This is a genomic window from Bacillus sp. FSL K6-1218, assembly GCF_038006445.1.
In the GTDB taxonomy this organism is placed as follows: domain Bacteria; phylum Bacillota; class Bacilli; order Bacillales; family Bacillaceae_G; genus Bacillus_A; species Bacillus_A thuringiensis_S.
In genome coordinates this window covers 5,046,384-5,161,726 of sequence record NZ_JBBOVE010000001.1, presented here as the reverse complement: position 1 = coordinate 5,161,726, position 115,343 = coordinate 5,046,384, and the positions used below count along the sequence as shown (strand labels likewise).

Sequence of the window (115,343 nt, the reverse complement as noted above, 5' to 3'; positions counted from 1 at the left end):
ACTTTTCGAAAGCTGAATGCCACGCTCGTTTGCGAGAAGCATGTTGAACAAAGTTGTTTTGCCGCTTCCGTTTGCACCTAAAATAGCAAGTTTTGCACCAGGGGCAATAGCTCCATTCATATTTTTAAATAGTGTGCGGTCGCCTATTTTCTTTGTTGCTTTATTGAACTGTACTGCCACTTTACTATGAATGGGTATATGGTATTGCACGTCAAACTGAGTCTGAGAAAGATCCTTTGGCTTTTCTTTCTTTTCTAGTTTTTCGAGACGTGTTTCTAATGCTTTCGCTGCTTTGCTAACCTGTTCTTGGCCATGAGCTCCGCTTAACTTATAAAGTTTAGATTCAGATGAACTGAACCGAGTTGGGATTTTTGTCATGCTAGAAGCACGTTGCTTTTTTTGTGAAATTGATTGCTCTAAACGATTTTTTTCTTGTACATATTGCTCATATTCTGCTTGTTTTTGTGTTCGTTCACGTTCTTTTTGTTTTCGATAGTTGGAATAATTCCCTTTATACTCTTGAATAGTACCGTCTTCAATTCCAATGATTTTTGTACATATATTATCTAAAAAATCACGATCATGTGATATTAAAACAAGTGCCCCTTTATAAGATAAAAGTGCCTTTTCTAATTGCTCTGTACCAACCATATCTAAGTGGCTTGTTGGTTCATCTGCGAATAAAATGCCTGCATCCTGTTCGAGAGCATGGGCAATCTTTAGGCGCATTCGTTCACCGCCGCTCATTGCATCTGTAACGTTTGAAATACTCCATTTTCCTTTTGCGAGAGAAGAAGCGGTTTCCGGTAGTTCCTCGCTAAGCTGAGGAATGATGCTGATAGAACTATGGTGAGTTACTATGCCATTGTCAGCTTCTATTTCTTTACTTAATATTTTTAATAACGTAGATTTACCAGCTCCGTTGACTCCGACAATTCCTATACGATCCTGTGCTTGAATTTCCAGTGACGGTAACGTAAATAGTGTGCGATCACCAAAGCTCTTTTCAATATTGCGTGCGAATAAAATAGTCATAAAAAAACCTCCCTAGTTTCACTAGAGAGGATAAACGTCGCCCTTGCATGTAAAAAATCGTACATAAATAAACGATTTTTTTACATGATCGTTTCGAAAGAAAGTATCGACAAATGGACAGACTAATCCTCTGCTAGTTTTCATCATTTTTTGTTCACTATTTGTGATGGATGAAATAAATAAGAGAATTAGAACTTCATTGGTCAAAGTACCTTCCTTTCATAATGTTACTTTTATTGTATGCGTATACAAAATGGTTTGTCAAAGTTATTTTTGCTTGTGATTTTTGAATTCGTTATTATACAGTTGTACCTTTGCTAGTGCTTCAGCATCATTTTTGATTTCATCTAATCCATTCGCATCCCCAATAATATATCCTTCAAATGATGAACCAACAAAATCAAAGATGTATTGAAACTGAGCGATAAGCGGCAATGCTTTCAGTTTAGGATTGTCTCCGCCAACGATGACAACATACATTTTTTTGCCTTTCATTTTTTCTTTGAAATGAAGAGATGTATCGCGCAAGCTTTGTGACCAACGATCGACGAAGTTTTTCATATGTCCGCTCATTCCGTACCAGTATAGCGGTGTAGCAAAGATAATTGTGTCGTGCTCTAACATGCGTTTGGTTAACTGCTCATAATCATCATTTACAGGTTGGAATCCTTCTGCGTCATGACGTTGGTCTGTAATAGGATGGACTGTATGGTCTCGCAAGTAAATTTGTTCTGTTTCAATGCCCTCTATCATCATATGTGTTAAAGCTTCTGTATTTCCGTTTTGTCTTGAACTGCCATGTATAACAAACATGTAATCATCCCTTTTCTTTTGCTTGTTTTAGGAGTGAAACGTGTTTTTGCAAATTTGTTTGAATGTTGGAAAGCAATGAGATTTGCTTTGTTACTTCATTGAGTTTATCTTCATAAAGCATAAGGATACTACTGCACGGATTGTCGTACAGGTGCGGTTCAATTTCAAGGCAGCGTAGCATCCTTGCCGTCTCTTCTAAATTTAAGCCAATTTGTAAGTACATTTGAATAAGTTCTACTTTTTCGATGGCACTTTCATCAAAATCACGGTAGCCATTTGCGAGGCGCTTAGAAGGGAGTAGTCCCTTTTCTTCGTAATGTCTTAGTGATCTTTCACTAACGCCAGTTTCTTTTGATAATTCTCCAATTCGCAATGTGTTTCACTCCTTTTACATGTATTGTAAACCTTCACACTAATGTGAAGGTCAATGCTGTTTTTTCGCAAAAGAATCTAGATGATTTAAGAACACTTGAATGGCTTTAGATGGAATGAAATATTTGCCGCGCACGATGGAGAACGGACGGATTAGTTGTTCATTTGGAACTTCGACGTGGAATAGTTCTTTTGCTAGTAGCTCTTTCCGTACCGTCCAATCAGAAAGTATAGCGATGCCAAGACCGGCACTAACAGCTTCCTTTACGCTTTGGATACTACTGAATGTAAAGAATCGTTTCATCTTTAAATGGTGTTGATGAATAAAGCGGTCACTATAAGCGCGTGTACCAGAACCACTTTCTCTTAGTACCCATACTTGATCTTGGAGTGTGCTTTCACTTATTTCATTTGTGCGGAGCAATGAATGATTTGGCGGAACGACGAGCTTCATTTCATCTTGCATAAATGTTTCAACGTCAACGTCAGCGTATACGACTTGCCCTTCTACTAAGCCGATATCAATTTGATTAGAGCGAAGGCTTTGCAAAACGTCTTCTGTATTTGAGATGAAAGTATGAACTTCGACGTGTGGATTTTCATTCGCATAGTTAGCCAGTATTTTTGGAAGTAAGTATTCGCCAATTGTAAAACTAGCACCGATGCGAAGTGTTCCTGTTACAACGTTATGTAGTTCATTAATTTCTTGCTTAGCATCTTCGTAAAGAGAGAGCATTTGCTTTGCATGTATATATAATATGTTTCCAGCTTCCGTAACTTGGACGTGCTTCGGGGAGCGTTGAATAAGTGTAGTGCCAAATTCGTTTTCTAAGTTGCGTATATGCATACTTACTCCGGGTTGTGAAAGGTTTAATAATTCTGCTGCACGAGAGAAATGTTTCTGTTCAACGACAGTAACAAAAATTTTTAAAATGTCTACGTTCATATAATGGGATCCTTTCTTTTTCTATCATCTTATCATAAGTATTTCTGATGATAGGGATTCAATATTGATATTAAACTTATTATAGAAACTCTCTTATAATGTAAGTAGAAAGAACATGCATGTTCCAATACGATTATTGGGGTGGTACAAGGTGGAACAAACACTTGTTATACAAAAGAAGAAGGGCTTTGGATTTTCGCAAGGAATTGGGATTACATTATTAATCGCAATTGCCGCGAAATATTTAGCAGAGCTTCCATTTTTAAATATTATGGGACAATTAGTAATTGCTATTCTAATTGGGATGGTTTGGCGAGCAGCTATCGGAGTTCCGCAAGAAGCGATAGCTGGAACGAATTTCGCGAGTAAGAAATTACTTCGCTTTGGGATCATCTTACTTGGAATGCGATTAAATCTTGTTGATATTGCGGAGGCAGGGCCGAAAGTATTAGTCATCGCGGCGGTTGTTATTACATTTACTATTTTTGTTGTATATGGACTAACGAAAGTATTTAAAGTAGAGAAGAAGCTTGGAATTTTAACAGCGTGTGGAACAGCAATTTGCGGCGCGGCCGCGGTTGTGGCAATTGCACCGCAAGTGAAAGCAAAAGATGACGAAACAGCAGTTGGAGCAGCGATCATCGCAATTTTAGGTACAATATTTACGCTTATTTATACGTTATTATATCCAGTGCTTGGTTTATCTCCGTACGGTTACGGTGTATTCTCAGGTGCGACGCTGCATGAAATCGCTCATGTCATCGCAGCTGCGGCACCAGGAGGAAGTACGGCTGTAGACATCGCAGTTATCGTGAAATTAACGCGCGTTGCAATGCTTGTGCCAGTAGCGATTTTAATTGGATTATGGTTTGGTAAGAGTGAAGGTAGCGAGGAAAAAAAATCGTGGCGCGACCTTCCAATTCCGTGGTTCATCTTCGGATTTTTAGCGATGAGTGCAGTACATTCGCTCGGGGTTATACCAGAAGTTGTTGCCGGCTACATTGTTGTCATTGCTTACATGCTTATTGCAATGGCGATGGCGGGGCTTGGTTTAAATGTAGAGTTTAAAACGTTCCGTAAGTTAGGAAGTAAGGCATTCGTGGCGGGGCTGATCGGTTCGGTTTGCCTTTCTATTCTTGGCTATGTTCTTGTATATGTATTAGGATTTATGTAGTAGGACGAAGAAGCTGTTCCAAAAGATATTTTGGGACAGCTTTTTTTCTTATGATTATAGTGCTACTGATGTCGATATATTTGGGAAATCGCTGATATAAATTGAATTACTCTTGTACTTAGTTAGAGAAGATGTTCAGTGAAATGTTTTACTAAAATTTGTAAAGATATCTTTACTTGTAACTGGAAAATATTTATAATTAAAGTAAAGATATCTTTACTTTCGAAGGTGGAGCCTATGGGTGTGAAAAATAAAATAAAAGAGTTAAGAAAGCAACATCATATAACGCAAGTTGAAATGGCAAAGGCGATGCAGGTGACGCGGCAGACGATTGTGGCGATTGAAAATCATCACTATAACCCGAGTCTAGAGTTATCCCTAAAAATCGCCAAATATTTTGGAGTGAAGGTGGAGGAAATCTTTACGCTGGAGTAAGGGGAGGAAAAATGAACGATACTAAAAAGTTATTAATCGGTGCGACTTTTGGATTGTTTTTGGGAGACATTATAGTTCATATTATGAATCCGGCTATACCAATTTTACCGCTCGTAGTGAGTAACGTTTTAGCAATTGTATTTTTGATAGTGTATGTGTATTACAAAAAACGTAAGTACAAAAAAGAAGAACTTCCCGATATAGATGAGCGAGTAAATGAAAATATAAAAAAGCATGTAAACGTCTCATTTGTATTCGCATTTCTGTTGCTTATTGTTTATATTGTTGCGAGTAAAGCAATAGGCAGGGCTGTTATACCAGTGCAAGAGATATTTATAATATGTAGTTCCTTATTTGCAGGTAGTTTCATTATAGGAGTTATGGTAGGAAAACGAGCATAGCGATAGGGGGAATAAAAAATGCAGGATGAGTTTGAGAGATTTCAGTCAGATAAAGCGTTTAAATATGTAGGGTTATTTTTTACGATTAGTTTAGCGATATGGAGTTTATATAATTTAATTGTTGATGGAAATGCTGGTATGCCGTTTGTTTTATTTGTACTAGGGCAGTGGGTGTATTTTCTTGTGAACTATTGGCCGAAGTGGAAATATAGAAATCGAAAAGAGGCTGATCATGTATGAGTAAGAGAGAGGTCATGAGATTCGTAGGGAGTTTGCTTGTAGCAGGAATTCTTTTAAATACGAGTTTAATGATTTTAAGTATTTCGTGGGGAACTATTTTTATATCGAATGTAGCGCTAGTCATTTTATATGGAATTTCGGAATATAAAGAGCAGAAGCGTTTGAAAGAAGAGGGAGTACCATCGATTGATGAGCGAGTTGTGAACAAGATGAAGTCATATTTTACGATTTGTATTACAAGCTTCGTTTTCTTGTTTATTATGTATCTTTGTGTAAATAAGTATTTAGATAGGCAAGCAGTACATGTAACTGAGCTATTATATATTGCTATTTTTGGTGTATTAATAAGTATCGCATCAACGAGCGTGTTAGCAACAAAGAATAATAGATAGAAAAAGGGGAACTGGGATGGAATTACCGGTGTTATGTGTCGCTACAGCTATATTTGCGCTTCTTTGGGGAATGCAAAACTTTTCTCGTAATCCAGTGCCAAGCATTTGTATTATGATTGGCACTGTAGGTTTATCATATTATTTATTAGTTTCAGCTCATTATCATAAAACAGCAACGAGTGTTGTCGTTGGGGCACTTATTTTATTTTGTGGGCGTGCTGTACAAAAAGGATTATTTCCGTAAAAGCTGTTTATACAAAGAGTATAAACAGCTTTTTGTATTTTTTTTACAAAAGACTTGAAAGTTACGTAACGTCATCTTTTATAATGAAGGGGAAGAGGTGATGGTAGTGATTTCAATACAAGAATTGACGAGAGAAACAGGGGTTACAGTACGTACATTACGTTATTATGATCAAATAGATTTATTAAAGCCGAGCGGGAAAACAGAAGGTGGGCATCGTTTATATAGTGAAGTTGACGTAATAAGGCTGCAACAAATTTTATTTTTAAAGGAAATGGGATTTTCATTAAAAGAGGCTGCGAATATGTTAGTAATAGGTGAGCTTAACTTAAAGGATTCTCTTGAAAAACAACTTCGGTTTGTACAGGAAGAACAAAAGAAATTTAATCGAATGGAGCGTGTTTTACAAGCTGTTGTTTATTCGGTAGATGTGGAGGGAGAACTTGATTGGAAAGTTATGTTTGAACTTATTCAGCTTTCTAAACAGTCTCCTCGTATACGTGAAATATTCCAAAATGAAGTGTTTTCAAAGGAAGAACAAAAGTTGCTTCACAATTTGCCGAATATGAGTGAAGAAGATCCGAATGTTTTAGAATGGGTAGATTTATTAAAGCAATTCCATACTTTTATGAAGGAAGGTAAAGAAGCTGCTAGTGATGAGGTACAAGGGGCAACGAAAAAATTAATGCAGAAGTGTTTAGAAATGACTAATGGTGACGAAGCGTTTTTAGATAAGTTATGGGAAGTTAGAAAATCGAAGGAAGATTCACAGAAAATGAGCATGTATCCAATTGAAGAAGAACTTTTAATATATATGGATGAAGCTTTTCGTATTTATGATGAAAAGGAGAAGGATAAATGAGTATACTCGCAGAATATCGTTGGTATTTTTTAATTGGGGCAGAAATTGTATTTTGGTTATCAGCTATCGGTTTCTTTTTACTCCGTTACGGATTCCGTTTGAAAAAGGCGAGCTTTATTATGGGAATTGTACTCCTCATAAATGAAGTGTTTATTTTAACTTTAGGGGTAGTGGACTATTATCAAACAGGAAAGTTCTCTAACTTTCAGATCATTACTGTAATTATTTTATTGTATGCAGTTTTCTACGGGAAAAAGGATTTGAAGAAGCTTGATATATTTGCGCAAAAGCTAGTTGCGAAATGGCGGAATGAACCAGCGCCAATTATGGAAGAGCACGTAGAATTAACAGGTATGGCCTATGCGAAGCAGGAAATAAAAAATTGGGTATTACATCTTGTTTTATTCGTTGGTGTGCACATATTCTTTTTCTTCGCGTATGGATTTATTCCATTTGAACAATGGGGTAATTGGTTAGAATCGGGAATCGTTTTAAATAAAGCTGCAAGCCGTGTGAGCCAAGTGTGGGCAATTATATTTTTAGTTGATACAGCGATTTCATTTTCATATGTGATTTTTCCGAAGAAGGAGAAAAGAAAAGAAAAGCTACTTTCATAGTTGAAAGTAGCTTTTGGGTATACAAATAATTTTTATAGGAGAGGATGACAATAGGAAAAAGAACCAGTTTTATATGTCTATTTCTCTTTAGTTTAGTAGCATGTTCACCATCTAACACTACAATTAATAAGAAGAATGATGTCATCGTAAAGGGAACCAGGATTTCCAATCTAGATAAATTCGAGCAGTTCGTTTTGAATGTGGAACAAGGGAAAGTTGATGAAATAAGAATTGTACAGTATACCGATGAAGGTGACCCGGTTTTTCAAACGTTAGAACATAGTGGGAAAGATATACTTTATGTATTAGATAGTAGACAAGACAAATTTGCTGGTGAGGATAAAGGCTTATATAAAGATAGCTGTAAAAGGATTGTTAAAGAGCAGTGTGAATTGCAAACGGCTTATAGGTTAATAGACTGTGTGAATGAAAATGGGCGCAATGGATATGATTTATTATATGTACCTGAAAAATAGAGTTAGTAGAGGAAGGAAGTTTTGACTCCTTCCTTTTTCTATGTATATATTGTCGAAAATTTTACCGAATATCTGTTCGTTTTTTTAGGTTTTTTATGGGTGTTCGTGGTAAAATAATAATACAGATTTTTATGAGGAGGTCGGATTTTACTTGGAACATCAATTTGAAATTATATCAGCGTATTCCCCGCAAGGTGATCAGCCGGTAGCTATAGAGAAGCTTGTAGAGGGAATTAATAGTGGAAAGAAAAAGCAAGTGTTACTTGGAGCAACAGGAACGGGTAAGACATTTACGATTTCAAATGTCATTAAAGAAGTGCAAAAGCCAACACTTGTCATGGCTCACAATAAAACGTTAGCAGGACAGCTATATAGTGAGTTGAAAGACTTTTTTCCGAATAATGCAGTTGAATATTTTGTTAGTTATTATGATTATTATCAGCCAGAAGCGTATGTGCCGCAAACAGATACGTTTATTGAAAAAGACGCGCAGATTAATGATGAAATCGATAAATTGCGTCACTCAGCAACGTCTGCATTATTTGAACGGGACGATGTAATTATCGTTGCGAGTGTTTCGTGTATATATGGTTTAGGTTCTCCTGAAGAGTACCGTGAGTTAGTTGTTTCACTTCGAGTTGGTATGGAAAAGGACCGCAATCAATTGCTTCGTGAACTTGTTGATGTGCAGTATGGACGTAATGATATTGATTTCAAGCGTGGTACATTCCGTGTGCGCGGAGATGTAGTTGAAATCTTCCCGGCATCACTTGATGAGCATTGTATCCGAATTGAGTTTTTCGGTGATGAAATCGATCGTATTCGCGAAGTAAATGCGTTAACAGGTGAAGTATTAGCAGAACGTGATCATGTAGCAATCTTCCCGGCATCTCACTTCGTTACACGTGAAGAGAAAATGAAGGTCGCTATTGAAAATATCGAAAAAGAATTAGAAGAGCGTTTAAAGGAGTTAAATGATAACGGTAAGTTGTTAGAAGCGCAGCGTATAGAGCAACGTACACGTTATGATTTAGAAATGATGCGCGAGATGGGCTTTTGTTCAGGGATTGAAAACTATTCCCGTCATTTAACACTTCGTCCAGCAGGTGCAACGCCGTATACGTTATTAGATTATTTCCCGAAAGATTTCTTAATCGTTATGGATGAATCGCACGTATCAGTGCCACAAGTAAGAGCGATGTATAACGGTGACCAAGCACGTAAACAAGTGCTTGTGGATCATGGATTCCGTCTGCCATCGGCTCTAGATAATAGACCGCTCATGTTTGATGAGTTTGAAGAGAAAACAAATCAAGTTATTTACGTTTCAGCAACGCCGGGACCGTATGAGTTAGAGCAGTCACCAGAAGTAATAGAACAAATTATTCGTCCAACAGGGCTTTTAGATCCACCAATCGATATACGACCTATTGAAGGTCAAATTGACGATCTATTAGGAGAAATTCAAGATCGTATTGCAAAAAATGAACGTGTACTAATTACGACTTTAACGAAGAAAATGTCAGAGGATTTAACGGATTACTTAAAAGATGTAGGAATTAAAGTGAACTATCTTCACTCTGAAATTAAAACGTTAGAACGTATTGAAATTATCCGTGACCTTCGCCTTGGTAAGTTTGATGTACTTGTCGGTATTAACTTATTACGAGAAGGATTAGATATTCCAGAAGTATCACTTGTAGCTATTTTAGATGCAGATAAGGAAGGGTTTTTGCGTTCAGAACGTTCGTTAATTCAAACGATTGGTCGTGCGGCGCGTAATGAAAACGGCCGCGTTATTATGTACGCAGATCGCATAACAAGATCGATGGGAATTGCAATTGAAGAAACGCAGCGTCGTCGTACTATACAAGAAGCTTACAATGAAGAGCATGGTATCACGCCGAAAACGATTCAAAAAGGCGTTCGTGATGTAATCCGTGCAACGACAGCGGCTGAAGAGACAGAAACATACGAAGCAACTCCTGCTAAGAAAATGACGAAAAAAGAGCGCGAAAAGACAATTGCGAAGATGGAAGCAGAGATGAAAGAAGCAGCAAAAGCGTTAGACTTCGAGCGTGCAGCTGAACTAAGAGATTTACTATTAGAATTAAAAGCGGAAGGGTGAAAAGAGTGAGTAAGAGCAAGGATTTTATCGTTGTAAAAGGTGCTAGAGCACATAACTTAAAAAATATTGATGTAACCATTCCGAGAAATCAGCTTGTCGTTGTAACGGGATTGTCTGGTTCGGGGAAATCATCATTAGCATTTGATACGATTTATGCAGAAGGACAGCGCAGATATGTAGAATCGTTATCTGCGTATGCGCGTCAATTTTTAGGACAAATGGATAAGCCGGATGTGGATACGATTGAAGGGTTGTCACCAGCGATTTCGATTGATCAAAAAACGACGAGTCGTAATCCACGTTCAACTGTCGGAACAGTGACGGAGATTTATGATTATTTACGTTTATTATTTGCACGAATTGGTACGCCAATTTGTCCGAATCATGGGATTGAAATTACATCACAAACAGTCGAGCAGATGGTAGACCGTGTTCTTGAATATCCTGTGCGTACGAAATTGCAAGTGTTAGCGCCTATCGTGTCTGGGCGTAAAGGAGCGCATGTGAAAGTACTTGAAGATATTAAGAAGCAAGGGTATGTTCGTGTACGTGTTGATGGTGAAATGCTTGATGTGTCTGAAGAGATTACGTTAGATAAAAATAAGAAGCATTCCATTGAAGTTGTAATTGACCGTATTGTTGTAAAAGAAGGAATCGCAAGCCGTCTTGCTGATTCACTTGAAAGTGCATTAAAGCTTGGCGGAGGCCGAGTGTTAATTGATGTAATGGGAGAAGAGGAACTTCTATTTAGTGAACATCATGCTTGTCCACATTGTGGTTTTTCAATCGGAGAATTAGAGCCGCGTATGTTCTCATTCAACAGTCCGTTCGGAGCGTGTCCTTCTTGTGATGGACTTGGTTCAAAGCTAGAGGTAGATTTAGAGCTTGTTATCCCAAACTGGGATTTATCATTAAATGAACATGCGATTGCACCTTGGGAACCGACAAGTTCACAATACTATCCACAACTTTTACAATCTGTATGTAATCACTACGGCGTTGATATGGATATGCCTGTGAAACATATACCGAAAGATTTATTTGATAAAGTGTTGTACGGAAGCGGGGAAGAGAAGGTTTATTTCCGCTATGTAAATGAATTTGGTCAAGTAAAGGAAAATGAGATTTTATTTGAAGGTGTTATTCCAAATATTGAACGTCGTTATCGTGAAACGAGTTCCGATTACATTCGTGAGCAAATGGAGAAATATATGGCAGAGCAAGCTTGTCCGAAGTGCAAAGGCGGACGCTTAAAGCCTGAGAGTTTAGCTGTTTTTGTTGGTGATAAAACGATTGCTGATGTAACGAAGTATTCTGTTCAAGAAGTACAGGAATTCTTCTCAAATGTGGAGCTAACGGAGAAGCAACAAAAAATTGCTCATTTAATTTTAAGAGAAATTCAGGAGCGCGTTGGGTTCTTAGTGAACGTTGGTTTAGATTATTTAACGTTAAGTCGTGCCGCAGGAACTTTATCAGGTGGTGAGGCACAACGTATTCGTTTAGCGACGCAAATTGGTTCTCGTCTAACGGGTGTACTTTATATTCTTGATGAGCCTTCAATTGGTTTACACCAGCGCGATAACGATCGTCTTATTCGTACATTGCAAGAAATGCGCGATTTAGGTAATACATTAATCGTTGTTGAGCATGATGAAGATACGATGATGGCTGCTGATTATTTACTTGATATCGGACCAGGTGCAGGTATTCACGGTGGGCAAGTTGTATCAGCAGGGACACCAGCTGAAGTGATGCAAGATGAGAATTCATTAACAGGGAAGTATTTAAGTGGTAAAGAGTTTATTCCAGTTCCACTTGAAAGACGTAAAGGTGATGGACGTAAAGTAGAGATTGTCGGCGCAAAAGAGAATAACTTAAAGAATGCGAAAATGTCATTCCCACTCGGTACGTTTGTAGCGGTAACAGGGGTATCTGGTTCTGGTAAAAGTACGATGATTAATGAAGTGCTATATAAATCGTTAGCGCAAAAGTTATATAAAGCGAAAGCGAAGCCAGGTACTCATAAAGAGATTAAAGGTCTTGAACATTTAGATAAAGTAATTGATATTGATCAATCGCCAATTGGTCGTACACCACGTTCTAATCCAGCGACGTACACAGGTGTATTCGATGATATTCGTGATGTGTTTGCACAAACGAATGAAGCGAAAGTGCGCGGATATCAAAAAGGACGTTTCAGCTTTAATGTAAAAGGTGGACGTTGTGAAGCGTGCCGTGGTGATGGAATTATTAAAATTGAAATGCACTTCTTACCAGATGTATACGTTCCGTGTGAAGTTTGTCACGGTAAACGTTACAACCGTGAAACGTTAGAAGTGAAGTATAAAGATAAGAACATTTCTGAAGTGTTAGGAATGACAATTGAAGATGGGGTAGAATTCTTCGCTAATATCCCAAAAATTAAGCGTAAACTTCAAACGCTTGTAGATGTAGGGCTTGGTTATATGAAATTAGGACAGCCAGCTACGACGTTATCTGGTGGTGAAGCGCAGCGTGTGAAGCTAGCTTCTGAATTACACCGTCGTTCTACAGGGCGTACGTTATATATTTTAGATGAGCCAACGACTGGTTTACATGCACATGATATCGCGCGTCTTCTAGAAGTGCTGCAGCGTCTTGTTGAGAGCGGTGAGACGGTACTTGTAATTGAACATAATTTAGATGTGATAAAAACAGCTGATTATATCGTTGACCTTGGACCAGAGGGCGGAGATAAAGGTGGACAAATCGTTGCTTCTGGCACGCCAGAGCAAGTAGTGAAAGAAGAGCGCTCGTACACAGGTAAGTATTTAAAAGAGATTTTAAATCGTGATAAAGCAAGAATGAAAGAGAAAATAAAAGAAGTAGAGTTATCGCAATAAGTGTATGAATAAAACCGGGTGGAAATGACACTCGGTTTTTATTGTATAGGGGGAGATGATGGAGTTTTTAGATGTGTTGCGAAAGAAGAATATGAAGGTAAGAAAGTTCCAAAAGTGGGGTGTATATTTTCGGAAGCGCTGGGAGAATAACTTTGCAAACCATTTAAGTGATGAAGAAAAAGAAGACATTTTCCTTTACGGAGATAAGTATGTATGTGGATATCTTTGGCACATATTTAGTTATGAGAAAAAGAAGTGCTTAGAAGGAACAGAAGCAGAGAGAGCGTTTCATAATGAAGTGAAAAAGGAGTGCTACATTTTCTACCAACACTGTGATGAGATACTATTAATAAAGGATGCGAGTTTATTACATATGGATGATATATTGTGTGAGACAGATGATGCGTATAAAGGTGATATCTATATTGTAGATAAAGATTTCACTTGGACTTTTGTAAAAACTCATGAACATAGATGGTGTGGTCCCTATTTCACAAAGAAATGTTGGTAGGTATACAAGCGTGAAGAGTAGAATAAGTTGATATAAGTGTTTGTATGATACTTGCGTTTCTTATCTATTAGCGTATGATGAAATATATATGTTTAAAAGGATGTGTAAGAAAATGAGATGGATTGTATCACTTCTTGTAAATAGCGTTGTGTTAATCGCTGTATCGGGACTTTTAAAAGGGATTGCACCAGACGCGTTTTACGTAGCAAATATACAAACTGCAATTATTGCGAGTATTATTTTGGCTGTTTTAAATGTGTTCGTAAAGCCGTTTTTAATTTTAATTACGCTACCAATTACTGTTGTAACTTTCGGCTTCTTCTTAATTGTTATTAATGCGATTACGTTAAAAATAGCAGATTCATTATTAGGAGATGCTTTTAATATATCAGGATTTGGTGTAGCGATTGTTGCGGCAATTTGTATTTCAATTTTTAATATGATTATTGAGAAGGCAATTGTGGAACCTCTATATGAAAAAAAGAGAAAATGACAAAAAGAAAAACATTTCATTATTCGTATGAAATGTTTTTTTCTATTTATTAGAAACCGTATTTCTTGTTTCCAGAAAAAAATGGTACAATATCCGGTAGAATGGAATTTTACATCAAACGAGACTGAACCCGCAGCGGAGTGGAGGTTTATACATATGCCAAAAGTAAGGACAAAAGATTTAATTGAACAATTTCAATTGGAGTTAATAAGTGGTGAGGAAGGAATTCATCGTCCGATTGATACAAGTGATTTATCACGACCTGGAATTGAAATGGCAGGATTCTTTACATATTATCCAGCTGATCGCGTGCAGCTTCTTGGAAAAACGGAGCTTACGTTCTTTGATACGTTAACAACAGAGCAAAAACAAGAGAGAATGAAAGCGCTTTGTACCGAGGAGACGCCATGTATTATTATAACTCGTAATCAAGATGTACCAGATGAGTTATTACAAGCATCACGTGAATCAGGCATGCCTTTATTACGTTCTTCTCAAACGACAACGAGATTATCAAGTCGTTTAACTAATTATTTAGAAGGTAAGCTAGCACCAACAACTGCTGTTCATGGTGTATTAGTAGATATTTACGGTGTTGGTGTTTTAATTACAGGTCAAAGTGGTGTTGGTAAAAGTGAGACAGCTCTTGAACTTGTGAAGCGTGGTCACCGCCTTGTTGCGGATGATAGTGTAGAAATTCGCCAAGAAGATGAAGACACATTAGTAGGAAGCTCACCAGATTTAATTGAGCATTTATTAGAAATTCGTGGTCTAGGTATCATTAACGTTATGACGTTATTCGGTGCAGGGGCAGTGCGAAATTATAAGCGTATTACACTTGTTATTAATCTTGAAATTTGGGATCAAAAGAAAAACTATGATCGCTTAGGTCTTGATGAAGAGAAGATGAAAATTATTGATACAGAACTTACGAAGATTACACTTCCAGTTCGTCCTGGTCGAAACTTGGCTGTTATTATTGAAGTAGCAGCGATGAACTTCCGTTTAAAGCGTATGGGAGTCAATGCAGCACAGCAGTTCTCAGAACGATTAATGAGTGCGATTGAGTTAGGGAATCAGGAGTAAACATTGGAGAGGGAGGTCATACATATGCTGTTAGGTTCTGTACCGCAGCTTGACCGCGTAGCTGTCCAACTTGGGCCGTTTCCTGTTTATTGGTACGGGATTATTATCGGTACAGGTGTGCTATTAGGTCTTTGGCTAGCAACTCGCGAGGGAGAAAGGCTAGGTATTCCAAAAGATACATTTGTTGACCTTGTATTAATTGCAGTACCGATCGCTATTCTATTTGCGAGAATGTATTATGTTATTTTTGAATGGGAATATTACGCGCAAAACCCGAGTCAAATTATTAATATTCGTCAAGGTGGCTTGGCGATTCATGGTGGTTTAATCGGAGCGGTTATTACCGGAATTCTTTTTGCAAAGCGACGCGGGGTTTCATTCTGGAAGTTGGCGGATATTGCTGCGCCAAGTATTTTACTAGGACAAGCAATTGGCCGATGGGGAAACTTTATGAACCAAGAGGCGCATGGTGATGAAGTAACGAGACAGTTTTTAGAAGGTCTTCATTTACCAGATTTCATTATTAATCAAATGTATATTGAGGGTGTTTACTATCATCCGACGTTTTTATATGAATCATTATGGAATTTTGTAGGTGTAATTTTACTACTTGCATTAAGAAAAGTGAATTTACGCCGCGGGGAATTATTCTTCACATATTTAATTTGGTATTCAGTAGGACGCTTCTTTGTAGAAGGCTTACGTACAGATAGTTTAATGCTAGGACCACTTCGTATTGCACAAGTAATGTCAATTGGACTTGTTGTTATTTCTATTATTTTCATTATTGTGAGACGAAAAATGGGGCAAGCTGATAAAAGATATTCGGAAAATTAGAGAAAAGTAGCATCTTATTGTAAGATGCTGCTTCTTTCATATTCAGGAAAGCGAAAGGACTAAGGCAATGAGAATAAATACAGTGTTATTTGATTTAGATGGAACTTTAATTAATACAAACGAACTTATTATTTCTTCTTTTTTACATACTTTAAATACATATTATCCAAATCAATATAAGCGTGAAGATGTGTTGCCATTTATCGGTCCATCTTTGCATGATACTTTCAGCAAGATTGATGAAAGTAAGGTTGAAGAGATGATTACAAGTTATCGCGAATTTAACCATGATCATCATGATGAATTAGTAGAAGAATATGAAACTGTATATGAAACAGTTCGAGAGTTGAAGAAGCAAGGTTATAAAGTTGGTATTGTTACAACGAAAGCGAGACAAACCGTTGAGATGGGATTACAGTTGTCAAAGCTTGATGGATTTTTTGATGTTGTCGTGACAATTGATGATGTAGAGCATGTGAAACCACATCCAGAGCCACTTCAAAAAGCGCTTGAATTATTAGATGCAAAACCAGAAGAGGCATTGATGGTTGGGGATAATCATCATGATATTGTCGGTGGTCAAAATGCGGGGACGAAAACAGCTGCGGTTTCATGGACGTTGAAAGGTAGAGCATATTTAGAAGCTTACAAGCCGGACTTTATGCTAGATAAAATGAGTGATTTGCTACCGATTTTGTCTAATATGAACCGTTCATAAAGGTCCAAGTAAGTTAGTAGAGGAGCGAGCTAAGTGCGACGGACAACGCGCTATCCTGTTTCAGGAGGAAATTCATTATGGAATGTGTATAAAACAGTGTCTTTTTGGAAGGTAATGAAAAACTTTATTATTATCCAAATTGCGCGTTACACTCCATTTTTATCTGTGAAGAATTGGTTGTACCGTACTTTTTTACGGATGAAAGTAGGAAAGAAAACATCATTTGCACTTATGGTAATGCCGGATATTATGTTCCCAGAAAAGATAACTGTGGGAGAGAATTCGATTATTGGCTATAACACAACGCTTTTAGCGCATGAATATTTAATTCGTGAATATCGACTTGGGGAAATCATCATTGGAAATGAAGTGATGATTGGAGCGAATGTAACAATATTACCAGGTGTGAAAATTGGAGATGGTTCGACTGTCTCAGCTGGCACACTTGTTCATAGAGATGTACCGAGCGGAGCTTTCGTAGGTGGAAATCCAATGTGTATTATTTATACGAAAGAGCAAATGACCGCAAGAGAAGGTTCATGGTGAAAATGTAACATTTCTCTTCTTTTTTTATGAATAAAAAGGAAATAATTGAGTAGAATATACTGTTTTGTTTTTTACGGAATCGTTTATACTTATAGATAGAAGAATGTGTGAACGAAGAAAACAAAAAACTGGAGGATATATGGGGAAAAATCAAAGAATATATAAGGAGAACGGACAAGTTATCTCTTTTAATCAGCTGGCGGACTTCTTTTATAAAAAAGGGATGAGAGCTTACAAAGGGCAAAAATTGCAAGATGCAATTAAATATTTTCGAAGAGCGGCACAAAGTGAGAAGGAGCCGTTTATTTTATGTCAATTAGCATCAGTATTATCTGAGGCTGGTGAATATCAAGAATCGAATCAAATCTTCTTAAAGTTAGTTAGATCTAATCCAGAACTTGAACAGTGCTATTATTTTATTGCAAATAATTATGCATATATGGGGTTATTTCAACAGGCGAAGAAATATGCGGATCGCTATTTAGAAGTTGCAAAAGAGAAGGAATTCGTAGAAGATACATTAGAACTTCTTGAGATTATGGAAGAAGAAGCAATGGGTGCGGAAGAGATTGAAGATGAAGATGATTTAATTGTTATGCAGGAAGAAGCGAATCGTTATATTCGCAATGGACAATTGGAAGAAGCAATTGCTACATTAGAAATTGTTACGAAAGATTATCCGGAATTTTGGTCAGGTCATAATAATTTAGCCATTGCACATTTTCAATCTGGCAATGTAGACAAGGCACTGAAGTTAACAGAAATGATTTTAGAAAAAAATCCTGGTAATATACATGCGCTTTGTAATACGCTTATTTTTCTATATTCAATTGGAGAGCATAAACAAGTAGAAGCGTTAGCGGGACAGCTAGTTTCAGTATATCCGATTTCATTTGAACATCGTTTGAAATTGGGAACCACACTTGCAACGATTGGTTATTTCGAGCATGCATATAAATGGTTCAAACTATTAAAGCGTCAAGGATACGAGGGAGACGTTAGTTTTTATTATTGGTTTGCATATTCTGCTTATATGGTGAAAGATCAGCAACTAGCTGAAAAAATGTGGCAACATGTCGTGGAATTGCACCCTGATAAAAAAGGAAAAGAACCGTGGAATGCGCTGAATTTAGCAGATGAAGGACAAAGTTTGCTATTTGAAGAATTACGAAAATCATTTCAGCAAAGTGCGACGTTAGAAGAACAAATGCTGGCTTTATATTTAATGAATGAATTATCAACGCCAGAGAAGGTTGGATTCTTCTTTGATATAACGCAAGCGAAGAACGGTGTTCCCATCGTATCACAACTTGCAAATTACTTCTTTTTACTTAATAGTCATAAGAGTATTCCAGCTGATTTACAACAATTTGAGCAGTGCGTACGAATCGCGGATGCATTATACAATTATACGAAAAAAGATGATGAATTAATTGAAGAGTGTTTACACTTTTGGTTTTGTACGTTCATACGTTTATATACATCTGGAGATATATTTACAAATGTGTACGGCTGGTCAGCTGCGATTGAATACATTGTACGCGGCGAACAAGGAAATAAAATGACACAGTCGGAGCTTGGAGATGTATATAATGTATCTGTAGCGACTGTCCGAAAGTATGTGCAAGCTGTTAAGCGTACGCACACATAAGATAAGCAAATCATTGGGAAAAAAATGATGCTAACAGTATAATGAGGGTAACTTAATTGTGTAGGAATGGATAGGAGTGAATAGTGTGTCAGAAGAAAAAATTTATGATGTCGTTATTATTGGTGCAGGACCAGCTGGTATGACAGCTGCAGTATATACATCTCGTGCAAATTTAAGCACATTAATGCTTGAACGTGGTATTCCAGGTGGCCAAATGGCGAACACAGAAGATGTAGAAAACTACCCAGGTTATGAGTCTATTTTAGGGCCAGACTTATCAAATAAAATGTTTGAGCATGCGAAGAAATTTGGTGCTGAATATGCATACGGTGATGTGAAAGAAGTCATCGATGGTAAAGAATACAAAACAATTATTGCTGGTAAAAAAGAATATAAAGCACGTGCAATTATCGTTGCAAGCGGTGCAGAGTATAAAAAAATTGGTGTACCGGGTGAAACAGAACTTGGCGGCCGCGGTGTATCATATTGTGCAGTATGTGACGGGGCATTCTTTAAAGAAAAAGAACTTATCGTAATTGGCGGCGGAGATTCTGCTGTTGAAGAGGGTGTATTCTTAACGCGCTTTGCATCAAAAGTAACGATTGTTCACCGTCGTGACACGCTTCGTGCACAGAAAATTTTACAAGACCGTGCTTTCCAAAATGAAAAAGTAGATTTCATTTGGAACCATACTATAAAAGAAATCAACGAAGCAAGTGGTAAAGTAGGAAGTGTAACACTTGTAGACGTAAACAGTGGAGAAGAGAAAGAAGTCAAAACTGACGGCGTATTCGTATACATCGGTATGTTACCATTATCAAAACCATTTGTTGAACTAGGTATTACAAATGAAAATGGTTACCTTGAAACGAACGAACGTATGGAAACGAAAATTCCTGGTATTTTTGCAGCTGGTGATGTTCGTGAAAAAATGCTTCGTCAAATTGTAACTGCAACAGGTGACGGTAGTATTGCAGCACAAAGTGCTCAACATTACGTAGAAGAATTATTAGAGGAATTAAAAACTGTATCAGAAAAATAAGGGATAATATACCTTGTGAGAAGAAAGCTACCGACAGGAGCTTTCTTCTTTTTTTGTGTGAAAATGTCAAAGTTTTGTCAAAAAATATTAGGATTATAAGCTTTCTTATTGATATACTGGACTTTACGGAAAAAATCACTATAAGAAATGAGGAATTTATTCAGTATGGAATGGCGTAATATATATCGTGGATTTTGTATGGGCGTTAGTGATTTAATTCCTGGTGTGAGCGGCGGTACAATCGCTGTTGTGTTAGGGATTTATGAACAACTGCTTGCGGCAATTAGTGGATTCTTTAGTCGTGAATGGAAAAAACATTTAGGATTTTTAATTCCCCTTGCAGCTGGTGTGGCAGCAGCATTTTTAACGTTAAGTCACGTTATTAAATATTTACTTGCAAATCATTATGAACCGACTCAATTTTTCTTCCTCGGTTTAATTATTAGTATATTACCGATGTTAATGAGAGAAGCTGATGCAAAGTCATCGTTTAAAGGTAAGCACATTGTTTTATTAATAGTTGCAGCAATTCTTGTTGCGATTACAGCTTTCTTTAAACCAGATAAGGCAGCAGATCCAATTACGACGTTAACAATTTTAAATGCAATTGGTTTATTTTTCGCAGGATGGATGGCGAGTATGGCCATGTTGCTTCCTGGAATTAGTGGATCGTTTATTTTACTAATTATTGGTGTGTATCCAACAGCAATTAACGCTTTAACTACACTTAACTTACCTTTAATCGTGGTTATCGGTGCTGGTGTTATGGTTGGGTTTGTTGTAAGTAGTAAAGGCATTAGTTTTTTATTAGATCGTTATAAAAGTATGACATTTGCGGCAATTATTGGACTTGTAATCGGTTCGATTGTAATTGTGTTCCCTGGGATTCCGACTGGCGGATTTTCAATTATAAGTTCGATTATTACCTTTATTTTAGGATTTGCGATTGTTACTTATTTCGGTAAGAAATAAGGGCTTTAATCCCCTTGGCGATAAAAATCGTTAAGGGGATTTTTTATGCTATTCATTGAAAGTCTAAGCATTTACATTGCTTGTTATAGAAAGCTTTTTTAAAATTGTTGAGTTAACGAAAGAGGACTGGCTCCTTCGTTGTAGCAAACTGTTTTTGATAGTATAATGAAAGAAGTATGCAGTGAGGAATTTTACTGCAAGTAGCTGAGGTGAAGAAACATGCAAAGAGTGACAAACTGTGTGTTAATTAGAGATAATGAAGTACTCTTACTCCAAAAACCTCGCCGAAATTGGTGGGTTGCACCAGGCGGGAAAATGGAGCGTGGTGAGACTGTAAGAGATTCCGTTGTTCGCGAGTATCGTGAAGAAACAGGTATTTATTTGAAAAACCCAGCGTTAAAGGGGGTCTTCACCTTTGTCATCCAAGAAGGTGATAAAGTTGTTTCTGAATGGATGATGTTCTCCTTCTTAGCGACAGATTTTGCAGGAGAAAACAAACTAGAGAGCGAAGAAGGCATCATTGGTTGGCATACATTTGACAAAATTGATGATTTAGCAATGGCGCCAGGAGATTATCACATTATTGATTACTTAATTAAAGGAAATGGCATAATCTACGGTACATTTGTATATACCCCAGATTTTGAGTTGCTTTCATATCGATTAGATCCGAGTTAAACCGTCAAGGAGAGGATACGATGACAGAGAATAATGATATAAAAATGGTAATTATTACAGGGATGTCTGGAGCTGGAAAAACAGTAGCTTTACAAAGTTTTGAAGATTTAGGATATTTTTGTGTAGATAATTTGCCACCGATGTTATTGCCAAAGTTTATTGAACTTATGGCGGATTCAAAAGGGAAAATGAATAAAGTGGCACTTGGTATTGATTTACGTGGCCGCGAGTTTTTCGAACATTTATGGGGAGCGCTTGATGATTTATCAGAACGTACATGGATTATTCCTCATATTTTATTTTTAGATGCGAAAGATAGTACGCTTGTAACTCGTTATAAAGAAACGAGACGTTCGCATCCACTTGCACCAACTGGTTTGCCATTAAAGGGAATCGAAGCAGAGCGCGATTTATTAACAGATATGAAGGCACGAGCGAATATTGTGCTTGATACATCGGATTTAAAACCGAAAGAATTACGTGAAAAAATTGTTCACTTGTTCTCAACAGAAACTGAGCAAGCATTTCGTGTAAATGTTATGTCATTTGGATTTAAGTACGGTATTCCAATTGATGCAGATTTAGTATTTGATGTTCGTTTTTTACCAAATCCATATTACATTCCACATATGAAGCCATTAACAGGACTAGATGAAGAAGTTTCTTCGTATGTACTGAAATTTAATGAGACACATAAGTTTTTAGAGAAGTTGACGGATCTGATTACTTTCATGTTGCCTCATTATAAAAGAGAAGGCAAAAGTCAACTTGTAATTGCAATTGGATGTACAGGTGGACAGCATCGTTCTGTTACGCTTACAGAATACCTTGGGAAACATTTGAAACCAGAGTATAGTGTTCATGTATCTCATCGTGATGTGGAGAAGAGAAAGGGCCATTAAGGGATGAAAAAAGAGAGAAAGCCTAAAATTGTTATCATGGGAGGCGGAACTGGACTCTCTGTTTTATTAAGAGGATTAAAGCAATATCCTGTTGATATTACAGCAGTTGTTACAATCGCTGATGATGGTGGCAGTTCAGGTAGATTACGTGATGAGCTAGAAATTCCACCTCCAGGTGACATCCGTAACGTACTTGTTGCGTTATCGGATGTAGAGCCACTGGTGGAAGCTTTATTTCAGCACCGTTTCACAACAGGGGACGGACTGAAAGGTCATGCGTTAGGAAATCTATTGTTGGCAGGTATGACCTCAATTACAGGAGACTTTTTCCATGCAATTACGGAAACAAGTAAAGTATTAAATGTCAGAGGACGTGTATTACCAGCAGCGAATCAAAGTGCGGTACTTCATGCGGAACTTGAAGATGGAGAAATTGTAACAGGCGAATCGAAGATTCCTTATTACGGAAAGAAGATTAATCGTGTCTTTTTAACTCCAGAAGATGTAGAGCCATTGCATGAAACCTTGGCTGAGATTAAACGAGCTGATTTACTTGTTTTTGGTCCAGGAAGTTTGTATACAAGTATATTACCCAACTTAGTTGTTAATAAAATTGGGGATGCTGTTCTTGCTGCAAAGGCGAAGAAGGTGTATGTATGTAACGTTATGACACAAGCGGGTGAAACGATGGGATATACTGCTTTTGATCATGTGCAGGCATTACACGATCATTTAGGGCAACCATTTATCAATACTGCAATTGTAAATAACCGTGATATTCCTTGTGAATTACGTAAGTTATATGAGGAAGAAATGTCTACACCAGTTGTAGTGGATGAAGAACGTTTTGCTGAAAATAATATTGATGTCATTCAAGGTGGATTAGCGAAGTATGATGATCGTGTTGTAAGGCATGATACGTTAAAGTTAGCTTCGATTTTATATTCATTGTTATAAATATGCGTTGCCTCGTTTGAGGTAGCGCTCCTCATTCATATAGGACAAGAATTTTGTTCCATAATAATCGTATAAGGAGGTGTTGACTGTGTCATTTGCATCAGAAACAAAGAAAGAGCTGACGAACCTTGAAATGAAGGAATGCTGTGAAAAAGCTGAATTATCAGCGTTACTTCGAATGAATGGATCGCTTTCTTTTTCAAACCGTCGTCTATCTATTGATATTCAAACAGAAAATGCGGCAATTGCAAGAAGGATTTATACGCTTTTGAAAAAGGGATATGACGTAACGGTAGAATTACTTGTTCGTAAAAAAATGCGATTGAAGAAAAATAATGTATATATCGTAAGGCTTGTTGAGAAGTCTCGCGAAATATTAGCCGATCTTCATATCGTTCGAGATGACTTTTCATTTATTCGAAATATATCACAAGAATTGATTGAGAAGAAGTGTTGTAAACGATCGTATTTACGCGGTGCATTTTTAGCAGGTGGTTCAGTAAATAACCCAGAAACATCATCTTATCATTTAGAGATCTTTTCGTTATATAAGGAACATAATGATGCTATATGTGAACTGATGAACGGATTTGATTTAAATAGTAAGACGCTGGAAAGAAGAAAAGGGTACATTACGTATTTGAAAGAAGCGGAGAAAATTACGGAATTTTTAAATATTATTGGTGCTCATAATGCGCTTTTAAGATTTGAAGATATTAGAATCGTACGTGATATGCGTAATTCCGTAAATCGTTTAGTGAACTGCGAAACAGCTAATTTAAATAAAACAATTGGTGCAGCGCTAAGGCAGATTGAAAATATCCGCTATATTGATGAGACGGTTGGTCTTGATATATTGCCAGATAAACTACGAGAAATTGCGCAGCTACGAAGAGATTATCAAGATGTAACATTGAAAGAGTTAGGTGAGATGGTATCCGGGGGGAAAATTAGTAAATCGGGTATTAATCATCGTTTGCGTAAAATCGATGAAATTGCAGAGAAATTACGCGCGGGGGAAACGGTAGCAAAAAAATAAGAGGTTAAAGGGGAAATGGAGCTGTGGTTCAAAAACGAGTTCAGGTTTCATTAAAAAACGGTTTACAAGCACGTCCGGCTGCGTTGTTTGTACAAGAGGCAAATCGCTTTCATGCAGATATCTTCATCGAGAAAGACGGAAAGACAGTAAATGCAAAGAGCATAATGGGGATTATGAGCTTAGCAATTGGAACTGGTAGTATGATAACAATTACAACAGAAGGTTCAGATGCAGAAGAGGCTTTAGAAGCATTAGCTGCATATGTACAATAAGAAGCTATCGCGTATATGCGATAGTTTTTTTGTTTTGTTTTGTTGTTTGTGCGGATTAGCGGGTAGGGGGTATGTAGCTGGTTTGTCCTTGTCGTAGATTGTCGGTAAATCGATATGTTGTGTCGAACCGTTGATATATTAAAAAAATCGTTGATATAATTTAAGTTTTGTTCGATATAATTGAAAAATCGTTGATATATTTATGGGGATACTGGATGGGGTATATTCATGCGGAGGCTTAACTATAAAAAAGCACCCTGTAATAGGGCGCTTTTTTATGTATCCAGCTTCAGCGGCTAGAATCTCCGGTTGTTTCGCTTTTACATTCGAGGCAAAAAGCGCCTCGGAATCAGGGGCTCCATCGCCCTGCGATTCTGAACGAGCCGCTTCCGCTTTTAAGTATTAACGATTTGTAAAGATCTTATCGATTAAACCGTATTCTAAAGCTTTTTCTGCTGTCATGAAGTTGTCGCGGTCTGTGTCGCGTTGTAGTACTTCAAGTGGTTGACCAGTACGGTCAGCAAGAATTTGGTTTAGTTTTTCACGTAAGAATAGGATACGTTTTGCAGCGATTTCGATTTCAGTCGCTTGACCTTGTGCTCCACCAAGTGGTTGGTGAATCATTACTTCACTATTTGGAAGTGCATAACGTTTTCCTTTTTCACCTGCTGCAAGTAAGAATGCACCCATAGATGCAGCCATACCGATACAGATTGTTGATACTTGTGGTTTAATGAACTGCATTGTATCATAGATTGCCATACCCGCTGTGATAGAACCACCAGGGCTGTTGATGTAGATGTGAATATCTTTTTCTGGATCTTGAGATTCCAAGAATAAAAGCTGGGAAACGATTGAGTTAGCTACGTTGTCATCAATTGCACTACCAAGCATAATGATGCGGTCTTTTAGTAGTCGAGAGTAAATATCGTAAGCGCGTTCTCCACGATTTGTTTGTTCAATTACTGTAGGAATTAAATTCATCTGTTATTTCCTCCTTCTAAAGCTTTCTTAGTCTTATAATACAATTATGGTCAATAAAGGTCAAACAAAACCACTTTAAATCAAAAAAATATGTAGTTGTACCATGAAATATTCGCTATGTTTTCGAAATTCCCTGCTTATGTATCTTAAACATCATAACCGAATTACATAAATTTAAACGTTATGAAAACTGGAGAAAAAAGAAAAGAACGCCTTTTAACTGAAGCGTTCTTTCGATAATTAGTCTTTTAAAAGATAGGTTACTTTATTTAAAATGTTTTCGATTTGTTTCGCGTTTTTACTATACATTTCGCTTGCTGATTTCGACTTTGTTTCTAGGGAAAATAGTTCAAGATCAGCATGACATTTTTTTAAAGATGCTAATAATAAAGGTTTGTTTTGAGGAGAAGGCATTTGGAGTTTGTCATTGTAAATGTCGATAGTAAGTTGTCCGTATGAATCCACTTGACCGAGAAAGACATTTTCAATAACAACACCGAGTTTTTCTAGTTCAGCATGTAACCAAGCGCGGTTATGTCCACTGGAGGATAGAGGTTCATCTAGTACATTTCCATCCATAATAACAGTTTGCGGTTCTTTCTCGTTTGGTACTTTTAAACCAATGTCTTTTGCTGTAAGTGGCTGAGAATCTTTCTTTAATAGTACATTTAATTCTCCGCTGGGTTCTAAGACAGCAAATTCGACTTCAGCTACGCTGAACGCACTTTTTCCTCGGAGTAGTTCAAGTAATTCGTCACTCGTATATTTTTCTTTCTTTAAGTTATCTTCGAGTATCTTTCCATCTTTTATTAATACGGTAGATTTCCCTTCAAAGAAATCCCGAGCTGTTTTGTTCTTTAAGGAGAGGATTCCTGTGAAAAAAGGTACCGCAGCGAAAATGAGTATCGCAAAGACGCCATGGAAAAATTTCGAATCGAGCCCTGTAGATACTTGGGCAGCGATGTCACCGATTGTCATTCCGGCAATGTATTCAAAAAAGGAGAGCTGAGAGATTTGTCTTTTCCCTAACCATTTCGTAATAGCGAATAAAATAATTAATATGAATACAGAGCGAAGAATGACAAGTGTCCATTCCGGCAGGTGAGACATAGTCATTTCCTCCAGTCTACTTAAAACCCTTTATATTGAGGTTCTTCACGTTCTAATACTGAAACTCTATTCTGTAAATCAGCGATGATGCTGTCCATTTCTAACATACATTCATGAAATACGCGTTTGGATTCGTCGTCTTGTGAATTTAATGAAAGCGAGCTTAAACTCGCTTGAGCTCCTCTTACACTAGCAAGGCAAGTTTTTACGCTAGCGATAACAGTCATACAAACACTCCTTATCCTTTCGGTTTAAATAATAATGCTCCTATGAAACCAAAAATAATAGCTGCGGATACGCCGGCGCTCGTTACTTTAAACATTCCGGTAATGACGCCAACGATACCATGTTTTGCAGCTTCTTCCATCGCACCATGAACGAGGGCGTTACCAAAACTTGTAATAGGTACAGTTGCACCGGCTCCAGCGAAGTCAATTAATGGTTCATACAAATTGAATCCATCTAATATTGCTCCGGCAACAACGAGTGTTGCCATTGTATGAGCTGGTGTTAGCTTGCCAACATCAAACATGAGTTGTCCGATTACACATATGAGTCCACCAATGACGAAAGCCCAGAAAAAAATCATTGCGTTGCACCTCCAAATTCAATCGAAACGGCGTGAGCGATACACGGAATCGTTTCTTCTTGTTGGAATGTAAGTGGAGATAGTAAAGCGCCTGTCGCAACGACAAGTATTTTTTTGAACTCTCCTCTTTTCATTCGATTTAATAAGTGACCGTACACTACGGTTGCAGAACATCCAGGGCCACTAGCACCGGCTATGACAGGTTGTCCTTCTCTATAAATGATAATCCCGCAATCTTGAAACTGCTCGCTCGTTACTTTTGTTCCATGCTTATGTAGTAAATCGTAAGCAATTTCGCGACCGACATGACCAAGATCACCGGTCACGATTAGGTCATAGTAAGAGGCATCGATTTGTCGTTCGCGTAAATGGGCTTCGATTGTATCGACTGCAGCTGGAGCCATCGCACCTCCCATATTAAAAGGATCTGTTAATCCCATATCAATAACTCGCCCAATCGTTGCAGAGGTTACTCTTGGACCATGTCCAGTATCGCTTAAAATAGCTGCGCCAGCGCCAGTTACTGTCCACTGTGCAGTAGGTGGTTTTTGTCCACCATATTCGGTAGGGTAGCGGAACTGTTTTTCTACAGCGGTGTTATGACTTGATGCACCAGTTAATAAATATTTTGCACCTTTTGCATTTACGATACTTGCTCCAAGTGCTAAACCTTCCATAGAAGTAGAACAAGCCCCGAATAACCCGAGATAAGGAGTGCCCAGTGTGCGGCAAGCAAAGCTTGTTGGAGTAATTTGATTAATTAAATCTCCTGCAAGTACAAATTGAATATCATCTTTACGAAGTTCTGCTTTTTCAGTAGCACGACTACAAGCTTCTTCGAATAAAATTTTATGTGCTTTTTCATAGGAATCTTGTCCAAGCCATAAATCTTCATGAAGGATATCGAAGTCTTCTGGGATGTTCCCCTTTGCCTCAAAAGGTCCACCAACGACTCCTGTTGAAATAATAACGGGTTTGTTTTCAAATACCCACGTTCGGTGTCCTTGTAACATTTATAGCCCTCCCCATTGAACAAGAATCGTTTTAATAAGTGCGATGACGAAAGCGGAAAATACACCAAATAAAATAACAGAGCCAGCTAATTTAAACATGTTACCGCCAACACCAAGAACAAATCCTTCCGTTCGGTGTTCGATACAAGCTGCAATAACGGAGTTTCCAAATCCAGTAACAGGTACAGCTGTACCAGCACCAGCAAACTGCCCAAAACGATCGTATATACCAAATCCAGTTAGTAACATAGAAATGAAAATAAGAGTTGCGACGGTTGGATTTCCTGCTGAACGTTCAGTGAAATCAAAATATGTGATGTAAAAAGTAGAAATGAGTTGTCCGATGAAGCAAATAAAACCACCAACGAAAAAGGCTTTTATACAATTTTTTAAGACAGGTCGTTTCGGTTCGCGTTCTTGCTCGAATTTTTTATACTCCTGTTGTACAGGTGTTAAGTTTTTATCTTTACTAGACATTGCAATCCTTCCTTTTCTTTTAAAAAGCGTTAAGTGTTAGACTCCATTTTTTTACCAATGAGTTTTAATTGCTTATTAATCTCATCTTTAGATACTTTTTTTTCTTTAATCTTTCTTTCGAGCTTTTCGAGTAACATAAAGATTTTTTTATCTGTACTTACACGAACATCGAAAGTAGGGTGCTCATCACTTAGCTGCTTTTGAAGCTTTTTACGAAGCGGTTTTAATCCAAACCTTTCGTGATGCTCAGGTGTAACTGCTATGTAGAGATCTAAATTTGAATTCACTGCTGTGCTTTTTATAATTTCATCCATAGCGAGAGCTCTTTTCTTCGCTCCTTGTGATATAGATTGATTAAAGGATTCCGTACTCGTCTTTGTTAACTTTGGACCTTTTTCTTTCTCCGTTTGTTTTGCTTCTTCTTTCACTTTTTTATCTAAAGGACTATTATCACATCCGGTAAAAGAGCTAAATAGAAGTGCAAATAATGCGGTTATGAGGCCGAGTTTTCGCATAATTATCATTCCATTTCTATTGCAATATGTAATGTGATAGAAAAAGGATGATTGCATATCATCCTTTTTCTATTTCACAGCAAGACGGATTCGTTATTGCTGTGAGTATTGTGGTTCTTCTTGTTGGACTTCTTCAACGCGTGGGTTTAAAGAATCGATAATCGTTTGTGTTTGCTGCGCAGCTGTTTGGAAAAGTTGCTTAGCTTGTTGGTTATCCGTATCAAGAGCGAATCCCTCTAAGCTAGCTTGTGCACTTTTTAATCCAGAAACAGTTTGCTTTAATTTTGTAATTACAGTCATTGAATGAAGCCCCCTTTGGAATATCAATTCAAAGATTATAATTTGTGAGTTGGGGTGAATTTATGATTGGGAATTTTAGGGATGTATCATGTTTAAATTACAATTTTGTAATGAATATGTAAGGATAAGCGATAGTGGAAAAAAACTATTTCTCCTAGAATAAAGAAGGTAAAACAAGTTAGAAGGATATTTTAAGGAGAGAAAAATGAAAAAATTATTATTAGGTTTAATTGGAATATTTATATTAGTTATTGGTGTGGCAAGCTTTTCTCATAATGAGATAACAGATAGGTATAATCCGCTTGTAAAAGAGGACTTTGTATATGTAAAAGCGAAAGAATCGGGCCGACTATCCAGAGTAGGTAAGGTAGCTGGAGACTATAAACTTACTGGTTATTACGCTTCAGGTGAAGGAAGAGACGTTAAGTTTTATGCACCCCGTGGGCTTAGAGAGGGAGCATATGTAAAGGTTAAAACGAAAGGGGAATATATTGAAACATATCAAGAAGTGCAGCCTAATGAAATTCCAAAAGAGATTACAGAGAAACTAGATAAATAAAATGGATAAGAATTGCCTCCTAAATGTAGAAGTTAGGGGGCGTTTTTATGTAGAAAATAGCGTATATATAATGTGCGATCAAAGAGTTTTTATTGATTTAAATGGATTTTATTGCTATTATTATGAGAAGAAAATGAAGTGTTTTCTATAATCATGCGCCCATAGCTCAGTCGGATAGAGCGGTGGTTTCCGGTACCACGTCTGCCGGGGGTTCGAATCCCTCTGGGCGCGTTATATAAACTTTAATATTATTTTGTGTAGAAGCCTTTTGTGTGTGGTAAGTAAAAATACCATGTGCAAAGGGTCTTTTTGATGTTATCGTTAGCCAATTATTGTTTATTTAATGTTGAATTTAGAGCTGAAATTCCTAACTTACATTTTGTAGGTTAGGAATTTTTTTATTTTAAAAATGTTAAAAATATGCAATTTTGCGAAGTTACCTAAAAAGTTTGAATCTTGTAAATTTATAACTGTAGAGAACAACAAATAAACAAATGAAATAAATAGAAAAAAAAGAGGAGGAATGGAATGGTAAAGAAATTCAAATTTACAAAAGAGGAATTAGTAGAAGCGTGGAAAGACCCACAAGTAAGGGAGAAATCAAAGGGTTTACCGAACCATCCATCAGGGAAAGTACTAAACGAATTAAGTGAGGAAGAACTAGCGGAAGTCCAAGGAGCATCAGATGTGCAAGTAGCTACAACACCGATGTGTGTAAGGTTAACGGTTTTACCTGCAACGTCAATTAAGCTTTGTAAATAAAAATAAAAAAACAAAACGAGAGGATGAATGAAATGTCAAAAGGATACAAGTTCACAAAAGAAGAGTTAGTAGAAGCATGGAAAGATCCGCAAGTAAGAGAAAAGTTAAAAGATTTACCGAAGCACCCATCGGGTAAAGCGTTAAATGAATTAAGCGAAGAAGAGTTAGCGGAAATTCAAGGTGCATCAGATGTACAACCAGAAACAACACCGCTTTGTGTGGGAGTAATTATAGGGTTAACAACGTCAATTAAGATTTGTAAATAAAATAAAAACCAAAACGAGAGGATGAATGAAATGTCAAAAGGATACAAGTTCACAAAAGAAGAGTTAGTAGAAGCATGGAAAGATCCACAAGTAAGAGAGAAATTAAAAGACTTACCGAAACATCCATCAGGAAAAGCGTTAAATGAATTAAGCGAAGAAGAACTAGCGGAAATTCAAGGTGCATCAGATGTACAACCAGAAACAACGCCGCTTTGTGTGGGAGTAATTATAGGATTAACAACGTCAATTAAGATTTGTAAATAAAATAAAAAACCAAAACGAGAGGATGAATGAAATGTCAAAAGGATACAAGTTCACAAAAGAAGAGTTAGTAGAAGCATGGAAAGATCCACAAGTAAGAGAGAAATTAAAAGACTTACCGAAACATCCATCAGGAAAAGCGTTAAATGAATTAAGCGAAGAAGAACTAGCGGAAATTCAAGGTGCATCAGATGTACAACCAGAAACAACGCCGCTTTGTGTGGGAGTAATTATAGGATTAACAACGTCAATTAAGATTTGTAAATAAAATAAAAAACCAAAACGAGAGGATGAATGAAATGTCAAAAGGATACAAGTTCACAAAAGAAGAGTTAGTAGAAGCATGGAAAGATCCACAAGTAAGAGAGAAATTAAAAGACTTACCGAAACATCCATCAGGAAAAGCGTTAAATGAATTAAGCGAAGAAGAACTAGCGGAAATTCAAGGTGCATCAGATGTACAACCAGAAACAACGCCGCTTTGTGTGGGAGTAATTATAGGATTAACAACGTCAATTAAGATTTGTAAATAAAATAAAAAACCAAAACGAGAGGATGAATGAAATGTCAAAAGGATACAAGTTCACAAAAGAAGAGTTAGTAGAAGCATGGAAAGATCCACAAGTAAGAGAAAAGTTAAAAGATTTACCGAAGCACCCATCGGGTAAAGCGTTAAATGAATTAAGCGAAGAAGAGTTAGCGGAAATTCAAGGTGCATCAGATGTACAACCAGAAACAACGCCGCTTTGTGTGGGAGTAATTATAGGATTAACAACGTCAATTAAGATTTGTAAATAAAATAAAAAAACAAAACGAGAGGATGAATGAAATGTCAAAAGGATACAAGTTTACAAAAGAAGAGTTAGTAGAGGCTTGGAAAGATCCGCAAGTAAGAGAAAAGTTAAAAGATTTACCGAAGCACCCATCGGGTAAAGCGTTAAGTGAATTAAGCGAAGAAGAACTAGCGGAAATTCAAGGTGCATCAGATGTACAACCAGAAACAACACCACTTTGTGTGGGAGTAATTATAGGAATAACGGCATCAATTAAAATTTGTAAGTAGATAGGTTTCATTCAAAAGGAGTGTTCATCTCCTTTTGAATGAAACAGATTCCAATATTCGAATGCGACAAATCGAATGTTGGAATCTGTTTCTCCTGAAGAGGGACCAATTTATTGGAATATGAATTTTAAAATAAGGAAGGGGATTAAATTATTATGTTAATTCACTCATATATAAATGAAAAGGCATTTGCGAAGAGTCTTAATTTGAAAGAGCGTTATAAAACGCTAACGAGTAGAAGAGATTTATTATTATCGGAGGATTTAAATTTAGCCGAATTAAATAAATGGATAGATAAAATGTTTAGAAGTAATAAAGCTGATTTTGATTTTAAATTAAAGATGAATGAAATGACAAAAGAAGATTTTGCGAGTTTAATTGAGAAAATCCCTGAATCTAAAGAGCATTTATATATAGATGAATTAAATGAAAATGTGAATTTGCGCGTGTTAGAAATGGGAATAGAGTTGTGTGAAAGTAAACCATTAAGTGCAGAGGAAGATTTAGGGTTTATAGAATTTGTTAGGCCGTTTGCACTTTATGCAGCTGAAATGATAGATAGTTCGTTGAAATATAGATTAAATAAGATACGTTATGAGCATGAAGAGATTAAAGAAATGCTAGTTCGATCTTTAGTAGAAGAGTTATTAAATAATGCGGTGCGATCACTAGTCTTAGAATTTAATGTTGCAAAACTAAGGGAGGAACTAATAGGAGAGACTCCAGAAGAGCGATTTCTTTCTTTTGTCCGAGAGAAAGCTAGGAATAAGGAGAATTTAATTGCATTTTATGAAGAATACGCAACATTAACACGAAGATTAATTTTGAGAACAGAGTATTTTATACAAAATGTTCAAATGTTACTATTTCGTTTGAATGAAAATTGGCTACAATTACAAAAAGAATTTCAATTGCAGGATGCATCATTAAGTGAAATTAAGGTTGGATTAGGAGATACACATCAAGGAGGAAAAACGGTTGTTCAGCTTGTGTTCTCTTCAGGTAAAGAAATTTTATATAAGCCAAAGTCTATGGAAATTACGAAATCGTACCATGCGTTTTTAGAATGGATGAATGAGGTAAGTGGAAGTATACAACTTCCATCATATAAAGTTTTAGACTTTGGTGAATATGGATGGGAAGAGAAAATATTGTATAAACCGTGTTCTTCTAAAGAAGAGGTGGAGCGCTACTATTTACGTTTTGGTAAGTTGATTGGTTTAATGCATATGTTAAAAGGTGCTGATTTGCATTTTGAAAATATAATTGCTCATGGAGAGTATCCATACATTATTGATTCGGAGACGATTTTTCATCAATATCCAAAACTGAATTTTCCGGATAGTGCAGAAGTAAAATTGAAATATGAACAAAGCGACTCAGTGATAGGATCTGGATTGTTACCGCAAGCTATGTTTCAAAACATCGATGGAAAAGGTATAGATTTAAGTGCTTTAAATGGAAAAGAGCAAGATTTGCCGTTTAAGGTGTTGGCCTTAAACCAAAATAGTAAGGATGAAATGGAATTTACTATGAAAGAAGCCAAAAGTCAAAGTGCTAAAAATCTACCGAAACTTGGAGTAGAAGAAATTTATGTAGAGGATTATTTAACCTTTATTATTAATGGTTTTCAGGAAATATGTAAATTTTTTATTGAGTATAAGGAAGAGATTTTATCAGAAAGAGGACCTTTAATTACATTTAAAGAAAATAAAATTCGCATTGTTGCTAGGGCTACTCAACAATATTGTAATTTCTTACAAGAGTCTACACATCCAGACTATATGAGAGATTCAATTTTATTGGAACAATTATTTGAAAGAGTATGGTATTACCCATATGAAAATAAGGAACTAGTCATTTATGAGATTCAAGACTTATTACGTGCGGATGTTCCTATATTTACGACTTTCACAGATTCACGAGATCTATATAGTAGTACAGGTGAAAGGATGGAAGACGTTTTTAAGGAGAGCGGTTATGAGCAAGTATATAATAGAATTTATTATTTTGATGATAAGGAATTGGAAAAGCAACGAGGATGGCTGAAGTTGGCAATACAGGGAAATAGAGATGTGGATATTAAAGTGAGAAAAAAAGAGGAGTACAGAAGTGAACTATTAGAAAATCATCAAGAGACAATCTTGCAGGAAGCTATAAATATCGGAGAGGCTTTAGTAGAGAATGTAGTATTATCCGATGATAGAACAACGGCTTCATGGTTACAAGCAAATGTTATTCACGACAAGTGGTATGTTGCCCCTATGAAGCAAAATTTATATGACGGTTTAGGTGGCGTAGCACTATTCTTATTGTATCTAAATAAGGTTACAGGAAACGAAAAATATTTAGAGGTTGCTCATAAGGCGTTGAAATCAGCGATGAACCCTTTATCGAAAGCGAAGGGGCTTCTATCGACCTTCTTGGGTAAATATTCATTGTTATATCCATTAGCACATTTTCAATCTATAAGTCCTAGAAAAGAATATCAGGATTTTTTAGAAGAAATAAAAGTAGAATTAAAAGAAAGGCTCAAAGAAGAAGAAGAGTTTGATTTGTTAAGTGGCTCAGCGGGAGTTATTCAAGTGGCCCTTAATTTATTTGAAATGACAAAGGATCAAGATTATTTAGATCTTGCTGATATGTACAGTAAGCATTTGGTGAAAAATGTATCAATATTAGAAAGTGGAGTAGCGTGGAAGAATAAACATACTAACAGTTATTTAGGTGGTTTTTCTCATGGGACGAGTGGTATCGCTTGGAGCTTATGGCGTTCAGGGATTCTGAATGGGAATCAAGAATATATTGATTTAGCTAAACGTGCACTTGCGTATGATCGATCATTGTTTGAAAAAGAAGAAAGTGCGTGGAAAGACACAAGAGAGAGTGAGAAGAAGTGCTTACATCAATGGTGCCACGGTTCCACTGGAATAGGATTGAGTAGAGTTTTAGTAAGGAGCTATGAAGAAAATGTAGAAATGGACGAAGAAATTCGAGTAGCTGTAGATAATGTACGAAAGTATGGATTTAAAAATAATGATACATTATGTCATGGGAATATGGGGGACACGGAATTACTATTGGCTGTTTCACAGTTATATGATAATAAAGAATTGTATGAACAGGCGATACAAATTGGTATACAAGTTATTAATAATTATAGAGAAACTGGTAGTTATCAATGTGATGCGCCAGATGATATTCAATCATTCGGTATGTTTGTAGGGATAGCAGGAGTTGGTATGCAGTTATTAAGACTATTACAGCCAAATGAAATTCCATCCGTTATGACATTAGAAAATGTAAAAGGATAAATGAAAAGACATTCTACCTTTTGGTAGAATGTCTTTATTATACATTAACATTTATTATACCTTTTCGAACAGCTTCAGCTAGTGCTTCAGAACGAGAGCTCACCTTGAACTTTTTAAACAGTTTCGTTAAATTATATTCAACAGCCCTAGAACTCATATATAATTCATCCGCAATTTGTTTATTACTTTTTCCTTTCGCGATGGATTCAAGAATTTCTAATTCTTTTTGTGTAATTGTAATATGGCTTGATGCTCTTTTCGTATCTAAGTTATCGACAGTCATATCTTCAACTCGAAGTTGTCGCAATAGAGAAATTGGAATTAAAGTATACCCATTTAAGACGGCCCGAATAGCCATTAATAACTCTTGCTGTGATGCTGATTTGCTAACAATACCGCTAATACCAGAATCTATTAATAAATTAAATTGTGATAAATATTCGAAGCCTGTGTAGAGAATGATTTTTGCATCTGGTTGTATGTGTAAAAGTTTTTGAGCCACATCAAGTCCACTATAATTAGGCATGTTCATGTCTAAAAGATATATGTCAAAAGGTGTTTTTGAACTTTGAGAAATTGCTTCCTGTTCGTTTAAAATGTATGTTGCTTGAATATCTTCTTCTAATTCGATCATATTTTTCGTACCTTCACCAACTATTTGGTGATCGTCCACAATCAAAACGTGTATCATTTTATTCACCTCGGTATAGTAATATTTACTTGTAGTCCATTTCCTATTTCTGAAATAAGTTGAATTTCGCCTCCTATTCCTTGGACGCGCCCTTTGATTCCAGATAAACCCATATGTTTATTTGAAGAATAGGGGGCTTGGGTATTAAAACCGATGCCGTTATCACGATAATCTAGATAAATACAATTATTTTCTTCCCATAAGAATATATTAATTAAGGTTGCATTAGAGTGCTTATCAGCATTGTTTAATAATTCTTGGATAATACGATAAATAGATAAAATTTTATCAAATTCGTAATGATTCTCCTGTATTGAGTCGTATTCAAATTGAATTCGGAAATTAGTACGTAGTTGCATTTGTGCTAATAGCTCTTTAAGCGCACCTATAAGACCAATTTCAGATAGAAGAGCAGGTTTTAATTCATTACAAGTGTCACGAATTTGTTGAATAACATCAAGCATACCGAATTTTATTTTTTCTAATTGTCCCTGCAATTCACCTGGTACAGTATGCTCTTTTAATACGGTTTCTAGTTTGCGATACCAGACAATTTGGTCTTGCAGGGCAGCGTCATGAAGATCTGCAGCAAGCCGACGCCTTTCAGTTTCTGAGATTTGAAATAGTAGGCGCGAAAAAGTTGCTGAGTGTGTTTTATTTGCTATGCTTTCTTTTTCTAAAGATTGAATGATTTGGTTAACTGAATTTAGGTTTTCATAAACGAGACGTACATATTTTACGATAGCAATAAACCAAGTTTTTTCATTGATATTAAATTTAATATTGTTGGTTTTATTTCCAACCCAAATATAATGCTTCGTATTTTGAGTAGAATATAAATAAATACCGATACATCCGTCATCTTCTAATAAATCATTTATATACCCTGATTCCATTCCCCATTGTTTCTTTTTCGAAAGAGTAAATTGTTCTGTTTCTCCGTAACTTTTATAACAATTGTATGTATTTTGTTTTGTATCAAATTCAATAAATTGTATAAAACACGGTTTTAGTAAGGACATAATTTCATTCATAAATTTTTTCTCTAAATCTTTTACTTTCATAATGGAAGAAAGTTGTTGTGCGAATTGATCAATACTTACATGTAAATTGGTTTTGCTTCTGAATAATTGGTTACGGAATGTGAAATCTAATCGTTCCTTTATTACCAGAAACAGTATGTTTAAAGGGAAAATGATAATGAAATTTTGCATGAGTCTAATAAAGAATCGTTCGTCAGGATTAATACCCCAGCTTATAATTAATGTAATAATGATAGTTGGAAGTAATGAAAGTAAAGAGTAGTACCGAACACGATCAAACATAAAATCAATATCAAAGATTTGCTTTGTTAATATTAAATAAAAGTAGCCAATTGGAATGCAAAATAGGAATAATGCTGCAATATCAGCCCTAATAATGGCTGCATTAAATAATATCCTTGGAAGGGCATATAGCATTATAAATGGCCCAAAAGAAATACATTGGATAACTAACATAAATTTAAAAAAAGGTCTGTGTAAAGTATTTCTATATTTTATGTATCCTTTTAAAAGGAAATATACACTTAAAAGAATACTAAAACATAAATAAGCTAAATCTGTGTAAGCAGAGACTTGTTGCAAATCTGGAAAAAAGGTAACGGATAATAAGCCGGTAGTAATAACGGTCACGTATAGACAAATGTGAAATCTAACCACATTTTTATGTATAATAATAATTTCCTTCCGCTTAAACAGCTGATATAAAAATAAAGTAAGAAATAAAGATACACTTTGAAAAGAGATACTTATAATTAAAAGTCCGCCAAAATCAGATTTACTAGATATAGAAGAGGCGGAAAGGCTAATAGAGGTTGCTAATAAAAAAAGCATAAAATAACGCTCTTCTCGCCTTATAGCTTTATTTCTATAGACAATAAAACATAAGCTTAAAATGGCCAGAGAAAAAATCATTGGTAGATATAATGTAATAATTAGCTCTTCGTTGTCTGAAGTAGCTGTTGTGCTATAAGTAGAAATCCTATCATTCTGTATAGTTTGAATTTCAGTTGCATTTAAAAATTGATTTTGGTACCGCTTGAAAACCCCTAAATAAGGATTCTCCCCATCTACTTTGTAAATTTCATCGCCTGCTTTTAATGCTGTTTTTGCAGCCCAACCCGACGTATCAATTTGACTAATTGTATATGTCTTATGGTTTTCTTTAGAAGCGATAATGCCACTGTAAGGCTGATAAAATTTGTAGAGGATGTAACTTTGTATGATTAAGTAAAAAATTATTAATGAAATGACGAAATAAATTGGACGTTGTTTAATCATTGCTAGAACTACCTCACTATCATATATAATTTCGGAATCCCGCAATAGGATTGCGGATAATAGCAAAAGAATATGTAATAATATAAAACTATAAAAATTGGTGGGGTGAACGATATATGATTAGGGAATTAGTTGAACGTATATTAGAAGATATTCAATTTAAAAATGTGTGTAGTCAAGGAACAATAGCCATTGATGGTATATCAAAACAAGAATTAGAAATTATTTTAGGTACTTTAAATAAATCGACTTTACTTAGTAAAGCTGCTGAGACATGGAAGTAAACTAAAGTAAAGTACCAATTAACCTATCCTTATTTGCTTGACTGAGTGAAAGTTGTTCGATGTATCTTTTTGATTTGTATACATATAGGTTCTGCATAACGGAACAGTACTCCATTGATCCACCATATAGTAATATGTGTTTTAAAGAATCTAATGCTTGATTATTTAATTCATCATATTGTATCTCTTGATTAAAGAATTTTTTTATAAGTATAAAGTTATCATTTTTACTATTTAAATAATATAGTATTGGTAAAGTTTTCTTTAAATTAAGAAAATCATTTTTCTTATCCCATTGCATAATATCACGCATGTCGTTTTTTATCTGATTAATAACGCCTATACATATTGCGTAGTTTTCAATTAAAGAACGCTGGATAGGGTTTATATTCCCTGTTCCTAATAAGCATGCAGGTTTAATTAGATATCCAGATTTGTGAGTTACCATATCAATATAATCTTTCTCAGAATGGATTTCATTTTTAAGATCTAGCTGTTGTCCATTAATAGAGTTTAAAATACAGGAGTGTATTTCATTTTTGAGCCAGTTCTTCATTTGAATTGAAAGGGAAGATTTGTCGACTTCTTGCAAACAAATGAGTAAGAATCCCATAATTATATTGAGATTTGTGGCAATTGGATGTTTTGTCCAAGGTCCTTCTAAGAAATCTTCATCTTGAATATCATCCATAATATCTAGAGAGAGCATAAGTAATTCTATAATTGTTAGCAGTAATTGTTTTTCTTCTTCATTTTGGTTAGCCTGAAATATTTCATAATGTACGAGAGTGATGTTAGCAAAACGAGTAGAATCATTGAATTTGTATTCAATATATTCTGAAGAACATTGACGTAATGTAGATTCGAAAAAATGTCCATAAACCAGTTTTTTTGCACGCAAAATTAATTCATTTTGTAATGAATAAATCACTCGCAGCTCCCCTTTTGTAAAAATTCGGAATATTCCAATTGTAACATAAGAGGGAGATCTTCACAATTAAGCATATCGCAAATGCGATATGTTTTTTTTATGAAGATGTTGCGGAGAATCCCGCTAATTTGTTTGCGGTAACTACAACGTGCATTGCGGACAATAACGTTTAAAAGAAGGATATGATATGAGTACAGATTAAGACGACACAGTTTAATAAACGAGAAAAAATAATCTAATATGGATTGAGAATAAAGGAGGAGAATGATGAAGAAAGTTTTAAGTGGTCGAGAAAAAGAAGTAGCTGTGTTGATTGCACGAGGTTTGAAGGATGTTGAAATAGCAAGGGAGTTATTTATTAGTAGAAGGCGGGTGGGGGAATTAGTAGCCTCAATTAAAAGAAAGTTAGAAATACATTCAAGGGTCCAAATCGGAATAGCTGCATATTTTTTAGGATTAATTACATTTGAATTTAATTTTAATCATGGTAACCGTGAGGGTGTTGCTATGATTAATAGTTAAAGAGATAGGGGGGAATAAAATGGCAAAGGTGCCCTTTATAGAACAGATGGAACATAGCGAATGTGGATTAGCCTCATTGGCGATGGTCTTTAGTTTTTATGAAAAGCATGTTTCGTTAGCTGAATTAAGAGAAGAGTTTGGTGTTCCAAAAGGTGGTACATCTTTATACCAGCTTATGCATATTGCTAGAAAAAATGGTTTTCAAGTAAAAGGATATAAAGCTGAATATGAGGCTTTAAGTGAAGTTAAATTACCAGCAGTTATCCATTGGGAGCATAAACATTATGTAGTCCTAGAGAAAGTGACAAAAAAGGGGGCTATAGTTATAGACCCTGCTTACGGAAGAAATAAAATCTCTAAAAAAGAAATGGAGGAAAAATATTCTGGATTTGTATTAACCCTTGAACCAGATGAGTCATTTCAAAAACAAAAAGGTGTCTCTCATTTGCAATTCTTTTTATCGTTTGTGTTAGGGAAAAAGAAATTAATAGCTTTAATTGTATTAGCATCTTTAATAATTCAGGCTTTTGCGCTGGTGATTCCATTTGTAACAAGTTGGATGACCGACCACGTAATTATTCCGAAAGATCCGAGCTATATGAATATGATAGGTTACAGCATTTTAGTATTGCTAATAAGTTATCAAGTATTTGCTTCGTTAAGAGGCTTTCTAATAGCGAAGTTGCAAACGGCAATTGATATGTCTTTAATGCAAAGTTTTATAGAAAAACTATTAAGTCTTTCTTATAACTTTTTTGAGAATCGATCTATGGGAGAACTGTTATTTAGAGCAAATTCCAATGTATATATTAGACAAATATTATCTACTAAGGTAATTTCCTTTCTTATAGATGGAATTCTGCTTTTCACTTACTTATTCTTCATGTTTCGTTATTCGACCTTATTAGGATTCGTTGTGTTAGCAGTTGGAATTGTTATATTCGCCCTACTTGTCATGAGCACGACTGTTTCTAAGAAGTTAGCTGATAAAGAGGTTTCGGCTCAAGCTCAAGTTCAACGAATTTTGTCTGAGAGTATTAATGGGATTAGTGATGTGAAGGTTATGGGATTGGAAAAGCAAGTGTATACAGAATGGCAAGAACGCTTTGGTTCACAACTCATTCATGCAGAGAAGAGATCTATCTGGACGGCATTGATGAATACATTAGCGGGTTCTATTCAATTTATTTTACCATTGTTTCTACTTTGGTTCAGTGGACAACAGGTGCTAGCTGGAAATATGACATTAGGAAGTGTACTTGGCTTTAATGCTTTAGCGATTTCGTTTATAACACCGATTATTTCCATTGGAAGTGGTTATGGTGAATTGATTTATATTAGCTCCTATATTCAGCGGATTTATGATGTAATGCATGCGAGATCGGAGAGAGAGGTAAATCAATTTTCAGGAATTAAGAAACTGAATGGTGATATTGAGTTTGAAAATGTTTCTTATCGTCACAATTATTTCAGTGAAGATGCAATTCAGAATGTTTCATTTAAAATCAACGCTGGTGAGAAGGTCGCAATTGTTGGGGCGTCTGGTTCTGGGAAGAGTACAATTGTAAAAATGCTTCTTGGACTATATACACCAACGAATGGGAAAATCCGATTTGATGGGATAGAAAGCGAAAAGTTGAATTTGAAATTTTTAAGGAAATCAATAGGCGTTGTTTTCCAAGAAGCGAGATTGTTTAACAAAACGGTAGGAGAAAATATTATTGCGCAAAGGAAAGGTGTGCCTCCGAATGGAGTAATTGAGGCATCAAAGCAAGCGAATATATTAGAAGATATTATGATACTACCATTGAATTTTCAAACGATGGTATCTGAATTTGGAGTTAACTTCTCCGGTGGGCAAAGACAAAGGTTAATATTAGCTAGAGCATTGGTAACAAACCCATCTATTCTAATATTAGATGAGGCGACAAGTGCACTTGATACATTGTCTGAAAGAGTTATTGATGAGAATTTAACTGATATGTCATGTACAAGGATTGTCATTGCACATAGGTTAAGCACGGTTAAAAATGCAGATAAGATTATTGTTATGGATAAGGGAGCAATTGTAGAGATAGGATCACATACAGAGTTACTTGAGAAGCAAGGATATTATTATCAATTGTCAAAAGCTCAGGAAGTAAAAGGAGGGATTAAAAGTGAAAGGTTGGCCTAAATATCGAAACACTATAGCGAAAATGGGTGCCGGAATTACAGTAGGGATATTATTAAACCTTCCTATAGTTGGAGTTAGTACGATAAGCGCTGAAGAAATGAAACATAATCAAATTAAAGAAAATTCGTATGTGTTTACATTGAGGCAAGGTGAAAATACGGATGAGATGATAAAGGAAATTAGAGATAAATATCCCGATTTAAAGCTCGAAGTAATAAAAGAAATTAAGATGCTGAATATTGAAGGTGATAATTTAGAAAGAGTACAAGAAGCACAGCAGCATTTATTAAAAAATTATAAAGGGATAATTGAAAAAGCAGGTAGAGAGGATGTAGTGGAATTAAAGCCACCCACTATAGTAAAGAAACCTTCGAATATAACAAAATACGCACCTTCACAATTAGAACAAGAAGAGGTCGATTATAGCAAATGGAAATGGGATGTCGATAAGGTAACAGAAAATGGAGAGAGCTATAAAATTGAACAAGGAAATCATAGTGTAAAGATTGGTGTTATTGATAGTGGAATTGATGTAAATCATCCTGCGTTAAAGGGAAATATAGTTAGTCAGGGGAAAATTTTAGTTCCGAATGTAGAATCGATTGAAGATAATATTGGTCATGGAACAATGATCGCGGGGCTAATAGCTGCTGATGGGAAAATAAAGGGGATAGCTCCCAAAATTGGGATTGTACCATACAAAGTATTTCAAGGTAGTTCTGCGGATTCAAGCTGGGTTATTAAAGCTATTGTAGAGGCTGCAAATGATGGGATGGATGTGATTAATTTAAGTTTAGGAACATACAAGTCCATTAAAGATCCAGAAGAAGGGGCTGTGTATTTAGCTTACAAAAGAGCGATAGAGTATGCGAATAGTAAAGGGAGTTTGCTAGTGGCTTCCTCTGGAACAGAAGGATTCGATATCGCAAATCCTTTTCAATTAGCTAAGCAAAGAGGATATGAAAACGACTTACAACTTCATATGCCTGGAGGTTTACCGGGGGTAGTAACTGTTGCGGGAACAAATAAAGAGGATCGATTAGCTTATTACTCTAATTATGGAACCAATGTTGATATTGCAGCTCCATCAGGAGATTATGGATCTTTGTGGGAAAGTGAAAAAGTGGGAGATGAAACAGCTATGGTATTAACCACATATCCTACAAACCTTCCGCAATCTCAGCTAAGTGAATGGTTAGGGTTTGATAGAGGGTATGAGCTGATGATTGGAACGAGTCTAGCAGTTCCTAAAGTATCTGCTACAGCCGCACTTGTAATTGCGGAATATAAAGAAAAATTTAGGCTGAAGCCTAGTAATGGATTTGTTAAAACAAGATTATATCAGGGGGCCAAACCGGCATTGGATGACGGGAAAAAATACTTTGGAAAAGGCATTGTAAATGCGAAGGGTGCACTTGATTTTCGAAATACAAATTTTAAAAAATGGGAGAGATAAAGATGAATTTTAAAAAGTTTTTACTTATGATTGGCGGAATTGCTTTAGGAATGGCAGTTATTTACTTTATTAAACAGTAAAAGGGGATGTTATATATGGCATTTGAAATTCAAGGATTAAATAAAACATTTGGTGAATATAAAGCCGTTAATGATTTAAATATACGTGTAGAAGAAGGTGGAATTTTAGGGATGCTGGGCCGGAATGGTGCTGGTAAGACGACAACGATTCGTATGATCTTAGATTTAATCAAACCGGATAGCGGCCAAATTCTATGGAATAATCGCCCTTTTTCAAAGAAAGACCTATCTATTGGCTATTTACCAGAAGAGCGTGGATTATACCCGAAAATGAATGTAGTGGAGCAATTGGTGTATTTCGGCAAGTTAGAAGGAATGCCAGCTAATCTTGCAAAAAGACATGCGTTACAATGGCTAGAAAAATTAGAAATGATACCACATTTAAAGAAGAAAACAGAGGAATTGTCAAAGGGAAATCAACAAAAGATTCAATTGATTTCAGCGATATTGCATAATCCGGAATTCATCATACTAGATGAGCCATTTAGTGGATTGGATCCTGTAAATGCAGAGATGTTAAAAAATGTTGTGCTCGAGTTAATTGCGCAAAGAAAAACGATTATCTTTTGTAGTCATCAAATGGACAGTGTAGAAACGTTCTGTGAGGAAATTTGTATTATGAAAAACGGTCAACTTGTATTATCGGGTGCTTTGTCAGATATTAAGAAAAGTTATCAGTACAAATATATGACGTTGCAAACGGAAGGGGATATTGAACCTATTCTTAAGAAGAAAAATTTCAATTTTGAAAAAGTTAATCGTACGTTCATGATTAAAGTTAATGATGGAGAGGATGCATTTTCGCTGCTTGAAGATATTAAAACTAAACAATATATCCGAGATGTTTCTATTAAAGAGCCTTCTTTACATCAAATCTTTGTTGAAAAGGCGGGTGCATAAGTAATGAGGAATTTCTGGATTGTTTTAGGGCAAACTTACTGGGACCGTGTGAGGACGAAAATATTTATTGGGATGACATTATTATTAATAGGAGGAGGGATATTCTTATTCTCTTTTCCAACTTTAGTACAAAAGTTTTCTGGAGAGAAAGAAAAAGCAAAGGTTGTATTTATTTCTGAAGCACCTAATGTTACGGTGGATCAATCTAGTCTTAGTAAAGCTCTTCCAGAATGGGATTGGTCTTTAGGAGATAAAACAAAATTAAATCAATATAAGCAAGAATTGTTAGATAGGAAAGTCGAAGCGCTCTTTATATTAAAAGAGGGTGCGGGTGCTGAACCAGTATTAGATTACTTTATGAAGCTGGATAATCCTAAGTTGATTCAAAGTGCACAGGTATTTGTACAAAATCAGTATTTTCAAAGTGCGGTAGTTAAACAACAGTTATCAGAAGAGGCTGTGAAATCACTGACGATGAACGTGCAAGCGACAAAGCAGAACTTAAATAACGAAGAAACAAGTTCATTTTTACTAGTATATTTATTAGTAGCGATTATGTACTTAGCAATCACTTCATATGGAAATGCTATAGCGACAGCAGTTGCATCAGAGAAAGCCTCCCGTGTTATGGAAGTGATGGTTACAAAAGTATCTCCTGTCCATATGGTTTTCGGGAAAATTTTAGGAGTCGGTCTTGCTAGTTTGACACAGTTATTTATTTTCTTCTTTAGTATGGCGTTATATATTAAATCTGGAATTTTCAAGGTATCGGATTCGTTTTTTGGAGTGAATATTGATGTAAATATGATTACAGGTGAGCATGCTGCATATTTCTTGTTATATTTTGTTCTCGGTTACTTCGTTTATGCGGCACTTTTCGCGGTGTTTGGTTCTATGGTAAGCAGGCCAGAAGAATTATCCGGAACAACGATGCCGATTACTCTTATATTGATGGGAAGCTTAGTGGTCGAGTTGTTAGTAGTACTTGATAACCCTGAAGGGCTAGTATCAAGGGTGACATCATATGTTCCGTTTACAGCTCCAATTAGTATGGTAGTTAGGATTATTAATGGATCTGTTGGGAGTTTAGAAATTATTACATCTATGGTTGTATTATTGGCTAGCATCAGCTTAATTGCTATGTTTGCAGCGAAGGTCTATCCGAAAGGTGTATTAAGAAGTGGTAAGAGCCTTAAATTTAGTCAATTGTTAAAAAATAATTAATTGTAGGGGGGAATAAATAATGGGATTTTTTTCGAAAAGAAAACAAAAAATGATGGATAGTAGTGGCGAGAGAAGCGTGAAAAAAATAGTTGAGTTGTCTGTGGAAGAGATGAGAGGAATTCAAGGAGCGTCTAGTGAATCGAACGATTATCTCTATGATTCATATGTAATTAGGAATCAAAGTTCCTTAGCTTTAAATAAGAGGTTTCTTCCTTAATTAAGAATCGTAAAAGAGTAGTTAGGCATAGTGAAGTGTCACTATACCTAAACTGCTCTTTTTATTTTGGAATTGAACAGAGATAAATTTAATGTTGTTATATATAAAATTAAGAGTTACTATTAGTATGTGGTGACAAAACATGAGTTTATCCCGCATTAACGGGCAGTAAGACCCCCACCTCAAAATTCAGCGGAAGCAAAGAAGTTAGGTGGGGGGCGTCTACCCGTAAAAGCCCGATTGGTGAGGGTTGATTAAAGTTTCACTTTATTATTTTCTTTCAATATTATTCAAATTTCGGTTGTAAGTTGTAAATATCATTAATACATATAAATTAATAATATTTTGGAATGGGCGTCTGCGTGAGGATTCTCCTTTTACCAAACTTATTGTACAATAGAAACAAGGGGGAGATTAGTTTGAAGGCAAGTCTTTTACAAGAACAAAGCTTACGTTTGGCAATGACACAAGAGTTAAGGCAAGCGATTACAATGCTTCAGTATAATGTACAAGAATTATCGGAGTTTTTGTATGAGCAATCGTTAGAGAATCCCCTTATTGAGTTAGGTGGTTTTGAGAGGGAGAAGAAGAAGAGCTCTAACAACAGTAAAAGTACCAGCAAACAAGTCGAGAATCAGATGGAAATCTACAGTGTGGATTCTACAACGATTCAGCAACATTTATTAAATCAAATACAGTATTATAAAATAGAAGAAGAAGAGCGAAAAATAGCTTCTTTCATTATTATGAACATGGATGGAAATGGGTATTTACAAGAAACGAATGAAGAATTAGCAGATCTCCTTTCTGCGCATATTCATGTAGTCGATCGCTCTGTAGAGATTGTCCAATCACTTGAGCCAGCAGGGGTAGGAGCGCGTAATATTCAGGAATGTTTAACCTTACAATTGAAGCGCTTACAAAGAAGAAATGGATTAGCGGAAGATGTTGTAGAGGAGCACTTTGCTTATTTCGTGAAGAAGGATTGGCGAAAGCTCGTTCATGTGCTGAAGTGTAGTAATGAAGAATTACAATCGGCGGTGAACTGTATTACATCATTGCAGCCGAAACCGGGCCTTGCGTATTCTTCGGATAAACCACTGTATATTGTGCCTGACATGGCAGTGAAAAAAGAAGGCGATCGCCTCGTTTTACAGATGAATGAGAGAAATATGCCGAGAATTGAAATTCACTCTGAGTACAGTGCGCTTCTTAATAATAGTGAAAGTGAAGTAGCGTCTTACGTTTCAGAAAAGTATCAGCATGTGCAATGGATTATGCGCAGTTTGAAACAGAGAAAACAAACACTTCTGCAAGTGATGACGATTATTATGGAAAAACAACGTGATTTCTTTTGGGAAGGTCCAGCGTATTTAAAGCCGCTCGCTTTAAAAGAGGTGGCGGAAGAGCTAAGTGTGCATGAGTCTACGATTAGTCGTGCAACAAGAAATAAGTATGTGCAAACGCCACACGGTTTATTTGAGATGAAATCGTTCTTTAGTAATGCAGTTTCGACGACAGAGGATGAGGCAGTTTCAACGAAGCGAGTGAAACAGTTTATTCAAACGCTTGTGGAAGCAGAGAATAAGAAAAAGCCACTCTCAGATCAAAAGATTTCAAAATTATTAGAAGAAGAGCATGAAATTGTTATTTCTCGAAGAACGGTGGCGAAGTATAGAGAACAAATGCATATCCCAGCTTCGTCATTGCGAAAAACAATCGGATAGGTGAAGAAGATGAAAGTTGTGCTGTATACAAAAAAGGATTGTGGTCTTTGCGTGCAGGCGAAACAAGTTTTGCAGGAAGTACAATGTGAATATTCTTTTCAAATTGAGGAAATAGATATATATGAAGATCATGACCTTTTAGAAAAATATCACTTAATGATTCCGGTTGTAGAAATAGACGGAAAACAAGTAGAATATGGTAACATTCACAAAGGTGTCATAATAAACTATATAAAGAATGCAGTTAAGAGTTGAATAAGTTTCTATCTCCTGTTACAATAATACACGTAGCAGGGATTATTTTTTTAACCCACGTGGGACGCAAAATGTCACTACGGGACGTAAAGTGACCACCGAGGGAAAATGAACCAATGTAGTGAGGAGAAAAGATATGCGCTCATGGATTCAGAACACAAAAAAATTATTACCTGATCTGCTACCTGTTATGCAAACGAGAATGCAAATTCTTCAATACATTAGGCTCATGCAGCCGATTGGAAGAAGAAACTTATCAGCAAGCCTCGGTATGACAGAACGAGTATTGCGAAGTGAAGTTCAAGTTTTGAAAGAACAAAACTTAGTTCACGTCGCTTCTTCTGGAATGACTTTGACAGAAGAAGGAACAGCTTTAGTTCTTGCTTTGGAAGACTTTATGAAAGAAATTTCCGGGTTAAAGGTTTTAGAAAAACAACTTAAGGAAACATTAGACTTGGATGAAGTTTTCGTTGTCCCTGGTGATAGTGATGAATCACCTTGGGTCAAACTGGAGATGGGCCGTGCTTGTGTGACTTGTATAAAAGACCGTCTGACAGCGAATAATATCGTTGCTGTGGCTGGAGGAACTACGCTAGCTGCTGCTGCGGACATGATGCAACTTGATTGCAAAGATTTACATATGCTATTTGTCCCAGCACGTGGTGGAATTGGAGAAGGTGTTGAATTAGAAGCCAATACCATTTGTGCCAAGATGGCGCAAAATACGATGAGTAATTATCGCTTATTGTATGTTCCAGACCATGTTAGTAGCGAAGCATATGCGTCTATTGTGACAGAGCCTTCCGTGAAAGAAGTTCTTGAGTTGATTCGATCTTCCAATATCGTCATTCATGGAATAGGTGATGCGTTAACAATGGCACGTCGCAGAAGTACTTCAGAAGCAGATTGGTTAAAGATTCAGGCAAGCGAAGCAGTTGGCGAAGCTTTCGGTTACTACTTTAATGAAGAAGGAAATGTTGTTCATAAAGTAAGAACAGTTGGTATGCAACTTGAGGATTTACAAAATGTATCTCACGTTGTTGCAGTCGCTGGAGGTTCTTCAAAGGCAAAAGCAATACAGGCTGTAATTAAACAAGGGCACACTTCAATTCTAATTACAGATGAAGGTGCAGCAAAACAGTTAACAAAGGGTTTTACCCTTTAATATAATCCCCCAAGGAGGAAATTCAAATGACTAAAATTGGTATTAATGGATTTGGACGTATCGGACGTAACGTATTCCGCGCAGCTCTTAACAACTCTGAGGTAGAAGTAGTAGCAATCAACGACTTAACAGATGCTAAAACATTAGCTCACCTTTTAAAATATGACACAGTTCACGGAACTTTAAATGCAGAAGTATCTGCTAACGAAAACAGCATCGTTGTTAACGGTAAAGAAATTAAAGTTATCGCTGAGCGTGACCCAGCTCAATTACCATGGAGCGACTACGGAGTAGAAGTAGTAGTAGAATCTACTGGCCGTTTCACTAAAAAATCAGACGCTGAAAAACACTTAGGTGGATCAGTTAAGAAAGTTATCATCTCAGCTCCAGCTTCTGACGAAGATATCACTGTAGTTATGGGTGTTAACCACGAACAATACGATGCAGCTAACCACAACGTAGTATCTAACGCTTCTTGTACTACAAACTGTCTAGCTCCATTCGCTAAAGTATTAAACGAAAAATTCGGCGTAAAACGCGGAATGATGACAACAATTCACTCTTACACTAACGACCAACAAATCTTAGACTTACCACACAAAGATTTACGTCGTGCTCGTGCAGCAGCTGAAAACATGATCCCAACATCTACTGGTGCAGCTAAAGCTGTAGCATTAGTATTACCAGAACTTAAAGGTAAATTAAACGGTGGCGCTGTACGTGTTCCAACTGCTAACGTTTCTCTTGTTGACTTAGTTGTTGAACTTGACAAAGAAGTAACAGTTGAAGATGTAAACGCAGCATTCAAAGCAGCAGCTGAAGGCGAATTAAAAGGTATCCTTGGATACAGCGAAGAGCCATTAGTATCTATCGACTATAACGGATGTACAGCTTCTTCTACAATCGATGCATTATCTACAATGGTAATGGAAGGTAACATGGTTAAAGTACTTTCTTGGTACGATAACGAAACTGGTTACTCTAACCGCGTAGTAGACTTAGCAGCTTACATGACTTCTAAAGGTCTTTAATTCTTAATTATATAAGCAATCAATGACAAAACGAGGGAGAGGGTTTGTTCCCTCTCTCTCTTCTTTCGTTTTAAAAGCAAATGTGTTAAGCTTTTGAATGGGTTTTGTCAATCCTAACTAGTAGTCGGAGGGAAATCCAATGAACAAAAAATCAATTCGTGACGTAGATTTAAAAGGTAAGCGTGTATTTTGCCGCGTTGATTTCAACGTACCTATGAAAGAAGGCAAAATTACAGATGAAACTCGTATCCGTGCAGCTCTTCCTACAATTCAATATTTAGTAGAGCAAGGTGCGAAAGTTATTTTAGCAAGCCACTTAGGCCGTCCAAAAGGTCAAGCGGTAGAAGAATTACGTCTTACTCCAGTAGCAGCACGTTTAGGCGAGCTTCTTGGTAAAGATGTTAAAAAAGCAGACGAAGCATTCGGACCAGTTGCACAAGAAATGGTTGCAGCAATGAACGAAGGCGACGTATTAGTTCTTGAAAACGTACGTTTCTATGCGGGCGAAGAAAAGAACGATGCAGAACTTGCGAAAGAATTTGCAGCACTTGCTGACATCTTCGTAAACGATGCATTCGGTGCAGCTCACCGTGCTCACGCTTCTACAGCAGGTATCGCAGACTACCTACCAGCAGTATCTGGTCTATTAATGGAAAAAGAGTTAGATGTATTAGGTAAAGCACTTTCTAACCCAGAACGTCCATTTACAGCTATTATTGGTGGTGCGAAAGTAAAAGATAAAATCGGTGTAATTCGTCATCTATTAGACAAAGTAGATAACTTAATCATCGGTGGCGGACTTGCTTACACGTTCGTTAAAGCTTTAGGTCATGAAATTGGTCTATCTCTATGTGAAGACGACAAGATTGAACTAGCTAAAGAATTTATGCAACTTGCAAAAGAAAAAGGCGTAAACTTCTACATGCCAGTTGATGTTGTAATCACTGAGGAATTCTCTGAAACTGCAACAACTCAAATCGTTGGTATCGACTCTATCCCTTCTAACTGGGAAGGCGTAGACATCGGTCCTAAAACACGTGAAATTTATGCAGATGTAATTAAAAACTCTAAGCTTGTTGTATGGAATGGACCAATGGGTGTATTCGAAATGACTCCATTCGCAGAAGGTACAAAAGCAGTAGGACAAGCATTAGCAGATGCAGAAGATACATACTCTGTTATCGGCGGTGGTGACTCTGCAGCAGCTGTTGAAAAATTCGGTATGGCTGATAAAATGAGCCACATTTCTACTGGCGGCGGTGCGTCATTAGAATTCATGGAAGGTAAAGAGCTTCCAGGTGTAGTTTGTCTTAACGACAAATAAGTAGCAGCCAAAGAAAAAGGACGGTGCAAAGCATGCGTAAACCAATTATCGCAGGTAACTGGAAAATGAATAAAACTCTATCTGAAGCAGTTAGCTTCGTAGAGGAAGTTAAAGGTCAAATCCCAGCAGCTTCAGCTGTTGATGCAGTAGTTTGCTCTCCAGCTCTATTCTTAGAGCGCCTTGTAGCAGCAACTGAAGGAACTGATTTACAAGTAGGTGCACAAAACATGCACTTCGAAAAAAATGGTGCATTCACTGGTGAAATTAGCCCAGTAGCACTTAGCGACTTAAAAGTAGGCTACGTAGTACTTGGCCACTCTGAGCGTCGTGAAATGTTTGCTGAAACAGATGAATCAGTAAACAAAAAGACTCTAGCAGCATTTGAACATGGTTTAACACCAATCGTATGTTGTGGTGAGACTTTAGAAGAGCGCGAAAGCGGAAAAACATTTGATCTAGTAGCAGGTCAAGTGACAAAAGCACTTGCAGGTTTAACAGAAGAGCAAGTTAAAGCAACTGTTATCGCTTATGAGCCTATCTGGGCTATCGGTACAGGTAAATCTTCTTCTTCTGCAGATGCAAATGAAGTATGTGCGCACATCCGTAAAGTTGTTGCAGAAGCTGTTTCTCCAGAAGCTGCAGAAGCTGTTCGTATTCAATACGGCGGTAGCGTAAAACCAGAAAACATTAAAGAGTATATGGCACAATCTGACATCGACGGCGCTTTAGTTGGCGGTGCTAGCTTAGAGCCTGCTTCGTTCTTAGGTCTTCTGGGGGCGGTAAAATGAGAAAGCCAACAGCTTTAATCATCCTTGACGGTTTCGGACTTCGTGAAGAAACTCACGGGAATGCTGTAGCGCAAGCTAAGAAACCTAATTTTGATGGTTACTGGAACAAATTCCCTCATACAACGCTTACAGCTTGTGGTGAGGAAGTAGGTCTTCCAGAAGGTCAAATGGGTAACTCTGAGGTTGGTCACTTAAATATTGGTGCTGGCCGCATAGTATATCAAAGCTTAACACGCGTAAACGTTGCAATTCGTGAAGGTGAGTTCGATCAGAACGAAACATTCCAAAATGCAATTAAAAGCGTAAAAGAAAAAGGTACTGCTCTTCATTTATTCGGTTTACTTTCTGATGGTGGTGTGCATAGTCACATGAACCATATGTTTGCTCTTCTTCGCTTAGCAGCAAAAGAAGGTGTGGAGAAAGTTTATATCCATGCGTTCTTAGACGGCCGCGATGTTGGACCACAAACAGCAAAAGGTTATATCGATGCAACAAATGAAGTAATTAAAGAAACAGGAGTAGGACAATTCGCGACTATCTCTGGTCGTTATTACTCCATGGACCGTGACAAGCGTTGGGATCGCGTAGAAAAATGTTACAGTGCTATGGTGAATGGTGAAGGCCCTACTTATAAATCAGCAGAAGAGTGTGTAGAAGACTCTTATGCGAACGGTATCTATGATGAATTCGTATTGCCGTCTGTAATTGTTAACGAAGATAACACGCCAGTTGCAACAATCAATGATGATGATGCAGTTATCTTCTATAACTTCCGTCCAGACCGTGCAATTCAAATTGCTCGTGTATTTACAAACGAAGACTTCCGTGAGTTCGATCGTGGTGAAAAAGTACCTCACATTCCAGAATTCGTATGTATGACACACTTCAGTGAAACTGTAAATGGTTACGTGGCATTCAAGCCAATGAACCTTGATAACACTTTAGGTGAAGTTGTTGCGCAAGCGGGATTAAAGCAACTTCGCATCGCGGAAACTGAAAAGTATCCGCACGTTACATTCTTCTTTAGCGGTGGTCGTGAGGCTGAATTCCCAGGAGAAGAGCGTATCTTAATTAACTCACCGAAGGTTGCAACGTATGACTTGAAACCTGAAATGAGCATTTACGAAGTAACGGACGCTTTAGTAAATGAAATCGAAAATGATAAACATGATGTTATCATTCTTAACTTTGCAAACTGTGATATGGTTGGCCATTCTGGGATGATGGAACCAACGATTAAAGCAGTAGAAGCAACTGACGAATGTTTAGGAAAAGTTGTAGAAGCGATTCTTGCAAAAGATGGTGTAGCACTTATTACTGCTGACCATGGTAATGCCGATCAGGAGTTAACTGCTGATGGCGAGCCGATGACAGCTCATACAACTAACCCGGTTCCTTTCATCGTTACAAAAAATGATGTAGAGCTTCGTGAAGGTGGTATTTTAGGAGATATCGCTCCAACAATGCTTACACTTTTAAATGTGGAACAACCGAAAGAAATGACAGGTAAAACAATTATTAAATAATTTGCTTATATAAAAAGGAGAGAATTTATTATGTCAACAATTATTGATGTTTATGCTCGCGAAGTCCTTGACTCTCGTGGTAACCCAACTGTAGAAGTAGAAGTTTACACAGAAAGCGGTGCTTTCGGACGCGCTATCGTACCAAGTGGTGCATCTACTGGTGAGCACGAAGCAGTAGAATTACGTGACGGTGACAAATCTCGTTACCTTGGTAAAGGTGTTGTTAACGCAGTAAACAACGTTAATGAAATTATCGCTCCAGAAATCGCTGGTTTCGATGTAACTGACCAAGCTGGTATTGACCGTGCTATGATCGAATTAGATGGCACTCCAAACAAAGGTAAACTAGGCGCTAACGCTATCCTTGGTGTATCTATGGCAGTAGCTCACGCAGCAGCTGACTTCGTAGGTCTTCCATTATACCGTTACCTTGGTGGATTCAATGCAAAACAATTACCAACTCCAATGATGAACATCATCAACGGTGGTTCTCACGCTGATAACAACGTTGACTTCCAAGAGTTCATGATCTTACCAGTTGGTGCTCCAACATTCAAAGAATCAATCCGTATGGGTGCTGAAGTATTCCATGCACTTAAAGCTGTATTACATGACAAAGGTCTTAACACTGCAGTAGGTGACGAAGGTGGATTCGCTCCAAACCTTGGTTCTAACCGTGAAGCTTTAGAAGTAATCATCGAAGCTATCGAAAAAGCTGGTTACAAAGCTGGCGAGAACGTATTCTTAGGAATGGACGTTGCTTCTTCTGAGTTCTACAACAAAGAAACTGGTAAATATGACCTTGCAGGCGAAGGCCGTACTGGCTTAACTTCTGCAGAAATGGTTGATTTCTACGAAGAGCTTTGCAAAGACTTCCCAATCATCTCTATCGAAGATGGTTTAGACGAAAACGACTGGGATGGTCACAAATTATTAACTGAGCGTATCGGTGATAAAGTACAATTAGTTGGTGACGATTTATTCGTAACTAACACTCAAAAACTTGCTGAAGGTATCGAAAAAGGTATCTCTAACTCAATCTTAATTAAAGTTAACCAAATCGGTACTTTAACTGAGACTTTCGAAGCTATCGAAATGGCTAAACGTGCTGGTTACACAGCAGTTGTATCTCACCGTTCTGGTGAAACTGAAGATGCTACAATCGCTGACATCGCAGTTGCAACTAACGCTGGCCAAATCAAAACTGGTTCTATGAGCCGTACTGACCGTATTGCTAAGTACAACCAATTATTACGCATCGAAGACGAACTAGGCGAAATCGCTGTTTACGATGGTATCAAATCTTTCTATAACATCAAACGATAATTGTAGAAAATAACGACAGACCGTGAGAAATCTCGGTCTGTTTTTTTATGCTAAAATTGTTCACCAGTCATAAGTGACATGAAATGTTTGAAGAAGCGGTTATAATCAAAATCAATTGCTATTTGATGACTCGGCCAATCAATAAATGGCTTAGATTCTCCTAAAGAGCGAAATTCTCCAATGCTTGCCCCCTGCGCATAGGATTCTGTCATGACAACGATAGGTGATTTGTGATAGGTAAACATAGAGTTATCAAGTAAAGCGAGTATTGGCATTGTGTCATGGAAGGGGCTACCCTTTAAATGTGGTAGGGCGTCTTTATAATATCCGTAGTAATAATGATCGAATAAAGGTTTGACAAGTGGGGCTTTTCCTTTTGTTTCAATATACTCCGCCATCTCGGGTGTAATGACGGAATATTGGGTGACGTTTAATGGGTATATGTACATGTTAGCTGTAGATTGGAGGACTATATTAGCAGCAGTAGGATCGCCATAAAAGTTTGCTTCGGAAATAGGGGTAACATTACCAGGGTGTAAAAAGGCACCGCCCATTACGTAGTAAGATTTAACTTGCTTCATTAACTGTTTACATACGATGAATAAAATTGCTAGGGAGGTAAGTCTTCCTAAACTTACAATGATTAATTCATCTTTATACTGCTCAATAAGAGGAATAACTTCAAAAAAATTCTCCATTTCTCCGTTAGTCACATTCACCTTTGGAATAATTGGCCCAAGCCCCTGTTTCCCATGTACATCCGTAAAAAATGCAGGTGGGGCACCAGTAAGAGGACGTTCTGAACCACCGAATATCTTGATATTTCTATTCTTTGTTTCGTTATTAAAAAGATGAGCATTTTGTACGGCCATTTTTTTCGGGACATTGCCGTAATCAGCAACAATACCGATAATTTCTATTTCATCAATAAAGAAAGCTAAGAGCAGAGCCATCGTATCATCAATCCCAGGATCACAAAAAATGAGAACTTTTTTGGGCATATGTTCACCACCTATCTTGTTTATCCCGTACAAACCCGCTTGATGAGGGCTAACAATCAGTATGGATGTGGGAATCCTCATGGATTAAAGTTTCACTTTATATATATGTAAGCTTAAGGATAAAAAGATTATTTTATTGAAATAATAGTCTTATAAATTCAGAAAATAAAAACTTTTTATATTAGGTCAAGGTTTTTGACGTAATTTCTGTTTGGAAATGCAGTCATATCAAGGTTGTAAGCGTATAACATAGGCTGTTTTTGCTGTCAAGTTGATAAATTGCAGCTTTTTACAATTTATACTATGATAAAGATATTAACAGAAGATCGTATAAACATGAGGGATGATGAACATGAAATTTACAAAGATTCTTGTCCAAATTGCTGCTCTTTACGTGTTTTACATGGTTGGAACTTGGGTGCAAGAAATGCTAAATATTCCAATTCCAGGAAGTTTGATTGGGATGTTCCTCTTACTTGTTTTACTTAGCCTAAAAGTTCTTCCAGTGAAATGGTTCGATTTAGGAGCAGAAACACTCGTTGCTATTATGCCGTTTTTATTAATTCCGCCAACGCTTGGCTTAATGAATTACGGTGCTTTTTTTATGAGTAAAGGAATTTCTCTTTTCATTACAGTTGTAGCGAGTACATTTTTAATTATTATTGTCGCAGGACATACAGGACAATATCTTGCGAATAGGAAGGAAAGAGAGTCGTGATGAGCCAAATATTAATCGGAATCGGTTGGGTTCTTTTTACGGTGCTATTATATCAATTATCTAAAAAAATCTATAAATTATTTCCAACACCATTCACCATTCCAATGCTTGTAGCAACAGGATTAATGGCTTTCCTATTTATCGTGCTTGATATACCATATCAACATTATATGGAAAGTGGTGGTGGCTGGATTGCAAAGCTACTTGGACCCGGTGTTGTAGCATTTGCAATTCCTCTTTATAAACAACGTCATATTCTGCAAAAATATGTTGTACCGATTGCCGGCGGGGTATTAGTAGGTACAACAGTTGCAATCGCTAGTGATTTTGCCATTGCTTCACTTATGGGAACAGATAAAAGCTTAATCTTATCGTCTTTACCAAAATCGGTGACAATGCCAGTTGCGATGAGCGTTTCTGAACAAGTTGGTGGTGTACCTTCCTTAACAGCAGCTTTCGTTGTTATCGCAGGTATTACTGGAACGATTACAGGACCTCTCTTATTAAAATGGAGCCGTGTTACAAACTCAGTTGGTAAAGGTATCGGATTTGGATGTGCTTCTCATATTATGGGCGTTATGAGAGCGATGAAAAATAACGAACATGAAGGTGTTATTGGATCGGTAACAATGACATTAACAGCAATTTTGACATGTTTACTTGGACCGTTATTTGCAATGATGTTTATGTAATAGAAGAAAAGCGAGAGCGACTCTATAGCTCTCGCTTTTCTATAGGATTTATGCTACAGTTACAATAACTGAATCTTTGTAGGAGGTACGCCAAGTGCATACGTTATTATCCGTTTTACTTATTACTGTATCGATTTTAATGATTGTTATGGTACTTATGCAGTCTAGTAATAGCTCAGGCCTTTCAGGTGCAATTTCAGGCGGTGCAGAGCAATTATTTGGTAAGCAAAAAGCACGTGGAATTGAAGCGGTATTAAACCGTATTACAATCGTTTTAGCTGTATTGTTCTTTGTATTAACAATTGCTGTTACGTACTTAAACTTATAGAATTGAAAGAAGAAGCGTTAGTAAGATGTACTAATGGTTCTTCTTTTTTTGTTTTGCTATTTGAAAGATGTTTCTAATTAGATTATAGAAATATAAATATGGTACACTAGATATAGAAAGAATACGACTAGATTACAGAAGAGAAAGAGGAGAAGTACATGATGAAATTAGCATCTCCGAAACCATTTACATTTGAGGGTGGAGACCGCGCTGTTTTATTACTACATGGATTCACAGGGAACTCAGCTGATGTACGTATGTTAGGGCGTTTCTTAGAAAAGAAAGGCTATACTTGTCATGCGCCAATTTATAAAGGGCACGGTGTACCACCAGAAGAGCTTGTTCATACAGGGCCTGAAGATTGGTGGCAAGATGTAACGGAGGCATATCAGCTTTTAAAAGATAAAGGTTTTGAGAAAATTGCTGTTGTTGGATTGTCACTTGGCGGCGTATTTTCTTTAAAATTAGGTTATACAGTACCGGTTTTAGGTGTAGTACCAATGTGTGCACCGATGTATATTAAGAGCGAAGAAACGATGTACCAAGGTATATTGGCATATGCCCGCGAATATAAAAAGCGTGAGCAAAAATCACCAGAGCAAATCGAACAAGAAATGTTGGAATTCCAAAAGACACCGATGAATACATTAAAAGCATTACAACAATTAATTGCTGACGTACGTAACAATGTGGATATGATTTATGCACCAACATTTGTTGTACAAGCCCGTCATGACGAAATGATTAATACAGATAGTGCTAACATTATTTATAACGGTGTAGAATCTACGTTAAAAGACATTAAATGGTATGAAGACTCTACGCATGTCATTACACTTGATAAACAACGTGACGAGCTACATGAGGATGTATATAACTTCTTGGAGCAACTAGATTGGTAAGATCTAGTTGCCTCTTTTTTTCATAAGGAATTTTTTGTGAAAACTGTAAAAATCATAAGGGGAGTATTGAAGTTTCGCTTTATACATCCCCTATCTTTCGGATACACTAAATAATATAAGGTTTTAAAGGAGGTATTTTTGCTTGGAAGAAATTACACAAGAACATATTGATAAGTTGTTATTATTTATGAGAGAAGAAGCGTATAAACCGCTAACGATACAAGAGTTAGAAGAGGCATTTGGAATTGAAGGTTCTGAGGGCTTTAAAGATTTTGTAAAGGCACTTGTAATGATGGAAGAGAAGGGGCTTGTTATTCGTACACGTAGCAACCGTTACGGTCTTCCTGAAAAGATGAATTTAGTAAGAGGTAAGTTAATTGGACATGCACGTGGCTTTGCATTCGTTGTACCAGACGAGAAGAAAACGGGAGACGATGATCTTTTCATCCCGCCTACAGAATTAAACGGTGCACTTCATGGCGATACAGTATTAGCACGCCTTAGTTCTCAATCGAGCGGTTCACGTCAAGAAGGTTCAATTGTACGCATTTTAGAGCGTGGAACGAAAGAACTTGTTGGTACATATACAGAATCGAAAAACTTTGGCTTTGTTATACCTGACAATAAGCGCTGGACGAGTGATATCTTTATCTTGAAAAGTGCATCAATGGGTGCTGTAGAAGGTCATAAGGTAGTTGTGAAAATTACGAGCTACCCAGAAAACCGTTTAAGTGCAGAAGGTGAAGTTATTCAAATTCTAGGTCATAAAAATGATCCAGGAGTAGATATTTTATCTGTCATTCATAAACATCATTTACCTTTAGCATTCCCTGAAGAAGTGATGGAGCATGCAAACAGTGTACCAGAAACGATTTCAGAAGAAGATTTAAAGAATCGTCGTGATTTACGTGATCAAATGATCGTAACGATTGATGGTGCAGACGCGAAAGACTTAGATGATGCTGTTACAGTAACGAAGCTTGAGAACGGTAACTACAAGCTTGGCGTTCACATTGCGGATGTAAGTCATTACGTTCAAGAAGGTTCTCCAATTGATGTAGAAGCAGCGGAAAGAGCGACAAGTGTGTATCTTGTTGACCGTGTAATTCCGATGATTCCACATCGTCTATCTAACGGTATTTGCTCATTAAATCCGAAAGTAGACCGTCTGACATTATCTTGTGAAATGGAAATCAACAACTTAGGTGATGTTGTTAAACACGAGATTTTCCAAAGTGTGATTAAAACGACAGAGCGTATGACGTATGCTGACGTAAGAAGCATTTTAGAAGATGAGGACGAAGAGTTAATTAAGCGTTATGAGCCATTAGTACCGATGTTTAAAGAGATGGGTCAATTGGCACAAATTCTACGTGAAAAACGTATGCGCCGTGGTGCAATTGACTTTGACTTTAAAGAAGCGAAAGTATTAGTAGATGAAGAAGGAAAACCGACTGATGTTGTTATGCGCGATCGTTCTGTATCAGAGAAGTTAATTGAAGAATTTATGCTTGTTGCGAATGAAACAGTAGCAGAGCACTTCCACTGGATGAACGTACCGTTTATGTACCGTGTCCATGAAGATCCGAAAGAAGATAAGCTTGAGCGTTTCTTCGAGTTTGTAACGAACTTCGGATATGCGGTAAAAGGACGTGCGAATGAAGTGCACCCTCGTGCGCTGCAACAAATTCTTGAAATGGTTCAAGGACAGCCTGAAGAAGTAGTTATTTCAACGGTTATGCTTCGTTCTATGAAGCAAGCTCGTTACGATGCGGATAGTTTAGGGCATTTCGGTTTATCAACTGAGTTCTACACACATTTCACATCACCAATTCGTCGTTACCCAGATACAATCGTTCATAGATTAATTCGTGAATACATTATTAATGGTAAAGTAGACAATGAAACGCAAGCAAAATGGCGTGAAAAATTACCTGAGATTGCAGAGCACTCTTCTAATATGGAACGCCGTGCTGTTGAAGCAGAGCGTGAAACAGATGAGATGAAAAAAGCAGAGTATATGGTTGATAAGATCGGTGAAGAGTATGACGGTATGATTAGCTCTGTAACAAACTTCGGTTTATTTGTAGAGCTTCCAAATACAATTGAAGGTCTTGTACACGTTAGCTACTTAACGGATGATTACTACCGTTATGACGAGCAGCATTTCGCTATGATCGGAGAGCGTACAGGAAACGTATTCCGCATCGGTGACGAAATTACAATTCGTGTTATTAACGTAAATAAAGATGAGCGTGCAATCGACTTTGAAATCGTTGGCATGAAAGGTACACCTCGTCGTAAGTTCAAAGATCGTCCAGTCGTTATCGAGCAGCCAAGAACAGGCAGAAAGAAACGCGGTGGACGTAGCGAGCGCAGTAATGAGCGCGGCGGTGAACGTGGCACAGGTAGAAAGTTTGACCGTGGTGGCAAAGGTAAAAGCACAGGAAGAGGATCCGCATCAGCAACAGCATCCACGTCTGCTAGTCAGCCAGGGAAAAAAGATGGTAATGGCAAGAAGAAAAAAGGATTCTTCGAAAACGTACCAGGATTCAAGAAGAAAAAGAAAAAGCGTAAGTAAGAAAAGGATGGCTTCGCTTTGATGAAAAGCGGAGCCTTTTCTTTTTTTATTGGTGGCTTGAGAACGAGCCACTTTCGCTTTTTATTAACATTTGTTACAATAGTAAAAATAGAGGAGGGACGTTATATGCCAAAAGGTACAGGTAAGGTTATTGCACAAAATAAAAAAGCGTTTCATGATTATTTCATCGAAGAAACATACGAAGCAGGGCTTGTCCTTCAAGGAACGGAAATTAAGTCGATTCGCGCTGGTCGCGTGAACTTGAAAGATGCGTTTGCACGTATACATAATGGTGAAGTATGGGTTCATAATATGCACATTAATACATACGAACAAGGGAATCGTTTCAACCATGATCCACTTCGTACGAGAAAATTACTTCTTCATAAAAAAGAAATTGATAAGCTAGCGGGTGCTGCAAAAGAAACAGGTTACGCATTAGTTCCACTTAGAATCTATTTGAAAAATGGATTTGCAAAAATGGCACTTGGTTTAGCAAAAGGTAAGAAACAATATGATAAACGTCACGATTTAAAAGAGAAAGAAGCGAAACGTGAAATTGCACGCGTGTTCCGTGATCGCCAAAAGATGTAATACAGATATTTACATTTGTAAAACGGCGCGCGTATGATATAATAACTTATGTAAGGTTGTTGCACATTGAAAAACAGCTCTTAGTAGCTATCACGATATTTTCTTCGTATGCTCCATTTTTATCATGGGGACGTTACGGATTCGACAGGGATAGTTCGAGCTTAGGTTGCGAGTCGAGGGGATCGGCCTCGTTAAAACGTCAAAGCCTATAATTGGCAAACAAAACAATCTTTCTTTAGCTGCTTAATTGCACTAAAGGTTCCTCCCTCCATCGTCCATGTGGTAGGGTAAGGGACTCAAACTAAGTGGACTACGCCGGAGTTCGCCGTCTGAGGGCGAAGGAAGAGAACAATCAGACTAGCAACTTGGAAGCCTGTCGATAGGCCGAAGAGTTCGCGAAATGCTAATATATCGACTACACTCGTAGAAGCTTAAGTGCCGATATTTTTGGACGTGGGTTCGACTCCCACCGTCTCCACCAATACATATTTGGTGGTTTTTTTATTTTGTATGATATGAACCATAACTTTGTCAGGTTGGCGAGGTTATGGTTCTTTTTGTTTGTGGTTGTATAGAATACTTAAGTTGATGGGGCGGTATCCCTGAAACAGAGAATAAAAAATGGTTATTGATGATAAACAGGTAGATACTATAGCTACTAGTAAACGCCCAATTGGTGAGTATTTATTAAAGTTTCACTTTATTCGAATCTTCATATGTTTTGTGTTTTTATCCATACCTATTGTAAGATTATATAGAGTTCTCCTAATAAGCTGTTTTAATGGATTATTTAGGAATTTTAAATTTATAAATCTTAAATTGTTTTTTCAGGATAATTTTTTTATCTAAATAAGTTATATTGAAGTAGAGGTGAACCATCGGTGAGGCAGGTGTTAGTAATTAAGAATGAAAGGTCTTTAGCGAAGAAAATTGTAAGCGGTCTAACGCAAGAAGGCTATTTCATTTTAAAACTTCACAATGAAAACGAAGGTTTAAATATAATATATGAACAAGATTGGGATATTATCGTATTAGATTGGGATTCATTAAGTATATCGGGACCGGAAATTTGCAGACAAATACGACTTGTTAAAACGACACCGATCATTATTGTGACTGACAATATTTCTAGTAAGGATTGCGTAGCAGGGTTACAAGCAGGAGCAGATGATTATATAAGAAAACCATTTGCGAAAGAAGAATTAGTAGCAAGGGTTCAAGCTATTTTAAGGAGAAGTGATTGTAACCAGCAAAATGAGACGAATTTTTTTCAGTTTAAAGATCTCTTTGTTGATGCATCTAGCAATATTGTGAAAAAGGGTGGCGAAAACCTCTCGCTTACTAAGCGCGAGTACGACTTACTTGTATTTTTAATCAAGAATAAAAACACAATATTGAGCCGTGAAATGCTTTTGAATCAAGTTTGGGGATATAACGTAGTAGTAAATCCAAATGTAGTAGATTTATATATTGGGTATGTAAGAAAAAAGTTAAAGTGCGAGAAGAAAGACAGATATATTCAAACGATACATGGTAGAGGTTATTCAATGACTGAATGATAAAATAAGGTAATAGAAAAAAGAGTAAAACTGTTTCATTCAGTTTTACTCTTTTTTCTATTGAATCTAATAATCAAATAGTTTCTTAGAAATATTAAAAGACGTAAAAAAATGGATTATAAAAATATTAGCTATTAATGAGTGTGTTTTGTAGAGGAAATCATGGTTAATCAACACGCCTGACTTCACATATTACTTTTTATGCCTGATTTTATGAATTCACACCATTCACAAGATTTTCACAGAATTAATGACTATACTAATTAACAGGATGTTCAAATGAAAATGATTATCAATAGCGATTCAATTGAATAAAAGTTACTTTCTAATTCAATCTATGGATGTCATCATTTTCGAAATAAATCACATTATAAGGAGTATACATATGAAAAAATCTATGCTTTTAAAATTAGTGAGTATTCTAGCAATTTTTACTTTAATGTTAGTGGCTTGCTCAGATTCAAGTAAAGAAACTTCGAAGGCTAATAATAAAGATAATGGTAGTGATAAGCCAAAAACGGTTGAAATCACTGATGCTCATGGAACTGTTAAAGTCCCTGTAAACCCAAAGAATGTAGTTGCTTTGGATAACAGAACTTTTGAAACTTTATCTGATTGGGGAATTAAATTAGCAGCTGCTCCAAAGGATATCATGCCTGCAGATTCAGCATATAAAAAGGATAATTCAGTTCAAAATATTGGAAATCACCGTGAACCAAATCTTGAAATTATTGCAGCTGCAAATCCAGAACTTGTAATTGTTGGTCAAAGATTTGCTGGTCATTACGAAGAAATTAAAAAATTAGTACCAAATGCAGCTGTTATTGATCTTAATTTTGATGTTTCTGAGAAAGCTACTAAGCCTGGCGAAAACTTAGTAAAAGGACTTAAAGATTCTACAGTTACTTTAGGAAAAATCTTTGATAAAGATAAAGAAGCAAAAAAATTAGTAGCTGATTTTGATAAATCTATTGAAAACGCAAAATCTGCTTATAACGGAAAAGATAAAGTTATGAGTGTTATCGTTACTGGTGGGAATATTGGTTTTGCTGCTCCACATTCTGGTCGTGTTTGGGGACCAATGTATGAAATTTTCGGTTGGGTTCCAGCATTAGAAGTTTCTAATTCTACTGCAGGTCATAAAGGTGACGACGTTTCTGTTGAAGCTATTGCACAAACAAATCCTGATTGGATTTTCGTATTAGATCGTGATGCTGCAACATCTGATGCAGCTACTTCAGCTCCAGCTAAGGATGTTATTTCTAAATCACCTGCTCTTCAAAACACAACTGCTGTTTCTAAAAACCAGGTTATTTATGCACCAGAAGATACTTACACAAATGAATCAATTCAAACTTATATAGAGTTGTTTGGAAATATTGCAAAAACTTTAGCTAAGTAGTGTAAAGGAGTACGAAGCAGTGTCAAAAAATATAATTTCTAGGGTTGAGAATATTTCTCAACCCCAGTTTTATAATCACAATAAATTATGGACAAAACCTTTTATAATAGCGATTATAGTTGTTATAATTTTAGGGATTATATCACTGTTTACTGGAGTTTATGATATACGTGGACAAGAGGACGGAATGGAGATGTTTTTCATAACTCGTGTTCCGAGAACAGTTGCATTAATGCTTACTGGAGCTGCAATGGCGATGGCAGGGCTCGTAATGCAACTCATTACACAGAATCGCTTTGTTGAACCTACTACAACAGGGACTATTGAATGGTCAGGCTTAGGCCTGCTTTTTGTATATTTACTATTTCCTGCCCCAACTTTAGTTCAAAGAATGACTGGTGCAATCATTTTTTCTTTTATAGGAACTATGATTTTCTTTCTATTTTTAAGAAGAGTTAAGCTTCGTTCGTCTTTAATTGTCCCGATTATTGGATTGATGCTTGGAGCAGTAATTTCTGCAGTGTCTACTTTTTTGGGACTCCTTTTTCAAAAGACGCAAAGTATTGAAACTTGGTTCGTAGGTTCATTTGCTAACGTTCAGGTGGGAAGATATGAATATTTATGGCTGATTGTTATCATTACTTTTCTTATTTTTATGTATGCTAATAGATTGACTTTAGCTGGACTAGGAGAAGATGTCGCAACAAGCCTTGGAGTTAATTACAATAGAATTGTTCTTTTTGGGACTGCTCTTATCTCTGTTGCAGTTGGAATTGTTGCAGCTGTTATTGGACACTTGCCTTTCTTAGGATTAATTGTGCCAAATATCGTTTCAATGTTTAGAGGTGATGATCTTAGGAGTAATTTACCTTGGGTTTGTGTGATCGGAATGGGGTCAATAACTGCCTGTGACATCATTTCTCGAACAATTATACAGCCTTTTGAAGTACCTGTTTCTTTAATACTTGCAACAGTGGGAGCAGTCGTGTTTATTACTATTTTATTGAGACAAAGAAAACCAAGGAGGCTGCGATGATCACATTAGATTATAGAAATAAAGAAAATGTCGAAATCGATTCTAGCCTTCATAATGAAAGTAGATCGGCCAGTGCTTTTCGGTCTAAGAAGGAAGCAAGACGTTATTGGATTTTACTGATTACATTGATTGCTTTAGGTCTCCTTTCTTCGTATGGACTTTTAGTTTATAACAATCCAGTTCCGATAGATTCACCTTCTTTTATTCCAGTTGTTAAGAGAAGGATAGTAGCTATTGTTGCAATGATTATCGCTGCAGTTTGCCATAGCTTGTCGACAGTTGCTTTCCAATCTATTACGAATAATAAAATTATTACTCCTTCGCTTTTAGGTTTCGAATCACTTTATTCAGCAATTCAAACGAGTACAATATTCTTCTTTGGTGCTAGTGCATTAATAAATTTTAATGGAATTGGATCATTTTTATTCCAAGTTGTTGTTATGGTCTTCATGAGTTTGATACTTTATGGATGGTTACTTTCCGGTAAATACGGGAATTTACAACTTATGCTTTTAGTTGGAATTATTATTGGTACCGGGCTAAATTCTGTGTCAACTTTCATGAGAAAACTACTTGCGCCTTCAGAATTTGATATTTTACAAGCAAGATTATTTGGTTCTGTTAATCATGCAGACCCTGCATATTTTCCTATTGTAATTCCTATGATCATAATTGTAGCAGTATTAATTTTGGCTCATTCTAAGAATTTGAATGTTTTGTCACTAGGAAAAGATGTTGCTACTTCTTTTGGCGTTAAATATCAACCTAGTGTAATTTATACGCTTGTATTAGTAGCTATTTTGATGTCCATTTCAACAGCTCTAATTGGACCACTTACTTTCTACGGCTTTTTAGTAGCAACTTTGAGTTATCAGGCAGCGTCAACTTATGATCATAGATACATTTTTCCGATGGCTTTTGCTATAGGATTTTTAATAATGACGAGTGCATACTTTTTAATGTATCATGTATTCCATGCTCAAGGTGTAGTTTCAGTTATTATTGAATTATTTGGTGGAATCATATTCTTAACTATAGTTTTAAGGAAGAGGGCTTTATGATAAAAATTGATAATGTTAAAAAGTTCTATACTGATAAGGTGAAGATAGGACCTTTGGATATTGAAATACCAAAAGCAGGCTTTACTTCTTTAATTGGACCAAATGGTGCTGGAAAGTCAACGACACTTTTGATGATTGGCAGACTTTTAGATATGGATGAAGGTCAAATTCAGGTAGCAAATATGGATGTTTCTGAATCTAAATCAAAAGACTTAGCAAAAATTTTGACTATATTGCGACAAGAAAATCATTTTGTAACTAGGCTTACTGTTAGACAATTAGTTGGATTTGGGCGCTTTCCTTATTCAAAGGGAAGATTGACTAAAGAAGATGAGGTTATCATTTCTAAATATATCGATTTCTTAGATTTAACTAGTTTAGAGAATAGATATTTAGATGAGCTTTCTGGTGGTCAAAGACAAAGGGCATATGTAGCGATGGTATTGTGCCAAGAGACGGAATATGTACTTTTGGACGAACCTTTGAACAACCTTGATGTTGCTCGTTCTGTTCAAATGATGGAGCATTTGAGACGTGCAGCTAATGAATTTGGAAGAACAATTTTGACTGTTATGCATGACATAAATTTTGCAGCTAAATACTCGGATAAAATTTGTGCTATGAAAGATGGACAAATTGCTGCTTTCGGAACAGTAGAAGAGGTTATGGACCCAACACTTTTGACAGATATTTTTGAAACAAAAATAGAGATTATTAATGGTCCTTATGGGCCAATCGCAGTTTATTAGTTATAAAATGTCTTGCGTAGATTATGCAAGACACTCTAGTTGAAGTTGCTGTCTATATTTTATAGGCAGCAGCTTTTTTTATGTGATTACTCATAAAATGAAAAAGAACGCTTCACCTTTTCAAGTATGTACCAAACGGAAAAAATATCTCTGTATAACTTTTTAAAAGAATTCAGCTTGTTTTTTTATATGTAATATTGCATATCAGAGTGTATTGATAAAAGTGTAAGGGGTCACTATAATGAGGGCATAAAGATAAATCACATTTTCGTAGCAAGAAAAAGGAGGAAATAATATGGAAATCGCAATGGCAGTTTTAAAATTTGTAGGTGGCGTAATCCCGTTAATTCAAGAACTTTTAAAAGTATTTATGTAAGTTTATTAGTTAGCTATCATTTATCAATCATTATCATATTTTACTAAAAAAAGAACGGGGTGATTTTTCTGAATATTAAGAAAAACACTAAAAGAAGAAAGTTCCTTGCATGTTTATTAGTTAGTCTATGCACTATTAATTATTCATCTATTTCCTTCGCAGAAACACAAGCAAGTAATGCAACTGATGTAACTAAAAATGCTAGTGGCATTGATACTGGTATAGCAAATCTTAAATATAATAATCAAGAGGTTTTAGCTGTAAATGGTGATAAAGTGGAAAGTTTTGTTCCGAAAGAAAGTATCAATTCAAATGGTAAATTTGTAGTAGTGGAACGCGAGAAAAAATCACTTACAACGTCACCAGTCGATATTTCAATTATTGATTCTGTAGTGAATCGCACGTATCCAGGAGCTGTACAACTTGCTAATAAAGCTTTTGCAGACAATCAACCGAGTTTATTAGTGGCTAAGAGAAAGCCTTTGAATATTAGTATAGACTTACCGGGCATGAGAAAAGAAAATACAATCACTGTCCAAAATCCGACATATGGTAATGTAGCTGGAGCAGTAGACGATTTAGTATCTACTTGGAATGAAAAGTATTCTACAACACATACGTTACCTGCAAGAATGCAGTATACGGAATCTATGGTTTATAGTAAATCACAAATAGCAAGTGCTCTTAATGTTAACGCTAAATATCTTGATAACAGTCTAAACATTGATTTTAATGCAGTTGCAAATGGAGAGAAAAAAGTGATGGTAGCGGCGTATAAGCAAATATTTTATACGGTAAGTGCTGAACTACCTAACAATCCATCCGACCTTTTTGATAATAGTGTTACTTTTGACGAGTTAACTCGAAAAGGCGTAAGTAATTCGACTCCACCTGTTATGGTTTCAAATGTAGCTTATGGTAGAACGATTTATGTAAAATTAGAAACAACATCTAAGAGCAAAGATGTACAAGCTGCTTTTAAAGCCTTACTTAAGAATAACAGCGTTGAAACAAGTGGACAGTATAAAGATATTTTTGAAGAAAGTACCTTTACTGCTGTAGTATTAGGCGGAGATGCGAAAGAGCATAACAAGGTTGTTACTAAAGATTTCAATGAAATCCGAAATATCATTAAAGATAATGCTGAATTAAGTCTTAAAAATCCAGCATACCCAATTTCATATACAAGTACTTTCTTAAAAGATAATGCAACTGCTGCTGTTCATAATAATACAGATTATATTGAGACGACAACTACAGAATATTCAAGTGCTAAAATGACACTTGATCATTACGGTGCATACGTTGCTCAATTTGATGTATCTTGGGATGAATTCACATTTGACCAAAAGGGTAACGAAGTACTAACACATAAAACATGGGATGGTAGCGGAAAAGACAAAACGGCTCATTACTCTACAGTTATCCCTCTTCCACCAAATTCAAAAAATATAAAAATTGTAGCAAGAGAATGTACAGGTCTTGCATGGGAATGGTGGAGAACAATTATTAATGAACAAAACGTTCCATTAACAAATGAAATTAAAGTTTCAATTGGAGGAACAACATTATATCCAACTGCTAGTATTAGTCACTAGTTATAAAAAAAAGCGCCCTATAAGTAGGACGCTTTTTACTCTTTCCAAAATTGTTCTAATAGAATGACAAGCATGGTACCCACAAGTAAGCCATTACTTAAAACATATTGTAAGGAAGAAGGAATTCCGCTAAATGCATTTTCTGGAAGAAACAATATTCCTAAACTGATTAATAATGAAATTCCTAATATAGTTAATCGGCGTTGATTTACTGCTTCACGTAAAATGGATTGAAATGAAATGCCTATTACTTGGACAAATGTTGCTAAAAGTGCAGCATTAGCAATAGGCCCTGGTAGCAAGGATATAAAGTTTACAATTGAGGGAATAAAAGAAATCCCTGCTAATATAAGACTTGCTATAAGGAACGACTTCACTTTTCTTTGTCCTGTTAGTTGGATAAATCCTGCTGATGCAGGTAATGGTACAATTCCAATTGTAGAGAACAACGACGAGATAATATGTGATATACCTCCGACCCATACACCACGGTTCAGTGTTTGCCTTTCATTTTCTTTAGATAATTGAGCCACTTGTTTTACAGCCGAAATAGCAGCGATTGTATTTGCAACTAAAAGAAATGTAAATAAAGTTGCAGTTAGAGTCATTCCAATATCGAATCTAGGTGTGCCCCAAGCAAATATCTCTGGTAACTTAACTAGCGTTGTGTGCGAAGGCATATGAGATGATTTTCCTAATACTGCATACAAAAGCCAACCGCATGAAATTCCAAGTAATACAGCGTAACTTTTCATCCATCCTTTCCCTTTAATTGATAAGAAAGTAATAAGGGCAAAAACAAAGAGAGCAATAGTAGCTGTTGTATAGTCAGGATGAGTTGCAGATCCTTGTAATCCTATCATTCCTTTTAGTAACACACCACTAAGCTGAAATGCTAAGATTAAAAGAAAAGTTCCTGTAACTAAAGGGGTAAATAAACGTAAGATTCGATGAACAAGCCCTGTTATACCAAGAATGAAGAGTAATATACCTGAAATAATTAATCCACCTTCTAAAAGTTGCAACACGTCTTTTACACTTTGTCCCTGATGCATAGCGATTTGTCCCAATATGACAAATATACTTACCCATGAACCGGCTGGCCCATCCGCGATGGGATAGCGATGCCCAAACCATACTTGTATAAATGAACTTATTCCTACAACTAAAAAAGTTCGCTGCATTAATGTTGAGACATCCTCTATTGGTAAATGGAATATGCCACCAATAATTATAGGTAATGCAATTGTATTTGCTAATAGAAACACAAACCATTGTAGAATATTAAAGCTCGTATCAAAGCATTTTTTATTCATATTATTCTCCTTTGCCGAAAAAGAATCTCATATTAAAAATCCATCCTTTCTACACAGTTAGATTAAAAAGGATGGATTTTGTAAATCTATAAAATCAATTTAATTATATAGATAGATTTTTAATTAATTACCATGCACGGAATGGTAAGAATTTACCGTTAAGTGTAATCACGATACGAGGATCGCCACCTTTTGGATCTTCTTGTGTATCAACACCCAAGTTGAAGTTAATTGCACTCATTACACCTTCGCCGGCTTTTTCTAAGATTAATTCTCTAATAGTTGGTGCATATTGTAACATCATTTCATATAAACGATATGCAATCGGGTCCGTAGGAGGCATTTCCATTACTTGGCCGCGAAGTGGAACTACTGTTAATGCTTGAACTACTTCTTCATCTAATTCTAATAGTTTACCAATTTTTTCTGCTTCTGGACGTGTCATTGTAGCTTGTCCTAATAACGCTGTTACAACCCAAGTCTCAGAGTGTTCACTTATTTTTGCAATTTCTTCCCAAGTTAACCCTTTTTTAATTTTTGCCGCTAAAATTTTTTGCGTAGCTTCTTGTCTATTCATATCTAATACTTGTTTTTTCATATCTCATAACTTCCCTTCATATACGTGATAATTATTATTTTGTTTTACTATTTAACGCTTTATATCCATCAACCACTACATCTAGTTTACCTGTGTGAGGGTCAATAACTAAACCATGTACAGGAACATCTTTTGGGATAAGTGGATGATTTCTTACTAAATCAACATTAGCTTGCGTTGAGTCGCAAACATCATCGAATCCGAATAACCATTTTTCAAGGTCAATACCAGCATATTCAATCGCTGATAAAATTTCTGATGAAGCTACTCCACGATCTAATATTTTTTGAAGTGTTCCTTTTGGATTCGTTTGGCTCGCGCCACATCTATGGTGTCCAATAAGGAAGATTTCATCTGCATTTAAATCGTATACTGACGCTACAACACTTTGCATAACACTATCGAAAGCAGAAGCAATTTTACCACCTGCATTTCTGATAACTTTTGCATCACCATCGTGTATATCTAAAGCTTTTGGAAGTAGCTCAATTAAGCGAGCATCCATGCAAGAAACAACAACCATACGTTTTTTAGGCATTTTTGTCGCTTCACGAGGAGCGTATTCCTTATTTTCTACAAAATGTTCATTGAACGATAGAATTTCTTGTAATAACATATTTGTAACCTCCTTTAAATCTAGATGTATTTTTTTGTTGTGTCCTCTGTGTTATAAGTAAATATAGCTGATAAATAATGTGATGTAAGAGGATAAACTAAGTATAGTGAATTGTATCGATAAGCAGAATAAGTTGGCGAAACACTTTCGGGCTTTCTACTTTCACGGTGAAAGGATTGGTTTATATCATTGATCAAACAGATTTTGAGATACTGAAATTATTAGGAGAAAACTCAAGAATACAATGGAAAGAACTTGGCCAAAAAATACATATGACGGGGCAAGCTGTAGGAAATCGAATTCGAAGATTAGAGGATTTAGGGATTATTGAACAGTATACAATTGCAATAAACCGAATCAAATTAGGGCAAGTAGTGACGGCATTTGTTACTTTGTTCGTAACAACAGCTAATCACCAAGAGTTTATGAATTTCTTTCAAGGAGAAGAAGGGATTTCTGAAGTACACCGTATAAGTGGTGAGGGGTGTTATTTATTAAAAACACATTTTGCTTCCAACGAAGACTTAGATAACTTTCTAGGACGACTATTAAAATACGGGAACTATCGTGTTAACTTATCAATAGGAAAGTTGAAATAAGGTTTCTTTTCTTTGGAGGAGATAGTAACATTATTTGCTAAACTTTATTTGTATAGAGATAATGAAGTCGTTTAATGTTTATCTTAAATAGTCAGAGCCTTACTACAATTTATGTGTAGTAAGGCTTTTTAAAGTTGTTATATTCAACAATTAAGCTGAAGTGTTGAGGGGGGATATGAGACGATTTCTTTCAAGAGAATCATAAATAATTTTGTCTTAAGAAAGATCTTGCAACTCAGTACAGGATCTTTAATTAAACATTTTTAAAAGCTAAATTGTGGTTTCATATCCCCTTTATAAGGTTCATGTTCAACGAATATAGTTATATCCTTACCAGCTTGGTCTTTACCAGTTCTTTTATACGTAAATTTATTCTTATTTAGTTCAGTAAGTTCAAGAGCAGCACCATATTTATTATTTCCAATTGAAACATGGGCTCTTATTTTATTTTCGTGTACAACATCGAAGTAGCCATAATCACCGCGGCTTTGACCTGTTTCGCTATTGAAGAACTCATATTTATTAGATTTGGCATCAAATTTTGCTAGACTTATAAAATTCGAATTAAACTGTGTTACATCGTTACCAGTTTCATCTAATACCTTTGTTCCGTGCCAAAGGGTGCCGCCCAAAATTTTATCTCCATCAACGTTTTTAACAATATCGCCTGTAGTCGTGTTCAGCTGCTTGTCCGGATCAGTGAAAGAAAGTTCTTTTTCTTTATATGGAATATGTTCAACGAAAACTTCTACATCTTTACCATTAGCGTCTTTCCCTATTCGTTTATAAGTAAATATATTTTTATTTAGTTTTGTCATGTCAACGACAGCTTGATACTTCATTGATTCTGAAATTAATATTCTCTTCTTCCCATCATTTGTGACAAAGAAAGTTCCTTTATCACCACGACTTGCACCTGTTTTAGCATCAAAAAATTCATATCTTCCTGACTTCGCATCATATTTTGCAAGACCAATGAAGTTTGCATTCTCTTTTGTTAAGTCATTCTTATCTTTGTCATACACTCGTGTACCTTGCCAATTTGTCTCGCTAAGAATATCAGCCATTTTTTGCCCTTTAGTTAATTTATTTTCCTTTTTTGTTTCTTTAGCAACTTGTTCTTGTTTTTGTTTACTATGATTTTCTTCAGCTTTAGTACCAGCACACCCTGTTAATGCTAATGTGAATCCGAGCAGTACGGATGATAGTGCTTTTGTTTTTTTGTTCATGTTTTATCGTCTCCTTATTTTATGATTTTAAGTAGCACGGTTTGCGATTATAGTAGCAGTGCGTCATATATGAACTTAGTTGCTACGTTTCTTATGTTAATACCCGACTATAAACTGCCTCTAAATAAAACATTAAAAAAAGATAAACTAATTCCTAAAAAATGTTCATATTTATAAAAAATCGCTAGCCTGTTGTAGTGCCTGCGAGTAATCCAAAAAATACATTATAATGAAGAAGGAAAGTCGCTAACAATAATGTAATTCCTAATGGAGCCAATCGATTGTATTGCAAAACTTTTGAGAAAAACTGTAGGGGAAATGAAGATTTTATAGAATTCGTTTCGTATAGGAAGGGGATGTCCATGTTTGATTCAACAGATTTTAAGATTATACAATTACTACAAGAAAACGCTAGAATGAACTGGAAGGAAATTGGGGAGATAGTACATTTGACTGGTCAGGCTGTTGGGAAACGAATTAATAAATTAGAAGAAGCAGGTGTCATTCAAAAATATACGATAAATATCGACAGGGCTAAGCTGGAAGGATCTATTATGACCTTTGTTACACTATTTTTGCATGCACCACACTATCATAATAAAATTCAAAACTTTTTTGGAAAAACGGATGTAATTACTGAAATGTATCGTATAAGCGGCGATGGGTGCTATGTCATGACTCTTCACACATCTTCGCATCAGCAATTAGAAGAGACTCTTGCAGATGTTTTACATTATGGTGATTATCGTATAAATACGGTCATTAAGACAATGGAAAAAAAGAAAGAATAAGATATTTATCCTTTCTTTTTTTTATGGGACTGTAATTTTTTATTTGCTTTTGTTTATAAAACAGTTTGCTGACATGACTGTTGCATAAATATCACCAAACTCTAATGCACTCATGAACGATTGATGAGCGTGTACTGCGGGGATTAGATTTCCTTGAAATTCTAAATCTTTTGTCGTACAAGCATCTTCAATTACAATACATTGAAATCCGAAGTCACTGGCAGCGCGTACTGTTGCATCAATACATACATGAGTCATCATACCGCAAATGACTAGTTGATCTATTTTTTCTGTCTTTAATGTTTCTAATAAATTTGTTCTTAAAAAACTGTTAGGGTGATGTTTTTGAATGACTCTTTCGTTAGCAATCGGTTGTACATTATTATGAATTTGAACACCTACTGTTTCGGGTAAGAAGAAAGTAGCTCCTTCATTGTTCGCAATATGTTGTACGTGAATAACTGTTTTATGCTTTTCGCGAAATACTTTCAAAACTTCTTTCGCTTTTTGTGCGGCTTTTTCAGGTTGATGTAATTCCATATTGCCACCTTCAAAGTAATCATTTTGTATGTCTACTAATAGTAACGCTTCGTTCATCGTTATTCCCCCATACTTAGTGATTCAGCACGTTATTTGTACTGTACCGTTATTATATAAATTGTAGCTATGCGGAAGTAATAACGTTATGAAACGATTTTAACGTATATAGTTTCATTGTGAAAAAAGTGAAAGTTGGTATAAGTACAAATGGATTTTGTGGAATTCACGGCAAAGTTATAGATAGAGTGGCGTTGTAGGATAAAAACCATAACTTTGCTGGAGGATCGGGTTATGGTTTTTTTTGAGGAAATGCGATTTTAAGTTTTTGCTGAAGGTGTTTTTCTAGGATATGCTGTGAGTGATTGGAGTGAGGTAATGTCGGATATTGTCGACCGATCGATATATTAGAAAAATCGTTGATATATTGTGAGCTATGATAGATATATTGAAAAAATCGTTGATATATTGTGAGTTATGATAGATATATTGAAAAAATCGTTGATATATTTGTAAAGGGGTGTTTGAGGTGATTGTGAAAGAGAGAAAAATGCCGATTTATATAAGACAGTTAGAAGCACTTCTTAGAAGGTTACCTGTACATCATCCGAAACGAAATTTAATTGGAGAAAACTTGGCAAAACACATGGCGGGGTATAAAGGAGAGCAAGCGATTGATTATCCGCTTAGTTTTATTTCTGAGAAAGAGTATAGTGTTTTACATGATGTTCGCTTATGTAATTATGATAAATACTTTCAAATTGATACTATTATCCTTTCCACAAAGTTTCTTCTTTTTCTTGAGATAAAAAATATAGCAGGTACATTAATGTTTGATGCAAAGTTTAATCAACTTATCCGAATAACAGAAGGAAATTCAGAGGGATTTCCAGATCCGGTTTTACAAATAAAAAGGCAAGAAATACAACTAAAGAAATGGTTAAACTCACATGGATTTTCCTCTAGTCTTCCAATTGAGTCCCTCGTTGTTATTAGCTCGCCTCGTACCATTATAAAATCTTCAGATGACAATCTTCTTCATACAATTATTCATAGTGCCAATTTACCTCATAAAATAAAGTGGTTTGAAAGTAAATATAAGAGAAAAGTTATAGATAATGTAGATAGGCTCATTCATCAAATAATAGCGGAGCATTCTCCACTTCAACAAAATATACTTGAGCAATATAAAATAGAAAAAGAGGAGTTGCTAAATGGAGTACAATGTGAGAAATGCTTAGTTATTCCAATGGTTAAAGTTAAGAAGGGTTGGCGTTGTACAAGTTGTAAAGATTTTTCAAAAGTGGCACATGTGGATGCTATACGAGATTATGCATTGCTCATTAGTAAGACATGTACGAATGGTAATTTGAAAGAGTTCCTCAATGTTTCGTCGGGTATGGTTGTAAACAGAATTCTCCACACACTAAATCTTCCCTACACTGGAAACAACAAAGGACGAATATATGATTTAACTTCTTTACAATCGTAATTTTGCTATAATAAATAAGTACTTATACGAAGGGGAGTCTAAAGAGAATATGAAGTCATTTAATATCGATCATGTTATAGCTAGTGTTTTGCAATGGATATTAAATATAGCTTTAATTATATTATCCATTGTGTTATCAATTTTCTTAGTGAATGAGACAATTACATTTGTGCAGTATATTTTTTCGGCAAAAGAGTATACGTCTTATAAATTGGTTGAAAGTATCATCGTTTATTTCTTATACTTCGAGTTCATTGCATTAATTATTAAGTATTTTAAATCGAATTATCATTTCCCGTTACGTTATTTTATTTATATTGGAATTACGGCCTTAATTCGATTGATTATTGTGTCTCATGAGGAACCGATGGAGACGTTATTATACGCAGGAGCAATTCTTGTTTTAGTTATTGCTTTATACATATCGAATATGAGAGATTTGAGAAAAGAGTAGTAGTGCAGACGTAAGTTTGCACTACTTTTTTATGTGGAATTTTCCACCCTATGATTTTGGGGCTGTAATCAAATGAATAGTGTCAGGACATTCTAATTTATAAGTTACTTTGTTGTCTTCAATATCTTTCTTTATCTTTTGACATGTAGTATTCGAATATTGTATCTCTTGGTTTTCATTATGTTTCTCATTTGTTTTTGTGTAGTCGACATCATAATAGACGGAGGTAGATTCCTTTTCTTTTTTTACAGTTAAATCAATAATAATAGGCTCGTTCTTGTTATTAAATTTAGTAATTCTAACTGAATCGTCTTTATTTGAATTATAGTTTTTTACGAAAGTATCTAATTTCTCTATGTTATAAACTTCATCGTTTTTCTCAATAATATCACCACGTTTTTTGGAAGCCTCAAAAGTATATGTCTCGTTTTTATCGTTTTTTTGCTCATTATTAGTACAACCAATAAGAGTAAATAGGGCTAATGAGATTACAGATAACGCATACTTTCTATATTGTATTCTCATGGATTCAGCTCCTTTTCTTAATTTTTAACGATGATATATTTATAATTTTATTTTATCTTACTGAGCTTTTTGGAAAGCAAAAAGACTGTTCTTTTTTCGTTAAATTACTGTAAATACCTACATTCTTTATTAATTAGTTATAAATTTCGGCATAATATTTTTACATTAGTTTTTACATCTTGACCTTCAAGTTGCTTGAAAGTTTACAATGAAATTAGGGCGTTTGAAATCGAAAAAAATCGAGAAATTAAGTGAAGAGGTTTCTTTTACTTGGAGGTTATAGGAATGAATCAGGAATTGAAGTTACGTCCATTGGAACGAGAAGATTTAAAGTTCGTACACGAACTGAATAATAATGCGCATATTATGTCATATTGGTTTGAAGAGCCATATGAGGCATTTGTAGAGCTGCAAGACTTATACGATAAACATATACATGATCAAAGCGAACGCCGATTTATCGTTGAGAAAGACAATGAAATGGTTGGATTAGTTGAGTTAGTAGAAATCGATTATATTCACCGTAGAACAGAATTCCAAATTATTATTGATCCGAATTATCAAGGATATGGTTATGCAGCAGAGGCGACGCGTTTAGCGATGGATTATGCTTTCGCTGTATTAAATATGCATAAGATATATTTAGTTGTGGATAAGGAAAATGAAAAAGCAGTACATGTTTATAAAAAAGTTGGATTTATGGTAGAAGGTGAGCTTATCGATGAGTTTTTCGTTGATGGTAACTATCATAATGCGATAAGAATGTGTATGTTTCAGAAGCAATATTTTGAAAGCAAGTAGTTGAAAGATTCGGAAGTAATGTTGACGCTTCGTAAAACCGTATGCTAAAATCCCTTTTAAGTATTAAGGAAGGTGCAGAATATGCTTTATATAAAATTTGTAAAACTCATTAGAAAACTTTGCTCCGCACAAATGTATACGGTGAAGCGTTGTACGGAGCTTAATCAAGGGGTATAAATCCCCTATATTCATCGGCTGAATAACTTTTCTAAAAAAGTATAGTTTATCTATGCTTATTTCGTTATGGTTTTTCAGCTGGTGTATAAAATAGATTAAGGGGCCATAGACAATGCTTTGTCTATGGCCCTTTGTGTATATTATTCCGATGAGTCTTTACCGTAAATTGGAGTAGTATAGGAAAAACCACGAAGCAGAGGGCTAGTGTCGAATGACGCTATCTCTCTGCTTTTTTTAATTTCAGGAAAAGAGGAATAAAAATGAGTTTACTTAAAGTTGAAAGTTTATCACATAGTTTTATAGATAAAGTATTATACGAGAATGCTTCTTTTGATTTGCATAAAGGGGAGCATATGGGAATTGTTGGGCAGAATGGTGCAGGAAAAAGCACATTAATGAAAATATTGGTGGGGGAAATTATTTCTGATAAGGGAGACATAAAGTGGCAACCTAACATTCAAATTGGGCATCTTGATCAATACGCTGAAATTGATGAGGGTTATACCATTTCACAATATTTAAAGAGAGCTTTTTATGATTTGTATGAAATGGAAAAGAGAATGAACAAGTTATATGAAGAAAGTGCGATGACTGGAGATGAAAATCAACTACTAAAAGCAGCTGAAATGCAAGAGCAGCTTGAGGCTCGTGATTTTTATTCAGTAGACAGCGTAATAAATAAGGTGGCAGCCGGTTTAGGTATTGATGCGATTGGGATGGATCGTGTTATTGGTGAATTAAGCGGCGGGCAGCGTGCAAAGGTAATTTTAGCGAAGCTCTTATTAGAAGAGCCTAATATTTTATTACTAGATGAACCGACGAATTTTCTCGATAAGGAGCATGTGGAGTGGCTTGCTAATTATTTAATGAATTTTGAAGGAGCATTTATTGTCGTGTCACATGATTTTGATTTTCTGGAAAAAGTAACTTCTTGTATATGTGATGTAGAGTTCGGAACGGTGAAGAAGTATTACGGAAAATATTCAGATTTTGTAAGACAAAAGGAGCATTTACGAAAAGATTATATTCGCCAATACCATGCACAGCAAAAGAGAATTGAAAAAACGGAAGAGTATATTCGTAGAAATATTGCTGGAGTGAATTCAAAAATAGCGCAAGGACGTAGGAAACAGTTACAACGTATGGAAAGAATTGCACCACCAAATTTTACTCATAAACCGTCTATTCATTTTCGGGAACTTCCCATTTCAGTTCAGACAGTTCTTGAAGTAAATAACCTTGAAGTTGGTTACGATTTTGCTCTTTTACCCAAGTTGAATTTTTCAGTAATGGGTGGGCAAAAATTTGTTATTACAGGTTTCAATGGAGTAGGGAAATCTACTTTATTAAAAACAATCGTTGGAAATATTGCTAGTATTTCTGGAGAGTTTCACTTTTCAGAGCAAATAAAGATTGGATATTATGAGCAAGATTTAAATTGGAGCGATGATTCTTTAACGCCGCTTCAAATTATTTCAGAGCAGTTTCCTAAACTGAATATGAAGGAAATACGCCATCATTTAGCTGCGTGTGGTGTGAAGGATACGCACGTTTCGCAAGAAATTCGTACGTTAAGTGGTGGTGAACAATCGAAGGTGAAACTGTGCGGATTATTACTATCACCTTGTAACTTCTTAATTTTAGATGAGCCGACAAATCATTTAGATGCAGAAGCGAAGGAAGCTTTGCAAAAGGCGCTAATTAAGTTTAAGGGCAGCATTATACTCGTATCTCACGAAGCAAGTTTTTATCTTGATTGGGCAGATAGCATCTTTGATATAGAGACAGGATTAGTTAAGGGGGTGGGAAACATATGAGTGAAAACAATTGGAAAACGAAAATTATATTATTTTTGACCGCTCAAACTATTTCGTTGTTCGGTTCCTCTCTCGTGCAATACGCGATTATATGGTATATCACCCTTACAACATCATCAGGAGTGATGTTGACCATTTCAACTGTTTGCGGTTTTCTACCACAAATTGCGATATCTTTGTTTGCAGGTGTTTGGATTGATCGTTATGACCGTAAAAAGATGATTATGTTATCGGATGGGGTTATAGCGATTGCGACGTTAGTTTTAGCAAGTTTATTTTTAACAGGATATAAAAGTATTTGGTTACTTTTTATTGTGTTACTCATTCGTTCAGCTGGAACAGGGGTACAAACGCCAGCTGTGAATGCATTAATTCCGCAAATCGTTCCGAAAGAGTATCTTATGAAAGTAAATGGAATAAATAGCAGTATTACATCTTTAATTATGTTTCTTTCTCCAGCAGCAAGCGCTGCGATTCTTTCTATTGCTGGCATTGAAACGACATTTTTTATTGATGTTATTACGGCTGTGGTTGGAATTAGTATTATGTTTGTTATTCAGGTGGAAGGACATGTGAATGTAGAGAGTAAGCAAAAATCTAACCTACAAGGAATTAAAGAAGGGTTCTCTTATTTAAAAGAAAATGTATTTATTAAAAGGCTAATCGTTTTATTGATTATCGTCATGATTTTAATAAGTCCAGCTGCTTTTTTAACACCTTTAATGGTAACTCGTTCTTTCGGGGCCGAAATGTGGAGACTTACTGCTAGTGAGATGACCTTTAGTGCGGGTGCGGCAGCTGGTGGCGTATTGATTGCGGCGTGGGGTGGTTTTCGTAATCGTATGCATACAACAGCGCTAGCTTGTGCATTATATGGACTGCTTATGATTGGACTCGGAATAGCACCGATATTTACTATGTATTTAGTATTTAATTTTTTAATTGGTATAACAATGCCGTGCTTCAATACACCAGTTACTGTGTTATTGCAGGAGAAAGTAGAACCATCGATGCACGGACGGATGTTTAGCCTTGTACAAATTGCGAATTCATGCGCGCTTCCTTTAGGAATGATAATATTTGGTCCGTTGTCGGATATGTTTAGTGTAGAGATTTTGTTAATTTATGCTGGGATATTCGTGCTATTTTGCGCAATGTATATTGTATTAAGCAAGAGGTTTGAAGTGTAAATATTTATAATTTAGAAGGTTTGCGAAGTGATTTAAGATGCTTCGTAAACCTTTTTGTTATTAGTTTAGTCAATAATTATTTATTGTTAAACAATAAATAATTATTGACTGTTAATGTTGTTTTAGATAATATGATGTTAACGATCTAAGGAGAATTACATGAGTAGAGGAGAATGTGAAATGAAAAATAAATACGTAGTAGCTATTTCTTTAATGATTTTAGCGATTCTTTCTTTAACTATACATGCTTCAAACAGTAAAATAGGAGCGGATGGATTCCTTGAAGAACCTTTCTTTTTCCTAGTACCGATAAGTTATGTATTGTTCCTTAGTGGTATTGGTGTATTACTATTTGGATTTATTACTTCAAAGCTGAAAAAGGGCAATAGATAGGAGCTACCGATAGGGACAAAACACTCACTATGAAATAGAAACATACCATATGGAAGAAAAAGAATAAGTGAGATGAATCATGATGAATCATTATTTTTATAATGGTAGACAAGTAGGAGCAGCTATTACGCTGGCTGGGGCACAAGGGACAATTCATGCTGTGAATCAGGCTATTCAAATGCAGCAACAAGCATATTTTGCACAAATGATGCAAAGTCAGTATATGCCGTATTCACAACTTCCGATGCAAATTGTACATTACGATGTACATCCAGCGGGTTTATTTTCCATTCCATATGGCGGGACATACTTCTTATGAAAGAAAGCGACTGGTTAGAGTCGCTTTTTTTTATATTCCGCCTAGCTTCATTCCAAGGAATGCGAAGAGGATACCAATTATGTAAGTAGCGCTTAAGTATAAAAGGAAAGTGCTAATATTTTTTCGATTGAGAAGCTGAACAGATTCTAATTTAAACGTCGAAAATGTAGTGAATGCGCCCATAAATCCAGTACCTAATAATAGTTGCCAGCCTGTAGTGACTCCGTTGCCAATTATATATCCAAGTAAAAATGCCCCTGTTATATTAATAAGGAATGTAGCAATTGGAAATTGTGTTTTATTTCTTTTCTTAAACCAATTGCTAATTGCAAATCGTGTAATCGCACCGAAAAATCCTCCTGTTGCTACTAATAAAGCTTCTATCATGAGTAATCACCTTCCGTAAGAGATTTCTTAATTAAGAAATCTCCAAGTGTATAGCCAAGGCCAGACATAATGAGGCCACCAAGTATGCTACATGATACATATAAGAAGGCTATGCTCCACTCAGAATGATTGATCAATTGCACAGTTTCTACACTAAATGTTGAAAAAGTCGTAAAGGAACCGATGAATCCAGTCCCGATGCCTGTGATAACCTCTGAAGGTAAGAGGTTTAGCCGAGCGATATAAGTAGTTAGCCACGCTAAGAAGAAGCAACCGATTAAGTTAATGAGTAATGTTGCTAATGGAAATGAATGATGCCAAAATGTGGTGATATTAAGGCCTAAATAATAACGAGAAAGAGCTCCTAATATGCCAGCAATGCCAACGATAATATAAATCAATTTTCTCACCTCTTTAAATAGCTTGCTCAAAAAAATAGACTCCTACCAGTATGTATACTGGTAGGAGTCATTAGCTAAGCAGCGTTTATGGCGAACTCCATCGCCTATGATTATTACATATAGTGTACTAAATATATCGTTTAATTTCCAGTGAGGAGGTGGGTGTAAATTTTCTTTTTTTTTGATGTCTGAAGGTTTTTTAAGTAATTAAAATGGGATCGATTACTTATCAACTAAATATAGTGATATACAGTTTTAATTATGGTAAAATGTTTCTTATGTGTGTCGTTTTATTTCATTTGACTGAAAATAAAGAAAAATAAATTCGCGTGAAAAGGAGTCATTTATTTGAAGAAATTTTTAAAAATCGTATTTACATGTGTTTTAGTTTTAGCAGGCATTGTAGGAGGATTTCTAGCGTATATGACACTTACTAAAGAACAGCCTGCTGATGTTATAAGCTTGAATGTGGAGAATAATAAGGAGCGCGTATTAGCGACTGGAAATGAATTTAAAGTTACAACATTTAATATTGGATATGCTGGGTTAGATAAGGACCAAGATTTCTTTATGGATGGTGGAAAGGGATCTGGTTCAAGTAGTAAAGAGCAAACGGAAACTAATTTAAAGAATATGCTTTCGTTTTTACAAAATGAGAATAGTGATTTTGCGCTATTACAAGAAGTTGATATAAAGTCACTTCGTTCATTTGATGTAAATGGACATGAATTTTTGAAAAAAGGATTACCTGATTATGTTTCGTCATTTGGCAAGAACTATGATACGAAATGGGTTCCAGTGCCAATAACAAATCCAATGGGATATGCGGAGGCTGGATTAAGTACGTTTTCTAAATACACTGTTCAAGAAGCGAAGAGGTTCCAGCTTCCTGGAATGGAGCCTTGGCCAAAGCGTTTGTTTGATTTAGATCGAGCAATTGTGGAATATAAAATTCCTGTTAATAATGGGAAACATGTTAGACTCGTAAATTTACATTTGTCTGCTTATGATGAAGGCGGGAAAATTAGAAAACAGCAAGTAGAGTATTTAAAAGAATATATGAACAAGCATTATGAAAATGGTGATTACGTAATAATGGGTGGAGATTGGAATCAATTAGTTTCAAACGCTCAATTAAGTGATCCGAAGTTTGTGAAAGAGCGTCCTGAGTGGTTAGTAGAGTTACCGAAGGACTTTACGGACGGTGGCTTTAAGTGGGCTGTAGATCCGTCTGTTATGACTGTGAGAGATGATGTAAAGAAATATGTAGAGGGTGAAAATTTCGTCACTATTATTGATGGCTTTATCGTTTCACCGAATGTAGAGATTGTAAATGTACAAGGGAAAGATTTAAAGTTTGAAAATAGCGATCATAACCCAGTAAGTGCGGTATTTAAACTGAAGTAATTGATATGTATAAGTAGAAGGTGGGGCTTCATATGGAGTGGTTAAAGAGGACTTGTTTTTCTAACCTTGAGAAAGAATCACAGAAAAATCATTTATTACTGTTTATAACGATTTGTAGTTTCCTCCTTGGGATAATCGCGATTGGGTATTATGGATATATTTTTACAGAGAGAGCAATAGCGTTTTGGATTTGTGGTATTTCTGTCGTTGTATTTGGAACGCTTTTTACTTTTATAAAAAGTATGGAATCAGCGTATAAATATATCATGACATTTATGTTGCTTACAATGTCTTACATTATGGTACAAGCTTTTAATGAAAGCCCGGCTGTATTTCAAATGGTCTATTTTACATTAGCTGTTTCACTTATTTACTTAAGTGAGCGCCTCATTTTAATTCTTGGCGGGGTAGCTGTTGTAATCACATTTATCCTTTGTAGCTATTGGCCGGAGCAATTTTTTGCTTATACAGCCTCATCTGAAGCTGCTAATTTCGCAAGTTTGTTAGCGATTGTAACAATCGCTATGTGGGGCGTCACGAAAATCGGTTCTAATCTGCTCCTTCGTTTAAGTGATGAGAAGCAAGAAGTAATGAGAAAAGCTCAGGAGTTAGAAGAGACGCAAAGACTTATTGAAGAAACAGTTGTGAAACTAGATAGTAATTTCAATCATTTAAGACAAAATATGAACACGTCGATGGAATCGATGAGTGAAATTAATTTTGCCTTTGAAGAGGTAGCAGTTGGTACGCAATCACAATCAGAAATGATGTATCGTTCGGTAGAAGTATTGAATGATATGGAGGGAAATATTGAACAAATTATATCTCAAGTAAGAACTGCATCGGCTCGTGTGGATAAAAGTTTAGAAATTTCAAAGGGTAGCGTACATACTTTAAGAAATTTTGAAGCTAACATGAGAAGTTTAAATGATGTTGTTTCACAGTCTGGAATTATATTTAGAGATTTAATGATGCAATCGAAACAAATTAATGAAATTGTAGATGTAATAACGAATATTTCAAGTCAGACGAGTTTGCTAGCTTTAAATGCAAATATTGAAGCTGCCAGGGCAGGCGAGCATGGAAAAGGTTTTGCTATTGTAGCGAGTGAAGTGTTAAAGCTTGCTGAAGAATCAAATCGTTCTGCGGGAAGAATTCAAGGGATTTTGAAGGAGTTTAGTAATCAAGCAAGTAAGGTAGAAGTGCAGGTAGAGAAGTCAGAAAGAGTACAAGAAGAGTGTAACGAAATGTTAGCAAGCGTTTTAACAAACGTAACTGATTTAGGGAAGTTTATTGATGCGATTAATAAAGTAATGCGAGAGGTTGTTGTTCATCAAGAAAGTTTCCAAGTTAAAACGACGAATATTGTAAAGGATGTTACGCATGCTTCTAACGTAATTCAGCAAACTTCTACAGCTACAGAAGAAGTGCTAGCGAGTGTGGAAGAAGAAAAACATCGAAATGATATATCGGTGAAGACGTTACATACTGTTAGCGAGCAAGTGAAGTTACTAGAAGATATTCTAGAAAAGTAATATTTCTTGAAAAGGGCACACCATGTGTGCTCTTTTTTCATTTAAATAAATACTTGATAGTAATTTAATTGCTTTTCTGCGCGTTTTCTGCCAAGCTTAAGGAGATAAAGTGAGACTAATACCTACTGATTATTAGTTGAACCTCGCAAATAGCGGGATAAAATACTTCAAAGAAAGAATTATATAGGTGACGAATATGATTGAAGTTAAGACTTCTGAACTTAGTGATGGAGAATTTAATAGAGGTGTATTTGCAACTCGTGATATTAAAAAGGGTGAGTTGATTCACTCAGCACCAGTTATCTCTTATCCGAATGAACAGCATGAACACATTGAAAAAACGTTACTTGCTGACTACGCATTTGAGTATGGGGTAAATCATACGGCATTCCTGTTAGGATACGGCATGTTATTTAATCATGCATATAATCCGAATGCAACGTATGAAATTGTCTTCGAGAATCATACTTTTAACTTCTTCGCGTATAAGGATATAAAAGCGGGAGAAGAAATTTTAATCAATTATAATGGTGAAGTGGATGACGATGAGCTATTATGGTTTGATAAGGAAAAAGAAGAGAACGAAAAATAATTTAATGAGTATAGAAAGAGCACATTCTGTGGAATGTGCTCTTTTTTCATTGATGTAAATAAAGTAAAAAGTACAAAAAAATACCACTTTCTTTTTGTATGGTATAGTAAGATACTGAGGGATAGTGTTTTGAAAAAGTCACATATTTTACAAATTGTTGTCTTTCTGATGACATGTCAAGTTTAGTAGTCCATTTGGGTTGCTTTATTATGCAATATATATTTTAATATGAGTGGCACCTCTTATAAATTAAGAGGTTTATAGGTGTCTCGAATTGATTTTGGGTACACTGTATCCACCACTTTAGGTTCTTTCATGTATGTGGGGATATTATGGGCCCGTATAACGGGATAAAATGAATATAGAAATAGAGGAATCGTAAAATGAATATGCAAGAGGTTTATAAATATTTAAGTACGGTATTGCCTGAAGGACATGTTAAACAAGATGAAATGTTAAAGAATCATACGCATATTAAAGTTGGCGGAAAAGCAGATGTTTTCGTTGCGCCTACAAATTATGATGAAATTCAAGAAGTTATCAAATATGCGAACGAATATAATATTCCAGTTACGTTTTTAGGAAATGGATCGAATGTCATTATTAAAGATGGTGGAATTCGCGGGATTACAGTAAGTTTAATTCATATTACAGGTGTTACTGTAACAGGAACGACGATTGTAGCACAGTGTGGCGCAGCAATTATTGATGTATCACGTATTGCTTTAGACCATAACTTAACGGGTCTTGAGTTTGCTTGTGGTATTCCAGGTTCAGTTGGCGGAGCATTATATATGAATGCTGGTGCATATGGCGGTGAAGTATCGTTTGTATTAACAGAAGCTGTCGTAATGACAGGTGATGGAGAGCTACGTACTTTGACGAAAGAAGCATTTGAATTTGGATATCGTAAGAGTGTATTTGCGAACAACCATTACATTATTCTTGAAGCGAGATTTGAACTTGAAGAAGGTGTACGTGAAGAAATTAAAGCAAAAATGGATGATTTAACGTTTAAGCGTGAGTCAAAACAGCCTCTAGAATACCCTTCTTGTGGTAGCGTATTTAAGCGTCCACCAAATAACTTTGCTGGTAAGTTGATTCAAGACTCAGGACTACAAGGTAAGCGAATTGGTGGAGTAGAAGTTTCTTTAAAACATGCTGGATTTATGGTGAATGTTGATAACGGAACAGCACAAGATTACATCGATTTAATTCACTTCGTACAAAAGACAGTTGAAGAGAAATTTGGCGTGAAGTTAGAGCGAGAAGTAAGGATTATTGGAGAAGATAAGGAATAACGAAATACGTATGAAGATATGAATTATTTTAAAATAATATTTGGGTATTGTTGACAATTTGTTTTCAATTCAATATAATGCTAATAATTTAACAAATAACATACGTTGAAAGAGCCCAGTAGCAGTTTGTCACTGTTAACGAGAGAGCTAGGGGTTGCTGGAACCTAGCACAAACAAACTTGCGAATTACACTCTGGAGTATCTTAGGTAATGCTAAGCGGACTAGCAATCGATATTATTGCTAAGAGTGGTATGAGTAGCTATGCTATTTATGCAAACTGGGTGGTAACACGGTGAATAATCGTCCCTATGTCTATCGTAGACATAGGGGCTTTTTTGTTTTTAAAAAATAAAGGGGATGACAAAAAATGAATATTATTGATGAATTAGAATGGCGTGGCGCCGTTAATCAGCAGACTGACGAAGAAGGCTTACGTAAGCTAGTAGAAGAGAAAAAGATTTCACTATACTGCGGAGTTGATCCGACTGGTGATAGTATGCATATCGGACATTTGATTCCGTTTATGATGATGAAGAGATTCCAATTAGCTGGCCATCATCCTGTTATTTTAATTGGCGGGGCAACAGGAACAATTGGTGATCCGAGTGGACGACAATCGGAGCGTCAACTTCAAACGTTAGAAGTGGTTCAGCATAATGTAGATGCGTTAACAGCGCAAATGAAAAAGCTATTTGATTTTGGCGGAAATAGCGAAGTGAAGATGGTAAATAACTATGATTGGACACATGAAATAAATATTATTGAGTTTTTACGTGATTACGGGAAAAACTTTAGCATCAATAGCATGTTAGCGAAGGATATTGTAGCAAGCCGTTTAGATACAGGTATTTCTTTCACAGAATTCACATACCAAATTTTGCAAGCAATGGATTTCCATCATTTATACACGAAAGAGGATGTTCAACTTCAAATTGGTGGTAGTGACCAATGGGGAAATATTACGAGTGGTTTAGATTTAATTCGTAAGTTAGAAGGTCATGAGGCGAAAGTATTCGGATTAACGATTCCGTTATTATTAAAATCGGACGGTACGAAGTTTGGTAAATCAGCAGGTGGTGCGGTTTGGCTTGATCCCGAAAAAACGACACCGTTTGAATTTTACCAGTTCTGGGTAAATACAGATGACCGTGACGTAATTAAATACTTGAAATACTTTACGTTCTTAACGAAAGAGCGTATTGATGAATTAGCAGCGAAGGTAGAAGCGGAACCTCATAAACGTGAAGCGCAAAAAGTGTTAGCGGAAGAAATGACGAAATTCGTTCATGGAGAAGAGGCATTATTACAAGCTGAGAAGATTACAGCAGCGTTATTTAGCGGGGATATTAAATCGTTAACAGCTGATGAAATTGAACAAGGCTTTAAAGAAATGCCAACGTTCCAGTCTTCAAAAGAGACGAAAAACATCGTAGAGTGGCTAGTCGATTTAGGAATTGAACCATCTAGACGCCAAGCACGCGAAGACATTAATAATGGTGCGATTTCTATGAATGGTGAGAAAGTAACAGATGTGGGTACGGATGTTACTGTAGAAAATTCATTTGATGGAAGATTTATTATTATTCGTAAAGGGAAGAAGAACTACAGCCTTGTGAAGTTAGGCGAATAGTTTGTGTGAAAGGATGGGAGTAGGAAGAATACTTCCATCTTTTCGTATACACAATTTGGACATAAAATAATCAGTAAATTTAGATAATTAAAAGGGTTATATTATTCTTCTGCCGAATAAATAAGTTAGAGAAAATTACGGATAAAAATAGCCCGAACCATGCTGGGCATGATTCGGGCTTATATTCAGATTAGTAAGCTAAGCTGAATAGACCTTTAATGTGTGATAAGTAACGAACGTTACTTGCTTCTTTCATTAATGATGCTGGTAAGCCTTTAAGTGGAGTATTGCTTGCTCCAATTGTAGCAACCGCATCTTTACGTCCTAGACTAGCAAGTGTTCCAGAGTTTACAGGTGCGAACTCTTCGAATGCTTTGCCTTCTAGTGCTGCGTATAAGTTGTATCCAATTAACTCACCCATTTGCCAAGCGATTTGTGCAGTTGGTGGGTATGGACGTCCGTCTGGAGCGAAGACAACAGCGCTGTCTCCAGCAACGAATACGTCTTTGTGAGAAGTAGATTGTAGGTATGCATCAACTGTTGCACGTCCACGGTTAACTTCAAGACCTGATTCACCGATTAATGGGTTACCTTGTACGCCACCTGTCCAAACGAATGTGTTAGCAACAAGTTTTTGACCGTCTTTTAAGTCGATTTCATTGCCAGCAACGTTTGTTACAGGAAGACCAGTTAAGAATGTAACGCCGCGTGCTTCTAGGCTAGTAGTTGCACGTTCGATTAAGTGGTCTGGTAATACTGGAAGGATTTTTGGACCTGCTTCAACAAGAAGAAGTTTAACTTCTTTTGGATTTACGCCGTGGCTTTTTGCAAGTTTAGGCATAATGTCAGCAAGCTCACCAACTAGCTCAACGCCAGTTAATCCGCCACCACCGATTACGATTGTAGCATCAGCTTCGTTTTTCGTTTTCGCGTATTCACGAATACGGTCTTCAACGTGTTTGTAGATTTTGTTTGCATCAGCAGCAGATTTTAATACCATGCTGTTTTCTTCTAGTCCTGGAATACCGAAGTAAGCAGTTTTACTTCCTAAAGCAACTACAAGTGCATCGTAAGATAAAGTAGTGCCACCAGCTAGTTTGATTTCTTTGCTATCAACTGAGAATGACTCAACTGTTGCAATTTTAAGATCGATATCTTTACCTTTGAAAAGCTTTGTAAGTGGCATTGCAATTGCTTGCTCAGACACGTTACCAGCTGCTAGGCGGTGTAATTCAGTGATGATTTGGTGTGTTGGGTATTGGTTAATCACTGTAACTTGTGCTTCTGATTTGCTGTAATATTTACGTACGTTTAAAGCGGCAAGAAGACCGCCATAACCAGCGCCTAAGATGACAATTTGTTTTGACATAGTATGATATCCCCCGTCTTTACTAATTGTTGTTATAAGTTAAATTATTTATTGTTACGTTCTGCACTAATTTGAAGATATGCGTTCACAAAGCGGAACATTTTTTGTGCTTGTGGATCTTTTAGTAATTTTAACAGACCGAATAGGCCGATAACTTCGTTGCTTTCGTCAGCACGATCTTTCGCTTCGATTGCAGTTGCAGCCATGCTTTTCACTGTATCTTTTACAGGTTCTACAAGCTCTGTAATTGCACCAACAGTGTCGCTTTTTAATACTTCATCAGTAGCAACAGTTTGAGCGAAGTCATAAGACTTAGTTAAAATGTTAACAAGCTCAGTTAATTTTGGAAGCTGTTCTACTAGTGTTGTTAATGATTCTTGTACCTCAGGTTTTAACAACTGATCAAGTACATCAAGTTGTCCTTGGCTAGCAGAAATTTGTACAGTTTCTTGTTCTGGCTTTGTTTGAGTCATAGTTTCTGGCATCTCCAATTCTCCTTTACGATAGCAATACTCTTATTTTTTATAAGTAAGATAGTAAACGTTTACGAAACTTTATGCAAAGTTTCACAAAACACAATAAAATGCCTTTAAATTTATGACAGCAAGTAAGCTGCAAACATAAATCTAAAACCATAACGTCTTACTTATTATTTATGAACTGTCCGATATATGGCTTGTCCGCATAATGGAAAAGCTCCGTTACCGGAAAGTGTATATAATATATATCCTATATTATATACTATATACACCTATGTTAACATAAAAATGATTCCTAATTATTTGATATTGAGTGTATAACGTAGTGCTGACAAGGTATGAAAGCGTATAAAATATTTTGTTTCAGTTAGAAATGTACATATATATATAGAAAAAAAGGAAAAAACGAACAAATTCATGTTCGTTTTTTCCTTTTTCCTATTATTCACCTTCTGCAATTAGCATCGATGTGTTACCTTCTTTTTCAAGATGGCATTCGCCCCAAGAACAAAGAGAGTCAAGAATGGATTCTAAAGACCAACCGTAGTCGGTAAGAGAATATTCTACTTTCGGTGGGACTTGGTTGTATACTTTTCTTTGAATGACCCCGTCGTCTTCTAATTCACGTAATTGCTGCGTTAACATTTTTTGTGTAATACCAGGCATTGAGCGTTTTAATTCACTCGTTCTCTTTGTACCTTTCGTTAAGTGACAAAGAATAACAACTTTCCATTTGCCGCCGATAACTTCTAAAGTCGCCTCTACAGGAATATTGTATTTCTTCATATGAACCCCTCCCTTTTTGAGTAAAGTAAGTTTAATAATACAAATGTTACTTTTTAGTACCTATAGCACTTTAAAGTACGTACTTTTTATTATGTTAAATATGTTTCATAATAGCACATGTAAGAGGCAAATGAGTAGTACGGTACCAAAAAGTGACTATGTTACTTTTTAGTGCCTATCGTACTTTAAAGTGCGTTCTTCAAAAAAGGAATGAAACCATTCATAATAGCATTTGTAAGTATGAAATATATTTTTTAGAAGATAAAAGGGCCTTTTTATCATACTATTATGATTGGATTTCTTGTAATAAGGAGGAATTCAATTGAGTTCATATACAGTACCATCTTCGGAAGCTCAGACGAATCGAAGAAGTATGTTTGCTTTATTAGCGCTAGCAATTAGTGCGTTTGGGATTGGTACGACCGAGTTTATTAGTGTCGGTTTACTACCATCTATTTCAAAAGATTTAAATGTTTCGGTTACAACAGCCGGTTTAACGGTTTCCTTATATGCGTTAGGAGCAGCGGTAGGAGCTCCTGTTTTAACAGCGTTAACGGCTAGTATGTCGCGAAAGACATTATTAATGTGGATTATGGTTATTTTCATTATTGGTAATGGCATTGCGGCGGTAGCAACAAGCTTCACTGTATTAATTATCGCAAGAATTGTATCTGCGTTTGCACATGGTGTGTTTATGTCAATTGGATCTACAATTGCAGCTGCAATCGTACCAGAGAATAAACGTGCTAGCGCAATTGCGATTATGTTTACTGGATTAACAGTTGCGACTATTACTGGTGTGCCAATTGGAACATTTATCGGTCAAGAGTTTGGCTGGAGAGCGTCATTTATGGCGATTGTCGTAATTGGAATTATTGCTTTCATCGCAAACAGTATACTCGTCCCATCTAATTTAAAAAATGGGGTACCTGTATCGTTTCGTGATCAATTTAAATTAATTAAAAATGGAAGACTATTACTTGTTTTCATTATTACTGCACTTGGATACGGTGGTACATTCGTAACATTTACGTATTTATCACCCCTATTACAAGAAGTAACAGGATTTGAAGCAAGTACCGTTACTATCATTTTATTAGTGTACGGAATCGCCATTGCGATAGGGAATATGGTTGGCGGGAAATTATCGAATCATAATCCGATTCGAGCGCTATTTTACATGTTCTTTATTCAAGCGATCATATTATTTGTTTTAACATTTACAGCGCCATTTAAAGTAGCTGGATTAATCACAATTATTTTCATGGGACTATTCGCATTTATGAATGTTCCAGGGCTACAAGTATATGTAGTTATATTGGCAGAGCGCTTTGTTCCAAGTGCGGTTGATGTTGCTTCAGCAATTAATATTGCCGCATTTAACGGAGGGATCGCTTTAGGTTCTTATATAGGTGGCCTTGTAACGAATTCGTTAGGATTAATCCATACTGCTTGGGTAGGCGGTCTTATGGTAGTAGGTGCCGTGATTTTAACAGCATGGAGCATGACATTAGAAAAAAGAGATCAAGTAAAATAAAAGGAGAGAAAATAAAATGAAGAACTTACAAAGTAAAACAGTATTAAATAATGGTGTAGAAATGCCTTGGTTCGGTTTAGGTGTATTTAAAGTAGAAGAAGGACCAGAACTTGTAGAAGCTGTAAAATCAGCGATTAAAGCAGGATACCGTAGCATCGATACAGCTGCAATTTACGGAAATGAAAAAGCTGTAGGTGAAGGAATCCGTGCAGGTATTGAAGCGACTGGTATTTCAAGAGGAGAATTATTCATCACTTCAAAAGTATGGAACGCAGATCAAGGATACGAAGAAACAATTGCTGCATACGAAGAGAGCTTAAAGAAATTAGAACTAGATTATTTAGACCTATATCTTGTTCACTGGCCTGTAGAAGGAAAATATAAAGATACGTGGAGAGCGCTAGAAACACTTTATAAAGAAGATCGCGTACGTGCAATTGGCGTAAGTAACTTCCAAATTCACCACTTACAAGATGTAATGAAAGATGCAGAAATTAAGCCAATGATTAACCAAGTAGAATACCACCCTCGTTTAACACAAAAAGAATTACAAGCTTTCTGTAAAGAACAAGGTATTCAAATGGAAGCATGGTCACCACTTATGCAAGGTCAATTATTAGATAACGAAACATTACAAGCAATTGCTGAGAAACACGGTAAAACAACAGCACAAGTGATTTTACGTTGGGATCTTCAAAACGGAGTAATCACAATTCCAAAATCAACGAAAGAACACCGCATTATTGCAAACGCGGATGTATTTAACTTTGAATTAACAAAAGAAGACATGGAAACAATCGGTGCGTTAAACGAAAATCATCGCGTTGGTCCAGATCCTGATAACTTCGATTTCTAAGATTAAAGTAAGAAAGAAAAAAGAGTGCTTTTATGCACTCTTTTTTTGTGCATAAAAATATTTTCTAATTAAATACTACTTAGTATTAAGTTTGTTATTAAGGGGCTGTAAATATGAATATAAAGCAATCGTTCAAACTTTTAGCTATGTTTTTAAGTGTCTTATTTGTATTATTCCCACTTCAAAAAGCATTCGCAGAAGTTATGGACCATACAAAGTATGAAATGGATTGGAGTTATAGTAGGTCAAAGAAGAAACCAATTCGAACAGAACTTATTAAAACGGCAGATGGAAAAATTGCATTTTGCTTAAATGTAGACTTAAAATCTCCGAGCGGTCAAGACTTACCAGAAATGGGTAAAGTAGATATTAACGTGTACCGTGTACTGTTGAATGGATATCCACAAAAGAGCCCACAAGAATTAGGGGTATCTGATTGGAGAGAGGCGCATTACGCAACGCAGCTGGCAGTGTGGAATGCGTTAAAACAAATTGATGTTAATGATTTAGATTTCCGCAATAAAAATGTAGAGAAAGTAACGAAAGACATCGTTGCAAAAGCAAATGCTAGTGAAGAGTTACAAGAAATTACGATGAGTGTAACTCCTACAGAAGAACAAGAAGCAGTATTGAAAAATGATTTCTTTGAAACAGGTTTATATACAGTAGAAACAAATGCAAAAAGCGGAACGTATAAAGTGCAAGCAACAGGTGCACCAGCGGGCGTGAAATTTGCAAATGAAAAAGGCGAAACAAAAACAGAATTTAATGTAGGAGAGAAGTTCCGCATTTTAATTCCGAAACAAACACCAGCTGGTGGATTTAGCTTTAAAGTATCAGGAAATTTAACGAAACTACAAGGAATTGCGCATAAAGGTACACCGACTATTCAAAATGCAGTAGTATTACTTGAGCGTAGTGAAGAAAAAACAAGTCCAGAGTTAGCGGTAAGTTGGAAAAAGGCTGAGGCTCCAAATAAACCAAATAAGCCATATACTCCAAATGAACCGCATAAACCGAATCAAATTAAAAGATAGTGAAAAAAGCATTGGCATTTGCCAGTGCTTTTTTCTTGGCCTAAATTTTTGGTATGAAAAATTGCTATAGTATCCTCTTTTATAAGTACGAAAAAATTTTTAAAGGGTTAGAATTAGTCTGTTTTGGCTTCTTTACATCACTATAAATTATCCCGCTATTTGCTGTGCAGTAAGACCCCCACCTCAAAATTTAGCGGAAGCAAAGAAGTTAGGTGGGGGATGAACAAAACCCCCCACTGATTAAAGTTTCACTTTATAATGAAAATGAGAAATTAGAAAGAAAGAGGGAATTATGACTCTTCATATTTGTAAAATAACGAATGAAAATCGAAATGAAATTGCTAATTTAAAGGTAACCGGAGAACAGCATAAGTTTATTGAAAGTACAGTTTTAGATTGTTTAGTCGATGCTGACACAAAATATAAAGGTGATGCTGCTTCAGTAGGGTTTTATGATGGTGACATGACAATCGGATAAGCGATGTACGGTTGGTTTGAAGAAAAAGAGCAGGCTGTATAGTTAAATCAATTCATGATTGATAGTAAATACTAAGGTAAAGGTTATGCAAAAGCATTATTACGTTTGCTAATAGATTATTTGCAAAAAGAGTATGATCGAAAAGCTATATATTTAAGTATATATCCAGAGAATAAACTTTCCCAAAAATTATATGAATCAATTGGATTTCATTTAACTGGTGAAATTGAAGGTGAATGAGTAAATGGAAAAAGATTTATATGAAACGTATACTGAATTAATAAGAACCTGTCACAAAAGAGTAGCATCTTTTAAGACGGTTTTTTATTTTGAAATAATATTAAAGAATTAAAATCTTAACATTACGATTTTTGGATTAAATTCATAAAATTGTAATATTAATCTAATTGAAAAGTCTATCTAATGAGAAAGAAATCGTGTACAATTCGATATGGAAAAACCGTCCATAGATGGATAACTATAAATGAGTTGTTAAAAAAAGGATATTTATACACATTTTTCATGTATAGACAACAATACTTGATAAAACTACCTTCCATCATTATTTTGACATGAAAAAGAGAACTCATCACAAAATAATAGAGAAAAGTGAAGGGTATCTTTAGTTAAAAATTTTATTATATAAGAAAGTGAATATATTTTAGAGTGAACGATGATAAGAGGTATCGGGGCACGAGATTAAGTTGTATATATTAAATGATTGTATAACGATAATTTGATTTTACAGTAAATAAATATATTTAGGATGGTTTGCACTACAAAAGGAATGGGGGACACAGATTATGTCGAAGAAAAAGAGTATTAGGGTATTAGTAGCTGGAATATGCATATCTACATTATTATCGCCATTAGTTTTTGAAGCATCAAAAGGATATGCGGCACCTTTGGAAGAGAATAAAGGTGGGAATTTAGAAGAGAGTAAAGGAAATAAGTTTGAGCAGAGAGTATTTCGGTTACCGGGTAAAGGTAATGTAGAAGAAGAGAAAGAACGCTTAAAACAGAAATGGAATTTATCTGTTAATGAACCAACTGGAATTTATGCAAAAGAAAATGAAGAAATTAACATTGAAATAAAAGGGGATCAATCTATTAAAGCCTTCATAGGGACACGTGCTTATGATAAGGAAACTCCAACAGAATTTGATTTGAAGCCTGGTAAAAATGTAATTTTATCTCCTAATGGAGGTGTTTTATACTTTTATAATTTAAATGATACAGGTGAGGTTACCGCAACTGTTACAAGCGGTGGTAGTCATTTTCCTTTGTTTATATTAGGAAAACATACGAAAAAAGATTGGGATGAAATGCTCAAAAAGTATAAAAACCCTTATGCAGTAGAATTAAAAGGTGAGAGAAGTTTAATTACTGCCAGTTATGAATCAGTACAGAAATACATGAAGGATACGGATCCGAAAGATTTAATGAAGGCACATGATAAAGCAATTCGTATTGAGAATGCATTATCTGGATTATCAGAAGATGGAGTGGGGGTTGCAAAGGCTGGGGAACATTATGTGCAGTTTATTGAAGCTAAATATCCGCTTGCAAGTAATAAGTATGCGTTTGATTATTATACGGGATATCCAGATGAAGAGATTCAAGACGTATTAGATATAGAGACGTTTAAACATGATGGTTGGGGAGCATGGCATGAAGTTGGCCATCTTCATCAACAAGTGCCTTGGAATTGGAAAGGTATGGGGGAGACAACTGTTAACATTTACAGTTTAGCTGTTCAGATAGCCTTTGGAAATAAATCACGAATGGAAGTAGATAAGCGTTATGATGAGGCGTTTGAGTATTTGAATCAACCAGCGGACAAAAAGAATTTTGATAAATCAGATCCGATTATAATGTTCTGGCAATTACATTTAATTTATGGAGATCAATTCTATCCGAAGCTTCATCAAATGTATAGGGTGTTATCGGATGCGGATTATCCCCTATTAGATGTAGGTGGAGTTATTACAGATAGAGAGAAGAAACAGTTATTTATTTACATGGCTTCAAAAGCGGCTGGACAAAATTTAATTTCCTATTTTGCAAAATGGGGATTACATGCAGAAGCGGATACTATAGAAAAGGTGAATAAATTACAATTACCTGAACCAAAGAATAAAATATGGTTATCGCGGGACAATAATCCTATTCGTGAAATGCAAGTTAAGCCATATAAAGTACCTTATGGTGAAGCGGTGAATACAGTACCAGATCTTATGATAGGTACAGATTTTGATGAGAAAAAAGCAAGTGAGCTTGTACAAAATTTAGGTGAGAATGTAAAGGTATCAGGAAAGATACGATGGTCTAAACACGAAAGTGGAAAGCAAACTGTACATGTAGAACTTATAGATGAAAATGAGAATTTAAACTCGATACCTGTTTCCGCTAATGTAGTATACGGAGATAGTATTATGTTCTTCGGTACATGGTATGGTGGAACGAATATTAAATCGATTGTTACATTAAATCATGAAGAAAAGAAATTTAGTACAACAAATTCTGAAGGTCCAATGCATACTTTATTTGCAGATGAGAAGTATATGGAAATGACTGTATATGATAAAACTGGAAAAGAGAAGAAAGCAGTATCTGTAAAAGCATCTGAAAATACAAAAGTATTTGCAGAACAATTCAATGGAATAACTTTTGAGTATGGTGATATAGTAAAAGTATATCAAAGGGAGTTTGATAGATTTAAAGTGTACAAAAAGAACGAATTCGTGGATACGGAGTATGGCGTTCATGAAGTGTTCTTTAAAGTTACAGAGCAAGGTTTTGAAAGAATGGAAACATTGCAAGAAGTAAAAGCCGTGCCACAAAAAGTAGTAATTGGAACAAATAGCGAAACGTTAGACGCGAAGAAGTTTGTTGAAGTGAGCGATGGAGAAGTAGTAGGTTTTGTAGAAAAGATGAATACAACAAAAATCGGCGAACAAAAAGTAAAAGTAGAAACGAAAGATCGTTTTGGAAATAAGAAAGTAACGGAAGTTCCTGTAGAAGTGATTTACGGAGATAGCATTATGTTCTTTGGTACATGGCATGGTGGAACGAATATTAAATCGATTATCACATTAAATCATGAAGATAAAAAGTTAAGTACAGTAGGTTCAGAAGGTCCAGTTCATACCTACTTTAAAGGTGAAAAGTATATGGGATTAACTGTATTTGATAAGGATGGAAAAGAGAAGAAGCAAATGGTATTAGAAGGGATGGAGAATACGAAAGCATTTGCAGAACAATTTAATGGGATGTCATTCGAGTATGGTGATGTAGTAAAAGTGTATCAAGCAGAGTTTGATCGCTTTAAAGTATATAAAAGCAATATATTAAATGATACAACATATGGTGTGAATGATGTGTTCTTTAAAATAACGGAACAAGGTTTTGAAAGAACAGAAAGAATACAGGAAAAGACAGTTTAAAAAAGGTATTTAAACCTCATGTAATAGAAAAGCTCGTAAAACATTTTGTTTTATGAGCTTTTTATTATACGGGATTCGTTAAAGAGTAGGTAAGAAGGTAATTCATTATTTTGCAATACCATTAATATAATAAAATTCAAACGTTGCAATTAACGAATTGTATTCACAAAATTGTAATATTATTCGTATTGAAAAGCCTATTAAACAAAGTAGAAAGCATGTAAAATTCAGTTGGAAAAACTACCTATAGATGGTCATATATGAAGAAAATGTAAGATTCTATTGCCAATCATGCTTTTAGATGTATAGATGACAAGACCGAAATGTATCTTTTACTATTCTCTTTTTATGTAGGAAGAGAACTCGTCACAAGTAGAGAGAAGTGAGGAGGATACAATACATAAAAGTTTTACAATGTAAGAAAATGAATACATGGAGAGGAATGCGGTAGTAATAGATACAGGTGCGAGAGGTATTAGTCTGTACAATAAATATTTTTATAAAGATAATAGGATTTTTAATTAAATGGATATATGTAGGATGGTTTGTCTAAAAAAAGGACAGGGGACACAGATTATGTCAAAGCAAAAAAAGAGTAGGGTATTAGTAGCTGGTATTTGTTTAGCTACGTTATTAACATCATATGGCCTTGAAGTGCCTAGGGTGTATGCAGAGATGTCGCTTGAAAATAAGGAGAAACAGCAAGAAGAGCGAGTGTATCAATTGCTGCCAAAAGGTGACGTGAAAGAGATACGTGACTTGCATAAACGTCAATTTAGTTTTTCTCCATATGAACCAACAGGTATTTATGCGAAACCAGGTGAAGAAATAGTTATTCAAGTAGGTGGGGATCAGCAAATTAAAGCTTATATTGGTACATATTCCTATGAAAATGAAAATGTATTAGGAGGACCTATCGAATTTAATTTAAATCCTGGTGAGAACAAAATTTCTTCTCCAAAGGGTGGGTTATTATACTTTTATAATTACAATAATTCAGGTGAAGTAACTGCTAAAGTGGAGCAAGGCGGAAGCACAAATCCTTTATTTATTTTAGGGAAACATACGACAAAAGATTGGCAGCGTATGCTGGCGGAGAACCTGAATCCATATGCGATAGAAATGAAAGGGGAAAATAGTTTATTAACTATGCACCCTGAAACTGTAAAGGAACATTTGAAGCAAGAAGATCCGACTGAGTTACTAAAGAAACATGATGAAATACTTAATATAGAGAGTAAAATATCAGGTTTATCAAAAGATGGTGTAGGTGCTACGAATAGGGGGAAACATTATGTTCATTTCGTTGAAGATTGGTATACAAAAACTCATATGTACGCTATGGAATATAGAACGGCCTATTCAAAAGGGAATTTAAAATCAGTATTAGATGTAGAAGAATTAACTGCTGACGGATGGGGACCTTGGCATGAAGTAGGTCATCAACATCAGCAGGTCCCTTGGTTATGGAGTGAGCTTGGAGAGGTAACTGTGAATATTTATTCTTTAGCAGTTCAAACGACATTTGGACATAAAACAAGGCTAGAAAAAGAAGGACGTTATGAAAAGGCCTTTGCATATTTAGATAAACCGGATGCGCAAGAGAAAATGGATGGATTCGAGAAATTAGTTATGTTTTGGCAACTGTATTTAGCTTATGGAGATCAATTTTATCCGAAATTGCACCAAATGTACCGTATGTTACATGATGTAGAAATGCCTAAATCTGATGACGAGAAGAAGCAGATGTTTATTTACATGACGTCAAAAGCAGCAGGACAAAATTTAATTCCATTCTTTGAAAAGTGGGACTTACTCCAAATGAAGGAACTGTAGAAAAAATAAATCAATTACAATTACCTGATCTTGAAAAAGAAATATGGTTATCGAAAGATAGTAATCCAATTCGAGGAAAACAAACTGAGCCATATGAAGTTCCATATGGTGAGCCAAATGATACAAAAATACAAAATGTAGCAGTTGGTACTACATATGATGAGAAAAAAGCAAACGAACTTGTACAAAATTTAGGAGAAAGTGTAAAAGTAACAGGTGTAATTATACAAGATAAACCTGGAATTGGAGAAAAAACTGTAAAAGTGGAAATTATAGATGAAAAAGGGAATAAAAATTTAATTCCAGTTTTAGTGAATATTGGCTACGAAAATAGTATAGTCTTCCAAGGTAATGGTGATGCGGTACGTTCTATCGTAACGGCGAATCATAATACGAAAAAGCTGCAGGCAACATTTACGGATTCTAAAGTTCATTATCGCTTTGAGAATGAAAAATATATGGGAATTACGCTATATGATCAAAATGGAAATGAAAAGAAAGTTATTTCGGTAGAAGGGCAAGAGAATTCGAAAAATTTTACAGAACAGTTAAATGGTGTAGACTTCGCATATGGTGATGTTGTGGAAGTGTATCATGCAGAATCAGAACGATTAAACTGGTATCAAAATAACGAGTTTGTAGGTAAGGGAAAAGGGGAAGTAGAACAAAAGTTATATTTTAAAATAACAGAGCATGGTTTCGAGAGAATGGAAGCTCAACAAGAAGTAACAGCAGTACCACAAAAAGTAGTAATCGGAACAGAAGCTGAAAAATTAGATGTAAAAAACTTTGTTCAAGTGAAAGATGGAGAAGTAGTTGGATTTGTAGAAAAACCGGATACAACAAAAATCGGTGAACAAAAAGTGAAAATAGAAACGAAAGATCGTTTTGGAAATAAGAAAGTGACGGAAGTGCCATTGGAAGTAATTTATGGCGATAGCTTAGTCTTCCAAGGTGATGGTAATAATACGCGTTCTATCGTAACTGCGGATCATAATACGAAAAAGCTACAGGCAACATTTACGGATGCTAAAGTTCATTATCGTTTTGAGAATGAAAAATATATGGGAATCACGCTATACGATCAAAATGGAAATGAAAAGAAAGTTATTTCGGCAGAAGGGCAAGAGAGTTCGAAAAACTTTGCAGAACAGTTAAATGGTGTAGACTTCGCATATGGTGATGTTATTAAGGTATATCATGCAGAATCAGATCGTTTGAAGTGGTATCAAAAGAATGAGTTTGTAAGTAACGGTAAAGGGAAACAAGAGTTGTACTTTAAATTAACGGAAAAAGGTTTCGAGAGAATGGAAGCTGAGCAAGAAGTAACAGCAGTCCCACAAAAAGTAGTAATCGGAACGGACGCTGAAAAATTAGAAGCGAAAAACTTTGTTCAAGTGAAAGATGGGGAAGTACTCGGATTTGTAGAAAAACCGAATACAACAAAAATTGGTGAACAAAAAGTAAAAGTAGAAACGAAAGATCGCTTTGGTAACAAGAAAGTGACGGAAGTTTCATTAGAAGTGACGTATGGAGATAGTATAGTATACCAAGGTGTGGCTGATGTAACACGTTCAATTATTACGTTAAACCACGCTGAAAAGAAATTACATGCAACATTTACAAATGATGAGATTCATTATCGCTTTGTAAATGAACAGTATATAGGCCTTACGATTTATGATCAAAATGGAAATGAGAAAAAGCATGTAACGGCACAAGGACAAGAGACTTCAAAGAATTTTGCTGGGCAAGTAAATGGAACGGCATTTGAGTATGGAGACGTGTTGAAAGTATACCATGCGGAACCGAGTCGTTTGAATTGGTACAAAAAGAATGAGTTAGTTAAAAAAGAGGATGCAATGAAGGGGCAAGAAATATCCTTTAAGATTACTCCGAATGGCTTAGAGCAAGTGCAATAGTAAGAAAAAGCTCGTAAAACATTATGTTTTACGAGCTTTTTTATTATTCAGCTTCAGAAACTACTGTGAAGCGTTCGTTTACATGTTTTGGGTTTTCGATTTCATCAAGTGCTGCAACTGCGAAGTCTTCGTAACTTACGTAGCTATCACCTTTTGAGTTAACAAGAAGATTGTCTTTGCCAGCTTTGTAAGAACCAGTGCGTTTTCCTAATGCGAATAGTGCAGAAGGGCTGATGAATGTCCAAGCGATATCATTTGTTTGTTGCAAGATTTCTAAGTTTTTACCTTGGTTTTGAGCTGTTGCAAGGTATTCGCTCGGGAAACCTTGTGTATCAAATACACGTGTTGTTTTTTCTTCGTCTACAAATAAGCTTCCTGCTCCGCCAACTACAAGTAATTTTGTATTTGGTGCACCTTTCACAGCTTCAATAAGTGCGTTTCCTGCATCTACGTGAAGGTGTTCTTGTCCTGCTGGAGCGCCGAATGCATTTACAACTACATCGAATGCTTGCAAGTCGTTAGATGTAAGAGAAAATACATCTTTCTCTAAAACTTTGATGTTTTCTTCTGTAATTTTTGCAGCATTTCTTACGATTGCAGTTACTTCATGTCCGCGATCTAATGCTTCTTTTAAAATACGACTTCCAGCTTTACCAGTTGCTCCGATAATACCGATTTTCATAATAAATCCCTCCAAAGTGTTTTGTTAACGTGTATATCTGAAAATGAATGAATGTATTGTAATTAGGTTTGTTACAACCTGATGTAACCATTATAGTTACAGTTATATATTTTTGTCAATGGTGTTGTTTATGAAATTATTTTTTGTTTAGTATGCACAGTTTGTAAAAGTAAAATCACAAAAGAACAATGCATCTACTGAAAGGTGCCTAATATTTGGAAGTCGCAAGCTGTCGAAAAATGTTGATTTTTGAATATTTTTTGAATATAATTCGATTTATGGAGAAAAGGAGGGGTTAATTGTATGAATATTTTGGAACAATTCGTTTCGTCGACGAATACGATTCTTTGGTCATATATTCTTATTGCAATGTTAATTGGTTTAGGGCTTTATTTTTCTATTAAATTGAAATTCGTACAAATTACTCATTTAGGGGAAATGATTCGTTTAATGAGTGATGGACTAACTGGCAAGACACGTAAAAAGGGCAGCGTATCATCGTTCCAAGCATTTTGTATGAGTTCTGCAGCTCGTATTGGTATCGGGAACTTAGCTGGTGTAGCGCTAGCTATTTCTATGGGAGGACCTGGAGCGGTATTTTGGATGTGGGTTATTGCGATTATCGGTGCGTCTTCAAGTTTCGTAGAGAGTACGCTTGCGCAAATTTATAAAATAAAAGATGGCAGTGGCTTCCGTGGTGGTCCTGCTTATTATATGGAAAAAGGTTTAAATAAACGTTGGATGGGGATTTGGTTCTCTATTCTGATTACAATTAGTTACGGTTTAATTTTCAACTCAGTACAAGCAAATACAGTAACATTAGCGTTTGAAAATGCATTTGGTTTAGAGCGTTATATTGTTGGGATTGTATTAGCTGCATTAGTTGGGGTTATTATTTTTGGTGGTGTAAAAAGTATTGCACGTATGTCGGAAATGATCGTTCCGCCAATGGCGCTTATTTATATTGCAGTAGCGATTTTTGTTGTCATTAAAAACTTCTATTTAATACCAGATGTGTTTACGGAAATCTTTAAAGGTGCATTCGGTTTAGATTCAGCTGTAGGCGGTGGTATCGGTGCTGCGATGAAATATGGTATTCAGCGCGGATTATTTGCGAACGAAGCAGGTATGGGTAGTGCGCCGAACGCGGCAGCAACAGCTGATGTAACGCATCCAGCAAAACAAGGTTTTATTCAAACAATTGGAGTATTAGTAGATACATTCTTAGTATGTACATCAACAGCATTTATCGTACTATGTTCTGGTGCGTATAAAGCAACGAATTTAGAAGGTATTGAATTAACACAAAATGCATTAAGTTCACAAATTGGCCCATGGGCGAGCAGTTTCTTAGCGATTATTATTTTCTTATTTGCATTTAGTTCACTTCTAGGAAACTACTATTATGGTGAAACAAATATTGAATTCATTAAGCAAAGTAAAACGTGGTTAACAATTTACCGTATTGCGGTAGTTGGAATGGTATTATTCGGTTCTGTTGCGACGCTTCAAGTTGTATGGAATATGGCAGACTTATTTATGGGTCTAATGGTAATCACGAACTTAATTGCGATTACACTTCTTGGCCGATTTGCGTATGCGGCATTTGCAGACTATGTAAGGCAAAAGAAACAAGGGAAAGATCCAGTCTTCAGTGCAGATTCTATTCCTGGTTTAACGAATACAGAGTGCTGGGATAAGTCAGCGGTAACAGATAAAGAAAAAGCAGTGTAATTGAAAAGGTGAGCATCGAGGTAAATTCGATGCTCGCCTTTTTTTGTTGTAGTAAATGATGAAAAGGATGAGAGGTAATTATTAATATAACTTTTTTGTTTATTTCTCTCTCTCTCGTTATTTGTGGGGAACGTACTGTTTTAAAAGTATGACTGCTCGAATAGGATAAGTGATTGAATATTGGATAAATGCATGTAATGGCTATGTTTTTATGTGAAAAGACACGCGTGTTAAGATAGGTAACACACTCATGTCATAAAACCTAACATAAAGTTCTTGATTACTTAAAGTTTTTAGAATATAATTTTCTTATTGTTAGGAAGAGGGGGCAATGCAAATATGGATTTTTTAACTAAGGTAATTGGGGATGTAAATAATGTCCTTTGGTCATATATCATTATTGCGATGTTAATTGGGTTAGGACTCTATTTTTCATTTCGTGTGAAATTTGTCCAAGTTCGTTACTTCGGTGAAATGATTCGTTTGCTTGGGGATGGGGCAAGCTCGAAAACGAGGAAAGCGCAAAAAGAGAAGAGTGGTGTATCATCATTCCAAGCGTTTTGTATGAGTACAGCTTCTCGTGTAGGTACTGGTAACTTAGCTGGTGTAGCTATTGCGATCTCAGCTGGTGGTCCAGGAGCAGTATTTTGGATGTGGTTAATCGCGGTAATTGGGGGTGCTTCTGCATTTGTAGAGAGCACATTAGCGCAAATTTATAAAGTGAAAGATGGGAATGCGTTCCGTGGAGGTCCAGCGTATTATATGGAAAAGGGATTAAATAAGCGCTGGCTTGGAGCTATTTTCTCTGTTTTAATAACAGTGAGTTTCGGATTGATTTTTAACGCTGTACAGTCTAATACTGTAGCAGCAGCTTTTGATGGGGCATTCAAAACAGATAGTAGATTAGTAGGTCTTGTTATGGCTGGTTTACTTGCAGTTATTATTTTCGGCGGAGTAAAACGAATTGCTCGCGCGGTTGAAATGATTGTTCCAGTAATGGCAATTATTTATGTAGCAGTGGCATTATTTGTTGTTGTAACAAACATTACGGCAATTCCATATGTATTTAAAGAAATTTTCTTACATGCTTTCGGAATTAAAGAAGTAGTAGGTGGAGGATTAGGAGCTGCGATTTTATTAGGAGTAAAACGTGGATTATTCTCAAATGAAGCAGGTATGGGTAGTGCGCCGAACGCAGCAGCGACTGCAAACGTAACGCACCCAGTTAAACAAGGGTTCATTCAAACTTTAGGGGTATTTACAGATACATTATTAATTTGTAGTTGTACAGCATTTATTATTCTTTTATCAGATGTTCATAATGCAGCTGATTTAAATGGAATTCAATTAACGCAGCAGGCGTTAAGTCAACATATCGGTCCATGGGCTTCTATATTTGTAGCAGTTGCAATCTTCTTGTTTGCATTTAGTTCATTAGTAGGTAACTACTACTATGGTGAAACAAATATTGAATTCTTAAATGGAAGTAAAGTGCTATTAAATGCATACCGCATTGCTGTACTTGGTATGGTTATGCTAGGATCTGTAGCGACAATTCAAATCGTTTGGGATTTAGCAGATTTATTTATGGGAATTATGGCTGTTATTAACTTAGTAGCAATTGTATTCCTTTCTAAGTACGCTTTCGCAGCGTTATCAGATTATATTAAGCAAAAGAAACAAGGGAAAGATCCAGTCTTTTATGCGGAGTCTATTCCAGGTTTGAACAATACAGAGTGTTGGGATAAGCCAGCGGTAGCTGATAAAGAAAAAGCAGTATAATGAGGTGAGCATCAAGTGAAACTTGATGCTCATTTTTTGTTGGTTCGGCTATTTGTGTGAAGTGAAACTCCCGTTCATTAAAGTTTCGCTTTATAATGAAAAAGACGAACGTTCATGAATGTTTCATAATAAAATGTATTTTTTTAAGAAAAGTGCGGATATGAATTGTGATTTATGTTAGAATGGAAAATGCCTTTGAAATAAGAGGTTTTATGATCTTTCCTATCCGATTGAAGGTTTTGGAGGAGAAATGGAAAGTTCGGATTATTTCTTGTTTCGAATGGTCAGACGTTCAACGTTAATGAAGAGTTAAATGGAGGATTTTATTAATGAAGTTTGTTATGTTCCTTGTAGGATTACTCGTTGTATTTGTACTCGGTTTTCTTATAAGTGCCGATCGAAAGAAGATTAAGTATAAACCAATCGCAATTATGCTTATTATTCAGCTAGTATTATCTTATTTCTTATTAAATACGCAAGTTGGTTATATTTTAGTAAAAGGAATTTCAGATGGATTTGGCGCACTTCTTGGATATGCGGAAGCTGGAATCGTTTTCGTATTTGGTGGTCTTGTTAATAAAGGAGAGGTTTCATTCTTCTTAACAGCGCTATTACCAATCGTATTCTTTGCGGTTTTAATCGGAATTCTGCAACACTTTAAAATTTTACCAATATTTATTCGTGCTATTGGTACGTTGTTAAGTAAAGTAAATGGTCTAGGAAAACTAGAATCATATAACGCAGTAGCAGCTGCCATTGTTGGACAAGCAGAAGTATTTATTACAGTAAAAGATCAATTAAGTAAAATCCCAAAACATCGTTTATATACATTATGTGCATCTTCTATGTCGACAGTATCGATGTCAATTGTGGGTTCTTATATGAAAATGATTGAGCCAAAATATGTAGTAACAGCACTTGTATTAAATTTATTTAGTGGTTTCATTATTATTCATATTATTAACCCGTACGATATTACAGAAGAAGAAGATACACTGAAATTAGAAAATAAGAAGAAACAATCATTCTTTGAAATGCTAAGCGAATATATTATGCTTGGTTTCACAATCGCGATCACAGTAGCGGCAATGTTACTTGGTTTCGTAGCATTAATTACAGCAATTAATAGCTTGTTTGATTCAATGTTCGGTATTACATTCCAAGCTATTTTAGGATATATTTTCTCACCATTAGCATTCGTAATGGGCATCCCGCAGGCAGAAATGGTAACAGCGGGACAAATTATGGCAACAAAACTAGTATCAAACGAGTTTGTTGCGATGCTTGATCTTGGAAAAGTAGCTGGTGATTTATCGGCTCGTACAGTTGGTATTCTTTCTGTATTCCTTGTATCATTTGCGAACTTCTCATCTATCGGAATTATCGCAGGTGCAACGAAAGGTATCGATGAAAATCAATCAAATGTTGTATCATCATTCGGTCTACGCCTTGTGTACGGTGCGACATTAGTAAGTATTTTATCAGCGATTATCGTTGGTGTTATGTTATAAAGTGAAACTTTAATTAGTGGGGGGAGCTTTATCCCCCGCTGATTATCAGCCCTCACCAATCGGGCTTTTATGGGCAGTTAATCACCCATCTAACTTCTTTGTTTTCGCTGAATGTTGAGATGGGGGTCTTACTGCCCGTTAAAGCGGGGTAAAAAAAGGATGGCTCTAGCTCATAGCTAGGGCTATTTTTTTATGGTAAATTTACATGAAAAAACCAATTAATTAGGAATATATTAACATATAAAAATCTTTTAAAATTTATATTGCATTTCGACTAGATAACGCTTACAATTTGATTTGTAGGTGGTATCAATTTCAGACTTTCAAGTATGGTAGGAGAGAAGAAGCTACCTTTTATAAATTGCAATTTATGTAAACGCTTACTGATTTTAGATGACAGTTGAATAGTTTTTAGGGGTTTTAAATTTTTTTAACAACAATGGTCAGACGTCATTCGTTATACGTTATACGACCAATAACTCGTGGGAGAAGTGGGGGATTCACATATGAAAATAGTAATGTTTCTAGTCGGTTTACTTGTAGTGTTTGTACTAGGTTTCCTTATCAGTTCAGATCGTAAGAAAATTAAATATAAACCAATTGCACTTATGCTTGTCATTCAATTGGTACTTGCGTATTTCTTACTAAATACAAAGGTCGGATTTGTATTAGTAAAAGGGATCGCAGATGGATTTGGTTCTATTTTAAAATTTGCGGAAGCTGGGGTTAACTTCGTATTTGGTGGTCTAGCAAACGATGGACAAGCACCATTCTTCTTAACAGTATTATTACCGATTATTTTCTTAGCAGTATTAATCGGGATCCTGCAACATATTAAAGTTTTACCGATTATCATTCGTGCAGTCGGTTTCCTATTAAGTAAAGTTAACGGTTTAGGAAAACTAGAATCATATAATGCGGTAGCAGCTGCAATCGTTGGTCAAGGGGAAGTATTCATTACAGTAAAAGATCAACTAAGCAAATTACCGAAAAATCGTTTATACACACTTTGTGCATCTTCGATGTCTACAGTATCGATGTCAATCGTCGGCTCTTATATGAAAATGATTGATCCAAAATATGTAGTAACAGCACTTGTATTAAACTTATTCAGTGGATTCATTATCGTTCATATCATTAATCCATATGAAGTAAAAGAAGAAGACGATATTTTAGAATTACAAGAAGACAAGAAACAAACATTCTTTGAAATGTTAGGCGAATATATTATGCTTGGTTTCTCTATCGCTGTAACAGTAGCGGCGATGTTAATTGGTTTCGTAGCATTAATTACAGCAATTAATGGTGTATTCGATTCAATTTTCGGAATCACATTCCAAAGCATTTTAGGATACATCTTCTCACCATTAGCATTCGTAATGGGTATTCCAACATCAGAGATGTTACAAGCAGGACAAATTATGGCAACAAAATTAGTAACGAATGAATTCGTTGCAATGCTTGACCTTGGAAAAGTGGCTGGCGATTTATCAGCTCGTACAGTAGGTATTTTATCTATCTTCCTTGTATCATTTGCGAATTTCTCATCTATCGGAATTATCGCAGGTGCAACGAAGAGTATCGATGGCAAACAAGCAAACGTTGTATCATCATTCGGTTTAAAACTTGTATACGGTGCAACGTTAGTAAGTATATTATCAGCGATTATCGTTGGTGTTATGCTTTAATAAATTAAGAAAAGCAATGAGCGTAGGCTCATTGCTTTTTTGTTTAACTTGCTTTATCCAAATCTCTTTTAAAACGTGGTTTCTCTAAATAAGTTCCCAGTCTCCACACATATTCCACTGGACCCATCCGGTATTTCTGGAGCCAATAGGTGCTAACGAATAATTGAATCGTATAAATTCCAATGGTTAAAAGAATACCGAAGAAATAACCGATTTTACCGTATAAGCCAAATCCATATGCGTAAAAAATAGTTGTTGCGATAATAGATTGTGCTAAGTAATTACTAACGGACATTTTTCCCATGTTCGCCATGTAGGTTAGTAGACGAGATGCTTTTTTGTAATGGAATAATAAAATAATCGTACTTCCGTAAAAGAAGGTCATAGTTACTGGTGTAAGGCCATCTTGTAACATAATTAAAATCGGATGCTTTACGAACATAGCTAAGATTTTAATTGTAAAAGAGAAGAGACCAGTGACAAACCAGATTTTTTTGACAGCAGGTATATGTTTACTGACCTCAAATAGCCAGCCTTTTTTCCCTACATACATTCCGAGTAGGAACAGTGGAGACATAAAAATTATTGCGAAAACTGATATGAAAAATAATCCGAATGCACCGTCAATTCCCATGTAATCAAAAGGATTTTCAGTCAATCTAAAGTTGACGTGATCCATATAGCTTCCAGTTTGATGGACTTTATGTTCTTTTTCAGTATAAGGTGCGAAATCATTTATATTTGTAGATGGATCAGTTTGATAAGACATAAGTGTAGTAAGTGCGAGTAGAATAATCGCCCAAATAAGCAAAGTTTTCGGTTTTCGATTGATGAATATCATTAAAAAAATCCCGATTATTCCGTATGCAAATAAAATATCTCCCTCCCAAACAAAAGTGCCATGAATGTAGCCGAGTAGTAAAAGAATGATAATACGTCTTATGTATGTGGGGAAGAATTTTTTTCCTTTTACGATAATACTTTTTTGTAACAAAATAATGCTAAGCCCAAATAGAAAAGAAAATAGGGATATAAAGTTATGTGTGCCGAAAAATTGAATAAACCAATTAGCAGCTTTATCAAGATCGCCAAATAGATAAGTTGGTTTTTCACTGGTGAAGAACCCAAATTGAATTAATGTCATATTGACTAGTAAAATGCCAAACAAAGCGAAACCACGAATTGCATCAACAGCTTCTACACGTTGATTCATTTTTCCTCTCCTCGTATATTCGTTTTTATATTGAAAATAATACCATTTTATATCTGGCACTATGTCAAATATGAGGAAATTTAAGGTGATTTTAAGATAGAGAGCAAACAAAAAAATCACCTTAATACATGTATTAAGGTGATTGAAATATTACTCAGCTGGAGGCGTAAATGTACGTTTCTCTAATTCAGCATCTAGCATAAACAGTGCGTTTGAATCGCTTGTAATACGTTTTAGTTTTTGGATGATGCTATCGAATGAAGCTTCTTCTTCAACTTGTTCGTCAACGAACCATTTTAAGAATGTAATTGTTGCATGTTCACGCTCATCCCAAGCGATATCAGATAAGTTGTAAATACGTTTCGTTACTTCACGCTCGTGCTCAAGTGCGACTTCAAAAGCGTTTAATACAGATTCGTATTCGTTATTCGGATTATCAAATCCAGTAATAATAGCGCGCTCTCCGCGGTCATTAATATAGTTGTAAAGCTTCATTGCGTGGAAACGTTCTTCTTCAGCTTGTACAAGGAAAAAGTTAGCGAATCCATCATAGCTCTCAGCTGTACAGTAAGCAGCCATTGCCATATAAGCATGGGCAGAGTAAAATTCAAAGTTCATTTGTTCATTTAATGCGTCGTGCAATTTTTTTGATAACATAAAATCCCCCTTAGTATTGTGACAAGAATATTATACCATAATTGATAATATTCTCATTTAGATACTTCGAACCTTTTCGAAAGCTTTGTGACGTGTGCGTCCATAATGTCTTGTAAGTCTAAATCATATTTTTGCGAAAGAATAATAAGGTTAGATAGTACATCGCCAAGTTCTTCTTTTAGTTCTTGTTTTAGCTCTTCTTCTGTTTTCGCATCTTCATCAGGGCGATCGCGGCCGATTTCAATAGCACGAACGACTCGTGAAACTTCCCCAACTTCCTCGTTTAAGAAATTTAAGCGAATAAAGGCATTATACTGTGACCAGCTTCGTTTTTCGTAAAATTCCTCAACCCATCTTTGAAATGCAACGATATCCATTTCTTCCTCATCTCCTCAATATGTTGTACAATGTTCATTGTATCATAACAATATATAGTTTCGGGGTGTAGGAATGAGAAAGATTTGTGTGTTTGCAGGTTCTAATTTAGGGGAGAGACCAGAATTCAAAGAGCAGGCAATTCAGTTAGGTAAAATGTTTGTTGAGAACGAGTATGAGCTCGTATACGGTGGTTCATGCGTTGGATTAATGGGAGAAGTAGCAAACGAAGTTCTTCGTTTAGGTGGACGTGTAACAGGTGTTATGCCACGCGGTCTATTCCGAGGAGAAATTGTGCATACAGGATTAACAGAATTAATTGAAGTAGAGACAATGCATGAACGTAAAGCGAAAATGGCAGAGCTTGCGGATGCTTTTATTGCGCTTCCAGGCGGATACGGAACGTTTGAAGAACTATTTGAAGTTGTATGTTGGTCACAAATTGGTATACATAATAAGCCGGTTGGTTTATTAAACATAAAAGGTTTTTACGGACCAATTTTGCAAATGGTTGAACGTGCAGCAGAAGAAGGATTTATGAATCCATCAAATAAAGAATTGATCGTTTCAGCTGAGACAGCAGATAAACTAATTCATGCAATCCAAAATTATGAGCGTCCTGTTTTGGGAACGAAGTGGAAGCAACTATCATAGCAAATACGGAAACACATGTCGTTTTAATTTAAGATGGCATGTGTTTTTAATTTGGTTAAATATGTTAATGTTTAGATGTAATGTTTTTGGGAAAGGAGAAATAGATGGAGGAGTTTGTGTATTTAAGGCCGGTTTTCAAATGTATATTAGCGGCATCTATACTTGTTATGCTAATTGTTTTAAGGCAGAAGAAAGAGCTGATTAATGAATTTTCACTTTGGTTTATCTCGGTATTATGTATCGGTGTTACTGCGATAACGTTGTTTATGTCCGGCTTTATCGTTGATGAGTATGATCTAGGTGGAGATCCACAATCGTTTTGTATGTTTATTACGATTGATTGTATTAGTGGTCTGAATTTCATTATTTATTACAGAAGGCAATAAAAGAGGCATTCCATATTACTTTGGAATGCCTTTATCATTTTGATTGCTTTGTTTTTTATATAGGTACCAGCCACCCCAGCCGCCACCAATTGCTACGACAACGAGGAAAGCATAGTCTTTCACCTCGACACGTATATTAAAAATATTAGCTATAAGTAAGAGAATCCCAACTGTTATCAACGCAAAAAATGCTCTAATTAAGTAGTCTTTCAACTGAACCGCTCCCGTCATTTAAGTAGTAAATGATGAATTTGGAAAAGCCTTTTGGATCTATTTTACTAAAGGGTGTTTCCTATATTTTAACATAGATGAGATTGTAATATAGTGATGAA

Annotated in this window: 119 protein-coding genes, 1 tRNA gene, 1 other RNA gene, 1 pseudogene, 1 riboswitch and 1 other annotated feature (1 of these 124 only partly in view); of the genes and pseudogenes, 90 read left to right on the top strand and 32 right to left on the bottom strand. The window is 35.9% G+C overall.

Annotated elements, in window-relative coordinates:
• The 4 genes from abc-f to MHI26_RS26585 all read right to left on the bottom strand — a co-directional run.
• Positions 1 to 1,035, bottom strand: partial view of a ribosomal protection-like ABC-F family protein gene (gene abc-f, locus MHI26_RS26600; RefSeq protein ID WP_061667788.1) — the 5' portion only. 600 nt of this gene lie to the left of the window's left edge; only the first 1,035 of its 1,635 coding nucleotides appear in the window; the start codon lies at positions 1,033 to 1,035; the stop codon falls past the left edge of the window.
• Positions 1,036 to 1,302: 267 nt separating this feature from the next.
• Entirely contained in the window at positions 1,303 to 1,848 is a 546-nt protein-coding gene (locus MHI26_RS26595) for a flavodoxin family protein (protein ID WP_061667787.1), read from the bottom strand.
• A gap of 4 nt (positions 1,849 to 1,852) precedes the next feature.
• A complete protein-coding gene (locus MHI26_RS26590) occupies positions 1,853 to 2,221 on the bottom strand; it encodes a MerR family transcriptional regulator (protein ID WP_001219194.1) in 369 nt (122 codons plus the stop codon).
• 51 nt (positions 2,222 to 2,272) lie between these two features.
• A complete protein-coding gene (locus MHI26_RS26585) occupies positions 2,273 to 3,166 on the bottom strand; it encodes a LysR family transcriptional regulator (RefSeq protein ID WP_001099997.1) in 894 nt (297 codons plus the stop codon).
• A gap of 151 nt (positions 3,167 to 3,317) precedes the next feature.
• On the opposite strand from MHI26_RS26585, the gene MHI26_RS26580 reads away from it, so the two are divergent.
• The 25 genes from MHI26_RS26580 (at position 3,318) to MHI26_RS26460 (ending at position 24,721) form a co-directional block, all read left to right on the top strand.
• Positions 3,318 to 4,340 (top strand): YeiH family protein, encoded by a 1,023-nt coding sequence (locus tag MHI26_RS26580; protein WP_000438419.1) that lies wholly within the window; start codon positions 3,318 to 3,320, stop codon positions 4,338 to 4,340.
• A gap of 237 nt (positions 4,341 to 4,577) precedes the next feature.
• Positions 4,578 to 4,775, top strand: coding sequence for a helix-turn-helix transcriptional regulator (locus tag MHI26_RS26575; RefSeq protein WP_000538359.1), 198 nt, complete (start codon positions 4,578 to 4,580; stop codon positions 4,773 to 4,775).
• Positions 4,776 to 4,786: 11 nt separating this feature from the next.
• Entirely contained in the window at positions 4,787 to 5,176 is a 390-nt protein-coding gene (locus MHI26_RS26570; RefSeq protein ID WP_061667786.1) for a hypothetical protein, read from the top strand.
• Between the two features lie 18 nt (positions 5,177 to 5,194).
• The gene (locus MHI26_RS26565) at positions 5,195 to 5,416 is read left to right on the top strand and encodes a hypothetical protein (protein WP_001150199.1); all 222 of its coding nucleotides are present in this window, start codon (positions 5,195 to 5,197) and stop codon (positions 5,414 to 5,416) included.
• Positions 5,413 to 5,808, top strand: coding sequence for a hypothetical protein (locus tag MHI26_RS26560; RefSeq protein WP_061667785.1), 396 nt, complete (start codon positions 5,413 to 5,415; stop codon positions 5,806 to 5,808). The genes MHI26_RS26565 and MHI26_RS26560 overlap by 4 nt, the downstream gene beginning before the upstream one ends.
• A 16-nt stretch (positions 5,809 to 5,824) precedes the next feature.
• On the top strand, positions 5,825 to 6,052 hold the full coding sequence (locus MHI26_RS26555) for a hypothetical protein (RefSeq protein WP_061667784.1): 228 nt from the start codon (positions 5,825 to 5,827) through the stop codon (positions 6,050 to 6,052).
• 100 nt (positions 6,053 to 6,152) lie between these two features.
• Positions 6,153 to 6,914, top strand: a complete 762-nt coding sequence (locus MHI26_RS26550) for a MerR family transcriptional regulator (RefSeq protein ID WP_000260347.1) — start codon at positions 6,153 to 6,155, stop codon at positions 6,912 to 6,914.
• Positions 6,911 to 7,531 (top strand): hypothetical protein, encoded by a 621-nt coding sequence (locus MHI26_RS26545; protein ID WP_000025193.1) that lies wholly within the window; start codon positions 6,911 to 6,913, stop codon positions 7,529 to 7,531. The genes MHI26_RS26550 and MHI26_RS26545 overlap by 4 nt, the downstream gene beginning before the upstream one ends.
• Positions 7,532 to 7,575: 44 nt before the next feature.
• Positions 7,576 to 8,007 carry a DUF4362 domain-containing protein gene (locus MHI26_RS26540; protein ID WP_000151998.1) on the top strand — a complete coding sequence of 144 codons (432 nt, stop codon included), beginning with the start codon at positions 7,576 to 7,578 and terminating at the stop codon, positions 8,005 to 8,007.
• A 151-nt stretch (positions 8,008 to 8,158) separates the two neighbouring features.
• On the top strand, positions 8,159 to 10,135 hold the full coding sequence (uvrB, locus tag MHI26_RS26535) for an excinuclease ABC subunit B (RefSeq protein ID WP_000400993.1): 1,977 nt from the start codon (positions 8,159 to 8,161) through the stop codon (positions 10,133 to 10,135).
• Between the two features lie 5 nt (positions 10,136 to 10,140).
• Positions 10,141 to 13,017: an excinuclease ABC subunit UvrA gene (gene uvrA / locus MHI26_RS26530; protein ID WP_061667783.1), complete on the top strand. Its 2,877-nt coding sequence runs from the start codon at positions 10,141 to 10,143 to the stop codon at positions 13,015 to 13,017.
• Between the two features lie 58 nt (positions 13,018 to 13,075).
• Entirely contained in the window at positions 13,076 to 13,528 is a 453-nt protein-coding gene (locus MHI26_RS26525; protein ID WP_061667782.1) for a DUF4275 family protein, read from the top strand.
• 112 nt (positions 13,529 to 13,640) lie between these two features.
• Positions 13,641 to 14,021, top strand: coding sequence for a phage holin family protein (locus MHI26_RS26520; protein WP_001267308.1), 381 nt, complete (start codon positions 13,641 to 13,643; stop codon positions 14,019 to 14,021).
• A gap of 156 nt (positions 14,022 to 14,177) precedes the next feature.
• Complete coding sequence (gene hprK, locus MHI26_RS26515; protein WP_001127251.1) at positions 14,178 to 15,107, top strand: HPr(Ser) kinase/phosphatase; 930 nt, start codon at positions 14,178 to 14,180, stop codon at positions 15,105 to 15,107.
• Between the two features lie 24 nt (positions 15,108 to 15,131).
• The gene (lgt, locus tag MHI26_RS26510) at positions 15,132 to 15,944 is read left to right on the top strand and encodes a prolipoprotein diacylglyceryl transferase (RefSeq protein ID WP_000924241.1); all 813 of its coding nucleotides are present in this window, start codon (positions 15,132 to 15,134) and stop codon (positions 15,942 to 15,944) included.
• Positions 15,945 to 16,011: 67 nt separating this feature from the next.
• Positions 16,012 to 16,662: a pyrophosphatase PpaX gene (gene ppaX / locus MHI26_RS26505; protein ID WP_003308171.1), complete on the top strand. Its 651-nt coding sequence runs from the start codon at positions 16,012 to 16,014 to the stop codon at positions 16,660 to 16,662.
• 33 nt (positions 16,663 to 16,695) lie between these two features.
• Positions 16,696 to 17,208 carry an acyltransferase gene (locus MHI26_RS26500; protein ID WP_061667781.1) on the top strand — a complete coding sequence of 171 codons (513 nt, stop codon included), beginning with the start codon at positions 16,696 to 16,698 and terminating at the stop codon, positions 17,206 to 17,208.
• Between the two features lie 139 nt (positions 17,209 to 17,347).
• The gene (locus MHI26_RS26495) at positions 17,348 to 18,859 is read left to right on the top strand and encodes a tetratricopeptide repeat protein (protein ID WP_000517719.1); all 1,512 of its coding nucleotides are present in this window, start codon (positions 17,348 to 17,350) and stop codon (positions 18,857 to 18,859) included.
• Positions 18,860 to 18,944: 85 nt separating this feature from the next.
• Positions 18,945 to 19,901 (top strand): thioredoxin-disulfide reductase, encoded by a 957-nt coding sequence (gene trxB, locus MHI26_RS26490; protein WP_001288077.1) that lies wholly within the window; start codon positions 18,945 to 18,947, stop codon positions 19,899 to 19,901.
• A gap of 165 nt (positions 19,902 to 20,066) precedes the next feature.
• Positions 20,067 to 20,873, top strand: a complete 807-nt coding sequence (locus tag MHI26_RS26485; RefSeq protein WP_000455196.1) for a DUF368 domain-containing protein — start codon at positions 20,067 to 20,069, stop codon at positions 20,871 to 20,873.
• A gap of 219 nt (positions 20,874 to 21,092) precedes the next feature.
• Entirely contained in the window at positions 21,093 to 21,551 is a 459-nt protein-coding gene (locus MHI26_RS26480; RefSeq protein ID WP_001190080.1) for an NUDIX hydrolase, read from the top strand.
• A 20-nt stretch (positions 21,552 to 21,571) separates the two neighbouring features.
• The gene (gene rapZ / locus MHI26_RS26475) at positions 21,572 to 22,453 is read left to right on the top strand and encodes an RNase adapter RapZ (protein WP_000138458.1); all 882 of its coding nucleotides are present in this window, start codon (positions 21,572 to 21,574) and stop codon (positions 22,451 to 22,453) included.
• A gap of 3 nt (positions 22,454 to 22,456) precedes the next feature.
• A complete protein-coding gene (locus tag MHI26_RS26470) occupies positions 22,457 to 23,410 on the top strand; it encodes a gluconeogenesis factor YvcK family protein (protein WP_000712185.1) in 954 nt (317 codons plus the stop codon).
• An 88-nt stretch (positions 23,411 to 23,498) separates the two neighbouring features.
• Positions 23,499 to 24,449 (top strand): DNA-binding protein WhiA, encoded by a 951-nt coding sequence (gene whiA / locus MHI26_RS26465; protein ID WP_000006563.1) that lies wholly within the window; start codon positions 23,499 to 23,501, stop codon positions 24,447 to 24,449.
• A gap of 23 nt (positions 24,450 to 24,472) precedes the next feature.
• Complete coding sequence (locus tag MHI26_RS26460) at positions 24,473 to 24,721, top strand: HPr family phosphocarrier protein (RefSeq protein ID WP_000250307.1); 249 nt, start codon at positions 24,473 to 24,475, stop codon at positions 24,719 to 24,721.
• Between the two features lie 402 nt (positions 24,722 to 25,123).
• On the opposite strand, the gene clpP is transcribed toward MHI26_RS26460, so the two are convergent.
• The 8 genes from clpP to MHI26_RS26420 form a co-directional block, all read right to left on the bottom strand.
• Positions 25,124 to 25,705, bottom strand: a complete 582-nt coding sequence (clpP, locus tag MHI26_RS26455) for an ATP-dependent Clp endopeptidase proteolytic subunit ClpP (protein WP_001049162.1) — start codon at positions 25,703 to 25,705, stop codon at positions 25,124 to 25,126.
• A 240-nt stretch (positions 25,706 to 25,945) separates the two neighbouring features.
• The gene (locus MHI26_RS26450) at positions 25,946 to 26,815 is read right to left on the bottom strand and encodes a DUF421 domain-containing protein (RefSeq protein WP_000018899.1); all 870 of its coding nucleotides are present in this window, start codon (positions 26,813 to 26,815) and stop codon (positions 25,946 to 25,948) included.
• 20 nt (positions 26,816 to 26,835) lie between these two features.
• Positions 26,836 to 27,042 (bottom strand): DUF1657 domain-containing protein, encoded by a 207-nt coding sequence (locus MHI26_RS26445; RefSeq protein ID WP_000215905.1) that lies wholly within the window; start codon positions 27,040 to 27,042, stop codon positions 26,836 to 26,838.
• A gap of 11 nt (positions 27,043 to 27,053) precedes the next feature.
• Positions 27,054 to 27,404: a stage V sporulation protein AE gene (gene spoVAE / locus MHI26_RS26440; RefSeq protein ID WP_000575919.1), complete on the bottom strand. Its 351-nt coding sequence runs from the start codon at positions 27,402 to 27,404 to the stop codon at positions 27,054 to 27,056.
• Positions 27,401 to 28,417, bottom strand: a complete 1,017-nt coding sequence (gene spoVAD, locus MHI26_RS26435) for a stage V sporulation protein AD (protein WP_000938970.1) — start codon at positions 28,415 to 28,417, stop codon at positions 27,401 to 27,403. The genes spoVAE and spoVAD overlap by 4 nt, the downstream gene beginning before the upstream one ends.
• A complete protein-coding gene (gene spoVAC, locus MHI26_RS26430) occupies positions 28,418 to 28,894 on the bottom strand; it encodes a stage V sporulation protein AC (protein WP_000095399.1) in 477 nt (158 codons plus the stop codon).
• A gap of 29 nt (positions 28,895 to 28,923) precedes the next feature.
• Positions 28,924 to 29,409, bottom strand: coding sequence for a YhcN/YlaJ family sporulation lipoprotein (locus MHI26_RS26425; RefSeq protein WP_001228537.1), 486 nt, complete (start codon positions 29,407 to 29,409; stop codon positions 28,924 to 28,926).
• Between the two features lie 93 nt (positions 29,410 to 29,502).
• A complete protein-coding gene (locus tag MHI26_RS26420; RefSeq protein WP_000216166.1) occupies positions 29,503 to 29,709 on the bottom strand; it encodes a DUF1657 domain-containing protein in 207 nt (68 codons plus the stop codon).
• A 205-nt stretch (positions 29,710 to 29,914) separates the two neighbouring features.
• Between MHI26_RS26420 and MHI26_RS26415 the strand changes: the two genes are divergently transcribed.
• From MHI26_RS26415 to MHI26_RS26370, 10 genes are all read left to right on the top strand, one after another.
• On the top strand, positions 29,915 to 30,268 hold the full coding sequence (locus tag MHI26_RS26415) for a YxeA family protein (protein WP_061667780.1): 354 nt from the start codon (positions 29,915 to 29,917) through the stop codon (positions 30,266 to 30,268).
• Between the two features lie 155 nt (positions 30,269 to 30,423).
• A tRNA-Arg gene (locus MHI26_RS26410) sits at positions 30,424 to 30,499 on the top strand.
• 297 nt (positions 30,500 to 30,796) lie between these two features.
• On the top strand, positions 30,797 to 31,030 hold the full coding sequence (locus tag MHI26_RS26405) for a mersacidin/lichenicidin family type 2 lantibiotic (RefSeq protein WP_061667779.1): 234 nt from the start codon (positions 30,797 to 30,799) through the stop codon (positions 31,028 to 31,030).
• Positions 31,031 to 31,062: 32 nt separating this feature from the next.
• The gene (locus tag MHI26_RS26400; RefSeq protein ID WP_000033704.1) at positions 31,063 to 31,296 is read left to right on the top strand and encodes a mersacidin family lantibiotic; all 234 of its coding nucleotides are present in this window, start codon (positions 31,063 to 31,065) and stop codon (positions 31,294 to 31,296) included.
• A gap of 30 nt (positions 31,297 to 31,326) precedes the next feature.
• Positions 31,327 to 31,560 (top strand): mersacidin family lantibiotic, encoded by a 234-nt coding sequence (locus MHI26_RS26395; protein WP_000033704.1) that lies wholly within the window; start codon positions 31,327 to 31,329, stop codon positions 31,558 to 31,560.
• A 31-nt stretch (positions 31,561 to 31,591) separates the two neighbouring features.
• Complete coding sequence (locus tag MHI26_RS26390) at positions 31,592 to 31,825, top strand: mersacidin family lantibiotic (protein ID WP_000033704.1); 234 nt, start codon at positions 31,592 to 31,594, stop codon at positions 31,823 to 31,825.
• A gap of 31 nt (positions 31,826 to 31,856) precedes the next feature.
• Positions 31,857 to 32,090 (top strand): mersacidin family lantibiotic, encoded by a 234-nt coding sequence (locus MHI26_RS26385; protein ID WP_000033704.1) that lies wholly within the window; start codon positions 31,857 to 31,859, stop codon positions 32,088 to 32,090.
• 31 nt (positions 32,091 to 32,121) lie between these two features.
• Positions 32,122 to 32,355 (top strand): mersacidin family lantibiotic, encoded by a 234-nt coding sequence (locus tag MHI26_RS26380; RefSeq protein WP_000033704.1) that lies wholly within the window; start codon positions 32,122 to 32,124, stop codon positions 32,353 to 32,355.
• 31 nt (positions 32,356 to 32,386) lie between these two features.
• Positions 32,387 to 32,620, top strand: a complete 234-nt coding sequence (locus MHI26_RS26375; RefSeq protein ID WP_061666163.1) for a mersacidin family lantibiotic — start codon at positions 32,387 to 32,389, stop codon at positions 32,618 to 32,620.
• A gap of 155 nt (positions 32,621 to 32,775) precedes the next feature.
• Positions 32,776 to 35,934 (top strand): type 2 lanthipeptide synthetase LanM family protein, encoded by a 3,159-nt coding sequence (locus MHI26_RS26370; protein WP_061666162.1) that lies wholly within the window; start codon positions 32,776 to 32,778, stop codon positions 35,932 to 35,934.
• Positions 35,935 to 35,971: 37 nt separating this feature from the next.
• Here the strand turns inward: MHI26_RS26370 and MHI26_RS26365 are convergent, their stop codons facing one another.
• Positions 35,972 to 36,625: a response regulator gene (locus MHI26_RS26365; protein WP_061666161.1), complete on the bottom strand. Its 654-nt coding sequence runs from the start codon at positions 36,623 to 36,625 to the stop codon at positions 35,972 to 35,974.
• Between the two features lie 5 nt (positions 36,626 to 36,630).
• Positions 36,631 to 38,946 carry a sensor histidine kinase gene (locus tag MHI26_RS26360; RefSeq protein ID WP_061666160.1) on the bottom strand — a complete coding sequence of 772 codons (2,316 nt, stop codon included), beginning with the start codon at positions 38,944 to 38,946 and terminating at the stop codon, positions 36,631 to 36,633.
• Positions 38,947 to 39,062: 116 nt separating this feature from the next.
• On the opposite strand from MHI26_RS26360, the gene MHI26_RS26355 reads away from it, so the two are divergent.
• Positions 39,063 to 39,230 (top strand): hypothetical protein, encoded by a 168-nt coding sequence (locus MHI26_RS26355; RefSeq protein WP_170959192.1) that lies wholly within the window; start codon positions 39,063 to 39,065, stop codon positions 39,228 to 39,230.
• A gap of 1 nt (position 39,231) precedes the next feature.
• Here MHI26_RS26355 and MHI26_RS26350 read toward each other — a convergent pair whose 3' ends face one another.
• Positions 39,232 to 40,161 carry a polyprenyl synthetase family protein gene (locus MHI26_RS26350; RefSeq protein ID WP_061666159.1) on the bottom strand — a complete coding sequence of 310 codons (930 nt, stop codon included), beginning with the start codon at positions 40,159 to 40,161 and terminating at the stop codon, positions 39,232 to 39,234.
• 267 nt (positions 40,162 to 40,428) lie between these two features.
• On the opposite strand from MHI26_RS26350, the gene MHI26_RS26345 reads away from it, so the two are divergent.
• The 14 genes from MHI26_RS26345 to eno all read left to right on the top strand — a co-directional run bounded on the left by MHI26_RS26345 (position 40,429) and on the right by eno (position 55,878).
• Positions 40,429 to 40,683, top strand: coding sequence for a response regulator transcription factor (locus MHI26_RS26345; RefSeq protein ID WP_061666158.1), 255 nt, complete (start codon positions 40,429 to 40,431; stop codon positions 40,681 to 40,683).
• Positions 40,684 to 40,702: 19 nt separating this feature from the next.
• Positions 40,703 to 42,859 (top strand): peptidase domain-containing ABC transporter, encoded by a 2,157-nt coding sequence (locus MHI26_RS26340; RefSeq protein WP_061666157.1) that lies wholly within the window; start codon positions 40,703 to 40,705, stop codon positions 42,857 to 42,859.
• On the top strand, positions 42,843 to 44,315 hold the full coding sequence (locus tag MHI26_RS26335) for a S8 family peptidase (protein ID WP_061666156.1): 1,473 nt from the start codon (positions 42,843 to 42,845) through the stop codon (positions 44,313 to 44,315). Before MHI26_RS26340 ends, MHI26_RS26335 begins: the two co-directional genes overlap by 17 nt.
• A 95-nt stretch (positions 44,316 to 44,410) precedes the next feature.
• The gene (locus tag MHI26_RS26330; protein ID WP_061666155.1) at positions 44,411 to 45,295 is read left to right on the top strand and encodes an ABC transporter ATP-binding protein; all 885 of its coding nucleotides are present in this window, start codon (positions 44,411 to 44,413) and stop codon (positions 45,293 to 45,295) included.
• Positions 45,296 to 45,298: 3 nt separating this feature from the next.
• Positions 45,299 to 46,519, top strand: a complete 1,221-nt coding sequence (locus tag MHI26_RS26325) for an ABC transporter permease (RefSeq protein WP_061666154.1) — start codon at positions 45,299 to 45,301, stop codon at positions 46,517 to 46,519.
• A gap of 19 nt (positions 46,520 to 46,538) precedes the next feature.
• Positions 46,539 to 46,736, top strand: a complete 198-nt coding sequence (locus MHI26_RS26320) for a hypothetical protein (protein WP_000505576.1) — start codon at positions 46,539 to 46,541, stop codon at positions 46,734 to 46,736.
• Positions 46,737 to 47,155: 419 nt separating this feature from the next.
• A complete protein-coding gene (rpoN, locus tag MHI26_RS26315) occupies positions 47,156 to 48,463 on the top strand; it encodes an RNA polymerase factor sigma-54 (RefSeq protein WP_061666153.1) in 1,308 nt (435 codons plus the stop codon).
• A 9-nt stretch (positions 48,464 to 48,472) separates the two neighbouring features.
• Complete coding sequence (locus MHI26_RS26310; RefSeq protein WP_000869733.1) at positions 48,473 to 48,718, top strand: glutaredoxin family protein; 246 nt, start codon at positions 48,473 to 48,475, stop codon at positions 48,716 to 48,718.
• Positions 48,719 to 48,854: 136 nt separating this feature from the next.
• The gene (gene cggR, locus MHI26_RS26305) at positions 48,855 to 49,883 is read left to right on the top strand and encodes a gapA transcriptional regulator CggR (RefSeq protein WP_001258185.1); all 1,029 of its coding nucleotides are present in this window, start codon (positions 48,855 to 48,857) and stop codon (positions 49,881 to 49,883) included.
• 26 nt (positions 49,884 to 49,909) lie between these two features.
• A complete protein-coding gene (gene gap, locus MHI26_RS26300; protein ID WP_000161234.1) occupies positions 49,910 to 50,914 on the top strand; it encodes a type I glyceraldehyde-3-phosphate dehydrogenase in 1,005 nt (334 codons plus the stop codon).
• A gap of 139 nt (positions 50,915 to 51,053) precedes the next feature.
• On the top strand, positions 51,054 to 52,238 hold the full coding sequence (locus MHI26_RS26295) for a phosphoglycerate kinase (protein WP_001036332.1): 1,185 nt from the start codon (positions 51,054 to 51,056) through the stop codon (positions 52,236 to 52,238).
• A gap of 32 nt (positions 52,239 to 52,270) precedes the next feature.
• The gene (gene tpiA, locus MHI26_RS26290) at positions 52,271 to 53,026 is read left to right on the top strand and encodes a triose-phosphate isomerase (RefSeq protein WP_001231042.1); all 756 of its coding nucleotides are present in this window, start codon (positions 52,271 to 52,273) and stop codon (positions 53,024 to 53,026) included.
• Complete coding sequence (gpmI, locus tag MHI26_RS26285) at positions 53,023 to 54,552, top strand: 2,3-bisphosphoglycerate-independent phosphoglycerate mutase (protein ID WP_061666152.1); 1,530 nt, start codon at positions 53,023 to 53,025, stop codon at positions 54,550 to 54,552. The genes tpiA and gpmI overlap by 4 nt, the downstream gene beginning before the upstream one ends.
• Before the next feature lie 30 nt (positions 54,553 to 54,582).
• Complete coding sequence (gene eno / locus MHI26_RS26280; protein WP_000103951.1) at positions 54,583 to 55,878, top strand: phosphopyruvate hydratase; 1,296 nt, start codon at positions 54,583 to 54,585, stop codon at positions 55,876 to 55,878.
• A 50-nt stretch (positions 55,879 to 55,928) separates the two neighbouring features.
• Here eno and MHI26_RS26275 read toward each other — a convergent pair whose 3' ends face one another.
• Positions 55,929 to 56,879 (bottom strand): nucleoside hydrolase, encoded by a 951-nt coding sequence (locus MHI26_RS26275; protein ID WP_061666151.1) that lies wholly within the window; start codon positions 56,877 to 56,879, stop codon positions 55,929 to 55,931.
• A 352-nt stretch (positions 56,880 to 57,231) separates the two neighbouring features.
• On the opposite strand from MHI26_RS26275, the gene MHI26_RS26270 reads away from it, so the two are divergent.
• From MHI26_RS26270 to alo, 13 genes are all read left to right on the top strand, one after another.
• On the top strand, positions 57,232 to 57,597 hold the full coding sequence (locus MHI26_RS26270; RefSeq protein ID WP_000673221.1) for a CidA/LrgA family holin-like protein: 366 nt from the start codon (positions 57,232 to 57,234) through the stop codon (positions 57,595 to 57,597).
• Positions 57,597 to 58,289: an LrgB family protein gene (locus tag MHI26_RS26265; protein WP_000078303.1), complete on the top strand. Its 693-nt coding sequence runs from the start codon at positions 57,597 to 57,599 to the stop codon at positions 58,287 to 58,289. The genes MHI26_RS26270 and MHI26_RS26265 overlap by 1 nt, the downstream gene beginning before the upstream one ends.
• 94 nt (positions 58,290 to 58,383) lie before the next feature.
• Positions 58,384 to 58,617 carry a preprotein translocase subunit SecG gene (secG, locus tag MHI26_RS26260; RefSeq protein WP_000557266.1) on the top strand — a complete coding sequence of 78 codons (234 nt, stop codon included), beginning with the start codon at positions 58,384 to 58,386 and terminating at the stop codon, positions 58,615 to 58,617.
• 161 nt (positions 58,618 to 58,778) lie between these two features.
• On the top strand, positions 58,779 to 59,519 hold the full coding sequence (estA, locus tag MHI26_RS26255; RefSeq protein WP_000761976.1) for a carboxylesterase: 741 nt from the start codon (positions 58,779 to 58,781) through the stop codon (positions 59,517 to 59,519).
• A gap of 142 nt (positions 59,520 to 59,661) precedes the next feature.
• The gene (gene rnr / locus MHI26_RS26250) at positions 59,662 to 62,100 is read left to right on the top strand and encodes a ribonuclease R (RefSeq protein ID WP_000391342.1); all 2,439 of its coding nucleotides are present in this window, start codon (positions 59,662 to 59,664) and stop codon (positions 62,098 to 62,100) included.
• A gap of 126 nt (positions 62,101 to 62,226) precedes the next feature.
• On the top strand, positions 62,227 to 62,694 hold the full coding sequence (smpB, locus tag MHI26_RS26245) for an SsrA-binding protein (RefSeq protein WP_001123917.1): 468 nt from the start codon (positions 62,227 to 62,229) through the stop codon (positions 62,692 to 62,694).
• A 126-nt stretch (positions 62,695 to 62,820) separates the two neighbouring features.
• Positions 62,821 to 63,175: a transfer-messenger RNA gene (ssrA, locus tag MHI26_RS26240) on the top strand.
• Positions 63,176 to 63,575: 400 nt separating this feature from the next.
• On the top strand, positions 63,576 to 64,253 hold the full coding sequence (locus MHI26_RS26235) for a response regulator transcription factor (protein ID WP_001250261.1): 678 nt from the start codon (positions 63,576 to 63,578) through the stop codon (positions 64,251 to 64,253).
• A gap of 385 nt (positions 64,254 to 64,638) precedes the next feature.
• Entirely contained in the window at positions 64,639 to 65,655 is a 1,017-nt protein-coding gene (locus MHI26_RS26230) for a siderophore ABC transporter substrate-binding protein (RefSeq protein ID WP_000749437.1), read from the top strand.
• 19 nt (positions 65,656 to 65,674) lie between these two features.
• The gene (locus tag MHI26_RS26225) at positions 65,675 to 66,691 is read left to right on the top strand and encodes an ABC transporter permease (RefSeq protein ID WP_000041818.1); all 1,017 of its coding nucleotides are present in this window, start codon (positions 65,675 to 65,677) and stop codon (positions 66,689 to 66,691) included.
• Positions 66,688 to 67,752 carry an iron chelate uptake ABC transporter family permease subunit gene (locus MHI26_RS26220; RefSeq protein ID WP_000631122.1) on the top strand — a complete coding sequence of 355 codons (1,065 nt, stop codon included), beginning with the start codon at positions 66,688 to 66,690 and terminating at the stop codon, positions 67,750 to 67,752. Before MHI26_RS26225 ends, MHI26_RS26220 begins: the two co-directional genes overlap by 4 nt.
• Positions 67,749 to 68,501: an iron ABC transporter ATP-binding protein gene (locus MHI26_RS26215; RefSeq protein WP_000590056.1), complete on the top strand. Its 753-nt coding sequence runs from the start codon at positions 67,749 to 67,751 to the stop codon at positions 68,499 to 68,501. Before MHI26_RS26220 ends, MHI26_RS26215 begins: the two co-directional genes overlap by 4 nt.
• Positions 68,502 to 68,936: 435 nt before the next feature.
• Positions 68,937 to 70,475 carry an anthrolysin O/cereolysin O family cholesterol-dependent cytolysin Alo gene (gene alo / locus MHI26_RS26210; RefSeq protein WP_061666150.1) on the top strand — a complete coding sequence of 513 codons (1,539 nt, stop codon included), beginning with the start codon at positions 68,937 to 68,939 and terminating at the stop codon, positions 70,473 to 70,475.
• A gap of 35 nt (positions 70,476 to 70,510) precedes the next feature.
• On the opposite strand, the gene MHI26_RS26205 is transcribed toward alo, so the two are convergent.
• From MHI26_RS26205 to MHI26_RS26195, 3 genes are all read right to left on the bottom strand, one after another.
• On the bottom strand, positions 70,511 to 71,791 hold the full coding sequence (locus tag MHI26_RS26205; RefSeq protein ID WP_001034291.1) for a purine/pyrimidine permease: 1,281 nt from the start codon (positions 71,789 to 71,791) through the stop codon (positions 70,511 to 70,513).
• 127 nt (positions 71,792 to 71,918) lie between these two features.
• Positions 71,919 to 72,368 carry a cyanase gene (cynS, locus tag MHI26_RS26200; RefSeq protein WP_042973444.1) on the bottom strand — a complete coding sequence of 150 codons (450 nt, stop codon included), beginning with the start codon at positions 72,366 to 72,368 and terminating at the stop codon, positions 71,919 to 71,921.
• A 55-nt stretch (positions 72,369 to 72,423) separates the two neighbouring features.
• Positions 72,424 to 73,005 carry a beta-class carbonic anhydrase gene (locus tag MHI26_RS26195; RefSeq protein WP_000926482.1) on the bottom strand — a complete coding sequence of 194 codons (582 nt, stop codon included), beginning with the start codon at positions 73,003 to 73,005 and terminating at the stop codon, positions 72,424 to 72,426.
• Positions 73,006 to 73,172: 167 nt separating this feature from the next.
• On the opposite strand from MHI26_RS26195, the gene MHI26_RS26190 reads away from it, so the two are divergent.
• Positions 73,173 to 73,604 (top strand): Lrp/AsnC family transcriptional regulator, encoded by a 432-nt coding sequence (locus tag MHI26_RS26190; protein ID WP_002008929.1) that lies wholly within the window; start codon positions 73,173 to 73,175, stop codon positions 73,602 to 73,604.
• A gap of 263 nt (positions 73,605 to 73,867) precedes the next feature.
• On the opposite strand, the gene MHI26_RS26185 is transcribed toward MHI26_RS26190, so the two are convergent.
• Positions 73,868 to 74,833 carry a DUF4822 domain-containing protein gene (locus MHI26_RS26185; RefSeq protein WP_001036623.1) on the bottom strand — a complete coding sequence of 322 codons (966 nt, stop codon included), beginning with the start codon at positions 74,831 to 74,833 and terminating at the stop codon, positions 73,868 to 73,870.
• Between the two features lie 362 nt (positions 74,834 to 75,195).
• Here MHI26_RS26185 and MHI26_RS26180 point away from each other — a divergent pair, with 362 nt between their 5' ends.
• Entirely contained in the window at positions 75,196 to 75,624 is a 429-nt protein-coding gene (locus MHI26_RS26180; RefSeq protein ID WP_225988051.1) for an Lrp/AsnC family transcriptional regulator, read from the top strand.
• A gap of 39 nt (positions 75,625 to 75,663) precedes the next feature.
• Here MHI26_RS26180 and MHI26_RS26175 read toward each other — a convergent pair whose 3' ends face one another.
• A complete protein-coding gene (locus MHI26_RS26175) occupies positions 75,664 to 76,221 on the bottom strand; it encodes a cysteine hydrolase family protein (protein WP_001001090.1) in 558 nt (185 codons plus the stop codon).
• 475 nt (positions 76,222 to 76,696) lie between these two features.
• On the opposite strand from MHI26_RS26175, the gene MHI26_RS26170 reads away from it, so the two are divergent.
• Positions 76,697 to 77,653 carry a nuclease-related domain-containing protein gene (locus MHI26_RS26170; protein ID WP_061666164.1) on the top strand — a complete coding sequence of 319 codons (957 nt, stop codon included), beginning with the start codon at positions 76,697 to 76,699 and terminating at the stop codon, positions 77,651 to 77,653.
• 49 nt (positions 77,654 to 77,702) lie between these two features.
• Positions 77,703 to 78,107: a phosphate-starvation-inducible protein PsiE gene (psiE, locus tag MHI26_RS26165; RefSeq protein WP_000834708.1), complete on the top strand. Its 405-nt coding sequence runs from the start codon at positions 77,703 to 77,705 to the stop codon at positions 78,105 to 78,107.
• Positions 78,108 to 78,155: 48 nt separating this feature from the next.
• On the opposite strand, the gene MHI26_RS26160 is transcribed toward psiE, so the two are convergent.
• The gene (locus tag MHI26_RS26160) at positions 78,156 to 78,632 is read right to left on the bottom strand and encodes a DUF4362 domain-containing protein (RefSeq protein WP_001222628.1); all 477 of its coding nucleotides are present in this window, start codon (positions 78,630 to 78,632) and stop codon (positions 78,156 to 78,158) included.
• A gap of 285 nt (positions 78,633 to 78,917) precedes the next feature.
• On the opposite strand from MHI26_RS26160, the gene speG reads away from it, so the two are divergent.
• The 5 genes from speG (at position 78,918) to MHI26_RS26135 (ending at position 83,329) form a co-directional block, all read left to right on the top strand.
• On the top strand, positions 78,918 to 79,433 hold the full coding sequence (speG, locus tag MHI26_RS26155; RefSeq protein ID WP_061666149.1) for a spermidine N1-acetyltransferase: 516 nt from the start codon (positions 78,918 to 78,920) through the stop codon (positions 79,431 to 79,433).
• Between the two features lie 437 nt (positions 79,434 to 79,870).
• The gene (locus tag MHI26_RS26150; RefSeq protein WP_061666148.1) at positions 79,871 to 81,427 is read left to right on the top strand and encodes an ABC-F family ATP-binding cassette domain-containing protein; all 1,557 of its coding nucleotides are present in this window, start codon (positions 79,871 to 79,873) and stop codon (positions 81,425 to 81,427) included.
• Positions 81,424 to 82,617 carry an MFS transporter gene (locus tag MHI26_RS26145; protein WP_061666147.1) on the top strand — a complete coding sequence of 398 codons (1,194 nt, stop codon included), beginning with the start codon at positions 81,424 to 81,426 and terminating at the stop codon, positions 82,615 to 82,617. Before MHI26_RS26150 ends, MHI26_RS26145 begins: the two co-directional genes overlap by 4 nt.
• A gap of 159 nt (positions 82,618 to 82,776) precedes the next feature.
• On the top strand, positions 82,777 to 83,010 hold the full coding sequence (locus tag MHI26_RS26140; protein ID WP_061666146.1) for a DUF3955 domain-containing protein: 234 nt from the start codon (positions 82,777 to 82,779) through the stop codon (positions 83,008 to 83,010).
• 79 nt (positions 83,011 to 83,089) lie between these two features.
• Positions 83,090 to 83,329 carry a DUF3947 family protein gene (locus MHI26_RS26135; RefSeq protein ID WP_000980956.1) on the top strand — a complete coding sequence of 80 codons (240 nt, stop codon included), beginning with the start codon at positions 83,090 to 83,092 and terminating at the stop codon, positions 83,327 to 83,329.
• 30 nt (positions 83,330 to 83,359) lie between these two features.
• Here MHI26_RS26135 and crcB (MHI26_RS26130) read toward each other — a convergent pair whose 3' ends face one another.
• Entirely contained in the window at positions 83,360 to 83,716 is a 357-nt protein-coding gene (gene crcB, locus MHI26_RS26130; protein ID WP_061666145.1) for a fluoride efflux transporter CrcB, read from the bottom strand.
• Positions 83,713 to 84,117 (bottom strand): fluoride efflux transporter CrcB, encoded by a 405-nt coding sequence (gene crcB / locus MHI26_RS26125; RefSeq protein WP_000639316.1) that lies wholly within the window; start codon positions 84,115 to 84,117, stop codon positions 83,713 to 83,715. Before crcB (MHI26_RS26125) ends, crcB (MHI26_RS26130) begins: the two co-directional genes overlap by 4 nt.
• A gap of 54 nt (positions 84,118 to 84,171) precedes the next feature.
• Positions 84,172 to 84,231, bottom strand: a riboswitch (Fluoride riboswitch).
• 234 nt (positions 84,232 to 84,465) lie between these two features.
• Between crcB (MHI26_RS26125) and MHI26_RS26120 the strand changes: the two genes are divergently transcribed.
• The 5 genes from MHI26_RS26120 to tyrS all read left to right on the top strand — a co-directional run bounded on the left by MHI26_RS26120 (position 84,466) and on the right by tyrS (position 90,583).
• The gene (locus MHI26_RS26120) at positions 84,466 to 85,524 is read left to right on the top strand and encodes an endonuclease/exonuclease/phosphatase family protein (RefSeq protein WP_061666143.1); all 1,059 of its coding nucleotides are present in this window, start codon (positions 84,466 to 84,468) and stop codon (positions 85,522 to 85,524) included.
• A 32-nt stretch (positions 85,525 to 85,556) separates the two neighbouring features.
• On the top strand, positions 85,557 to 87,059 hold the full coding sequence (locus MHI26_RS26115; protein ID WP_061666142.1) for a DUF4077 domain-containing protein: 1,503 nt from the start codon (positions 85,557 to 85,559) through the stop codon (positions 87,057 to 87,059).
• Positions 87,060 to 87,255: 196 nt separating this feature from the next.
• Positions 87,256 to 87,651: an SET domain-containing protein gene (locus tag MHI26_RS26110; protein WP_000573651.1), complete on the top strand. Its 396-nt coding sequence runs from the start codon at positions 87,256 to 87,258 to the stop codon at positions 87,649 to 87,651.
• A gap of 383 nt (positions 87,652 to 88,034) precedes the next feature.
• Complete coding sequence (gene murB, locus MHI26_RS26105; protein WP_001057106.1) at positions 88,035 to 88,952, top strand: UDP-N-acetylmuramate dehydrogenase; 918 nt, start codon at positions 88,035 to 88,037, stop codon at positions 88,950 to 88,952.
• A 96-nt stretch (positions 88,953 to 89,048) separates the two neighbouring features.
• Positions 89,049 to 89,264: a binding site (T-box leader), on the top strand.
• Between the two features lie 56 nt (positions 89,265 to 89,320).
• Positions 89,321 to 90,583 carry a tyrosine--tRNA ligase gene (gene tyrS / locus MHI26_RS26100; RefSeq protein ID WP_016513209.1) on the top strand — a complete coding sequence of 421 codons (1,263 nt, stop codon included), beginning with the start codon at positions 89,321 to 89,323 and terminating at the stop codon, positions 90,581 to 90,583.
• A 190-nt stretch (positions 90,584 to 90,773) separates the two neighbouring features.
• Here the strand turns inward: tyrS and MHI26_RS26095 are convergent, their stop codons facing one another.
• The 3 genes from MHI26_RS26095 to MHI26_RS26085 form a co-directional block, all read right to left on the bottom strand.
• Entirely contained in the window at positions 90,774 to 91,952 is a 1,179-nt protein-coding gene (locus MHI26_RS26095) for an NAD(P)/FAD-dependent oxidoreductase (protein ID WP_000043198.1), read from the bottom strand.
• A gap of 44 nt (positions 91,953 to 91,996) precedes the next feature.
• The gene (locus tag MHI26_RS26090; RefSeq protein WP_001115309.1) at positions 91,997 to 92,437 is read right to left on the bottom strand and encodes a DUF1641 domain-containing protein; all 441 of its coding nucleotides are present in this window, start codon (positions 92,435 to 92,437) and stop codon (positions 91,997 to 91,999) included.
• A 435-nt stretch (positions 92,438 to 92,872) separates the two neighbouring features.
• The gene (locus MHI26_RS26085; protein WP_000760481.1) at positions 92,873 to 93,217 is read right to left on the bottom strand and encodes a winged helix-turn-helix transcriptional regulator; all 345 of its coding nucleotides are present in this window, start codon (positions 93,215 to 93,217) and stop codon (positions 92,873 to 92,875) included.
• A 373-nt stretch (positions 93,218 to 93,590) separates the two neighbouring features.
• Between MHI26_RS26085 and MHI26_RS26080 the strand changes: the two genes are divergently transcribed.
• From MHI26_RS26080 to MHI26_RS26055, 7 genes and pseudogenes are all read left to right on the top strand, one after another.
• On the top strand, positions 93,591 to 94,754 hold the full coding sequence (locus tag MHI26_RS26080; protein ID WP_168410432.1) for an MFS transporter: 1,164 nt from the start codon (positions 93,591 to 93,593) through the stop codon (positions 94,752 to 94,754).
• A gap of 16 nt (positions 94,755 to 94,770) precedes the next feature.
• Positions 94,771 to 95,610 carry an aldo/keto reductase gene (locus tag MHI26_RS26075; RefSeq protein ID WP_061666141.1) on the top strand — a complete coding sequence of 280 codons (840 nt, stop codon included), beginning with the start codon at positions 94,771 to 94,773 and terminating at the stop codon, positions 95,608 to 95,610.
• Positions 95,611 to 95,723: 113 nt separating this feature from the next.
• Positions 95,724 to 96,647: a thioester domain-containing protein gene (locus MHI26_RS26070; RefSeq protein ID WP_061666140.1), complete on the top strand. Its 924-nt coding sequence runs from the start codon at positions 95,724 to 95,726 to the stop codon at positions 96,645 to 96,647.
• Between the two features lie 292 nt (positions 96,648 to 96,939).
• The gene (locus MHI26_RS31640; protein WP_086406400.1) at positions 96,940 to 97,125 is read left to right on the top strand and encodes a hypothetical protein; all 186 of its coding nucleotides are present in this window, start codon (positions 96,940 to 96,942) and stop codon (positions 97,123 to 97,125) included.
• 120 nt (positions 97,126 to 97,245) lie between these two features.
• Positions 97,246 to 97,365: a hypothetical protein gene (locus MHI26_RS31635; RefSeq protein ID WP_390228249.1), complete on the top strand. Its 120-nt coding sequence runs from the start codon at positions 97,246 to 97,248 to the stop codon at positions 97,363 to 97,365.
• A gap of 563 nt (positions 97,366 to 97,928) precedes the next feature.
• Positions 97,929 to 100,571, top strand: a complete 2,643-nt coding sequence (locus MHI26_RS26060) for a M60 family metallopeptidase (RefSeq protein WP_061666139.1) — start codon at positions 97,929 to 97,931, stop codon at positions 100,569 to 100,571.
• 576 nt (positions 100,572 to 101,147) lie between these two features.
• Positions 101,148 to 104,329: pseudogene (locus MHI26_RS26055) on the top strand (putative mucin/carbohydrate-binding domain-containing protein).
• A gap of 43 nt (positions 104,330 to 104,372) precedes the next feature.
• On the opposite strand, the gene MHI26_RS26050 reads toward MHI26_RS26055, so the two are convergent.
• A complete protein-coding gene (locus MHI26_RS26050; protein WP_061666138.1) occupies positions 104,373 to 105,011 on the bottom strand; it encodes an NAD(P)-dependent oxidoreductase in 639 nt (212 codons plus the stop codon).
• A 303-nt stretch (positions 105,012 to 105,314) separates the two neighbouring features.
• Here MHI26_RS26050 and MHI26_RS26045 point away from each other — a divergent pair, with 303 nt between their 5' ends.
• The 4 genes from MHI26_RS26045 to MHI26_RS26030 all read left to right on the top strand — a co-directional run bounded on the left by MHI26_RS26045 (position 105,315) and on the right by MHI26_RS26030 (position 111,726).
• Entirely contained in the window at positions 105,315 to 106,745 is a 1,431-nt protein-coding gene (locus tag MHI26_RS26045; protein WP_061666137.1) for an alanine/glycine:cation symporter family protein, read from the top strand.
• A gap of 339 nt (positions 106,746 to 107,084) precedes the next feature.
• Entirely contained in the window at positions 107,085 to 108,527 is a 1,443-nt protein-coding gene (locus MHI26_RS26040; protein WP_061666136.1) for an alanine/glycine:cation symporter family protein, read from the top strand.
• A 329-nt stretch (positions 108,528 to 108,856) separates the two neighbouring features.
• Complete coding sequence (locus MHI26_RS26035; RefSeq protein ID WP_000673845.1) at positions 108,857 to 110,038, top strand: NupC/NupG family nucleoside CNT transporter; 1,182 nt, start codon at positions 108,857 to 108,859, stop codon at positions 110,036 to 110,038.
• A 506-nt stretch (positions 110,039 to 110,544) separates the two neighbouring features.
• Positions 110,545 to 111,726 carry a NupC/NupG family nucleoside CNT transporter gene (locus tag MHI26_RS26030; RefSeq protein WP_000706853.1) on the top strand — a complete coding sequence of 394 codons (1,182 nt, stop codon included), beginning with the start codon at positions 110,545 to 110,547 and terminating at the stop codon, positions 111,724 to 111,726.
• Between the two features lie 43 nt (positions 111,727 to 111,769).
• On the opposite strand, the gene MHI26_RS26025 is transcribed toward MHI26_RS26030, so the two are convergent.
• From MHI26_RS26025 to MHI26_RS26015, 3 genes are all read right to left on the bottom strand, one after another.
• A complete protein-coding gene (locus MHI26_RS26025; RefSeq protein ID WP_061666135.1) occupies positions 111,770 to 112,939 on the bottom strand; it encodes a DUF418 domain-containing protein in 1,170 nt (389 codons plus the stop codon).
• Positions 112,940 to 113,089: 150 nt separating this feature from the next.
• Positions 113,090 to 113,596 carry a ferritin gene (locus MHI26_RS26020; protein ID WP_000949403.1) on the bottom strand — a complete coding sequence of 169 codons (507 nt, stop codon included), beginning with the start codon at positions 113,594 to 113,596 and terminating at the stop codon, positions 113,090 to 113,092.
• A gap of 53 nt (positions 113,597 to 113,649) precedes the next feature.
• A complete protein-coding gene (locus MHI26_RS26015) occupies positions 113,650 to 113,973 on the bottom strand; it encodes a MazG nucleotide pyrophosphohydrolase domain-containing protein (protein ID WP_000355741.1) in 324 nt (107 codons plus the stop codon).
• A 73-nt stretch (positions 113,974 to 114,046) separates the two neighbouring features.
• Between MHI26_RS26015 and MHI26_RS26010 the strand changes: the two genes are divergently transcribed.
• Positions 114,047 to 114,625, top strand: a complete 579-nt coding sequence (locus tag MHI26_RS26010; protein ID WP_001225756.1) for an LOG family protein — start codon at positions 114,047 to 114,049, stop codon at positions 114,623 to 114,625.
• Positions 114,626 to 114,729: 104 nt separating this feature from the next.
• The gene (locus tag MHI26_RS26005; RefSeq protein WP_061666134.1) at positions 114,730 to 115,011 is read left to right on the top strand and encodes a hypothetical protein; all 282 of its coding nucleotides are present in this window, start codon (positions 114,730 to 114,732) and stop codon (positions 115,009 to 115,011) included.
• A gap of 15 nt (positions 115,012 to 115,026) precedes the next feature.
• Here MHI26_RS26005 and MHI26_RS26000 read toward each other — a convergent pair whose 3' ends face one another.
• A complete protein-coding gene (locus MHI26_RS26000; protein WP_000656312.1) occupies positions 115,027 to 115,224 on the bottom strand; it encodes a hypothetical protein in 198 nt (65 codons plus the stop codon).
• Positions 115,225 to 115,343 lie beyond the last annotated feature (119 nt).

Excerpts from the sequence above, each read along its gene's own strand:
- MHI26_RS26325 (WP_061666154.1), top strand. The coding sequence starts at position 45,299 with ATGAGGAATTTCTGGATTGTTTTAGGGCAAACTTACTGGGACCGTGTG.
- MHI26_RS26585 (WP_001099997.1), bottom strand. The coding sequence starts at position 3,166 with ATGAACGTAGACATTTTAAAAATTTTTGTTACTGTCGTTGAACAGAAA.
- MHI26_RS26025 (WP_061666135.1), bottom strand. The coding sequence starts at position 112,939 with ATGAATCAACGTGTAGAAGCTGTTGATGCAATTCGTGGTTTCGCTTTG.
- MHI26_RS26405 (WP_061667779.1), top strand. The coding sequence starts at position 30,797 with ATGGTAAAGAAATTCAAATTTACAAAAGAGGAATTAGTAGAAGCGTGG.
- MHI26_RS26075 (WP_061666141.1), top strand. The coding sequence starts at position 94,771 with ATGAAGAACTTACAAAGTAAAACAGTATTAAATAATGGTGTAGAAATG.
- spoVAD (WP_000938970.1), bottom strand. The coding sequence starts at position 28,417 with ATGTTACAAGGACACCGAACGTGGGTATTTGAAAACAAACCCGTTATT.
- MHI26_RS26185 (WP_001036623.1), bottom strand. The coding sequence starts at position 74,833 with ATGAACAAAAAAACAAAAGCACTATCATCCGTACTGCTCGGATTCACA.
- MHI26_RS26030 (WP_000706853.1), top strand. The coding sequence starts at position 110,545 with ATGAAAATAGTAATGTTTCTAGTCGGTTTACTTGTAGTGTTTGTACTA.
- MHI26_RS26365 (WP_061666161.1), bottom strand. The coding sequence starts at position 36,625 with ATGATACACGTTTTGATTGTGGACGATCACCAAATAGTTGGTGAAGGT.
- smpB (WP_001123917.1), top strand. The coding sequence starts at position 62,227 with ATGCCAAAAGGTACAGGTAAGGTTATTGCACAAAATAAAAAAGCGTTT.
- cggR (WP_001258185.1), top strand. The coding sequence starts at position 48,855 with ATGCGCTCATGGATTCAGAACACAAAAAAATTATTACCTGATCTGCTA.
- MHI26_RS26470 (WP_000712185.1), top strand. The coding sequence starts at position 22,457 with ATGAAAAAAGAGAGAAAGCCTAAAATTGTTATCATGGGAGGCGGAACT.
- MHI26_RS26145 (WP_061666147.1), top strand. The coding sequence starts at position 81,424 with ATGAGTGAAAACAATTGGAAAACGAAAATTATATTATTTTTGACCGCT.
- MHI26_RS26195 (WP_000926482.1), bottom strand. The coding sequence starts at position 73,005 with ATGTTATTACAAGAAATTCTATCGTTCAATGAACATTTTGTAGAAAAT.
- MHI26_RS26050 (WP_061666138.1), bottom strand. The coding sequence starts at position 105,011 with ATGAAAATCGGTATTATCGGAGCAACTGGTAAAGCTGGAAGTCGTATT.
- MHI26_RS26375 (WP_061666163.1), top strand. The coding sequence starts at position 32,387 with ATGTCAAAAGGATACAAGTTTACAAAAGAAGAGTTAGTAGAGGCTTGG.
- MHI26_RS26320 (WP_000505576.1), top strand. The coding sequence starts at position 46,539 with ATGGGATTTTTTTCGAAAAGAAAACAAAAAATGATGGATAGTAGTGGC.
- MHI26_RS26005 (WP_061666134.1), top strand. The coding sequence starts at position 114,730 with ATGGAGGAGTTTGTGTATTTAAGGCCGGTTTTCAAATGTATATTAGCG.
- estA (WP_000761976.1), top strand. The coding sequence starts at position 58,779 with ATGAAATTAGCATCTCCGAAACCATTTACATTTGAGGGTGGAGACCGC.
- tyrS (WP_016513209.1), top strand. The coding sequence starts at position 89,321 with ATGAATATTATTGATGAATTAGAATGGCGTGGCGCCGTTAATCAGCAG.
- MHI26_RS26380 (WP_000033704.1), top strand. The coding sequence starts at position 32,122 with ATGTCAAAAGGATACAAGTTCACAAAAGAAGAGTTAGTAGAAGCATGG.
- MHI26_RS26450 (WP_000018899.1), bottom strand. The coding sequence starts at position 26,815 with ATGTCTCACCTGCCGGAATGGACACTTGTCATTCTTCGCTCTGTATTC.
- clpP (WP_001049162.1), bottom strand. The coding sequence starts at position 25,705 with ATGAATTTAATTCCTACAGTAATTGAACAAACAAATCGTGGAGAACGC.
- MHI26_RS26110 (WP_000573651.1), top strand. The coding sequence starts at position 87,256 with ATGATTGAAGTTAAGACTTCTGAACTTAGTGATGGAGAATTTAATAGA.
- MHI26_RS26060 (WP_061666139.1), top strand. The coding sequence starts at position 97,929 with ATGTCGAAGAAAAAGAGTATTAGGGTATTAGTAGCTGGAATATGCATA.
- MHI26_RS26525 (WP_061667782.1), top strand. The coding sequence starts at position 13,076 with ATGGAGTTTTTAGATGTGTTGCGAAAGAAGAATATGAAGGTAAGAAAG.
- MHI26_RS26230 (WP_000749437.1), top strand. The coding sequence starts at position 64,639 with ATGAAAAAATCTATGCTTTTAAAATTAGTGAGTATTCTAGCAATTTTT.
- gap (WP_000161234.1), top strand. The coding sequence starts at position 49,910 with ATGACTAAAATTGGTATTAATGGATTTGGACGTATCGGACGTAACGTA.
- MHI26_RS26395 (WP_000033704.1), top strand. The coding sequence starts at position 31,327 with ATGTCAAAAGGATACAAGTTCACAAAAGAAGAGTTAGTAGAAGCATGG.
- MHI26_RS26495 (WP_000517719.1), top strand. The coding sequence starts at position 17,348 with ATGGGGAAAAATCAAAGAATATATAAGGAGAACGGACAAGTTATCTCT.
- MHI26_RS26140 (WP_061666146.1), top strand. The coding sequence starts at position 82,777 with ATGAGTAGAGGAGAATGTGAAATGAAAAATAAATACGTAGTAGCTATT.
- MHI26_RS26035 (WP_000673845.1), top strand. The coding sequence starts at position 108,857 with ATGAAGTTTGTTATGTTCCTTGTAGGATTACTCGTTGTATTTGTACTC.
- MHI26_RS26385 (WP_000033704.1), top strand. The coding sequence starts at position 31,857 with ATGTCAAAAGGATACAAGTTCACAAAAGAAGAGTTAGTAGAAGCATGG.
- MHI26_RS26070 (WP_061666140.1), top strand. The coding sequence starts at position 95,724 with ATGAATATAAAGCAATCGTTCAAACTTTTAGCTATGTTTTTAAGTGTC.
- MHI26_RS26520 (WP_001267308.1), top strand. The coding sequence starts at position 13,641 with ATGAGATGGATTGTATCACTTCTTGTAAATAGCGTTGTGTTAATCGCT.
- MHI26_RS26160 (WP_001222628.1), bottom strand. The coding sequence starts at position 78,632 with ATGAGAATACAATATAGAAAGTATGCGTTATCTGTAATCTCATTAGCC.
- MHI26_RS26080 (WP_168410432.1), top strand. The coding sequence starts at position 93,591 with ATGTTTGCTTTATTAGCGCTAGCAATTAGTGCGTTTGGGATTGGTACG.
- MHI26_RS26560 (WP_061667785.1), top strand. The coding sequence starts at position 5,413 with ATGAGTAAGAGAGAGGTCATGAGATTCGTAGGGAGTTTGCTTGTAGCA.
- MHI26_RS26550 (WP_000260347.1), top strand. The coding sequence starts at position 6,153 with ATGGTAGTGATTTCAATACAAGAATTGACGAGAGAAACAGGGGTTACA.
- eno (WP_000103951.1), top strand. The coding sequence starts at position 54,583 with ATGTCAACAATTATTGATGTTTATGCTCGCGAAGTCCTTGACTCTCGT.
- MHI26_RS26355 (WP_170959192.1), top strand. The coding sequence starts at position 39,063 with ATGATTAGGGAATTAGTTGAACGTATATTAGAAGATATTCAATTTAAA.
- MHI26_RS26480 (WP_001190080.1), top strand. The coding sequence starts at position 21,093 with ATGCAAAGAGTGACAAACTGTGTGTTAATTAGAGATAATGAAGTACTC.
- MHI26_RS26400 (WP_000033704.1), top strand. The coding sequence starts at position 31,063 with ATGTCAAAAGGATACAAGTTCACAAAAGAAGAGTTAGTAGAAGCATGG.
- MHI26_RS26215 (WP_000590056.1), top strand. The coding sequence starts at position 67,749 with ATGATAAAAATTGATAATGTTAAAAAGTTCTATACTGATAAGGTGAAG.
- MHI26_RS26045 (WP_061666137.1), top strand. The coding sequence starts at position 105,315 with ATGAATATTTTGGAACAATTCGTTTCGTCGACGAATACGATTCTTTGG.
- MHI26_RS26205 (WP_001034291.1), bottom strand. The coding sequence starts at position 71,791 with ATGAATAAAAAATGCTTTGATACGAGCTTTAATATTCTACAATGGTTT.
- MHI26_RS26565 (WP_001150199.1), top strand. The coding sequence starts at position 5,195 with ATGCAGGATGAGTTTGAGAGATTTCAGTCAGATAAAGCGTTTAAATAT.
- MHI26_RS26270 (WP_000673221.1), top strand. The coding sequence starts at position 57,232 with ATGAAATTTACAAAGATTCTTGTCCAAATTGCTGCTCTTTACGTGTTT.
- MHI26_RS26390 (WP_000033704.1), top strand. The coding sequence starts at position 31,592 with ATGTCAAAAGGATACAAGTTCACAAAAGAAGAGTTAGTAGAAGCATGG.
- MHI26_RS26010 (WP_001225756.1), top strand. The coding sequence starts at position 114,047 with ATGAGAAAGATTTGTGTGTTTGCAGGTTCTAATTTAGGGGAGAGACCA.
- speG (WP_061666149.1), top strand. The coding sequence starts at position 78,918 with ATGAATCAGGAATTGAAGTTACGTCCATTGGAACGAGAAGATTTAAAG.
- hprK (WP_001127251.1), top strand. The coding sequence starts at position 14,178 with ATGCCAAAAGTAAGGACAAAAGATTTAATTGAACAATTTCAATTGGAG.
- tpiA (WP_001231042.1), top strand. The coding sequence starts at position 52,271 with ATGCGTAAACCAATTATCGCAGGTAACTGGAAAATGAATAAAACTCTA.
- MHI26_RS26135 (WP_000980956.1), top strand. The coding sequence starts at position 83,090 with ATGATGAATCATTATTTTTATAATGGTAGACAAGTAGGAGCAGCTATT.
- MHI26_RS26340 (WP_061666157.1), top strand. The coding sequence starts at position 40,703 with ATGGCAAAGGTGCCCTTTATAGAACAGATGGAACATAGCGAATGTGGA.
- ppaX (WP_003308171.1), top strand. The coding sequence starts at position 16,012 with ATGAGAATAAATACAGTGTTATTTGATTTAGATGGAACTTTAATTAAT.
- MHI26_RS26345 (WP_061666158.1), top strand. The coding sequence starts at position 40,429 with ATGAAGAAAGTTTTAAGTGGTCGAGAAAAAGAAGTAGCTGTGTTGATT.
- MHI26_RS26175 (WP_001001090.1), bottom strand. The coding sequence starts at position 76,221 with ATGAACGAAGCGTTACTATTAGTAGACATACAAAATGATTACTTTGAA.
- MHI26_RS26370 (WP_061666162.1), top strand. The coding sequence starts at position 32,776 with ATGTTAATTCACTCATATATAAATGAAAAGGCATTTGCGAAGAGTCTT.
- MHI26_RS26085 (WP_000760481.1), bottom strand. The coding sequence starts at position 93,217 with ATGAAGAAATACAATATTCCTGTAGAGGCGACTTTAGAAGTTATCGGC.
- MHI26_RS26150 (WP_061666148.1), top strand. The coding sequence starts at position 79,871 with ATGAGTTTACTTAAAGTTGAAAGTTTATCACATAGTTTTATAGATAAA.
- MHI26_RS26015 (WP_000355741.1), bottom strand. The coding sequence starts at position 113,973 with ATGGATATCGTTGCATTTCAAAGATGGGTTGAGGAATTTTACGAAAAA.
- MHI26_RS26310 (WP_000869733.1), top strand. The coding sequence starts at position 48,473 with ATGAAAGTTGTGCTGTATACAAAAAAGGATTGTGGTCTTTGCGTGCAG.
- spoVAE (WP_000575919.1), bottom strand. The coding sequence starts at position 27,404 with ATGATTTTTTTCTGGGCTTTCGTCATTGGTGGACTCATATGTGTAATC.
- MHI26_RS26545 (WP_000025193.1), top strand. The coding sequence starts at position 6,911 with ATGAGTATACTCGCAGAATATCGTTGGTATTTTTTAATTGGGGCAGAA.
- MHI26_RS26415 (WP_061667780.1), top strand. The coding sequence starts at position 29,915 with ATGAAAAAATTATTATTAGGTTTAATTGGAATATTTATATTAGTTATT.
- MHI26_RS26330 (WP_061666155.1), top strand. The coding sequence starts at position 44,411 with ATGGCATTTGAAATTCAAGGATTAAATAAAACATTTGGTGAATATAAA.
- MHI26_RS26115 (WP_061666142.1), top strand. The coding sequence starts at position 85,557 with ATGGAGTGGTTAAAGAGGACTTGTTTTTCTAACCTTGAGAAAGAATCA.
- MHI26_RS26555 (WP_061667784.1), top strand. The coding sequence starts at position 5,825 with ATGGAATTACCGGTGTTATGTGTCGCTACAGCTATATTTGCGCTTCTT.
- MHI26_RS26420 (WP_000216166.1), bottom strand. The coding sequence starts at position 29,709 with ATGACTGTAATTACAAAATTAAAGCAAACTGTTTCTGGATTAAAAAGT.
- rapZ (WP_000138458.1), top strand. The coding sequence starts at position 21,572 with ATGACAGAGAATAATGATATAAAAATGGTAATTATTACAGGGATGTCT.
- MHI26_RS26265 (WP_000078303.1), top strand. The coding sequence starts at position 57,597 with ATGAGCCAAATATTAATCGGAATCGGTTGGGTTCTTTTTACGGTGCTA.
- MHI26_RS26220 (WP_000631122.1), top strand. The coding sequence starts at position 66,688 with ATGATCACATTAGATTATAGAAATAAAGAAAATGTCGAAATCGATTCT.
- MHI26_RS26540 (WP_000151998.1), top strand. The coding sequence starts at position 7,576 with ATGACAATAGGAAAAAGAACCAGTTTTATATGTCTATTTCTCTTTAGT.
- MHI26_RS26570 (WP_061667786.1), top strand. The coding sequence starts at position 4,787 with ATGAACGATACTAAAAAGTTATTAATCGGTGCGACTTTTGGATTGTTT.
- crcB (WP_061666145.1), bottom strand. The coding sequence starts at position 83,716 with ATGATAGAAGCTTTATTAGTAGCAACAGGAGGATTTTTCGGTGCGATT.
- MHI26_RS26040 (WP_061666136.1), top strand. The coding sequence starts at position 107,085 with ATGGATTTTTTAACTAAGGTAATTGGGGATGTAAATAATGTCCTTTGG.
- murB (WP_001057106.1), top strand. The coding sequence starts at position 88,035 with ATGAATATGCAAGAGGTTTATAAATATTTAAGTACGGTATTGCCTGAA.
- MHI26_RS31640 (WP_086406400.1), top strand. The coding sequence starts at position 96,940 with ATGACTCTTCATATTTGTAAAATAACGAATGAAAATCGAAATGAAATT.
- MHI26_RS26360 (WP_061666160.1), bottom strand. The coding sequence starts at position 38,946 with ATGATTAAACAACGTCCAATTTATTTCGTCATTTCATTAATAATTTTT.
- MHI26_RS26090 (WP_001115309.1), bottom strand. The coding sequence starts at position 92,437 with ATGCCAGAAACTATGACTCAAACAAAGCCAGAACAAGAAACTGTACAA.
- MHI26_RS26425 (WP_001228537.1), bottom strand. The coding sequence starts at position 29,409 with ATGCGAAAACTCGGCCTCATAACCGCATTATTTGCACTTCTATTTAGC.
- cynS (WP_042973444.1), bottom strand. The coding sequence starts at position 72,368 with ATGAATAGACAAGAAGCTACGCAAAAAATTTTAGCGGCAAAAATTAAA.
- MHI26_RS26275 (WP_061666151.1), bottom strand. The coding sequence starts at position 56,879 with ATGCCCAAAAAAGTTCTCATTTTTTGTGATCCTGGGATTGATGATACG.
- lgt (WP_000924241.1), top strand. The coding sequence starts at position 15,132 with ATGCTGTTAGGTTCTGTACCGCAGCTTGACCGCGTAGCTGTCCAACTT.
- spoVAC (WP_000095399.1), bottom strand. The coding sequence starts at position 28,894 with ATGTCTAGTAAAGATAAAAACTTAACACCTGTACAACAGGAGTATAAA.
- MHI26_RS26485 (WP_000455196.1), top strand. The coding sequence starts at position 20,067 with ATGGAATGGCGTAATATATATCGTGGATTTTGTATGGGCGTTAGTGAT.
- MHI26_RS26295 (WP_001036332.1), top strand. The coding sequence starts at position 51,054 with ATGAACAAAAAATCAATTCGTGACGTAGATTTAAAAGGTAAGCGTGTA.
- MHI26_RS26180 (WP_225988051.1), top strand. The coding sequence starts at position 75,196 with ATGTTTGATTCAACAGATTTTAAGATTATACAATTACTACAAGAAAAC.
- MHI26_RS26595 (WP_061667787.1), bottom strand. The coding sequence starts at position 1,848 with ATGTTTGTTATACATGGCAGTTCAAGACAAAACGGAAATACAGAAGCT.
- psiE (WP_000834708.1), top strand. The coding sequence starts at position 77,703 with ATGAAGTCATTTAATATCGATCATGTTATAGCTAGTGTTTTGCAATGG.
- gpmI (WP_061666152.1), top strand. The coding sequence starts at position 53,023 with ATGAGAAAGCCAACAGCTTTAATCATCCTTGACGGTTTCGGACTTCGT.
- MHI26_RS26020 (WP_000949403.1), bottom strand. The coding sequence starts at position 113,596 with ATGTTATCAAAAAAATTGCACGACGCATTAAATGAACAAATGAACTTT.
- MHI26_RS26095 (WP_000043198.1), bottom strand. The coding sequence starts at position 91,952 with ATGTCAAAACAAATTGTCATCTTAGGCGCTGGTTATGGCGGTCTTCTT.
- MHI26_RS26445 (WP_000215905.1), bottom strand. The coding sequence starts at position 27,042 with ATGACTGTTATCGCTAGCGTAAAAACTTGCCTTGCTAGTGTAAGAGGA.
- MHI26_RS26575 (WP_000538359.1), top strand. The coding sequence starts at position 4,578 with ATGGGTGTGAAAAATAAAATAAAAGAGTTAAGAAAGCAACATCATATA.